Genomic DNA, 112,954 nt, shown 5'->3' on the forward strand with positions numbered 1-112,954 from the left:
GCCCGCCTGTACCGGCTGGGTGAAGAAGACGGTCGCCCTCGGCGTCGCCACCTCGATGCAGGCCGTGTTCAACAACGGCAACGGCGTGTGGGACAACAACAACGGCGGCAACTACACGATCCCCGCCGGCGTCAGCACCGTGAAGGACCGCACGGTCGTCAAGGACGCCAAGGACCCATGCGTCGCCGAGCCGCCCGACACCACGGCGCCGACCGCACCCACCGCCGTGACGGCCAAGGCCGACGGAGTGGCGGTCGTCCTCACCTGGGAGCCCTCCTCCGACGACAGGGGGGTGACCAGGTACCAGGTCACCCGGACCGGAGGCTCCAGGGGCGGTGTCGTCACCGACGTGAGCTCGACGGTGCTCTCCGAGTCGAACCTGGAGGAGAACACCGCTTACACGTACACCGTCAGGGCCCTCGACGCCGCAGGCAACACCTCCGCGCCCTCCACCGCCGCGAAGGCGACCACGGGGGTCAGACCGCCGACGGCCGCCCAGGGCAAGCCCCTGGGCACCGACCCGCGCAAGGACCCGATCTACTTCGTCCTCACCGCCCGCTTCAACGACGGGGACGCGAGCAACAACCGGGGCGGCAGCCAGGACGTGAAGTCGGGCAACGCCGCCAACAACGACCCCATGTTCCGGGGCGACTTCAAGGGACTCGTCAACAAGCTCGACTACATCAAGGGGCTCGGTTTCTCGGCCGTCTGGATCACGCCGGTCGTCCTGAACCGGTCCGACTACGACTACCACGGTTATCACGGCTACGATTTCTACAAGGTCGACCCCCGCCTGGAGTCCGCCGGAGCCTCGTACCAGGACCTGATCAACGCGGCCCACGCCAAGGGCATCAAGATCTACCAGGACGTCGTCTACAACCACTCCTCGCGCTGGGGCGCCAAGGGCCTGTTCACCCCGACCGTCTACGGCGTCCGGGACAGCCAGTGGAGCTGGTACTACGACGAGAAGAACGAAGGCCTCGAGTACGACGGGCTCACCGTCGACCCCAAGAGCGGCAAGTCCTATTACAACGGCGACCTCTGGTCCACCGCCGAGCCCGCGGGCAACACCTGTCTCAACTGGGGCAAGCCCACCGGAGCCACCTCGCCGGAGGGCTACAAGATCTACAACTGCCAGTGGCCCAACCCGACCTCGGGGATGTTCCCGAAGGCGTACTACCACAACTGCTGGCTGGGGAACTGGGAGGGCGAGGACTCCCGCTCGTGCTGGCTGCACGACGACCTGGCCGACTTCAACACCGAGTCCGCGCCGGTCCAGAACTACCTGATCGGCGCGTACGACAAGTACATCGACATGGGCGTGGACGGATTCCGCGTCGACACCGCCGTCCACGTCCCCCGCACCACCTGGAACCGCCGTTTCCTGCCCGCGATCCAGGAACGGGTCACCCAGCGGTTCGGCGCCGAGGCGGCGAAGAACTTCCTGGTCTTCGGCGAGGTGGGCGCGTTCGTCAACGACAAGTGGAACCGCGGATCGGTCAACCACTCCGCACAGTTCTTCACGTGGAAGGAACGCAAGGAGTACGACCCCGACGACGCCAAGGCCGCGCTGGAGATGTACGACTACGAGGAACGGCTCGGCACCGGGGCGCAGCCGACGTCGGACAACGCGTTCCTGAACGGCAACACGTACCACGCACCCGATCACAGCCGGTTCTCCGGCATGAACATCATCGACATGCGCATGCACATGAACTTCGGTGATGCGCCGAACGCCTACAACAACGGCAAGGACTCGGACGACTCGACGAACGACGCCACGTACAACGTCGTCTACGTCGACAGCCACGACTACGGCCCCAACAAGAGCAGCGAGCGCTACACGGGCGGCACCGACGCCTGGGCCGAGAACATGTCCCTGATGTGGACCTTCCGAGGCATCCCCACCCTCTACTACGGCTCGGAGATCCAGTTCCAGGCCGGCAAGAAGATCGACTGCGGCCCGACCTGCCCGCTGGCCACGACCGGACGGGCCTACTACGGCGACCACCTCGCGGGGAACGTGACGTCCTCCGAGTTCTCCAAGGTGGATTCCGCGACCGGTGCGGTCGCCGACACGCTGGCCGGACCGCTGGTCAAGCACGTCCAGCGGCTCAACGAGATCCGCCGGGCCGTGGCCGCCCTGCAGATGGGCCAGTACTCCACCGAGGGCATCACCGGCCAGATGGCCTACAAGCGCCGCTACACCAGCGGTACGACGGACAGCTTCGCCCTCGTCACCGTCACGGGCGCAGCCTCGTACACCGGCATCCCCAACGGCACGTACAAGGACGCCGTCACCGGCGACACGCAGGTCGTCACCGACGGAAAGCTCGCGGTCGCCGCCCCGGGCAAGGGCAACCTGCGCGTCTACGTGCTGAACGGCTCGGGGAGGATCGGGGCGCCGGGCCCGTACCTGAAGTAGGCGGGCCGCAGCGCGGTCCATCCCCTCGGCAAACGCCCCGGCGGCCCGGAACTCCCGGCCCGCCGGGGCGCTTCCACGCGTTGCGGAACGGCTGTGAGCCCCAGCCGGGCTGCCCGCTCTCTGCGCGCGTGCGGGCAGCCCGCTGGCTATGCTCGACGAGGGGCCTACGACCTGAACCATGGAGGCGCCCATGCTGCCGCTGCCCGAACCGCGCGACTTCCCGCCGCGCATCGCCACCGGCGCGTTCATCCTCAACTCCGGCCTGAGCAAGCTCAAGGCGGACGAAGCGACCCAGCAGGGCCTGCACGGCATGGCCTGCACGGCCTATCCGTTCCTCGAGAAGCTCGAGCCCGCCCGTTTCACCCGGCTGCTGGCCTGGTCCGAGATCGCGGTCGGCAGCAGCCTGCTGATCCCCTTCGTCCCGACCAGGCTCGCCGGGCTCGCGCTCACCGGGTTCTCCGGAGGGCTGATCGGCCTGTATCTGCGGGTGCCCGGGATGCGCGAAGACGGCAGTCTGCGTCCCAGCCAGAACGGCGTCCCGCTGGCCAAGGACACCTGGATGTTCGGCATCGGGCTGGGCTTCCTGGCCGCGGGCACCCGCCGGTCCGTCACGTCGTCGTGCCGCTGCCACCGGCACCGCAGGTGCGGGCACTGACCACCGGGACCGCCCCGGCGTCATGCGGTCACCCGCGCCACGAGCAGGGCCACGTCGTCGTGGTCCTGGAGGTCCCGCAGTTCGCGCAGCAGCCGGTCGCACGACTCCTCCAGCGACGCGTCCGGCTCGCGCAACAGCGAGAGCAGGGCCTCCAGCCGGCTGTCGATGTCGTCGTCCCGCGTCTCCACCAGGCCGTCCGTGTACAGCACGAGCCGGTCGCCGGGGCCGAAGGGAACGGTGACGTCGCTGAACGACACGCCGCCCACCCCGAGCGGCGCTCCGGGCGGCAGATCCAGCAGGCGGGGCGCACCGTCCCGCGGGATCAGCACCGGGGGGAGATGGCCGGCGGTGCTCAGCCGGCACTGCCCGGCTGCCGGGTCGTACACGGCGTACACGCAGGTGGCGAAGGGCGGGTCCAGGTCGGCGGTGATCTCGTCGAGGTGCCCCAGCACCTCGGCGGGCTGAAGGCCCAGCCTCGACAGGGTCTGGGTGGCCGTCCGCAGCCGCCCCATCGTCATGGCCGCGTTGATGCCGCTGCCCATCACATCCCCCACCACCAGCGCGGTCCGCCCGTGCCGCAGCCGGATGACGTCGAACCAGTCCCCGCCGACCTCGTAACGGGAAGCGGCCGGCTGGTAGCGGGACGCCACCTCCAGCCCCACCGGATCGTGGTGGTTGCGCGGCAGCATGCTGCGCTGGAGGGTGAGCGCGGTCTCCCTCTGCTGCCGGTACAGCCGGGCGTTGTCGATACTGACCGCCGCGCGGGCGGCCAGCTCGCACGCCATCACCTCGTCGTCCTCGGTGAACGGCAGCGGGTTGTCCGTCCGGATGAGGTCGATCGCCCCCAGGACCTCGCCGCGCGCGATCAGCGGCACGGCCAGATAGGAGTGCGCACCCGCCTCCGCGAGCAGCGCGGCCGAACGGCTGTCCCGGGCTATGCGGGAGAGTATCTCCGCGTCGAGGTACGGCTCCCGCACCGGCTGGGCGGTCCGCACACAGCGGGTGATCAGCCGGTCGGCACCGTACTGGGCGGCGTGACCCGGCGGATCCGCCGCCTCGACCACGGGGTTCGGCCGGGCGGCGACGACGGCCAGGGCCTGGATGAGGAGCGGCCCCTCGGTCCGGCCGGGGCGCCCCTTCAGAACGCTGTCCAGGACATCGACCGCGGCGACGTCGGCGAGCTCGGGCACGGTGACCTCGGCCAGCTCTCTGGCCGTCTGCTCCAGGTCCAGCGTGGTGCCGATCCGCACCGAGGCGTCGGCGATCAGCGCCAGGCGGTGCCTGGCACGCTCCGCCTCGGCGGCCGCCCGGTAGCGGTCGGTGACCTCGATCAGCAGCACGGCGATCCCCAGCACCCTGCCGCCGGAGTCGTCCAGCCGGTACAGGGACACCCTCCAGGCGCGGTCGGTGTCCGGATCGGCCGGGGTGCGGCCCAGCACCTCGTGCGAGACCTGCGGCACACCGCTGCTGAGGACCTCGTACATCGCCGCCTGGAGGGGAGCGGAATCCAGGAACGGCAGGATCTCTTCGACCCGGCGGCCCAGGTGGCCGTCCGCGTCGATCCCGTCCATCCGCTCCAGCGCGGGATTCGCGGCCAGGTAGCGCAGATCGCCGTCCAGGACCGCCAGGCCGATCGGCGACTGGTCGACCAGCCGCACGGACAGCGCGAGATCCCGCTCGACCTCACGCAGCGTCGCCCCGTCCGTGGCCAGACCCAGTGCGTAGTAGTCGCCGCGGTCGTCCTGGAGCCTCATGTTGCGGAACTCCAGCAGCCGTGAGGTGCCGTCCTTGTGCCGCACCGGAAAGGCGCCCGCCCAGGCCTCGCCGCTGCCCATCACCTCGGCGAACAGCCTCAGCACCAGCTCGAAGTGTTCCTCGTCCACGAGCACCCGGGCGGCGAAGCGGCCCAGCGCCTCCTCGGGGGCGTAACCCAGCAACTGCTCCGCCTGGGGACTCCACAGCACGATGCGGCCCTGGGTGTCGAGCACCATGGCACCCACCCCCAGGACGTCGAGCAGACCCCCCTCGGGGGAACGGCGCACGCCCTCGCGGCGGGCATCGCCCGAGCCGGTCCGCATGTCACCAGTGCCGCCCACAGATGATCCTTCCCATGCAGTCACCGCGCCCGGACGCAGGTCCGCTGTCTCCCATGGTCGCCCCGGAGTCACCACCCCCGCAGCTCCACCGGATGCGGCTCGTGCGCCGCAGGGGGTTTCGGAAGCCCGAAGGCGGTCACCCGCAGCGTACGGAGCCGAACGGACGAATACGACCGTCAGGAGAGTGAGACACCATGGAGAACTGGCGCATGCGGGCGGCCTGCCGCGACGAGGACCCCGATCTGTTCTTCCCCATCGGCAGCACCGGCCCCGCGCTGGTGCAGACGGAGGACGCCAAGGCGGTCTGCCGGGCGTGCCCGGTGCGGCGGGAGTGCCTCCAGTGGGCCCTGGAGAACAATCAGGACGCGGGCGTCTGGGGCGGTCTGGCGGAGGACGAGCGGCGAAAGCTGAAGCGCCGCTCGCGCAGGAGCGCCCAGCAGCCCGGCTAGCGACGAGGGCATCATCACAGCGGCGGACTCCGCTTCCGAGCGGTATTTCTCCTGCCGTCGGGTACACGTGAGACATGGACACCACGGCTTGGATCGTCATCGGCGCGGCTCTCGTGCTGCTCACCGTGGGCGTCGCCGGAGTCCTCCTGGTGCGGGTTCTGCGGGCCAGGAAACTCCTGGCGGCCGCGGGAATCCCGCTGCGCGACAAGGCGCTGTTCTGGGCCGCCGTGATCTACACGATCTCGCCCGTCGACCTGCTGCCGGACCCCGTCTACCTCGACGACATCGGCTTCCTGCTGCTGGCCCTGCGCTCCCTGCACGGTGCCGCACGGGCGGCCGGAGTGGGCAGGGGTGCCCAGCAGCCGGGGGAGGCCGGCGGTCTCGTGCCGTGACGGCCGCTCCGGGCGGGGCGTGTCGATGGCGGGAGGCGGGCGGGGAAGCGGCCAAGGTGAGGGAATGAACGTCGCAGAGATCCTGACCGAGGGATACGCCCGTATCAAGGAGACGGTGCACGCGGCCGTCGAGGGCCTCGAACCGGACGACCTCAACGCCCGCCTCGACGACGGGGCGAATTCGATCGCCTGGCTGGTCTGGCACCTGACCCGCGTCCAGGACGACCACATCGCCGACGCGTCGGGGACCGAGCAGGTCTGGTTCACCGAGGACTGGGCGTCGCGTTTCGATCTGCCCGTCGCCAAGGGCGCCACCGGGTACGGCCACAGCAGCAGGCAGGCCGGGGCCGTCCAGGTCGGCTCGGCGGAGCTGCTGCTCGGCTACTACGACGCCGTGCACGCCCGGTCGGCGGCGTTCGTGCAGGGGCTCGACGCCAAGGCCCTCGACCGCGTCGTCGACGAGGCATGGTCGCCGCCCGTGACCCTGGGCGTGCGGCTGATCAGCGTCCTGTCGGACGACCTCCAGCACGCCGGACAGGCGGCTTTCGTCCGGGGCTGTCTGGAGCGCCGCCGGTCCTGACGGGCCGTCCCGCCGCCCGCCCTCCCGCAGAGCTTCCCGCCCGCGGCCCTCTCCTCGGGCCCCGGACCGGTCGGTGTGCTCTCGTACGTCCACGCGGGAGGCAGGTCAGGCAGCCGACGGCGCGGACGCGCCACGGGCGCGGGCATAGTGGCCCGGGCCGGTGCCCACGACACGCTTGAAGTGGCGCGTCAGATGGGACTGGTCGTAGAAGCCGACGGCGCTCGCCACCTCGGACGCCGGCATCCCCCCGAGCAGCAGCCGGCGGGCGAGATCGACACGGCGGCCCGTCACGTACTGGTGCGGTGCGATGCCGAACTCCCGGCTGAACGCCCGCACCAGATGTGCGTGGTGGGCGTGCAGTCGCAGTGCCGCGTCCTGGAGGGTGACCCCCTCCACGAACAGCTCGTCGAGCAGGTCCCGCAGCCGGTGCGCGATCCGGCGGTCGTGGACGTACCGCACGGGCTCCGGGCGGCTGCGCAGATGCCGGTCGAGGCGTTCGGCGACCAGGGCGAGACGGCTGGCCGCCTCCAGTTCGTCGCCCGGAGCGGCGAGCGCCGTGTGCAGGCGGTGGATCCGGCGGCGCAGGGCCGGATCGCGCAGGACCGGCCGGTCGACGGCCATGCCGACGAGTTCCTCGTCGACCTGGGCGACATCGAGGTACAGGACGCGCTTGCGGAACCCCGCGGCGGTGGCGGCGCCGCCGTTGTGCGGGACGTGCGGCGGCAGCAGGGTCACCACGTCGGTGACCACTCCGTGCTCGTGACGGTCCAGGTCGTAGCGGACCATTCCCTCGTCCACGAGGAGCAGCGTCCAGGCGTCGTGCGTGTGCATCGGGTAGGTGTGGTCGGTGAAGCGGGCGTGGAAGACCTCTTCGATACCCGCCACCGACGGACGCCACGCGGTGACGTCCGGACGTGCAGCCATGCGGGGATCGTACGCCCGGCCCGTCCGCACGGGTCCCGGAGGCCGAGAGGCAAAGTTCGTACAAGACGGGGCGGCGCATGCCCCGGCAGGCTCGGTTCCATGACAGACGAACCCGCCCCCGCCCGCTTCGACACCAAGATCGCCGTGCTGCTCCGGGACGACCTGGAGACCTGGCAGCGGCTCAATGTGACGGCCTTCCTGGTCAGCGGACTCGGCACGGCCGTGCCGGAGCTGATCGGCGAGCCCTACGCCGACGCCGACGACACCCCGTATCTGCCGATGTTCCGCCAGCCGGTGATGGTCTTCGAAGGCCCGAAGGAACTGATGACCACGGCGCACACCCGGGCGGTCGGCCGGGGCGTGACCCTGTCGGTGTTCACCTCCGACCTCTTCGCGACGGGCAACGACCGGGACAACCGGGCCGCCGTCCGCGCGGTGCGGCGGGACGCGATGGACCTGGTCGGAATGGCCGTGCACGGGCCCCGCAACGCCGTGGACAAGATCCTCAAGGGCGCCTCCATGCACCGTTGAGCCTCCACCGCCCGGCGCCGGCGGGCTGCTCCCGGCCGGCGGGCGGTGCCCCGGCCGGCCCGCGCGGGCTCACGGGGGCGCCCGCGGCGCAGTACGGCGGAGAGTCAGACGGACCGTGCGCCCAGATGGCGGAGGAACCACTCCTGGGCCAGCCCGGCGACCTCGTCCAGCGCACCCGGCTCCTCGAAGAGGTGCGTGGCGCCGGCTACGACGTCGAGCCGGTTCTCGCACCGCAGGTGGGCCTGTGCCTGCCGGTTCAGCTCCAGGACCTGGGTGTCGTCGCCGCCCACGATCAGCAGCGTCGGTGCCCGTACGTCACCGAGGCAGTCGCCCGCGAGGTCCGGACGGCCGCCCCGCGAGACGACCGCGCCGATTCCCGAGCCGCGCTCCGTGCCGACGGCCGCGGCCGCCCGAAGCGCCGCCGCGGCTCCGGTGCTTGCGCCGAACACGCCCACGGGGACGGGGGTGCGGCGCTGCACCCAGGCGGCGGCATCCACCAGCCGGCCCGCCAGGGTCTCGATGTCGAAGACGTTGGCGCGGTCGGCCTCCTCGGCGGGGGTGAGCAGGTCGAAGAGAAGGGTGCCGAGTCCCGCCCGGTTGAGGGCGGTCGCCACCGAACGGTTGCGGGGGCTGTGCCGGCTGCTGCCGGACCCGTGCGCGAACACGACGAGCGCACCGCCGTCCCCGGCCTCGGTGAGCTCGCCCGGCAAGGTCACGCCGCCCGCCTCCACCCTCACCTCGACGGCGGCAGCGGGGGCGGTCCGGGACGCTGCCGTGGCCCGGACCAGCAAGGCGACGACCTCCTCGTCCGGGGTCTGGCCGAAGTCCCGGTACCACTCGCCCACCGCGGAGAATCCGTACGGCGTCGACAGGCACACCAGTTCGTCGACCTGTCCGCCCAGCCGTGCGGCCGCGTCCGGCGGTCCCACCGGGACGGCGAGGACCACCCGGGCCGCGCCCTGGGCCCGGGCCACCTCGCAGGCCGCCAAGGCGGTCGCACCGGTCGCGATCCCGTCGTCGACGACGATCACCGTGCGTCCCGCCAGCGGGATACGGGGCCGGCCGCCCCGGAACGCCTGTGCCCGCCGCCGCAGTTCGGCCTCCTCGGCGCGCTCGACCGAGGCGATGTCCGTGGCGGACACCCCGCCGCGGCGTACGACGTCGTCGTTGATGACCCGTACGCCGCCCTCGCCCAGGGCGCCGAAGGCCAGCTCGGGGTGGTAGGGGACGCCGAGCTTGCGCACCACGATCACATCGAGCGCGGCGCCGAGTTCCCGGGCGACGTGGAACGCCACGGGCACGCCGCCACGCGGCAGACCCAGCACGACGGGGTCGTCCTTCGCCATCGGACGGAGGGCCTCGGCCAAGCGTTGCCCCGCGTCGGCGCGGTCGGTGAACAGCACGGGACTCACCCCCGGGTGAGTGAAGCGGTCGGCCGCCCGGACCCCTCCTTCGAATCAACACCGCCCCCTGCCGGGCCGCAACCGCGGGGACCGCTCCGCCGCCGTGAACCGCACCGGTGCAGCGCGGCAGGGTGCGGCTTCCGGGCCAACACGGCAGGCGCGTCCGGGTGTCGGGTGGCGCCTGCGATCAGGAACTTTCCTCAACAAATGCTCTCAGGTCCGGGCAGAGTCCTGAAGATTTCGGCTCGCTAGATGACAATGAAAATGATTGTCGATAGCGTGTGGCGAGTCAGGCGTGAGCCCCCGGACGGGTGCCGCCGCCTGCCCGGGTCCTGAACTGCTTGGCGAAGAGGGGTAGTCGTGGCACATCTGCTGATGGTCGAAAGCTGGGTCGGATCGATGAGCAGACTTCTGCCACGGGCGATCCGGGAGGGCGGCCACGAGTTCACCTTCCTCACCCGCGACCTGCACCACTACCTGCGCGCCGCACCCGAGGGCGTCGCCCACCCGCTGCTCTCGGCCCGCCACATCCTCACGGCGGACACCAACGACACGGAACGGCTGCTGCCGTTCGCGGAGCGGGCCCACGCGTCCCTGCGGTTCGACGGCGTGATCACGTCCTGCGACTACTACCTCCCGGTGGCCGCCGCTCTCGCCGCCGGGCTGAACCTGCCGGGGCCCACGCCCACCGCCGTGGAGAACGCCTGTCGCAAGGACGCGACGCGGCGGGTCCTCGCCGAAGCGGGCGTCCCCGGACCGCGGTTCGCCGTCTGCGGTGACCACGCGGAGGCCGTGCGGGCCGCCGGGGAGATCGGTTTTCCCCTCGTCCTCAAGCCCGTGGACCTGTGTGCCGGCATGTTCGTGCGACGCGTCGACGACGAGGCGGGCCTCGCCGAGGCCCACCGCGCGCTCATGGACTTCTCCGTCAACGCGCGCGGCCAGAGCCGCGCGCCGGTCGTGCTGCTCGAAGAGTTCCTCCACGGACCCGAAGTCAGCGTGGAGACCGTCACGTTCGCCGGGCGCACGGAGGTGGTCGGGGTGACGGACAAGAGCACCGGAGCGGCCCCGGCCTTCGTGGAGACCGGCCACATGTTCCCGGCGGCCCTCACCGAGGAGGACGACCGCGCGGCGCGGGAGACCGCCGTGCCGGCCGTCGAGGCGCTCGGCCTGGACGCCGTCGTGGCGCACACCGAGATCAAGCTGACGCCGGACGGTCCGCGCGTGGTGGAGGTCAACCCGCGCCCGGCCGGCAACCGCATCACCGAACTGGTCCGCCATGTGACCGGCATCGACCTCGCTGCCGCCTGCGTGAACGTGGCGCTCGGGCGCGAGCCCGACCTGCGGCCACGCCCCACCGGACTGCACAGCGCGGCCATCGGGTTCCTGCTGCCCGGCGCCGTGGGAGTGCTGGAAGGCGTCGACGGCCTCGACGAGGTGGGCGCGGCGCCGGACGTCCTGGAACTCAGCGTCGCGACACCCGGCACCCGGGCCGCCGAGGCGGACAGCAACAACGCCTACCTGGGCCACGTCATGGCCGGCGACGCCGAGGGGCCGGGCGCCCGGGCCGGCGTCGAGGCGCACCTCGCCCGGTTGCGCCCCCGGGTGGTGAACCGATGACCGCGCCCGCCGGCACCCTGCCCGCCGCGGCCTCGTACGAGGACCTCGTCACCGGCGTCCTGGCCGGCCGCTTCGGGCCCGATCCCTGCACACGCCGCATCGCCATGGCGTTCACCACCCGCCAGTCCGTACGGCACCCGGGGCGGGGGACCGGATATCGCAACGAGGTGCTGAGCCTGCGCCTCGGCGCGGCCGTCGGCTCCTGCGCCGTCGAGCCGGGGGAACTGCCCGCCGAGGCCGTCGACGACTGCGTGGGCGCGGACGTCGCCACGCTGCTCGCCCACCGGCTGCGCCCGGTGCGCGTCGCCGCGCTCGACACGTATCTGATGGACGTGCTGCCCCACGGTCCCGCTGCCGGCGCCCGGCCCCGGCTGCTGCCGGCCGGGAGCTCGCTCGAGAAGTCCCGGGCGCGGGCGCGTGCGGTCGTCGGCCTGCTCGACCTCCCGCCGGGCCGCACCGTGCTCGTCGTCGGCGTCGTCAATTCGCTGCTGGAGGCCCTGCGCGAGCGCGGGCTCGCCTACGTACCGTGCGACCTCAAGGGCGGCACGACGGAGTGGGGCGAGCCGGTCCGGACCGACGTGCCCACCGGACCGGAGCACTGGGACGCGGTCCTGGTGTCCGGGATGACCCTCGGCAACGGGACCTTCGAACCGCTGAGGGAGCGCGCTCTGCGCAACGGCACACCCCTGGTGGCGTTCGCCCAGACCGGCAGCGCGGTGCTGCCCCGCCTCATCGGCGCCGGAGTCACGGCCGTGTCCGCGGAGCCGTACCCGTTCTTCTGGCTCGACGGCGGCTCCGGAACCGTGCACCACTACGGCGGCCCCGGAACCGTCCACTCCCACGGAGGCGCCCGGTGACCACCGCACTTCTGCGCCCCGCCGGCAACCGGGAGCTCCTCGGGCTCGTCGGCCGTACGCCGCTCGCCCGCATCACCGCCGGCCTGCCGTGCCCGCACCCCGGATTCTGGGCCAAACTCGAAGGCTTCGCCGTGGGCGGCATGAAGGCGCGCGCCGCCGTGTCCATGCTGACGGGCGCCGAGCAGCGCGGCGAACTGCGCCCGGGCGCACCGGTGGTGGAGTCCACCTCCGGCACCCTCGGCATCGGTCTGGCCTTCGCGGGCCAGGCGCTCGGCCATCCGGTCGTGCTGGTCGGCGACACCGAACTCGAACCGTCCATGCGCGCTCTCCTGAACGCCCACGGCGCCCGGCTCGAACTCGTTGGCCGCCCGGCCCCCGAGGGCGGCTGGCAGGCCGCCCGGCTGGCCAGGCTCCGGGAACTCCTCACCGAACTGCCGGACGCCTACTGGCCCGACCAGTACAACAACCCCGACAACACAGCCGGTTACGCCTCGCTCGCCGCAGAGATCGCCGAACGCCTCGACCACGTGGACATCCTGGTGTGCAGCGTCGGAACGGGCGGGCACAGCGCCGGAGTCGTCGGTCCGCTGCGGAGGTGCTGGCCCGGACTGCGACTGATCGGCGTCGACGCCACCGGCTCGACGATCTTCGGGCAGCCGGCCCGCCCCCGCCTGATGCGGGGGCTGGGCAGCAGCATCCATCCGGGGAACGTGGCCCACGACCAGTTCGACGAGATCCACTGGGTCGGACCGGCGGAGGCCGCGGACAGCTGCCGGAGGCTGGCCAGGGACAACTTCGTCAGCGGCGGCTGGAGCACCGGCGCCGTCGCACTCGTCGCGGCCTGGGCGGCCCGTGTCCACCCGGGCGCGGTCGTCGCGACCGTCTTCCCCGACGGGCCGCACCGCTATCTCGGCAGCGTCTTCGACGACGGATTCCACGCTCTGCACGGGCTGGGCCCGGAGGCCGCGGCCACCCGTCCGGTGGAGATCCGCCACCCGCACGCCGCGGAGGCGACCGGCTGGACCCGCTGCCGCGCGGTCGCCGGGCGGCGCGAGGAGCGCCGGCCCGCGCGGCTGCCGGTCTCCCGCCCGCCGGCCGGCCCGGCCGCGCCCGGTGCCCCCTCCGGGGACGCGCCGCCGTACGCCCGCCCGCCCACCGTCCGGCTGCCGTACGAACCGGGGGAGGGCCGATGAACCTGCGCCGCCGTACCGTGCGGCTGCGACTGGCCGAGCCGCTGCGGATCTCCCGTTCCACCACGACGGCGCGCGACGCCGTCCGGCTGTCCATCGAGCACCGGGGACTGCACGGCCACGGCGAGACCGTGACCAGCGTGTACTACGGCCTCGACACCGCGACCCTCATGCACTGGCTGGACCGGTCCGCCCGTACGCTCGCGCGCTTCGCCGACCCGGAGTCGGCCCTGGCCGCCGTGTCCCGTCAGGCGGCCGGAGACCCCGGCGGTCCGGTCGCGCCCGGGACACCCCCGGCCGTCATGGCCGCCGTCGAATCGGCGCTGCTCGACCTCGTCGGCAAGCGCGCGGGCGCCCCGGTGCACCGCCTTCTCGGCACCGCCGCCGCGCCCGTCGCCGCGACCGCCAGGACCATCGGGATCACCTCGCCCGGCCACGCCGCGACCCTCGCCGCCCGGCTGGCGGGGGAAGGGTTCACGGTCCTCAAGATCAAGGCCGGCTCGCCCGACCCGGAGGACGACGTGGCACGCGTCCGTGCCGTGCGCGCCACGGCCCCGCACGTGCGCCTGCTCCTCGACCCCAACGGCGGCTGGAGCAGCACGGCGGCGCCCTCCCTGCTCGGGCGCTTCGCCGAACTCGGCGTCGAGGCCGTCGAACAGCCCGTCGCCCCGGGGGACCCCGAGGCACTGGCCCGGCTCGCCGCCCGCTCGCCCCTGCCCGTGATCGCGGACGAGGACGCGGTCGGCATCGAGGACGCCCGCCGGCTCGCCGGCCGTGTCCACGGCATCAACGTCAAACTCGCCAAGTGCGGAGGCGTGGCCGCCGCCCTGCGCATCGCCCGCCTGATCGACGGCAGCGGCACCAGCCTCATGCTCGGCTGCCTCACCGCCAGTTCGCTCGGCATCGCCCCGGCCGTGCACCTCGCCGACCGCGCCCGGTGGACCGACCTGGACGGCCACCTGCTGCTCGCCCACGACCCGTGGACGGGAATCGGCGGTGCCGACGGGACGGTGCGGGCGAGCAGCCACCCCGGACTGGGAGTGCGCCCGCGCACCCCGTTCGACGGGCCCCGGCCGCCCGTCCCGGCCGACGGCCCGCTTCGGGGACGTACCCACGAAGGGCGGGGGCCGTCGTGAGCACCTGGCGCGAGATAGCCGCCCTGCCCCCGGCCGTGCGCCTCCTGCTGGTCAACCAACTCGGGGTCAACACCGGCTTCTACCTGCTCATCCCCTATCTGGCCGTGCACCTCAGCGACGACCTCGGGATGTCGGCCGCGGCCGTCGGAACCGTCCTCGGGGTGCGCAACCTCAGCCAGCAGGGCCTGTTCGTCCTGGGGGGATCGGCCTCGGACCGGCTGGGGGCCCGTCCTGTGATCATCACCGGATGCGCCCTGCGGACGGCCGGGTTCGCCCTCTTCGCCCTCGGCGACGGGACCGTGGTCCTGCTCGCCGCCTCCGTGCTCAGCGGGCTGGCGGGCGCCCTGTTCAACCCGGCCGTCCGCGCCCACCTCGCCCAGGAGGCGGGGGAGCGCAAGACCGAGGCGTTCGCGCTCTTCAACGTCTTCGCGACGACCGGAGCGCTCATCGGCCCCCTCCTCGGCAGCGCCCTGCTTCTGGTCGACTTCCGGGCCGCCGCGCTCACCGCGGCCGGGATCTTCGCCGTGCTGACCGTCGCGCAGGCCCTGGTGCTGCCGCCCGGCCGGGTCGCACCCACCACGAACGGGGTGCTCGCCGACTGGCGCGAAGTGGTCGGGAACCGGCCCTTCATGGCCTTCGCCTGCGCGATGGTCTCCATGATCGGGCTGGAGAGCCAGCTCTATCTGCTGCTCCCCGACGGCGCGCGCCGGGCCACCGGCTGGGACGGAGCGGCGGGCACGGTGTTCCTCGTCGGGACGCTCGCCGGGCTGGCGCTCCAGCTGCGGATCACCCGCTTCCTGAAGCCGCGAGGCGGCCGGGGGAAGTGGATCGGAGCGGGCCTCGCCCTGATGGCCGCGGCCTTCGTGCCGCCCATGCTGGTGACATCCGGCCCGCCGCCGGACGCCGGCCTGGGCCAGGCGGCGCTGCGCGCGGTGCCGGTCCTCATGGGCGCTCTGCTGCTCCAGACCGGTCTGATGATCGCCCAGCCGTTCGTGATGGAGCTGATCCCCGACTTCGGCAGGCCCGGCCTCACCGGCACCTACTTCGGTGTCTTCTACGTCCTGTCCGGGATCGCCGCCGCTCTCGGGAACACCGCCGTCGGCTGGGCCATGGACACCGGCCGGCGCATCGGCGCCGGCTGGCTGCCCTGGGCCTGCTGCCTGGGTCTCGGCCTCGTCTCGGCCGCGGCGATCACCCGGCTCCACCGCCGCGCGGCGCTGCCCGGCCGGCCGGCCCCCGTGTCCGCTCATGCCTGAGGAGAGCCCCGTGGACGACGCCAACCTGCTCACCGACAACGCGGCGCTGTACGAGGCCCGCTTCCCCGACCCCGTGAACCTCGCCGGACGCTGGACCGAGGACTCGCTCAGGCGGTACGGGGCAGGGCCCCGCGTGCTGGACATCGGCTGCGGCACCGGCCGCGACGCCGCGTACCTCCATGCGACGGGGCGCACCGTGACCGGTGCCGACCTCTCCCTCGCGATGCTCGCCCACGCCCGGCGGGAGCACCCCGGCCCGGAGTACCTCCGCGCCGATCTGCGGGAGTTCGACCTGGGGGCGCCTCGATTCGACGCCGTCGTGTGCCTCGACAGCGCCCTGCTGTACTGCCGGACCGACGCGGAACTCGACAGCTTCCTCGCCTCCTGCCGGCGCTGTCTGGCATCCGGAGGCCTGCTCGTCGCGGAGATGCGCAACGGCGCGTACTTCCTCCGCCGCGCCCCGCTTCCCACGCCCCCCTCCGTCCACACCTTCACCCATCGCGGCATCGCCCACCGCTCCGTCACCCGGCTGCGGGTGGACCCGGCCGCCCGCCTGCTGCACCGCAGCCGCACCTGGACCACCGACGACGGAACACCCCCGGTCGAACAGCGCTCGGCGTGGCGCCTGTTGCGCCCCGAAGAACTCCGCCACGCCCTCACCGCCCACGGCTTCGAGGTCCTCGCGCTCCACGACGGGCCCGGGCCACGCACGGAACCGCCCTGGCGCGAGGGCGATCTGCCCTCCGGAGCTACGGACGCCGACCGGCTCCATGTGATCGCCCGGCTCATCAAGGGCTGACCGGCCCTCAGCCCCGCACGCTCCCACCGGATCAAGGACACCTGCATGCACAGCGATCACCGCCCCACCACAGCGACGCCCTTCCCCGGCCTGCGACGCCGCGGATTCCTGGCCGTCTCCGGGGCCGCCGGTCTCGGCGCCCTCGCGCTGACCGGCTGCGCGGACACCTCCGACACCGCCCCCGACGACGCCGAGGGCGACGGCAGGCCGAAGCGGGGCGGCCGGCTCCGGGCCGCCTTCGCCGGGGGCGGGGCGAGCGAGACCCTCGACCCGCACCTGAGCAACCTCTTCGCCGACGCCGCCCGCGCCAAGGCCCTCTACGACAAGCTGGCCGACTACGGCAGCGACCTCGCCGCCCGGCCCCGCCTCGCCTCGTCCTGGGAACCCGGCAGCGGCCTCGACCGGTGGAAGGTCTCCCTGCGGGAAGCGGTGTTCCACGACGGACGGCCCGTGACCGCCGAGGACGTGCTGCACAGCTACCGGCGCATCGCCGACCCCACGCGCGCCTTCCGCGCCAAGGCATCCCTGGAGCCGATCGACCTGGCGGCCAGCCGGGCCCTCGACGAGCGGACCGTCGAGTTCGTCCTCAAGCGGCCGACGGCCGAGTTCCCCAACGTGATGGCGGCGTTCGGCGCGTACATCGTCCCCGCGTCCGCCCGCGACGGCGACTTCGACCACCGGCCGATCGGCAGCGGACCGTTCCGTCTGGTGTCCTTCGCCCCGGGCCGCTCCACCGTCCTGCGCCGCAACGACGACTACTGGGACGGCGCCCCGCACCTGGACGAGCTGGAGTTCGTCGTCGCCAACGAGGAGTCCGCACGCGTCAACGCGCTGCTCGGCGGCCAGGTCGAGTACGCCCACGAGCTGAACCCGGCGACCGCCCGCGCACACGAGGACGGCGGCCGGATCCGGATCGTACGGCTGCGCAACAGCGCGATGCAGTCCTTCGCCATGAAGACCGACCGGCCGCCCTTCGACGACCGACGCGTCCGCCAGGCCCTGATGCTCGTCGCCGACCGGGAGGAACTCGTCCGGGGAGCCCTGTCCGGTGCCGGAGAGATCGGCAACGACCTGTTCGGCAAGGGATACGAGTACTACGAGGACGGCCTGCCCCAGCGCGAACAGGACCTCGGCAGGGCCCGCGGTCTGCTGAAGCAGGCCGGCGCCGAGGACCTGCGGATCACGCTCGACACCTCACCCGTCGCCGCCGGATTCACCGAAGCCGCCGCCGTCTTCCGCGACCAGGCCGCCCGCGCCGGCATCACCGTGGAGGTGAGGACCGGCAGCAAGGACACCTACTGGAAGGACATCCTCGACTCCGGAACCCTGTGCTGCTACCGCTCCGGCGCCATGCCCATCGAATCGCACCTCTCCCAGCGCCTGCTGACCGGTTCGACCACCAACGCCACCAAGTGGCGCCACCGGGACTTCGACGCCCTCTACCAACAGGCCCAGTCCACGCGGGACCCGCAGCAGCGCGCCGCCGTCTACGCCCGCATGCAGCGCCGCCTCCACTCCGAAGGGCCCTTCCTGATCTGGGGCTTCGCCGACTGGATACTCGGCACCGCCCGCCGCGTCCGGGGCATCGCGCGGCAGGCGCCCGCCAACACCCTCGACTGGGCCCGCTTCGACAAGGTGTGGCTGGCGTGAGCGGATCCCTCCCGTGGGCTGCTCGGCGGCTGCTGCTCGGCGGGGCGCAGACCGCCGCCGTGGTGGTGCTCGTCTTCGCGCTCACCGAGGCACTGCCCGGCGATGCCGCCGTGGTCCTCGCCGGCGACCAGCCGGACCCGGGCCGGATCGAGGCCGTGCGAGCCGCCCTGCACCTGGACCGGCCGCCCCTCGAGCGTCTGCTGGACTGGTCGGCCGGGCTGCTCCACGGCGACCTCGGGGTGTCACTGACCTCGGGACGGCCCGTCAGCTCCTACCTCGCGGACGGCTTCGGACCCACCCTGCTGCTCGCCGTCCCGACGGTCCTGCTGCTGGTCCCCGCAGCCGTCGGTCTCGGCGTGCTCGCCGCCCGGCACGAGGGACGCCCGGCCGACCGGATCGTCAGCGCGGTGACGCTGAGCCTGTACGCCGTACCGGAGTTCGCCCTGGGGGTGCTGCTGGTCTCGGTGTTCGCGCTCCGGCTCGGCTGGCTGCCGCCGACCGCCGTCGGATACGGCACCGATCTGCTCGCCCATCCGGCCGCCCTGGTCCTTCCCGTCCTGGTACTGCTGGCGCGACCGGTGTGCTCGCTGGCCCGGCTGATCAGGGCCGGGATGACCGAGGCGCTCGCCTCGCCCTACGTCTCCCAGGCGCTCCGCTGCGGGGTGCCGGGGACCCGGGTCCGTTACGCGCACGCCCTGCCCAACGCGATCGCCCCGGCCGCTCAGCAACTGGCCCGCACGGTCGACTGGCTGCTCTGCGGGGTGGTCGTCGTGGAGGCGCTGTTCGTGATCCCGGGCCTCGGCACGGTCCTCATGAACGCCGTCGCGGAACGCGACGTCCCGGTCGTGCAGGGCCTCGCGGTGGTCTTCGGCCTCGCCACCGTCCTGCTCAATCTCGGGGCGGACCTGGTCACTCACCGCCTCGCCCCGCGCAGGGGCGTGGCGGCGTGATGGCGCTCGCGCTCGCCCGCTCCCGGCGCGGGCTGAAGACACTCGTCGTCGGGCGGCCACGGCGTGCCCCGACACGAGTGAGGCGCTTCCTCCCCGGTCTGCTCGTCGTCGGCGTTCCGCTCGTACTCGCCCTGGCCGGGCCGTTGTTCGCCCCGGACGCCGGGCCGCGCGGCACGTCGTTCACCACCGGTGACGGGCACTGGCTCGGTACGGACTTCATCGGCCGGGACGTCCGCAGACAGGTGCTGCTGGGCGGGCGTTCGGTGGTTCTCGTGGCGCTCGCCTCGACGCTCCTCGCCTATGCGGTGGCCCTGCCGGCCGGCTTCGTCTGCGCCCTGACGCGGCGCGGTTGGGTGGAGGAACTGTTCATGCGCCCGCTGGACGTGCTCCTGTCCGTTCCGTCGCTTCTGCTGATCCTGCTGGTGGCCGCCGTCCTCGCACCGGGCCCCGCGGGCCTCGCCCTGCTGGTGGCGCTCGTCAACATCCCGGACGCGGCCCGGATCGTCCGCGCCGCCGGGGCGGAAGCCGCCTCGCGCCCGGCGGTCGAGGCGCTGCGCATGCAGGGCGAGAGCTGGGCGCGGATGGCCTTCGGCTACGTCGGCCGGTCGGTCGTCCGGACACTCGCCGCCGACGCGGGCGTACGCCTGACGGGGGCCCTGTACCTCGTGGCCACGGCGGCGTTCCTCGGCGTCGGCGTCGCGCCGGACGCGGCCGACTGGGCCGTGATGGTGGACCGCAACCGCACCGGGCTGTTCGTCCAGCCGTGGGCGGTGGTCGTGCCGGCCCTGCTGACCGTCGCGCTCACCCTGGGCGGCAACCTGCTCGTCGACGCCGCACTCGATCGCCCCGGCAGCAAGGAGAGGAAGCCGTGAACACAGCAGTACGACCCGGCACGGACACCGGGGCGGAACCGGTGGCCGTCGTCGAGGGGCTCCGCGTGGAGGCCGGCGGGCGGGCGATCGTCGACGGTGTCGGCCTGCGCGTGCTGCCGGGGCGGATCCTGGCCCTGGTCGGAGCCTCCGGAAGCGGCAAGACCACCACCGGGCGCGCGCTGCTGGGGGAGTACCCGCCCGGCGCGCGCGTGACGGGCGAGGTGCGGGTGGCGGAGGGCCTGATGGGGTACGTGCCGCAGCACCCGGCCACCGTGCTCAACCCCGTCCGCAGGACCGGCGCCCTGCTCGGCGACATCGCCCGGCGCCAGGTGGCCCACCTTCCCCGGACCCGGCGCAGGGCGGCGGCCCGGGAGCGGGTACGCGAGGCCCTCGCCCGTGCCCAGCTGCCGTGGGACGGAGCCCTGCTGCACCGCTACCCCCACCAGCTCTCCGGCGGCCAGCGGCAACGCGTGGTCCTCGCCCAGGCGCTGCTGCTCGGCGCCCGCGCCGTCGTGGCGGACGAGCCCACCACCGGGCAGGACGCCCTGACGAAACGACGCGTCGTGGAGCGGCTGGCGGCCGTCGCCCGGCAGGGCGTCGCGGTGGTCCTGCTCAGCCACGACCTCGACGTCGTCCGCGCGCTCGCCGACGACGTGGTCGTCCTGCGCGACGGAAAGGCCGTCGAGGCGGGGCCGGCGGAGCAGGTCCTGGGTGCCCCCGGTCATGCGTGGACCCGTGAACTCCTGGCGGAGCCGGGGGACATGCGCGGGGAGGCGGCCCGGACCGACACACGCGCCGCCACCGTCCTGGACGTCCGGTCCCTCACCGCACGGCACGGCCGGACCGCGGTGCTCCACGACGCGGCCCTCAGCCTGCGCGCCGGTGAGAGCCTCGCCGTCGTCGGCCGCTCGGGAAGCGGCAAGACGACGCTGGCCCGCTGCCTGAGCGGCCTGCACTACGACCACGACGGAGAGGTACTCCTGGACGGCCTGCCGCTGCCGCGCAGCCTGCGGGACCGCGACCGGGAGCAACTGGCCGCTGTCCAGTACGTCTTCCAGGACGCCCGGGCGGCGTTCGACGCCCACCGCCCCGTACTCGATCAGATCGCGCGGACGGCCGTACGGCTGCGCGGCCTGGGCCGGGCCGCGGCGAGAGCCGAGGCACTGGGCGTCCTGGGCACGCTGGACCTCCCGGCCGAGCGGGCGCTGCGCGTCCCCGAGGGGCTGTCCGGAGGCGAACTCCAGCGCGCCGCACTGGCCCGCGCCCTCCTCGCACGCCCCCGGGTCCTGGTCTGCGACGAGATCACCTCGGGCCTCGACACGTTCGCCCGGCGCTCCCTCCTCGGCCTGCTCGCGCGGCTGCTCCGGTCGGGGGCGGCTGCGGCCCTCGTCCTGATCACCCACGACCTGACCACGGCGGCCCTCGCCGATCGTGTCGCGGTGCTGGAACACGGCGAGATCGTCGAGGCCGGGCCGGCCGGCGACGTGCTGAACGCGCCGCGCCACCCCTTCACCGCAGAACTCATCGCCGCGGCACGGTCGATGCGGCCCTCCGCGGGCTGACGCACCGCGCCCCCGGCCACCGGCTCACCGCGCGCCGGAGCGTGCCACCCGGAACCCCGTGTCGTCGATCCGGAACGTCGGGTGGCTGCGGCGGCGCACCGAGGCCCGGCAGCTCCAGCGCTCGTCGAACCATCCACCGCCCCGCAGCACCCGGTAAGTGCCGTACACCTCGGCGTCGTAGACGTCCCAGCACCACTCCCACACGTTCCCCAACGTGTCGTACAAGCCCCAGGAGTTGGGCTGTCTGCCGCCCACGTCGTGCGGGCGCTCGTCCGAGTTCCCGCGATGCCAGGCGATGTCGTCGAGCGGCCCGTACCGTGCCTCGGTCGTGCCGGCCCGGCACGCGTGTTCCCACTCGGCCTCGGCCGGCAGCCGGTACCCGTCGGCCGCCGTGTCCCACTCGACCCGCGCGGCATCGGCGTGGAGGCGGTAGACGGGGGTCAGTCCCTCGCGCACGGACAGGGCGTTGCAGAAGCCGACGGCGTCCAGCCAGGACACCCCTTCGACGGGCAGGAGTCCGCCGTGCGCGGAGCTCGGCCGTTCGCCGGTCACTCGGCTGTACTGGGCCTGGGTGACCGGGAAGGCCGCGAGCCGGTACGGGGCGAGGTCCACCGTCCAGCTGTGCTGCGTACGACGGTCTGTGAGGGTCACCTGCCCGGGTGGAACGTCGACCATACTGATCCCGGCGCTGGTGTCCATAGGCGGTGATCGTATCAACGGCGAGGTCTGCGGATGAACCGTGAACCGCCCCGGCCCGCCGGGCCTTGACGGCCCCTGTGCTCAGCCCGCCGCCGAGGCTTCACGGGTGATCTGCCCGAACCGGGCGCCCATGGCGGCGGCCAGCGCCTGCGCGGCCGAGAGGGGCCGGACCATGACCGTCAGTCCGTCGATCTCGCCCGCCTCGTTCGTGTGAAGGAAGTCGCAGCCGGTGATCTCCCGGTCGCCCACCTTCGCCTCGAAGACGAGCGCGTGATCGCGGCCGTCGTCGCTCGCCATCTCGCGGACATAGCGGAAGTCCGTGAAGATCTCGTCCACCGCGCGCAGGATCGCGGCGGTGAGGGGTTTGCCGGCGTAGGGCTTGAACGCCACGGGGCTGGTGAGGACGACGTCCTCGGCCAGCAGCGCCTCGACCGCGCCGAGGTCGTGCGCCTCGACGGCCTTGCGGAAAGGATGCATCCCGAGCTCCATAGTCAATTTATTGAATAGGTGTGAAAGAGAGTAGACGTAGTGATGCCCGGCTGTCACCGGCTACGGGCACCCGGCTTCCGGCCGTCGGCCCAAGGCCGTTGTCACACCTGCCGGTTAGGCTCTTTCCATGACTGATTTCGTGTTGGTGGCGGGCGCCTGGCTGGGAGCCTCGGCCTGGGACGCCGTGGTGCCGGGCTTGCGGGCGGCGGGGCATGGCGTGCACCCGGTGACCTTGTCCGGCGTCGGTGAGAAGCGGGACGAACCGGTGGGCCGGCAGACCCATGTGGCCGACATCGTCGGCGAGGTCGACCGCCTCGGCCTGCGCGACGTCGTTCTCGTGGGACACAGCTACTCGGGCATTCCCGTGGGGCAGGCCGCCGAGCGTATCGGCGACCGGCTGGCCCGGGTCGTCTTCGTGGACGCCGTCGTCCCGGCCGACGGCGAGTCCTTCGTCTCCGCCTGGTGGCAGGGCCCGGCCGCGCTGGAGGCCGAGCTCACGGGGAACGGCGGATGGTGGGCTCCGCCGGCCGCGGCCGATTTCGAGGGACAGGGCCTCAGCGACGAGCAGACCGCACGGATCGTGAGCGCCTGCACACCGCACCCGGGAGCCGCGCTGCGCGACCCGGCCGTCGTGAGCGGTTCACTGGGCAAGCTTCCGGCGACGTACGTCAAGTGCCTTCTCGACGGTCCCGAACCGACCGGCGACGTGGCCGCGTTGCTGACCGGGGAGCGGTGGGAGCTGATCACGATGGAGACGGGGCACTGGCCCATGTACTCCCGCCCGGACGAACTGGCCGGGATCCTGAACGGCGCGGCGGCGCGCTGACCGCCGGGCGGGAGTGCGGGGGCGCGCCCCTCGAACAGCCGATCAGGACGCGCGCCCCCGCCCCGCCGCACGCTGCAATGGGCAGGTGACCGCGCCTCCCGACGACTGCCTCGCGCGCAACGAGTGGATCTGCGGCGCCTATCTGAGCAGCAGGCGGCACATTCTCTGGGACGCCGTGGTGCAGCACCTCCAGCTGACCGTGGTCTCCGTGCTCATCGGGCTGGTCATCGCACTGCCGCTCGCCCTCGCCGCCCGCCGGTGGGGCTGGGCCGCAGGTCCGGTGCTGGGAGTGACGACCATCCTCTACACCGTCCCCTCGCTCGCGATGTTCTCCCTGCTGCTCCCCGTCTACGGACTCTCCGCCTCGCTCGTCGTGGCAGGCCTCGTCCTGTACTCGCTCACCCTGCTCGTACGGAACATCCTGGCCGGGCTGCGGGCGGTACCCGAGGAGACCCGGCAGGCGGCGCGCGGCATGGGCTACGGGCCCGTACGGCTGCTCCTCGCCGTCGAACTGCCGCTCGCGCTGCCGGCCGCGATGGCCGGGCTGCGCATCGCGACCGTCTCCGCCGTCTCCCTCGTCACCATCGGCGCGATCGTCGGCTACGGCGGCCTCGGCAACCTCATCTACTCCGGCATGAACACCTACTTCAAGGCCCAGGTGCTCACCGCCTCCGTCCTGTGCGTCGTCATCGCCGTCGCCGCCGACCTGCTCCTCCTCCTCGCCCAGCGCCTGCTCACCCCCTGGCCCCGGAGGCAGTCGTGAACACCCTCTTCGACGCCTGGACCTGGCTCACCACCTCGGCGCACTGGTACGGCGAGGACGGCATCTGGACCCGGCTCGCCCAGCACCTCGTCCTCACCGTCGTCTGCCTGCTGATCAGCTGCCTCATCGCCCTGCCCGTGGCTCTGGTCCTCGGCCACCTCGGCAGGGGCGGCGCCCTGGCCGTCAACATCTCCAACATCGGCCGGGCCGTCCCCACCTTCGCCGTCCTCGTCCTGCTGCTACTCACCCCGGTCGGGCGGTTCGGGGAGGGGCCGACCGTCGTCGCACTCGTCCTGTTCGCCGTCCCGCCGCTGCTCACCAACGCCTACGTCGGCATGCGGGAGGTCGACCAGGACGTCGTACGGGCGGCACGCGGCATGGGCATGACGGGCCGGCAGATGCTGACCCGGGTGGAGGTCCCGCTCGCCCTCCCCCTCATCCTGACCGGCGTCCGGATCGCGGCGGTCCAGCTCGTCGCCACCGCCACGATCGCGGCACTGGCCGGCGGCGGGGGACTGGGCCGGATCATCACCGCCGGCTTCAACCTCGCCTCCACCGCCCAGGTGGTCGCCGGGGCCGTGCTGGTCGCGGTGTTCGCGCTCATCGTGGAAGGCGTCTTCGAGCTGGCGCAGCGCCTGGCCCCCGACCGGGCCCGCGGCGGGAACTCCGGATGAGGGCCCGGCACGCGGTCACGGCGGCCCTCCTCGCGCTCCTCGCACCGGTCTCCGCCTGCACCACCGGCCCCGCGCTGGAGAACCAGGGCGAGGTCACCGCCCCGCCCGGCGACAGCAAGCACCTCACCATCGGTTCGGCGGGATTCACCGAGAGCGATCTGCTCGCCCAGATGTACGCGCTGCTGCTCGGCAGGGCCGGATACTCCACGAAGATCATCTCCGTCACCAACCGGGAGATCTACGAACCCGCGCTCGAGAGCGGTCAGATCGACGTCGTCCCCGAGTACGCGGCCACCTTCGCCGACTGGCTCAACGCCAAGGAGAACGGCGCCGACGCCACTCCCGTCGGCTCGCCCGACCTGGCCAGCACGATGAAGGCCCTGCGCACCCTGGCAGCCCCCCGCGGCCTCACCGTCCTCGACGCCGGCCGGGCCGTCGACCAGAACGCCTTCGCGGTCGGCTCCGCCTATGCGACGGAACACCGCCTCAAGTCACTGAGCGACCTGGGGCGGTCGGGGCTCCCGGTCCGTCTGGCCGCGGGCGACGAATGCGTCCAGCGCCCCTACTGCGCCCCCGGGCTGAAGAAGACGTACGGCATCGACATCACCGCCGTCGACCCCAAGGGCGTCGGCACCACCCAGGCCAAGCAGGCCGTCCAGAGCGGCCGCGACCAGATGGTGCTGACCACCACCACCGACGCCACCCTGGACGACTTCGGCCTCGTCCTGCTCGCCGACGACAAGCACCTCCAGAACGCCGACTACCTCGTCCCCGTCGCCAACCGCTCCCGGGCCGGCAGCGAAGGCGTCCGCAAGGCGCTGGGAAAGCTGAACACCGTGCTGACGACCAAGGACCTGGCTCGCCTGAACGAACAGGTGGACAGCTGGCGCCGGCTCCCCGCGGACGTGGCCCGCACCTATCTGCGCTCCCGCGGTCTCCTCCCCGACGACTGACCCCCGGGGCTGCCGGCAGCCGGCCGCTGCCCCGGACGGGGCGCCAGCGCACCGGCTCACCAGGTCAGTTCTGCGAGGCGGGCCTCGATCCGCTCGCGCTCCCACGCCCCGTCGGCGACGACCACCCGGTAGCGCCGGGCCAGCGTGGCCCCCGGCGCCAGGACGAGTTCGTCATGGAAGGCGAAGGACGGGGCGACCGCGGCGAAGGGGTCGTTGCGGACGAACCAGTGCGCGGGGTGCGCGCCGCCCGCACCCGTGTGGTCGTTCTCCGGTGCGTGGACGAAGACGAGCGTCGCGTGTCCGTCCGCCGCGTCGTGCTCACCGCTGTACGCCAGCCAGGGCGCCTGCCGGCCCATCACCCCGGGGCCCTCGCCGTCCGGCGTGAGGATCCGGCCGTCGCGGAAGGCGCGCGGGCCGCGCCAGAACAGCCCCGTATAGCCCGCGCCCTCCCTCCCGTGCGTGGTCGGACTGCCGAACCGGAGAGGTTCGCCGCGGCGGTTGGTGACGGCCGACGACCAGGTGAGGACCCAGCTGCCGGACGCCGGATCGACGTCCCGCACCTCGACCTCGCGCACCTCGTCGGCCCACAGGTCACCGCTGTACGGATGCCAGCTCAGCCGCTCGACGAGCCTGGCCCCGCCGTCCCGGACCGACACCTCGTCGAACCCGCGGTGCGCCATGGAGCCCACCCGCTCGGGCAGCGGCTGATAGCCCTCGCCCGGCACGTAGGTGTTGCCGCCCCACAGGTTCTGCCCCGACAGATGGGAGGCGGTCAGCTGCAGCCCCTTGTGCCAGCGGTGGTCGTGGGGCCGGTAGCCGGTCACCACCCGGTCCGAGAGGGTGCGCAGCGGGTGGATGTACGGTTTTGGCGACTCCCAGGCCGCCTCGGGCCGGTACACGTACCGCAGGAGTTCCACCCCGGTCTCCGCCACGGACACGGCGATGTGATCGCCGTGCCGGTGGACGAGTTCCAGCCGGCCGGTCACGCGGACGCCTCGGCCGGCTCGGGCGCCCAGCCCGGGGCGTTGCCGTGCAGGGCGCTGTAGTACGGGTCGCCGGGACCGATCTCGCCGGCCCGGACGGTGTTCCCGGTGAAGGCCGCCTTGTACAGGGCGGCGACCAGTTCCAGGCTGGTGCGCCCGTCGGCGCCGCTGCTGCGCGGCCGGCGCCCGGCCCGCAGGTCGCGCAGCAGCCCGCGCAGCTGGGCCTCGTGGGAGCTGGGCACGTCGGCGCCGAAGTCCCGCCAGGCGGCGACGTGTTCGGCCGGGACCCCGGGAGCCGGGGTGATCCGCCAGTCGGCGTTGCGATGGCCGTACAAGTGGGTCAGCTCGACCGTGGCCCGCTCGCAGTCGATGCGGATCCGGCTCACCTCGTCCGGGCTGAGGACGCTGTTGACGATCGTGGCCATGGTGCCGTTCTCGAAACGGACGAGCGCGGTGGAGACGTCCTCCGTCTCCACGTCGTGCACCAGCCGTCCCGCCATCGCACGGATCTCCGACCACGGTCCCAGCAGGTCGAGCAGCAGATCCATCTGATGGATGCCGTGGCCCATCGCCGGACCGCCGCCCTCCGTGCTCCACCGCCCCCGCCAGGGCGCGGCGTAGTACGCCGCGTCCCGGTACCAGGTGGTCTGGCAGTGAGCGACCAGCGGCCGCCCCATCGCCTGTTCGGCCAAAAGCGTCCGCACGTGGTCCGAGCCGGAGCCGAACCGGTGCTGGAACACGATCGCGGCGTACGGGCCGCCCCTGCGCGGGTCCTCCGCCTCCTCGATGGCGTCGAAGTCCTCCAGCGAGGGGCAGGGGGGCTTCTCGCACCAGACCCACGCCCCGGCCCTCAGCGCGGCGATGGTCTGGTCGCGGTGGAAGCGGGGCGGGGTGCCGAGCGTGACGAGATCCGGGCGCTCCTCGGCGAGCATGCGGTCCAGTTCCGTGTACGGGCGGCCGGCGCCCGCTTCGGCGCAGAACGTCGCCGCGGAGGCGGCGTCGACATCCACCGCCGCGACGATCTCCAGGGGCTGTTCGGCGGCCAGCGCACGCAGGGCAGGCAGATGGCTGACGCGTGCGATCGCGCCGGTGCCGACGATCGCGACCCGGATCGGCCTGCTGGGGGAAGCCTGGCTGGGCGTGACAAACACCTCCACGGTGAGCGGGGCGCCGACTGGATAGCAAGCGCTTTCTCCCAGCGGAAACCTAGGCTTCGCCCAGGGTGCGGGTCAAGGGACCGATATGCCGGAGAGCCGATGGAGTGGGCCGGCCGACGATGCCTTTCCCGAAGCCCCGGTCGAAGCTGCGCCGTGGAAAACGAGTTGCCCGGCCGGTCGCCCCTGCCGCAGCATCTGCGCATGACCACGGACATGACGCTCCCGCTGCCGACGCCCGCCGACCGACCGGTGGCGAGCGGCCGACAGCAGCCGGGCCCCCCGCGGAAGCGGCCACGCCACGGCGGATGACCGCCGCCCTGGTCGCGGGGCTCCTCGCCGGGTACGGCATCGCCATCCCGGTCGGAGCCGTCGCGGCCTACCTCGTCGCCCTCACCACACGTACCTCGTTGAGGACCGGGATCCTCGCCGCGCTCGGCGTCGCGAGTGCGGACGGGCTCTACGCACTGATCGCCGTCGTCGGGGGCTCGACGCTCACCCCGCTCATCGAGCCCCTCATGCTTCCCTTCCGGTGGGCGTCCGCCGCCGTGCTCGTGGCCCTCGCGCTTCGCGGGGCGTCAGCCGCGCTGCGCGCACACCGCGGCGGCGGCGCGGCCCCAGGTGATGACGGCCCCCCGCCCGGCCCGGCACGGGCGTACGCCGCACTGCTGACGCTCACCCTGATGAACCCGATGACCGTCGTCTACTTCGCGGCCCTGGTCCTCGGCAGCGAGGCGGTCGCCGCGTCGGCCCCGCTGCACCGGGCCGTCTTCGTCCTCGCCGCCTTCGCCGCGTCAGCCAGCTGGCAGCTCCTCGTCGCGGGCGGCGGGGCGCTGCTGGGGCGGGCGCTGACGGGGAGCCGCGGGAGGCTGGTCACGGCGCTGGCCTCCAGCACCCTGATCACGGTGCTCGCCGTGCGGCTTCTCCTCCCGTCCCCCTGACACGTCTTCCCGCCCCCTGACACGCGGAACGGCGGGCGGCCCTCCGGTGGCGACGGCGGGCCGCCCGGCGCGGCCCGATGAGTTCGCGGCGTCGCGGGAGTCATGGTGAGGAACGACCTGGGCGACGAGCGAGAAGGCGGAGAGATGAGCACCCTGCGCGAGGTACTGGAGACGCACGTACGCGACGGTTCGGTGCCGGGAGCCGTGGGCCTGGTGGCCCGGGGAGACCGGGTGGACGTGCAGGCGGTGGGCAGTGTCGACGCCGACGGCTCCGCCCCGATGGCCCCGGACTCGATCTTCCGGATCGCCTCGGTCACCAAACCGATCACCGCGGCGGCCGCCATGATGCTGGTCGAGGACGGCAGGATCGCGCTGGACGACCCGGTGACGCCCTGGCTCCCCGAACTGAGGGCGCCCATGGTCGTGCGGACCCCCGGGAGCCCTCTCGACGACGTGGTCCCGGCCGCCCGGCCGCTGACCGTGCTGGACCTGCTGACCTTCCGGGCCGGATACGGATTCCCGTCCGACTTCTCGCTGCCCGCCGTCGCACCCCTGTTCAGCGAGCTGAAGCAGGCCCCGCCACGGCCCCGGGCCGTCCCCGCCCCGGCCGACTGGATGGCGAAGCTGTCGCGCATCCCGCTGCTGCACCAGCCGGGGGAAGCATGGCTGTACAACACCTGCTCGGACATCCTGGGCGTCCTGATCGCCCGGGCCTCCGGGAAGCCGCTGCCGGAGTTCCTGGCCGAGCGGCTCTTCGAACCGCTCGGCATGGACGACACCGGGTTCGAGGTGCCCGCCCATAAGCTTCACCGGTTCACCAGCTACTACCGGACAGGTGAGGCGGGAGAGCTCGAACTCGCCGACGCCCCCGACGGACAGTGGAGCAGCATGCCGGACTTCCCGTCCGCGGCCGGCGGCCTGGTTTCCACCGCCCGTGACTGGTACGCCTTCGGACGGATGCTGCTCGCCGGCGGGACCGCGGGCGACCGCGCTCTGCTGACCCGCGCGTCGGTACGGCAGATGACGACCGACCACCTGACCGCCGCGCAGCGCAAGGCGAGCGGACTGTTCACCGAGGGACAGGGCTGGGGGTTCGGGGGCTCGGTGGACGTCGAGAAGACCGACCCGTGGAACGTGCCGGGCCGCTACGGCTGGGTCGGCGGCACCGGCACCACGGCGCACATCATCCCGGCCACCGGCACCGTCGCGATCATGCTCAGCCAGGTGGAGATGGCGGGCCCCAAGCCGCCCGGGACGATGCGGGACTTCTGGCGGTACGTCGCCGGGGAGTGACCCGCCCGACGCCGCCGGCGCACCTCGGGCGTCCGCACGCCCCCCTGCGTCCCGGAGCCGCCCTCACGCGTCCGCCACCGAGTCGAACTGCACCTCGTCGCGTCCCACGCCCTGCGCGTCCGCGTCCACCGAACGCCGCAGGGCCTCATGGAGCTTGGCCGGTGTCAGCACACCGAGGAAGCGGGCCCCGTCCAGCACCGCCACCCACCCCGCGTCGTGCTGGAGCATCTCGCTGAACGCCTGCTTGAGCGGCGCGCCCACCGGCACCCACGCGTCCATCCGGCGGGCGAGCTCAGCCACCGTGCCGTGCTCACCGGCGATCCGCAGCGCGTCGGCCGACACCCAGCCGTGCAGCTCACCGGCGTCGTTCAGCACCACCGCCCACCGCGCGCCGGCGGCGCCGAGCCGGGCCGCCGCCGCCGGAGTCCGCTCGTCCAGCCGGGCGACCGGCGGCTCCTCCAGGTCCTCCGGTTCGATCGTGGTGACCGACAGCCGCTTCAGCCCGCGGTCGGCGCCGACGAACCGGGCGACGTACGGGGTGGCGGGCGACCCCAGCACCGCGCCCGGGCTGTCCAACTGCTCGATGCGCCCCTCCCCGTACACCGCGACGCGGTCGCCCATCCGCACGGCCTCCTCGATGTCGTGGGTGACCATCAGGACCGTCTTCCGGACCGTCGCCTGCAGGTTCAGGAACTCGTTCTGCAGCCTCTCCCGCACCACTGGGTCCACCGCGCCGAACGGCTCGTCCATCAGGAGCACCGGCGGGTCCGCCGCGAGGGCCCGGGCCACCCCGACCCGCTGGCGCTGGCCGCCCGAGAGCTGGGCGGGGTACCGGGAGCCGTACGTCCCCGGGTCCAGGCCCACCAGGTCCAGCAGCTCGGCCGCCCGGGCCCGGGCCCGGGACCGCTTCCAGCCGACCAGTGCCGGGACCGTCGCGGTGTTGTCGAGGACGGTCCGGTGCGGGAAGAGGCCCACCTGCTGGATGACGTAGCCGATCCGGCGGCGCAGTTTCACCGGGTCGGTCTTCGCGATGTCCCGGCCGTCGACCAGGATGCGGCCCGAGGTCGGATCGATCAGCCGGTTCACCATCATCATCGTGGTGGTCTTGCCGCAGCCCGAAGGGCCGACCAGCGTCACCAGCTCCCCCTCGGCGACCTCGAACGACAGGTCGTGGACCGCGGTCGTCCCGTCCGGATAGACCTTGCCGACCTGCTCGAACCGGATCATGAGTGCACGGTAGGAGCCGGGCGGGTCCGTCGCACACGGGCCGGGACCGTCCGGGGCACGGCGCTGTGCTGAACTGTCCGTGAACCATCGATCCAGGAGCCCCCTTGAACAGCTACCGACAGCCCGGCCTCGTCCTCACCGACCGGTTCTTCACCGTGCCGCTCGACCACAGCGACCCCGGCGGTGAGCAGATCGAGATCTTCGGCCGCGAGGTGGTGGCCGGCTCCCGGGCGGGCGAGGAACTGCCGTGGCTGCTCTACCTGGAGGGCGGCCCGGGCTTCGGCGCGCGCCGCTTCGCCGGGGCCGAGGCATGGCTGGGCCGGGCGGTGAAGGAGTTCCGGGTGCTGCTCCTGGACCAGCGCGGCACCGGGCTGTCCACCCCGGCCAACCGGCAGACCCTGCCACTGCGCGGCGGTCCGCGTGAGCAGGCCGACTACCTCGCGCACTTCCGGTCCGACAGCATCGTGCGGGACTGCGAGCTGATCCGGCCGCAGCTGACCGGCGGAGCGCCCTGGACCGTCCTCGGCCAGTCCTTCGGCGGATTCTGCGCCGTCCGCTACCTCTCGGCCGCACCGGAGGGCCTCAGCACCGTCCTGATCACCGGCGGCCTGCCCTCCCTCGACGCCCACGCGGACGAGGTCTACCGGGCCGCGTACCCGAGGATCGAGCGGAAGGTCGCCGCGCACTACGCCCGCTACCCGCAGGACGTCGAGCGCGCCCGGGAGATCACCGCTCACCTCGCGGAGCAACGCCCGGACAGCGCCGGACACCGGCTGACGCCCGAGGGGTTCCAGTCCCTCGGCATCATGCTGGGCGGGAGCAACGGCAGTCACCAGCTGCACTATCTGCTGGAGAACGCCTTCGTCAGGACCCCGTACGGCAAGGAACTCTCCGACACCTTCCAGGAGGCCATGCGCACGGCCGGCTCGTTCGCCGGCCACCCCCTGTACGCACTCCTGCACGAGGCCATCTACGGACAGGACGAGCGCCCCACCGGCTGGGCGGCCGAGCGGGTCCGGGCGGAGTTCCCCCAGTTCGACGCGGAGATCTCTCTCAAGGGCGATGGTCCGGTCCTGTTCACGGGCGAGAGCATCCACCCCTGGCACTTCGACGTCGACCCGGCGCTGCGGCCGCTGCGCGAGACGGCGGAGCTGCTCGCCACCCGCGGGGGCTGGGAGCCGCTGTACGACACCGGGCGGCTGGCCGCCAACGAGGTGCCGGTGGCCGCCGCCGTCTACCACGACGACATGTACGTGGACACCGCGCACGCGCTGCGCACCGCCGCCGCGATCCGGGGATTGCGGACCTGGGTGACGGACGAGTTCGAACACGACGGGCTGCGCGCGGGCGGCCCGCGGGTGCTGGACCGGCTGCTCGCCCTGGTCCGCGACGAGGTCTGAGTCCGAGTCCAGGCAGGCGAAGGCCCGCGTGGAAGTCTGACGCCCGGTACGCGAAGGCCCGCGATGCGGAATGAGCCCCGTTACGGGAAGCCCCCGCGGCGCGGAATGAGTCCCGGTACGTGAAGGAGCCGGTCGCAGGGGGGTGCGGCCGGCTCCTTCACGCCGTCGGCGGGTCAGCCCTGGGGCATCAGCCCTGAAGCGCGTCCAGCGTCGCGTTCAGGTTCGCGGCCGACTGCGGGGCGCGGTTGTGCGGGAGCTTCGAGAGCACCGCCGCCATGCCGCAGGTGTTGGTGACGGCGGAGAAGACGAGACCCGCGCCGATGCCGGCGGACAGCCAGCGCGCGGCCGGGCGGCGCACGCCGGCCAGCAGACCCGCCACCACGAGCGAGCCGGCGGCGAGCCGCACCTGGCGCTCCATCGGCCAGGTGGCCCGCCCGCCCTCCGGACGGTCGAGACCGTGGCCCTCGCCCTCCCAGGCGGAGGTGCCACCGGAGAGCGTCGCCGCGTCGATGTCGGCGGCCGAGAGGATGTCGCAGGCCCGCGTGGAGCGGACGCCCGAGGCGCAGACCACGAGCAGGGCGCCCCGGGCCGAGGCGGACTTGAGTGCGGGCACCGCTTCGGAGAGACGGTCGAGCGGGATGTTCAGCGCCCCGGGGACGTGCCCCGAGGCGTATTCGCCGGGGGCGCGCACGTCGATCACGGTGAAGTCCGCGAGCCGGGCGGCGGCCTGGGCGGGGGAGAGGGATACGGGGCTGGTCACGGGCAGTGTTTCCTTTCGTTCACCGGGTGTGAGGCAGAGACTGGGTCTCTCCTGCCCCGGACCCGTCAGAATACCGCCTGGGGTATTGAGGGGAGAGCGTGTGGAACTCGGCACGGCGGCCGATGAACTGAAATCGGTGCTCCCTCGTCTGCGGCGTGCCCCGGGTCAGCTCACCGGAATCAGAATGATCGAGGAAGGGCGCTAGTGCGAGGGCGTCGTCACCCGGATGGCGGCTGTTGCGCGGGAGCTCGCCGGGCGGGCTTCCCGGTCATCGCGACGGGACTCCAGTACTGCATGGCCGACGACGGCGGCGGCGAGCCCGCGGACCGGGACCGGAGGCGGGCACGCCTGGAGGCAGTTCCTCTCGCCGGCCTGAGTGCGGAGCGGCCGGGCGCCGGGATTGGCCGTCCGCGCCGGGCCGTCAGGGCCTGTGCGGAGCGGGTCCGCGGTATCGCCGGCGACTCCGCCCAGGCCCTAAGGCTGTCCCGCAACTCCTGGCGGGCGCGCGACGAGGGCCACGGCACCTCGCCGCGTTGTCGGAACGCCCGAATCCATCCTGTATGCGGAAGCCTCTCCGTCTTGCGATGCGCCGCATCCGACGTCGCGCGCTGATCCACCAGGAATGCGGGACAGCCCTTAGCCTGCGGGCATGACGGAGCAACTCGAACCCATGCCCACGAACTGGCAGCGCGCGCTCGCCGTCGTCGCTCACCCCGACGACCTGGAGTACGGCTGTGCGGCGGCGGTCGCCGGCTGGACCGATGACGGGCGCGAGATCACCTACCTCCTGGCCACCCGGGGCGAGGCCGGGATCGACACGCTCGACCCGGAGAGGTGCGCGCCGCTGCGCGAGCAGGAGCAGCGTGCGAGCGCGGCGGTCGTCGGAGTCTCCCGCGTCGAGTTCCTCGATCACCGCGACGGCGTGATCGAGTACGGCATCGCTCTGCGCCGCGACATCGCGGCGGCCGTCCGCCGCCACCGGCCGGAGCTGGTGATCACACTGAACCACCGTGACACGTGGGGCGGTGTCGCCTGGAACACCCCCGACCACCGCGCGGTCGGCCGGGCGACGCTGGACGCGGTGGCCGACGCCGGCAACCGCTGGATCTTCCCGGAACTGACCCAGCAGGGTCTCGCGCCGTGGAACGGCGTGCGCTGGGTGGCCGTGGCCGGATCGTCCACGCCCACGCACGCCGTCGACGCGACGGCCGGTCTCGAGCGGTCGGTGCAGTCGCTCCTCGCGCACCGCACGTACATCGAAGTGCTCACGGACGAGGACCCCGAGGCGTACTGCCGCACCTTCCTCACCGGCAACGCGCAGGCGTCCGCCGAGCGCTTCGGGGGCCGCCCCGCGGTCGCCTTCGAGCTCTTCGCGCGCTGACGCCTCTCGGCGCGCCGAACCGTAGGGAGCGGCTCGGCCCGCCCGCGCGCCCGCTGCCCGCCGCAGGCCCTCCCGGGGGCGGGGGCGGGCGCACCCCCATGCCCGCACTCGGCCGGACCGGTCACCGTCAGGCTGTTCCCAGAGGGGCAAGCGACCGCTTAGTATGCGCCGGAGCAGTGGTAATGCCGACAGTCTTGTGGAGGCCCTTCATGCAGGCATGGCGAGTGCACCGGAACGGCGAGCCGAGCGAGGTGATGCGGCTCGAAGAAGTGGACCGGCCCACGCCCGGCGACGGGCAGGTGCTCATCGAGGTGCTCGCGGCGAACATCAACTTCCCCGACGCGCTGCTCTGCCGCGGCCAGTACCAGGTGCGGCCTCCGCTCCCGTTCACTCCCGGGGTGGAGATCTGCGGCAGGACCGAGGACGGGCGCCGGGTGCTCGCCACCCCCGCGCTGCCCAACGGCGGATTCGCCCAGTACGTCGTCGCGGACGAAGCGGCCCTGCTGCCGGTCCCGGACGCCCTGGACGACGCCGAGGCGGCGGCGCTGCACATCGGCTACCAGACCGGCTGGTTCGGACTGCACCGCCGGGCACACCTCCAGGCCGGCGAGACCCTCCTCGTCCATGCCGCGGCAGGCGGCGTCGGCAGCGCGGCCGTACAGCTCGGCAAGGCCGCCGGCGCCACCGTGATCGGTGTGGTCGGAGGCCCCGAGAAGGCCAAGATCGCGGCCGGGCTCGGGTGCGACCTGGTCATCGACCGCAGCACCGAGGACATCGTCGCCGCGGTCAAGGAGTTCACCGGCGGCCGCGGCGCCGACGTGGTGTACGACCCGGTCGGCGGCGACGCGTACGCCAAGTCCGTGAAGTGCATCGCCTTCGAGGGCCGGGTGATCGTCGTCGGCTTCGCCAGCGGCGTCATCCCCACCCCGGGGCTCAACCACGCCCTGGTGAAGAACTACTCCGTGGTCGGGCTCCACTGGGGCCTGTACAACACCAAGGACCCGCAGGCGGTCCGCGACTGCCACGAGGAGCTCACCCGGCTCGCCGAGCAGGGTGTCATCAAGCCGCTCATCAGCGAACGGGTCGCGATGGACGGGGCAGCGGCCGCCGTCCAGCGTGTCGCCGAAGGCACCAGCACCGGCCGCATCGTCGTCCTCCCGTCAGGAGCCGCCCGATGACCGCCCCGGACGCCGCGGACCTGCGCCGCCGCACCCGCGAACTGCTCGCCGCCCACCCACCGGCCACCACGGACCGCACCGACTTCCTCAAGGCGCGCTTCGATGCCGGACTCGCCTGGGTGCACTACCCGGCCGGCCTCGGCGGCCTCGACGCGCCCCGCTCCCTCCAGCCCGTGGTCGACGCCGAACTCGCCGCGGCGAACGCCCCGGACAACGACCCGCGCCGCATCGGCATCGGCCTCGGCATGGCGGCCCCCACCATCCTCGGCTTCGGCACGGACGAACAGAAGCAGCGCTTCCTGCGCCCCCTGTGGGTCGGCGAGGAGGTGTGGTGCCAGCTCTTCAGCGAGCCGGGCGCCGGCTCCGACCTCGCGGCCCTCGGTACCCGTGCCGTGCGCGACGGGGCGGACTGGGTGGTCGACGGGCAGAAGGTCTGGACGTCCAGCGCCCACGTGGCACGCTGGGCGATCCTCATCGCCCGCACCGACCCGGACGTGCCCAAGCACCGCGGTATCACCTACTTCATCTGCGACATGACCGATCCCGGCGTCGAGGTGCGGCCGCTGCGCCAGATCACCGGTGAGGCCGAGTTCAACGAGGTCTTCCTCACCGGCGTCCGCATCCCCGACAGCCGGCGGCTCGGAGCGGTGGGGGAGGGCTGGAAGGTCGCGCAGACGACCCTCATGAACGAGCGCGTCTCCATCGGCGGATCCCGCATCCCGCGCGAGGGCGGCATGATCGGTCCCCTCGCCCGGACCTGGCGCGAACGCCCCGAACTGCGCACCCACGACCTGCACCAGCGCCTCCTGACCCTCTGGGTCGAGGCCGAGGTGGCCCGGCTCGCCGGGGAGCGCCTGCGCCAGCAGCTCGTCGCGGGACAGCCGGGTCCCGAGGGCTCCGGCATGAAGCTCGCCTTCGCCCGGCTCAACCAGGAGATCAGCGGCCTGGAAGTGGAACTCCTCGGAGACGACGGGCTGTTGTACGGCGACTGGACGATGCGCCGACCGGAGCACGTCGACTTCACCGGACGCGACGCCGGCTACCGCTACCTCCGCTCCAAGGGCAACTCCATCGAGGGCGGCACGAGCGAGGTACTGCTCAACATCGTCGCCGAACGCGTGCTCGGTCTGCCCGCCGAGCCGCGCAACGACAAGGACGTCGCCTGGAAGGACCTCTCCCGATGACCGCACCGACCGAACCGAGCCAGGCACCGGACCTGCTGTACTCGGAAGCCGAGGAGGATCTGCGCGCCGCGGTCCGCTCCCTGCTCGCCGACCGGGCCGACGCGCCGACGGTGATCGCCCGCACCGAGTCCGACACGCCGTACGACGCGCAGCTCTGGAGCGCCCTGGCCGCCGACATCGGCGCCGCCGGCCTGCTGGTGCCCGAGAAGCTGGGCGGCCAGGGCGCCAGCCACCGCGAGGCCGCCGTCGTCATCGAGGAGCTCGGGCGCAGTGTGGTCCCGGCGCCGTATCTGACCAGCTCCGTCGTCGCCACCGAGACGCTCCTGGCGCTCGGTGCCGAGGACGGACCGGTGGGCGCGCTGCTCGCCGACCTGGCCGCCGGCCGCAAGGTCGCGGTGCTCGCCGTGCCCTTCTCCGCCTCGGCGTCCGCCCCGCCCGTGCTGACCGGAGCTCTCGACGGAACACTCGGGCCGGTCGCCGACGCGGCGGCCGCCGACGTGCTGCTGGTGCCCACCGGCGACGGCCTCTACGCGGTCGGCACGGACGCCGCCGGTGTCGAGGTCCGGCCGCTCGTCCCGCTCGACCTCACCCGCCCGCTCGCCACGGTCACCCTCACCGGCGCCACCGGCACCCGGCTGGCGGACGCCGCGGCGGCGCGGTCCGCGGTGGACCGCGGACTGCTGGCCGGTGCGGGACTGCTCGCCTCGGAGCAGCTCGGACTCGCCGAATGGTGCCTGACCGAGACGGTGCGGCACACCCGGGAGCGCCACCAGTTCAACCGCCCGGTCGGATCGTTCCAGTCGCTCAAGCACCGCATGGCGCAGCTCTGGCTGGAGGTCGTCTCGGCCCGGGCCGCGGCACGCAACGCCGCCGACGCGCTGGCGACGGGCAGCCCCGACACGCCGTTGGCCGTGGCCGTGGCGCAGGCGTACTGCTCCAAGGTCGCCGTCCACGCCGCGGAGGAGTGCGTCCAGCTGCACGGAGGCATCGGCATGACCTGGGAGCACCCTGCGCACCTGTACCTGAAGCGGGCCAAGGCCGACGCGACGGCCTTCGGAACGGCGGGCCACCACCGCGAGACCGTCGCCGCCCTGATGGAGCTGCCGGCTCCGTAGCGATCCGGCCGGACCCGGAGCGGGGGCGCGTGCACACGCGTCCCCGCTCCACCATGCCTGCGTACCACCATGCCTGCGTACCGCCGTGCCTGCGTACTGCCTGCCGTGCCCGCGTACCGCGGCGGACGGCGGCGCCGGTTCGTGCGGTTCCGGCCACGGCGGGCCGAACGCAGGCCGACGGACGGGCGGCGAACGAGACAACTCTGCCCGACCGCACCCGCGTTGCGGCGGGACGCTTCCATACTCGGTCGCGTCCGCCCGTCCGGCACGCCTCGCAACCGGGAGATCCCATGGCGTTCCCCACCCGCCGCCGCGTCGTCACCACCGCACTGGCCACCGCGGCCACAGGCGCTCTCGTGCCCCTTCCCAGGGCCGCCGCGAGCGAAGCGCCGCGTGCCCTCGGTCCCCGGCCTCTGCCCCGGGCCCACGCGCACAACGACTACCTGCACCCGCGCCCGCTCCTCGACGCACTGGACCAGGGATTCACCAGCGTCGAAGCCGACGTCTTCCTCGTGGACGGTGAACTGCTCGTCGCCCACGAGGCCACCGGTCTCGACCCCGCCCGCACCCTCTCCGCGCTCTACCTCGATCCCCTCCTCGCCAGGGTCCGGGCCAACCACGGCACGGTGTTCCGCGACGACCGCGCACCGGTGCAACTGCTGATCGACATCAAGACGGACGGTGCCGCCGCCTACGCGGAACTCGACCGCCAGCTCCGCCGCCACCGGCAGATGCTGACGTCCTTCCAACACGGCCGGGTGCGGCCCGGGGCCGTCACCGCCGTCATTTCGGGCGACCGGTCCGCCCGTGCCCCGATGGAGGCCCAGCACACCCGGTACGCCTTCTACGACGGCAGGCTCGACGACCTCGGTACCGCGGCGCCCGCCTCGTTCATCCCCCTCATCAGCGGCAGCTGGACCGGGACGTTCACCTGGCTCGGTGACGGGCCGGTTCCGCCCGCCGAGAGGGAGGCACTGCGCGCGATCACCGCCGCCGCGCACCGCGCGGGTCAGCGCGTGCGCTTCTGGGCGACGCCCGACGCGGTGGGGCCGCAGCGCGAGGCGGTCTGGGCCGAATTGCTGGCCGCCGGCGTGGACCACCTCAACACCGACGACCTCGCCGGACTCGCCCGCTTCCTCCGTGACCAGGACCGGCGCGCGCGGTAGGCGGCCGAGCGACGTCTTGTAACCCGGCACCGTCCAGCCGTACCCGTTTGGCGGACACGCCAGTGCGCCGGATGGCTCCTCCGCTCCGCCAGACTGGCGGCGAATGCCGCAATTCCGGCGCGGCGGAGGAGGTTGGGCATGGCCATTTCGATCTCACTGGTGCTGCTTCTGCTGATTCTTGCGGTGATCTTCCTCCGCAACGGCGGACTGAAGATCTCGCACGCCCTGGTCTGCGCCCTCCTCGGGTTCTTCCTCGCGGGGACGAGCATGGCCCCCACGATCCAGGAGGGGCTCACGGCCACCGCGGACGTCGTCAGCAGCATCAGGCCCTGACCCCGCCGCCCGACCCGGCCGGTCCTGCCGCCTACGGCCGCGCCGGCCGGGTCCGGTGGCGCGGAATCGCTCACGAACGGGCTCGACCGCCACCAGAGCATGATCAGTCCGTTCAATGAGCCGCTTCATACGGTCAACCGTGGAGCGTGGTCATCGCGGTGTGAAACGGTTCGGTGGGACACGGGGCGGGCCGGACCGTGGCCTCGCCCGGCGCGGCAACGGCCGCCGGGCGTCGCACCGAGCCGGCCCCGGGGACGGGAGCCATGTCATTTCCTCCTTACGGGCGTGATCCGGGCGCGGTCCACCCCGCACGCCGCGACAGCGGGCGCTGCTGCCGGTGTCAGCAGCGTCCCTGGACGACCGCCGTCGGCAGTGAGCGCCTCTGCGGACCGTGCGCCGCCTGCTGCCGGGAGTGCGGCCGGGCACCCGCCCGCCACCTGGACGGTCTCGACGACGGGCTCTGCGGTGACTGCCGCGGGGTGTGCGGGCGGTGCCGCACGCCGGTCTCGGCCGACGGCGACTGTCATTGCCCCCGGTGGCAGCGGTCCTCGGCGGATCCGGTCGGATATCTGCTGCACGCCCTGCCGGCGCCGCTGATGCGGGAGTTCGGCGGCCGCTGTCCGAGCGAGCTCGTCGAGCTGATCCGGCGGGAACTGGGCGGGCGCAGCCCCGACCAGCTCCTGGAGCGAATCGAGCGGAGGTGGCACGCACGCTGGTCCCACACCCTTCAGGAGAAGGACGAGGAGGGGCGCCGCCGCAGCCCTCTGGAGATCGCCGAACAACTGCTCCGGCCGGGCCTCTGCGCCGAGCCGGCGTGCGAGGACGGGCGGCTGATCACCACCGACTCCCCGTGTCCGCGCTGTGCGCGCCCGCTCCACCGATTCGTCCCGGCGCAGGCCGACCGCGAGCCGGCCTCGGACCGGGCGGGGACCGTCGCAGCCGCGATCAGGCGGGAGATGCTTGACCGCCGGACCGGCGGACGCCGTTGAGGCGCAGGCCCGCCAGGTCGTCGTGTCTTGCCCCGTGGGCTACTCCGCGGCCGCTTCCCCCGCCGCGACGCCCGGTTCCGGCGGCAGCGCGGGGACCCTGGCCGCCGAACCCCGCCGGACCGCCTCCACGACGGCTTCGTGCAGCGAACGGCTCGCTCTCTCCGACGGGCAGGGCACGGGACTGCCCGCCATGGTGAACCAGTCGGCCGCATCGGTGTACTGCACAGTTATCTGTGCCGTGCCCTCGGCCCAAGTGGTGTGGACGGTCAGGTCGCCGGACAGCGGCCCGACCTCCTCGGTGAGCACGCCGCCGTGCCCCGAGTAAACCCCGCGTGTCGTCCAGGACGCCCAAGTCATGGATCCAGGCTCGCACCAAAGGCGGCGTATCGCGACCTACGGGCCAAGGCCCGGAACCGCAGGGGCCGTAGAGCCCGGACGGCGGCGTCCGCGGCGCCGTGGCCCGGGGTCCGCAGAGCACCGGCCCGGGGATCCGCCGGCGAACCCCGGATGGATTTGAACCAAATTTTTCGAGCGGCCGCGCTGCGGTTCCCGCAGTCCCCGATCCCGTTGCCCTGACGCCATCTTGACGGCAAACCGTCGGCCGGTGATCTACGGGCGACGAATTCCGAAGGAAAACAGCTATTGACCTGCGGAAGGCGTCGGTATTGCATGTCGCGTCGGGAGCACCGGAACCATCCCCCATACCTCGTCCCGGAGGCGATACCGCTCCCGCGCTCAGACACCGCACCTGTTGATCGGAACCCGACTCGATGACCGACACGCTCAGCGCTCCACAGGCACTCGCCCCCGCGACCGGACCCACCCCGCAGAAGCTCAAGCGTTCCATCGGCGTCGTCGGAGGGACCCTGCTCACGCTCTCCTGCGTGACTCCCGCCTCCACCCTCTTCGTGGTGGTGCCCGACCTGTTCTCCAGCCTCGGCACGTACACCGCGCTCACCATCGCGATCGGCTCGCTGCTCTGTATCGCGGTGGCCTTCTGTTACTCGGAGCTGGGCACCCTCATCCCCAGCGCCGGTGGCGAGTACGCCATGGTGTCGACGATGGCGGGCCGGCTCGCTGGCTGGCTCGTCTTCGTGCTCTCCCTGCTCGTCGTCATGATCGTGCCCCCGGTCATCGCCATGGGGACCGCCGACTACCTCGCCCCCCTCGTGCACATCCCCGCCTCCCTCGCCGGGGCCGGCGTCATGCTCCTGGCCACCCTCGCGGGCCTCCTCGACCTGCGCGCGAACGCGTGGATCACCGGCATCTTCCTGGTCCTGGAAGTGATCGCCGCAGGCGTCGTCGCCGTCCTCGGGTTCGCCCACGCCGAGCGGGGCGCCTCCGCGCTCGTGCACGGTTCCGTCGCCTCCTCGGGCGGTACGAGTTCGACCGTCACCGCCATGATGGTCGTCTCCGGGCTCGCCATCGCCCTCTTCATCACGCAGGGCTTCTCCACGGCCGTCTACCTCTCGGAGGAGCTGGAGAACCCGCGGCGCAACGTCGCCCGCACGGTCCTCGCCACGCTCGCCATCTCGACGGCCGTCATCCTCGTCCCCGTCATCGCCATCACCCTGGGCGCCCCCGACCTCGCGGCCCTGACCTCCGGCGACCTCAGCGGCATGGTCGAGGCCTGGTCCAACTCGGCCGTCGGCACGTTCGTCAGCCTCTGCGTCGCCCTGGCGATCATCAACGCCGGCATCGTCATGGTCATCCAGAACTCCCGGGTCCTGTTCGCCTCCGCCCGCGACAAGGCCTGGCCCGCGCCGGTCAACCAGGCGCTGTCCCGGCTCGGCCGGTTCGGCTCGCCGTGGGTGGCGACGCTCCTCGTCGGCATCCCCGGAGCGGCCCTCTGCTTCGTCAACCTCGACACGCTCTACGGCGTCACCGGGGTCTCCGTCACGGCCATGTACCTGCTGGTGGCCGTCGCCGCGCTGCTCTGCCGGCGAGGCGCCCACCGCGGCGCACCCGCCTGGCGGATGCCACTCTGGCCCGCCGTCCCCGTGGCGCTCATCCTCGTCCTCGCCTACATCCTGACCCAGCAGGAGCCCGAGTACCTGCTCTGGACCGGCGGGATCACCGCCGTCGCCACGCTGTACTGGGCCCTGTACCTGAGGCCCCGCCGCGCCACCCGGTGGCTGGTGAGCATCCCCGAGGACGAGCAGGCCTGAGACGGGTACTCCGGTGATCGGGTGACTCCGGCAGCGGGGCGTCATGCCTGACCGGCCGTGCGGTTAGGAATGCGGGCATGACATGTGACTCCCCACCTGAGACCACCGGATTCCTCCGCACCCACCGTCTGCGCGCCACCGGCGCCGCGGGCGTCCTCCTGGCCGCGGCCCTGCTCACGGGCTGCGGCCAGGACAGCGGCGACAGCTCGACCGGCACCGCCACCTCGGAGGCCGCGCGCGCCGTCCCGGAGCGGACGGCCAGCGCGTCACCCAGCCCGAGCGCCGCCCTCACCGAGGACCAGACGGACCGCAAGGCACTGCTCGCCTCCACCAAGATCACCTTTGACAAGGCCATCACCAAGGCCGAGGGCGCCGTCAAGGGAAGCAAGCTGACCGAACTCAACCTGAAGGGGCCGGGGGAGGCGGACGACGACACGGACGCCAGTGCGAGCCCGAGCGCCAGTTCCTCGCCCTCCGCTGCCAGCGCCTCTCCCAGCGCTTCGGCCTCGGCGTCCACCGGCCCGGAGTGGGTCGCGTCCGTCGCCGTGAAGGACGGGACCGCGTACACGGTCCGTGTGGACGCGGTCTCGGGCAAGGTGCTCCAGTCCGTCGTGGACCAGGACCAGGACGCCGAGGACAAGAGCGCTACGGTCGACCGCCTCGCCAAGGCGACGCAGACGCCGCAGCAGGCGGCCAAGACCGCGACGGGCAACGCCAAGGGGAAGGTCACGTCCATCGACCTGGAGGACAATGACAAGAACGTCCTCACCTGGTCCGTCGATGTCGTCACCAAGGACTGGAACAAGACCACGATCGGTGTCGACGCGGCCAGCGGCGCCATCACCAGTCAGAAGGTCGATATCGACTGATCTGTCCCCGTCCCCGGCACTCCACACCAGGCTGCCCTCGGTCCGCAAGGACCGGGGGCACTCCCGCTTTCACTCCGCCCGGACGGACTCCGCGTGCGCCCCCTGCGTCTCCCCGGCCTCCGGAGCGGCGAACTGCGTCCGGTACAGCTCCTCGTACCGCCCGCCCGCGGCCAGCAGCTCGGCGTGGGTGCCGCGCTCCACCACCCGGCCCTCCTCGACGACGAGGATCAGATCGGCCGCCCGCACGGTCGACAGCCGGTGCGCGATCACCACGGCGGTGCGCCCCTCCAGCGCCTCGGCGAGGGCCTCCTGCACCGCGGCCTCCGACGTGGAGTCGAGGTGCGCGGTCGCCTCGTCGAGGATGACCACGCGCTGGCGGGCCAGCAGCAGCCGGGCGATCGTCAGCCGCTGACGCTCCCCGCCGGAGAGCCGGTATCCGCGCTCGCCCACCACCGTGTCCAGCCCGTCGGGCAGCGAGGCCACGAGTCCGTCCAGCCGGGAGCGCCGCAGCGCGTCCCAGATCTCGTCCTCGGTCGCGCCGGGCCGGGCCAGGGTCAGATTGGCGCGGACCGACTCGTGGAACAGGTGCCCGTCCTGAGTGACCATCCCGAGCGTCTCGCGAATCGACTCGGCGGTCAGGTCGCGCACATCGATGCCGGCCAGCCGCACGGCTCCCGAATCGGCGTCGTAGAGCCGGGGCAGCAACTGCGCGATCGTCGACTTGCCGGCTCCGGACGAGCCGACCAGGGCGACCATCCGGCCGGGCTCGGCACGGAAGGACACCTCGTGCAGGACCTCCGTACCCCCGCGCGAGTCGAGGGTCGCCACCTCTTCGAGCGAGGCGAGCGAGACCTTGTCGGCCGACGGATATCCGAAGGAGACGCCGTCGAACTCCACGGACACCGGACCCTCCGGCACCTTGCGCGCGTCCGGCTTCTCGACGATCAGAGGCTTCAGGTCGAGGATCTCGAAGACCCGCTCGAAGCTCACCAGCGCGCTCATCACCTCGACCCGGGCGCCCGCCAGCGCCGTCAGCGGGGCGTAGAGCCGGGTCAGCAGCAGGGCCAGGGACACGACGGCCCCCGGCTCCAGACTGCCGCGCAGCGCGTAGTAGCCGCCGAGCCCGTAGACCAGCGCCAGCGCCAGCGCGGAGACCAGGGTGAGCGCCGTGATGAACGTGGACTGGGCCATGGCCGTACGGATGCCGATGTCACGGACCCGGCTCGCCCGGGCGGCGAACTCGGCGGACTCGTCGGCGGGCCGGCCGAACAGCTTCACGAGCGTGGCGCCGGGGGCCGAGAACCGCTCCGTCATCTGCGTGCCCATGGCCGCGTTGTGTGCGGCCGCCTCGCGCTGCATCCGCGCCATGCGGGAGCCCATCCTGCGGGCCGGCACCACGAACACGGGCAGCAGGACGAGCGCGAGGAGGGTGATCTGCCAGGAGATGGTCAGCATCACCGTGAGCGTCAGCAGCAGGGTCACCAGGTTGGAGACCACTCCCGACAGGGTGTTGCTGAACGCCCGCTGCGCCCCGATCACGTCGTTGTTGAGGCGGCTCACCAAGGCCCCGGTGCGGGTGCGGGTGAAGAAGGCGACCGGCATCCGCTGGACATGGTCGAAGACGGCGGTACGCAGATCGAGGATCAGGCCCTCGCCCAGCGTGGCCGACAGCAGCCGGGTCAGCAGACCGAGCCCCGCCTCGGCCACCGCGATCACGGCGATCAGCAGCGCGAGCCGGGTGACCGTGCCGCTCTCCTTGCCCTGGACGATCGCATCGACCACCCGGCCGGCCAGCACCGGTGTGGCCACCGCCAGCAGCGCCATGACGACGCTCAGCAGCAGGAAGCGGTACACCTCGCGGCGGCGCGGCCGGGCGAAGGAGGCGATCCGGCGCACGGTGGCCCGGGAGAACGGTCTGCGGTCCTGCTGGGCGTTCATCGCGCTGTGCAGCGATGACCACGCCGTGACTTCCATACTCATGCGGTGCCTCCGGGGTGCGAAATTGCCTGTGCGGCTCCCGGTGGGCGGACACGGACCGGGGCGCAGGGAGAACGGTATGAGCTCAAGCGGACTTGAGGTCAACAGCTTTCCCCGCGAGGGCGGCGGAAAGAACCGTGCCGAAGACCGGGAAGCGGCAAGAGCGCAGGTCGGCGGCGTGGACGCCCAAGAGCCGGTGCCCTCTGCGGACGCGCGGGAGCACCACGTAGAATCGGCCCCTGTTTCCGGCCGAGCGATGGCGAACACAACCGATTGAGGCAGTGCGACGTGAGTTTCACCGACAGTACCGAGGCACCGATCTACGCAGGACTCGTGGAAGAACACGGGGATGTGGTGGCCGAGGTGCGGCGGGTGGCCGAGGAGACGCTGCGCGAGGCCGACCTGGCGATCGACTTCAGTGACGTGCACAGGGCAGCGGCGTACCGGTAACGGCCGCGGGAGCGCCGCGCGGGGCCGCTGCCGCCCCGGCGGCCAAGCGGTGATCCCCGCCGCCGGACGCACCCGTACGCGCCGCCTCGGGGTCCTTCCCGCCCCGCCTCACACCCCTCACCGGCCACCTGGTCTCCCGCCTCGCGGAGGCCGCGGCCCCCCGTGTCCCGCCGCCGTCACGACCTCTCGTACTGCGGACCCGGCTCTCCCGTCGGAGCATGGAACGGACAGTCGGCGAGGACATCGGGACGAAGGGATGCCGGATGGGTGGTGAACGGCATGAGCCGCCGCCGGACGGGTTCGAGGCCGAGCTGGACCAGATCGAAGCCCTGAACCGTCTGGAAACCCCCCGCCCGGGCCCTCCGGGGCGGGAGGTGCCCGACGGCACGGCCGAGGAGGCCCGACAGCGCGATTCCCTGCTGCTGTCCGCCGGGCACGCCCTCGCCGACGCCGACTCCCTCGACGAGGCGCTGAAGCTGGTGGCGGCCCTGTACACCCCAGAATTTCCGCTGGACGGCCAGGTCGTGTTCAGTGTCGCCGAGGGAACCCTGATCGCCCTGGGGCAGCACGGCTTCCGTCCGGGGGGAGCCGACCGCGGGTTCCGGATGCCGATGACGACCGGCTATCCGGCCGCGGAGGTCGCCAGAACCGGGCGGTCCGTGTACCTCGCCTCCAAGGAGGAGTACCGTCGCCGCTTCCCGGCGACCTGGCACACGTCCGCCCGTGAGAACCGCGAGGCGTGGGCCTTCCTCCCGCTCGTGACCGCCGGCCGGGTCACCGGAGTCTGGCTGACGGCGTTCCGCGCACCGGTGGCGTTCAGCTCGGCGGAGCGTGCGCTGCTGACCGCGACCGGGCGGATGATCGCCCAGGTGCTGGAACGCGCCAGGGCCAGCCGGGCCGAACTGGAACTCTCCCGCGGCCTGCGCCGCAGCATGCGCACCGACGGCCCGGCACTCACGGGCCTGAGCGTGGCCACGCGCTACGTGCCGACCGGCGGCGGCCTCATGGTCGGCGGCGACTGGTACGACAGCATCGACCTGCCCAACGGCCGGCTGGCCCTCGTCATCGGCGACGTCCAGGGACACGACGTGCACGCCGCGGGCCTGATGGCCCAACTGCGTACCGCCGTGCACGCCTACGCCGCCGAAGGGCACGGCCCGGACGCCGTACTGGCACGGGCCTCACGCTTCCTGACCACCCTCGACGAGGACCGGTTCGCCACCTGCCTCTACATCGAGGCCGACCCGTCCACCGGCGACCTGCACATCGCACGCGCCGGACATCCGCACCCGGTCCTGCGCACCCCCGACGGCACCTGTCTGATCAAGCACGTCAGCGGCGGCCTGCCGCTGGGCCTGATGCCCGGCGAGGAGGACTACCCCGTCGACATCGTGCGCCTGCACGACGACGAGGTGCTCATGCTGTGCACGGACGGGCTGATCGAGAACGGCGGCCACGACATGTACACCGGCTGGGTCCGGGTCCGCGACGCGTTCTCGCCGGGTCCCGTCGAGGACCTGGAAGGGATGGCCGACCGGCTCATGGCGTCCGTGCTCGGCCGCGAACCGGGTGCCCCGGAGGGCGACACCGCGCGGGACGGCGACGACATCGCCCTGCTGCTCCTGCGCAGGGACCCCGGAAGGCGACGGGCCGAGGTGAGCCGGCGCCAGCTGATGCTGACGGTGGGCCAGGACCAGGGCGAGGGGCTCGCCGAGGCCCGCGCCGAACTGAAGGCGCTGCTGCACGACTGGGCGCGGCCGGACCAGGTGGACACCGCGGTGCTCCTGGCGACCGAACTCCTCGGCAACGTGCTCGTCCACACCGACCAGGACGGCGCCCTCAACGCGTACGTCACCGGGGAGACCGGCGAGCGCCGGCTGCTCGTCGAGGTCATGGACCGCGGCGACGAGCTGCCCCACCAGCGGACCCCCGGCGAACTCGCCTCCTCCGGGCGCGGGCTGATGCTCCTCGACATCCTGGCCGACCAGTGGGGCGTGCGCCCCGAACCCGAGGGCAAGACAGCCTGGTTCGCGCTCACCGAGGCGTCCCCGGCGGACGCCGGCGACACCGCGACGGCCTGAGACCTTTCGGGCGCGGCGCCCGGAAGCACGGCCCGGGGCGCCACGCCGCGCCTGCCGCGCATGCCGGACCGGCCGGCTCTCCGCCGGTCCGGCAGGCGCAGAGCCGGAGGTTTGGTCGCGCGCCGGTATCGGCGACCGATTCGAAGCACGCGTCCTGCTGAGGTGTTCCTGTCAGAACTGTTGACAGGCTCCCTCGGCAGCTGGCTTCATGAGCAACGCCTATGGGAGCGCTCCCACGCGTGGCGTCCGCGCCCCCCACCGACGTACGGAAGGATTGTTCCGTTGCGCTCGCTCACTTTCCCCCCTTTGCGAAGACGACGCCGACGGGCCGGCCCGGGCCCGTCCGCGCACCGGCCCGGCCGCCCCGGCTCCATCGCGCTGGCTCTCGCTCTCGGTGCCGGTCTGCTGCTCCCGCTGTCGCTGTCCGGCAACGCGGCCGCCGCGCCCGCCTTCGCCTACGGCGAGGCGCTGCAGAAATCGGTGCTGTTCTACGAGGCGCAGGCGTCGGGCAAGCTCCCCGCCGGCAACCGGGTGGGCTGGCGCGGTGATTCCGCCCTCGACGACGGCAAGGACGCCGGGCTCGATCTCACGGGTGGCTGGTACGACGCCGGCGACCACGTCAAGTTCGGTCTGCCGATGGCTTTCTCCACCACCATGCTCGCCTGGGGCGGTGTCGAGGAGAAGGGCGCGTACGCATCCTCCGGACAGCTCCCGTACCTGAAGAACAACCTGCGGTTCGTCAACGACTACTTCCTCAAGGCGCATCCCTCGCCCAACGTCCTCTACGGACAGGTGGGCAACGGCGGGGACGACCACAAGTGGTGGGGGCCGGCCGAGGTGATGCCGATGAAGCGGCCCGCCTACAAGATCGACGCCTCGTGCCCCGGCACCGACCTGGCCGGTCAGACGGCAGCGGCCCTGGCCTCTTCGTCGATGGTGTTCGCGGACAGCGACCCCGCGTACGCCACCAAACTGATCACCCACGCGAAGCAGCTGTACACCTTCGCCGACACCTACCGGGGGAAGTACAGCGACTGCATCACCGACGCGCAGGCGTACTACAACTCCTGGAGCGGGTACAACGACGAGCTGGTCTGGGGAGCGATCTGGCTGTACAAGGCCACGGGCGACGCCTCGTACCTGGCCAAGGCCGAGTCGTACTACGACAACCTCTCGACCGAGCCGCAGAGCACCACCCGGTCCTACCGCTGGACGCTCTCCTGGGACGACAGTTCCTACGGGGCGTACGTGCTGCTCGCACAGCTGACGGGGAAGCAGAAGTACGTCGACGACGCGAACCGCTGGCTCGACTGGTGGACGGTCGGGGTCAACGGGCAGCGCGTGGCCTACTCGCCCGGCGGCCAGGCGGTGCTCGACAGTTGGGGGTCGCTGCGATACGCGGCGAACACCGCCTTCGTGGCGCTCAGTTACTCGGACTGGCTGACCGACGCCACCCGCAAGACCCGGTACCACGACTTCGCCGTCCGGCAGATCGACTACGCGCTGGGCGACAACCCCCGCAAGTCGAGTTACGTGGTCGGCTTCGGCGCCAACCCTCCGACGAAGCCGCACCACCGCACCGCGCACGGCTCGTGGACCGACCAGATGAACAACCCGGTGGAGAGCAGGCACACGCTGTACGGAGCCCTGGTGGGCGGGCCCAGCGCGGCGAACGACGCGTACACCGACGACCGTTCCAACTACGTGAACAACGAGGTCGCCACCGACTACAACGCGGCCTTCACCGGTGCGCTGGCCCGGCTCTACGGCGAGTACGGCGGCGCCCCCCTCGCGAACTTCCCGCCGCGGGAGACCCCGGACGGGCCCGAGATGTCCGTCCAGGCGTCGGTCAACGCGGCGGGCAGCAACTTCACCGAGATCAAGGCGTATCTCGTCAACCGGTCCGCGTGGCCGGCGCGCGCCCTCACCGACGCGTCCGTGCGCTACTACTTCACCCTCGAACCCGGCGTCACACCGGGGCAGATCAGCTTCACCACCAACTACAACCAGTGCGGTCAGGTGACCGGCCCCACACATGAGGCGGGGAACGTCTACTACGTGAGCGTGGACTGCTCCGCCACGGACATCGCACCGGCCGGGCAGTCCGCGTACCGCAAGGAGGTGCAGTTCCGGATCACCTCGGCCGGGGCCTGGGATCCCGCGAACGACTGGTCCTACCCCTCGTCGGCCACGACCCCCGGCACCACGCCCGTGGACGCACCGCACATGGTGCTGCTGGAGGGCACCGCGCCCCAGTGGGGGAGCGCGCCGGACGGCACCGGCCCCGAGCCCACGCCGGACCCGACCACGACCCCCGACCCGACGCCCGGTCCGACGACGACCCCGGATCCCCCACCGACTCCCGGCCCGACCGGTACGCCCGGTTCCTGCGCGGTCGCCTACCGGGTCAGCCAGTCGTGGGGGAGCGGATTCACGGCGGACGTCACGGTCCGGAACACCGGAACGGCCCCGGTCGACGGCTGGCAGCTGGGCTTCGCCTTCGGCGGGGCGGAGAAGGTGACCAACGCCTGGAACGCGACCGCGACCCAGAGCGGCTCCCGCGTGACGGTGAAGAACGCGACCCACAACGCGGCGATTCCGGTGGGCGGTTCCGTCTCCTTCGGCTTCCAGGCCGGGGGTGCGCCGGCACAGGCGCCGTCCCCCTTCACCCTCAACGGGACGGAGTGCGGCTGACCGCCTCGGGGGGCTGTCCGAAGACAGCCCCCTTCGGGCCCGGGGGAGGCCCAGGCGCGTGAGGAAGGGACCGCCGCAGCCCGTTTCCTGCCGGCAATCACGTCGTAACACGCCCTCCCTACCGTCGTTCGCACACCGGTCATGGCTGCAACGGCCGGTGCGTGACCGGCATCCTCCGGTGCGAACCAGCCATCTTCCACCACGTATTGAGGGAGGAACGATGGCCGAGGACACGCACGCCTCCGGGCAGTGGCCCGGGCCCCGCTCGGGGATGAGCACGGACACCGGACCGCATTCCGCCGCACCGCCTGCACCGCACCCCGTGGACGTTCGCCCTCCGCTGCACCGCATGGTGCCGCTGAGCCTCCAGCATCTGCTCGTGAGCTATGCGGGCATGGCGACCATGCCCCTGCTCGTGGGTGTCGCGCTCGACCTGCCCGAGGACCGCATCCGGCTCCTCGTCAGCGCCAATCTGCTGGTCAGCGGGTTGGCGACGCTCCTGCAGACGCTGGGAGTCGCCTGGCTCGGGGCCCGGCTCCCCCTCGTCATGGGCTCGACGTTCACGGCGATCACCCCCGCCGTGCTGATCGGCCGGGAGCACGGACTGGCAGCCGTCTTCGGCGCCACGATCGTCGCCGGAGTAATGACCCTGGCCCTCGCGCCGTGGTTCGGGCGCTGTCTCCACCTCTTTCCCCCGCTGGTCACCGGCACGGTGATCGCGGTCATCGGGTTCTCGCTCGTTCCCTCGGCGGCCGGCCTCATCACGGGACCGGGGGGCGGCGGTGGGGGCGGTGGCGCCAAGGCGCTGGCGCTCGCCGTGGCGACCGTCGCCCTGGTCGTGCTGATCGAACGGCTCGCACCCCCCGCCTTCGCCCGCCTGTCCGTGCTCATCGGACTGGCCGCGGGCACCCTGCTCGCCGTCCCCCTCGGGCTGTTCGACGGTTCCGCGGTCGGCGCGGCCGGAGCCGTGGCGGTGCCCGATCCCACCGCCTTCGGCGCTCCCGCCTTCGTCGTGCCCGCGATCATCGCGATGCTCGTCGTCCAGCTCGTCAACATGGTCGAGTCGGTCGGCGACACCCTCGCCGTCGGCCAGATCGCCGGGCGCGGTGACGACCCGGAGACCGTCGTGCGGGCGCTGCGCGCCGACGGTGCGGCGACCGTCGTCTCGGGCGGGCTGTCCTCCTTCCCCATCGTGACCTTCGGCCAGTCCGTCGGGCTCGTCAGCGTGACCGGAGTGATGAGCCGGCACGTCGTGGCGCTGTCCGGTGCGCTGATGGTCCTTCTCGCCTTCGTGCCCACACTCGGCGCGGTCGTGGCCGCGGTGCCCGGGCCGGTCCTCGGCGGGGTGTCGCTCGTGATGTTCGGCACGGTCGGAGCCGTCGGCCTCCGGATCCTCGGGCGGGCGGACCTCTCGGACGGGCGGAATCTGCTGACCGTGGCACTGGCCTTCGGGCTCGGCATGATCCCGGTCGGCTCACCCGACTTCTACGCGGGGCTTCCCCCGTACCTGCGCACCGTCCTGGACAGCGGCATCGCGGTGACGGGCCTGGCCGCCTTCGCCCTGAACCTCCTCTTCCACCACACCCCCCGGCGGACCGGGGGCCGCGCCACCGCGGCGCCCGGTCCGCGCAGCGGAACCGCCTCGGGAAAGGGCCTCGCCTGATGCGTATCGACACGATCGTGAACGCCACGGTGTGGAGCGGCGGGACCTGGACGGCGGACCAGGACGTGCACCTGGTGGACGGCCGGGTCGACGCCGTGGCGCCCGCGGGGACCCGGCACCGGGGCGCCGAGGTGCTGGACGCGGCCGGCGGCCATCTGGTGCCGGGAATGGTGAACACCCACACTCATCTGTACCAGGCGGGCCTGCGCGGAATCGGCGAGGGCATGCCGCTGCTGACCTGGCTGCGCACGGTCGGTGAGGAGACCGTGGCGCTCACCCCCGAGCGGGCGTACGCCGCGGCCGCCGCCGCCGCGACGGAGGCGTTGCGCAGCGGCACGACCACCCTCGTCGAGCACATGTGGCCCCACCGGTCCACGGAGGTGCACACCGCGGTACTGCGGGCCCTGCACGACACGGGGATCCGTGCCGTGCTGTGCAGGGGCGTCGCCGACCGGGCCGACGTCACGCGGAAATGGGGCTTCGATCCCCGTCTCGTGCAGCCGCTGGACGAGATCTTCGCCCACACCGACGAGCTGGCCGCCGAGGCGGCCGCCCCCGGCGGCGGCCGCGTATCGATGGGCCTCGCCGTGCCCAACCCGCGCAGTCTCACCCCAGCCGGAATGCGCGAGGTGCGCGCCTACGCGGACGCACGCGAACTGCCCGTCTCCCTCCATCTGCTGGAGACCGCGACGGACGATCTGATGTGCCGGGAACACGCCGGGACGGGAGCCGTCGACTATCTGGAGCGTGCCGGATTCCTGTGGGACCGCCTGCTCGCCGTGCACTGCGTGGAGCTGGACGCGACGGGCCGGGCGACGCTCGCCCGCCACGGCGTCGGCGTCTCGTACAACCCGCTCAGCAACATGCGGCTGGGCAGCGGAGTCGCGCCCGTGCCCGCCATGCGGGAGGCGGGGCTGCGGGTGGGGCTGGGCGTGGACGGGGCGGCGAGCAACGACACCCAGGACATCCTGGAGGCGATGCGCATGGGCGCGTACCTCCAGCGCGCGGTGCACAAGCGGTCCGACCTCCTCGGCTTCGAGGAGATGATGTCGATCGCCGTCGACGGCGCCAACGAGGTGCTGGGACTCGAACCACGTCCGGCGGGCGTCGTGCCGGGCATCCAGGCCGACCTCGTCCTGCACCGCTTCGACCGCGACTACGCGTGCCTTCCCGTGCACGACCCCGGAGCCACGCTGCTGACCTGCGCCGGAAGCCGCACCGTCGACACGGTGATGGTGGCGGGCGAAGCGCTGGTGAGCGGCGGGCAGAGCCTGCGCCTCACCGACGCCTTCCTCACCCGGGAGCTGCTGCGCACGCGGTAGTCCGTGCGGCACGCCCCTCCCGGGACGACTGACACAGGAGAACAGATGACCGACGAGACGATGACGGACGACACGATGACGAACACGCCCCACACCCTTGCCGAACTCGCCCGGGAAGCCCGCATGGGCGGCGCCGGCACGGAGACCTCCGCCCGCGAGATCCGGCGGATCGACCTCTCCGACTTCGAGGCCCGGAAAGCCGACATCACGGAGGAGCTGTGGGCGGCGGCCACCGACATCGGCTTCTTCCAACTGGTCAACCACGGCATCCCGCAGCACGTCGTGGACGGCGCGTTCGCCGGGGCGCAGGCGTTCTTCGCCCTGCCCGGGGAGACCAAGGCGCGGCACGGCCTGCGCAAGGGCCTCAACGCGGGCTGGGAGTCGATGACGCAGGTCAGGCCGTCCGTCGGCACGCCCGACCTGAAGGAGTCGTACCAGCTCACCCGCCCGCACATGGACGGGCTCTGGCCCGACGACGCGCTGCCGGACTTCCGGGCCGGGGCCCTCGACTTCGAGGCGCGGTGCCGAACGGTCGCTCTGCGGGTGCTGTCCTGCTTCGCCGACCGGCTCGGATTCGAGGAAGGCTTCTTCGACCGGGCCCATGACGCGGCGAGCGACACCTACCAGTCGACCCTGCGCATGCTGCACTACTTCGCGATTCCCGGGGACGCCGAGCTCGACCCCGACGCCTGGCGGGCCGGAGCGCACACCGACTTCGACTGTCTGACCCTGCTCTTCCAGCGCGACGGACAGGGCGGACTCCAGGTCTGCCCCGGCAAGGAGGCCGAGGCGGGGGAGTGGACGCCGGTGGTTCCGGCGGGCGACGTCATCACCTGCAACATCGGGGACATGCTGATGCGCTGGAGCGGGGACCGGCTGCCGTCCAACTTCCACCGGGTGAAGTCGCCGGGCCCGGACGGCGACCGGAGCGCCCGCTACAGCATCGCCTTCTTCGCCCAGGCCGACAAGGAGACGGTCATCGCCGACCCGGACGGCCGCTACGCGCCCATCACGGCGGGGGACTACATCCAGCAGCGCATCGCCGCCAACTTCGCACGCCGGTGACCGCGGACCCGTCGTCCGGGCTGCCGCCCGGGGACGGGCGGCCCCCACGACCCCCGAGCCGCCGGGCGCCTCCGCCCGGCGGCGTCCGGGTGCCCTGGCCGGCCCGTTTACGGGTGGGCGGGCTGAAGGCCCGCGTACACCCCTTCCCGGCCGATCAGTTCCTCGTGCGTCCCGACCTCCGCGATCCGGCCGCCCTCCATCGCGACGATGCGGTCGGCACCCTGGATCGTGGAGAGCCGGTGAGCGACGACGAAGACCGTACGGCCTTGCACCAGCCGGGAAAGGGCCTCCTGCACCAGGGCTTCGGAGCGGTTGTCCAGCGCGGACGTGGCCTCGTCGAGCACCAGCACCCGGGGGTCGCGGATCAGTGCCCGGGCGATGGCGAGGCGCTGCTTCTGGCCGCCGGACAGGCGCGCCCCCCGCTCACCGACGACGGTGTCGAGCCCGAGCGGCAGATCGTTGACGAACTCCAGCGCGTTGGCGTCCGCCAGCGCGCGTATGAGCGTGGCCTCGTCGGTGTCCCCCATTCCGTACGTCACGTTGTCGCGGATGCTGCCCTCGAAGAGGATCGACTCCTGCGGGACCACCGACAGGAACCGCCGGTAACTGCGCAGATCGAGCCCCGCCATGTCCGCGCCGTCGAGCAGGATGCGGCCGGACGTGGGCCGGATGAAGCCGATGAGGAGGTTCAGGACGGTCGACTTGCCGGCGCCCGAGGCGCCGACCAGCGCGATGGTCTCGCCCGGCCGTGCGGAGAGGGTGAACCCGTCGACGGCGGGGTCCGCGTCCTCGTAGGCGAATCCGACGTCCTCGAAGTCGATCCGGCCGGTGACGTGATCGACCTGCGCCTTGCCCGCGTTGTGTTCGAGGTCGGGCGCCTGGAGAACCTCGCCCGCCGAACGCACCGATTCCAGTCCCTTGGTGAGGATGGGCGCCAGGCCCAGCAGCGTGGTCACCGAGCCGGTCAGGACGGTGAAGAAGGCGCTCAGCATCACGACGTCACCGGCGGTGATGGGCATCCAGCCGTGGTACGCGATCAGGGCCGACCCCGTCAGGCACAGCACCCCCAGGGTGTTGAGGATGACCCAGGCCAGTGAACCGAACCGGCCGTTGATGACGTCCAGGCGCAGGCCGGCCGCGAAGACCTGGCGCAGCGAGCCGTCGACCCGGCCGAGCGCGGTGCGCTCCAGCCCGTGGGCGCGGGTGATGGGGATGAGGGTGGTCATCTCGCCGACCCGGGACGACAGTTGTTCGACCTCGCGCCGGAAGGACTCGTTGTGACTGCGCAGCCGGCCGCGCAGCTTCATCACGAGGAATCCGGCCGCGGGCACCACGATCAGGAAGACCGGAAGGAACGCGGGCACGCGCACGCCGATGACGACGAGTCCGCCGACCAGCGTCACGACGGCGCCGAGCCCCATGTCGGCGCTCTGCTGCATCATCTGCTCCACGGACTCCACGTCGCGGACGACCTTGGCCTGCAGGACGCTCGAACTGACGCGTGCGTGGTACCCGATGGACAGTTGCTGCATGCGGCGGCACAGCGCCGAGCGCAGGGTCGTGCCCATGCGCCGGATGCTGCCGCCGAGGCAGCGTACGTACCACTGGTGCAGCGGATAGTTGATCACGAGGATGAACAGCAGGACGCCGGTGGCCTTCCAGAGCCGCGATTCCGGGCCGTGCTGGACGACCACGTCCAGGACGGTGGCGGTGATGAGGGGGAGCAGCCAGATGGGGCTGTGCTTCACGACGAAGAAGACGACCGCGAGTGCCAGCCGTCCCCGGTCGGGCCGCAAAAGGTAACCGAGGGTACGGAACGGGTTCTCGCCGCGGTAGCGGTGGTCGAGGTGGTCGAGGGCCGCCAGGGATTCGGCGGGAGGCTGGGAAACCGCTTTCTGCATGGTGACCATCCCACCCCGCTTCCGCCGCGCGGAGCAACCCCGTCCCACGGAGGGGACAGAAGCCGGTGCGTGACTCAGTGGACGCGGGCTCCGTCGGGCGCCGCCGTGGGCGCGGAATCCTTGCGCCGGGGGCGGCCCACCGAGGCGACCGCGCCGGTGACCAGGCCGGCCAGCAGGCCCCAGAACGCGGAGCCGATCCCCAGCAGCGTCACACCGGAAGCGGTGGCGAGGAAGGTCACCACGGCCGCTTCCCTGGACGCCTTGTCGGCCAGCGCCGCCGCCAGCGAGGCCTCGATGGTGGCGAGCAGGCCGATCCCGGCGATCGCCAGGACGAGTTCCTGCGGCATCGCCGTGAGGAGGGAGGCGACGGTCGCCCCGAGCAGGCCGACGCAGAGGTAGAAGACGCCCGCCCACACCGCCGCCAGGAAGCGCCTGTCGCGGTCGGGGTGGGCCTCCTCGCCGGTGCAGATGGCGGCCGTGATCGCGGCCAGGTTGAGGCCGAACGCCCCGAACGGCGCCAGCACGGCGTTGGCCGCGCCGGTCCAGGTCATCAGGGGCGAGACCGGCACGTCGTACCCGGCGCCGCGGATCACTGCGACGCCGGGCAGGTTCTGCGAGGCCATCGTGACGACGAACAGCGGTGCGCCGACGCTGACGAGCACCTTCCAGTCGAACTCCGGTGCGGTGAAGACCGGAACGGCCAGGCCGAGCCGGACCTCGCCCAGCTGCCAGCCGCCGGTGAACACGGTGGCCGCCACGCCCGCCGCGAGGGCCAGCAGCACCGCGTACCGAGGCAGCAGGCGCCGGGCGAGCAGATAGACGACGAACATGGGGAACGCGACCGCGAATCCGCCGTGCATCGTGCTGAACAGCCCCGTGCCGAACCGCAGCAGCACCCCGGCGAGGAGGGCGGCCGCCAGCGGGACCGGGATCCGGCCCATGAGGCGGCTGAACCAGCCGGTCACGCCGCTCACGAGGATGAGCAGTCCCGAGAAGACGAACGCGCCCACCGCCTGAGCCATCGTCACCCCGCTCAGGCCCGTCGTGAGCAGTGCCGCTCCCGGCGTCGACCACGCGGTCACGACGGGCGCCCGGTAGCGCAGTGACAGCCCGATGCAGGTGCAGGCCAGACCGACGCCCAGCGCGAGCATCCAGGAGGAGATCTCGCGCGCGTCCGCCCCCGCCGCCTGCGCGGCCGTGAAGACCAGCGCCGCCGAACTGGTGACGCCGACCATGACGGCGATCAGTCCGGCGGCCACGGCCGAGGGGGGAGCGGCCGAGCGTATGCGGGCGATCGCGAGCATGAGTGAGCCACTTCCTGTGCTGGGGGTGGGCAGATGCCCGGCGCACCGGTACGCCCGCGTCGTTCCATATACGGAACGTTCTGTATGTGGAACACTAGAGAGGCGGGCCGACGCCCGTCAACCGGGAATGCGGAACGGGTGCGGGGCCGATGGGGCTGAATGAGGACGTAGGGCGCAGACTGCGCATGCTGCGGCGCGAGCGGGGCCTGTCCCTGTCCGAGCTCTCCCGGCGCTCCCGCGTGGGCAAGGGGACGCTCTCGGAGCTGGAGAGCGGGACGCGTAATCCCACGCTGGAGACGTTGTACGCCCTCGCCACCGCGCTCGGTCTGCCGCTCAGCGCCGTACTGAGCGATCCGCCGCCGGGCGGCGTTCCCGGCTCAGCCCCCGTGACCGTCTCCGGGAGCGCCGTCACCGCCGTCCTGATCGAACGGTACGAGGACGAGGCCGCCGTCACCGACGTGTTCCGCGTGCGCATCCGTGCGGGCGCCCTCCAGGAGTCCCGGGCGCACGTCCCGGGCACCCGGGAAAGCCTGATGGTCCTGGCCGGCACCGCCGTTGTGGGTCCCCCGGACGACACTCGGACGGCCGGCCCCGGAGCCGGCGCGCACTGGCGGGCCGACATGCCGCACGTCTACGGAGCGCCCGACGGCGACGTGGAGGGCATCCTGTTCGTCCGCACCCCGGCGACGGGGAGCCCTTAGGGGATTCTCGCCGGGATCATGCCGCCCCCCCCGCGGGATCCGGCACGCGCGTCTGCCGCGTGGTCGGCGGTCGCCATGGCTCCCTCCTCCGCCTTGAAGCCGACGCACCCGTTCCCGCTCCCTCGTCCGGCCTGAAACGAAAGGCACTCGGGCCCGGTCAGCGGTTCACGCGCCGAGGAGATTGACCAGGCGGATGTAGCGCACCCAGTCCCAGTGGGGCCCCGGGTCCGTGTGGTCCGTGCCCGGGACCTGCGCATGGCCGAGGATGTGCGCGCGGTCCTTGGGTATGCCGTAGCGGTCGCACACCGACGCCGTCAGCAACGCCGACTGCTCGTACAGGGCGTTGGTGAAGTAGGCGGGCTGGTCCACATAGCCCTCGTGCTCGATGCCGATGCTGCGCGTGTTGTAGTCCCAGTTCCCCGCGTGCCAGGCGATGTTCTTCTCCCGCACGCACTGGTCGATGTAGCCGTCCGACGAGCGCACGACGTAGTGCGCGGACACCTGTTTCGCCGGGTTCTGGAAGATCGCCACGGTGTCCGAGAACGTCTCCTGGGTGACGTGGATGATCACGTACTGCACCGGATACGCCGAAGGCCGGGTGGAGACCGTGTAGTTGGACGTCGAGGCCGGCGCCCAGTGGGCCGCCGGATAGTCCGTCTCACCGGCCGTCGCCGCGGTGGCGCGGACGGATGCGGGAAGCAGGGCGCCCGCAGCCGTCGCCGCGGCGCCCTGAAGGATTCTTCTGCGGTTCATGCGTACTCCTGGGTGTGGGGGGCGGGCAACGAGTGGGGATTGCCGTTCAGTCGGCCTTTTGGGGCTCCGGGGCCCGCGGCTCTTCGTCCAGATGGATTTTGCTCATCCCGGCCACCCGCTCCGGATGTCTGCGCAGCAGCACCGCCAGGACGACGATCCCGGTCACCATCCAGATGGCGACGACCGGACCCGCGTACGAGACGGGGGCGCTGAGTTCCGAGACGAAGTCGAACACCGGGATGCCGGCGGCGGTCAGCAGTGCCGGTACGAACGCCGCGATGCCCAGCACGGGGAACAGGAGGTGCAGCACCGGGTGGAACGCCTCCCGGCGCCGTCGCAGGAAATAGCCGGCGCAGGCCAGGTTCACGACGATGTACACCCCGATGATCACCGTGACGATCACGGTGGCCAGCAGGACGAAGGCCGTCACGGGGTCGTACGCGAATCCCAGCCCGAGCGCCGCGCCCACCGCGATCACGAACTGCACGGCGACCCCGGTGACCGGGGAGCGGCGACGCGGATGCAGCCGTGCGAACGCCCGGGGGAACACTCCCGTGCGACCGAGCGCGAACGCCGTTCGGGTCGACACGTTCGCGCACGCGTTCGCGTTGGCCACGGTCGAGTTGACGACCGCGAGGAAGAGCAGCACCCAGAACAACCCGAACGACGCACGGGCCACGCCCTCCCAGGAGGCCGCCCCCGAGGCGCCGAAGCCGGCGAACCGGTCCGGCCCGACGTACACGGACATGGCATACGTGGTGAGGACGTACACCAGGCCGATGGACAGCGCGGCGCCCAGCACCGCACGCCTCATGGTGCGACGCGGGTCCTTCGTCTCCTCGGCGAGCGGCGCCGCCGCCTCGAACCCCGCGAAGGCCAGCACGGTGTAGACGGAACCGGCGAAGATGCCGCTGACGCCCTCGAAGCCCTCGGCCGTGTGGGAGGCGCCGAACACCGACAGGGTGTTGTCCGGCCCCGCCTGCCCGATCAACAGCACGGCGAAGACGACGAACACCAGCACCTCGAAGACACCGAGGACCGTGCCGAACCGGGCGGAGGCCCGGACGCCGAAGAATCCGGCCAGCGCGATGATCACCGCGCCCAGCAGCGACCACGGCCACCAGAGGTCCGCGGGGAAGGACGCCCACTCCTGATGGAGAGTGCCCGCCGTCGTGAATCCGAGCTGGAGCAGCAGCAGCGCGGGCACCAGCGCCTCGACGAACACATAGCCCCACCCGACGAGAAAGCCCACCGTCGGATGCAGACCCTGCGCCGAGTACGTGGCGACCGACCCGGCGGCAGGGAGATGGCGGGCCAGCTCCGCCACGCACGAGGCGGTGAACAGGCAGGCGACCAGGGCCACGAGCACCGACAGCGGCAGGCTGCCGCCCGCGAATGCGGCCCCGGCGGGGATGGAAGCGGCGATGGCGGCCGCCGGCGCCATCGCCGTGACGCTCTGGAACAGGACCTCGCGCAGCCCGACGGCGTCACGCAGGAGTCCGTTACCCGATTCCCCCGACATCCCGTGGCTCCCCCTTGTCCGATGACCGGAATCCGACGTCCGATGTACGGCCGAGCAGCGTGCGCGCCCCACCGTACGGGCGTCGCGCGGGTGACGGAAGACGGCAGGAGCCGAAATCGATGCAGGGGCAGGGGAGTTGACAGGAAAAGGCCGCCTGTCGGGGTCGCGGGACGGCCCGTCGGCCCGTCAGTGCGTCAGCGGACGCGGCAGCTTCAGCAGCGTCACGGACGTCTCGATGCCGGAGTCGACCAGCCGTCCGTCCGCGTCGAAGGCGCCCGCCCCGTCGCTCATGCCGAAGTCGTTGTCGTTGATGAGGGCGAGCGTGTCCCGGCCCGTCACCGCCACGCCCTCGATCTTCCCGGGGACCCCCGGGACCGTGCCCAGGTCGACGACGAGGCGCTTGCGCAGGACCGGAACGCCCGCGGCCGCAGGGTCCGCCAGTTCCTCGTAGGACGGCGAAGCGGCCGGGACGTCCCAGCGCGAGCCCAGGATGCCGCCGCCGCGGGGGAGGGTGACCCGGTGCAGACGAGCCGCCCGGTCGGTGCGCTCCTCGATCAGGAGGTCGTCACCGCCGATGGCGACGACCGAGGAGATCTTCAGCTCGGACGTGTCGTCCTCACCCGGGTCCACGACTCCCACGGCGTCGAAGCGGTACGCGTACTCCGCGGTGACCGCACGCTTCTTCGGGGAGAAGCGCAGCAGCCGCACGTTGCGCGACGCCTCGCCCGCGTCCTTGTCGGGCAGCGAGAGCGGGCTCTGGACGGCGAGCACCAGCTCGCCGCCCGGCAGCAGTGCCAGGCCCTCGAATCCCCGGTTGACCTTACGGTGGAGCAGAACGCCGGGCAGCGCCTCGACGACGGGGTAGTCCGTGCCCTCGAGGTCCAGGCCCTCGGGGACGTAACGGGTCAGTACCCGGCCGCCCGCGGAGACGTGCACCAGCGAGGGGCCGTACTCGTCGACCAGCCAGAACGAGCCGTCCGCGCTCCGGACGATCCCTTCCGTGTCCAGGCCGGCGGGGTCGTACGGGAGAGGCGTCTTCGCGTCGTACGAGTACGGGGCCTCATCGCGGTCCGCCTGGTTCGGCAGGCCGGTGACGGGGGCGCCGGAACGCGTGGTCAGCGGGAGGGAGCGCAGCACCTCGACGCGCTTGCCGCTCACCTTCACCTTGACGATCGCCGGGTCGAACCCGGGGACGGGGAAAGTGCGCCGCTTGGTGCCGTCGACCTTGATCTGACCGTTCGGGCCCCGGTCCGTGACGGTCCAGAACTCGCCCTTGCGGCCGGCCGGGAAGAGGTCGCTGCCGATGCCCCCGAGCATCACGCCGCGGTCGTCCCCGACGGTCCCGGGCAGCAGTCCGTTGCTGAAACCCGCCAGCGGTACGTCCCCCAGCAGGGCGCTCGCGGTGACCCGCGCGGTGTCCCCCGGGCGGTGATGCCACTCCTGCGCGCCGATTGCGGTGCCGGAGGCACACACCGTGCCGAGCAGGGCGAGCGGCAGCCCGACGGCAAGGGATCGACGGACGACACGCGCGGACATGGGGCCTCCTGAGGAGCGAATGAGCTGACCGGCGTCACGTTCCGCCGCGCTCCTCAACGGCCGGTGACATCGAGTTGAACTCCCGGGCGGAAGAGGGCGGCGGGCAGGGGGCCCGGGCGCCTTGACCGGAGCGCGGCGGCGGGCGTGGGCGGTGTGCGCCCGCCCGCCGCCGGCCGGCCGTCGTCAGGCGTCCGCGGGGGCCGCCGCGTCCGCCCAGGCCGCCGCCGGATCCTCGTCGCAAGGTCCCGCCGGGATCCAGCGGCCGTTCTCCTTGCGGTACGGATACCAGCGCCCGTCCCGTCCGTAGCGGAGCTGGAGCGTGCCGTCCGCCGAGGTCCAGCGGTTGCGCTCGCCCCGCAGCCCGGGGGCCTCGTCCTCCTCCCACGCGCCGGCGAGCCGCGTCCTGGCCCGGGCCAGCGCGGCGGCGTCCGGCGTCCACTCCTCGTCGAGCACGGCGAGCGCGGCCGCGCCGCCGTACTGCCAGGCGCACACCGCGGCCGGGAGACCGGCGGGCCGACGGCCCGAGCCGGCCGCCAGCCGGTTCGCGATCCACGGTTCGGGGCGCGCCTCGGCTGCCAGCCGTACCGCGTCCTGCTCGGGCGTCAGCCCTGGCGGGACGGGCTGCTGCCCGTGACCGGGCGACAGCGCCTCCGCCAGCATCCGGTGCGCCCGCGCAGCGCCGTCCGCGGCCAGCATCTCCAGGGCCGCCGGGTCCAGTCCCGGTCCGGGGTCCGTCTCCGTGTCCAGTGAGGGCGCCGGTCCCGGCCCGTCGGGGAGGGCCGGTTCCGGGGGCAGCGGCGGGAGGATGCCCGCCGCCGCGTAGGCCTCCGCCGCCAAGATCCCGCGCACGGCCCGGCCGCCGGTCTCCCCGGCCGGCTCGTCCGCGGCGTCCGGCGGTGCGTGGGCCGCCGCCCTGGCGGCGATCCGCACCTGGAGTTCGTCCAGCAGCCGCCGCTCCCCGCGGCCCCGCATCAGCAGCAGGACGAACGGATCCTGGTCCAGCAGCCGCGCCACCTGGTAACAGAGGGCGGCGGTGTGCGGGCAGTGGTCCCAGGCCTCGCAGCCGCACTCGGGATCGAGGTCGCCGATGCCGGGCAGCAGGTCCACACCGGCCGCCGCCGCGTCCTCGACCAGGTGCGGCGGCATCTCCCGGTCGAGCAGGGCGGCGATGTGCCCGGCCCGCTCGACCGCCACGTCCAGGAAGCGGTCCCACTCTCCCTCGGTCAGCTCCTGGAGCAGTACGTCGCTGCGGTACCCGCTCTCCTCACGGTCACGGACCACCGCCGTGATCCGGCCGGGCCGCACGGACACCGCGCCGACCCGGCCCTCCCGCGCGAACCGGCGGCCCTTCTTCAGCTGCTGTCCGTCCAGTGCGGTGTCCTCCAGGGCCTTCAGCCACGCCAGCCCCCACCAGGACTCCGCGAAGCCGCGGCCTCGTGCCGGAGGCAGGGCGGCGAAGGTGCGCTCCTGCCCGGGCGCCGTCTCCTCCCGCCCGTCCCCGTCGTGCCGGCCGCCGAATCCGTCCGACGTGTGACCCTCGCTCATCGTGCGCCCCCTCGCAGCTCCACCAGATCGGCCAGTTCCGCATCGCTGAGCTCGGTCAGGGCGCTCTCGCCGGAGCCGAGCACCGCGTCCGCGAGGCGCTGTTTGCGTGCCAGCATCTCCGCGATCCGGTCCTCGATCGTGCCCTCGGCGATCAGCCGGTGAACCTGCACCGGCTGGGTCTGCCCGATGCGGTACGCGCGGTCCGTGGCCTGCGCCTCGACCGCCGGGTTCCACCAGCGGTCGAAATGGACCACATGGCCCGCGCGGGTCAGATTGAGTCCGGTCCCCGCGGCCTTCAGCGACAGCAGGAAGACCGGCGCCCCGCCCGACTGGAACCGGCTGACCATCTCCTCGCGCCGAGCCACCGGCGTCCCGCCGTGCAGGAACTGGGTGGCGATCCCCCGCGCCGCGAGATGCCGTTCGAGCAGGCGGGCCATCTGCACGTACTGCGTGAAGACGAGGACGCCGGCGCCTTCCGCGAGGATGGTGTCGAGCAGCTCGTCGAGCAGTTCCACCTTGCCCGACCGGTCCGCGATCCGCGGCTCCTCCTCCTTCAGGTACTGCGCGGGGTGGTTGCAGATCTGCTTGAGTCCGGTGAGCAGCTTCACCACCAGACCACGCCGGGCCATCCCGTCGGCTTCGGAGATCGCGGCCAGGGTCTCCCGCACCACCGCCTCGTACAGGCCCGCCTGTTCGGCCGTCAGTGAGACCGCGCGGTCCGTCTCCGTCTTCGGCGGAAGCTCCGGGGCGATGCCCGGATCGGACTTGCGCCGGCGCAGCAGGAACGGCCGTACCAGAGCGCCGAGGCGCTCGGCGGCCGCCGGGTCGCTGCCGCCCTCCACCGCACGCGCGTACCGGGTGCGGAAGGTGCCGAGCCGGCCGAGCAGGCCGGGCGTCGTCCAGTCGAGGATGGCCCACAGCTCGGAGAGGTTGTTCTCCACGGGGGTTCCGGTGAGGGCGACCCGCGCCTGCGCGTCGATCGTACGCAACTGCCTGGCCGTCGCCGAGTAGGGGTTCTTCACGTGCTGCGCCTCGTCCGCGACGACCATGCCCCACCGCTCGGCGGCGAGCCGGGACGCGTCCAGGCGCATCGTGCCGTAGGTGGTCAGCACGAACTCCCCGTCCACCAGGGCCTCCAGGCTCCGCGACGCGCCGTGGAAGCGGCGGACCGGGGTGCCCGGGGCGAACTTCTCGATCTCCCGCTGCCAGTTGCCCATCAGCGAGGTCGGGCAGATCACCAGCGTGGGCCCCGCGGCCCCGTCGACGGTCTGGCGGTGCAGATGCAGGGCGATCAGCGTGATCGTCTTGCCGAGGCCCATGTCGTCGGCCAGACAGCCGCCGAGCCCGAGCGAGGTCATCGTGTGCAGCCAGTTCAGGCCACGCAGCTGGTAGTCCCGCAACGTCGCCGACAGCGAAGCCGGCTGACGGATCATCGGTTCGTCGTCCGGCCGGGACTCGGGGTCCGCGATCCGCTGCCGCAGGCGCTCCAGCCACCCGGTCGCCCGGACGTCGACCCGGCGGCCGTCGACCTCCGTGGACCCCGTCAGTACGGCGCCGAGCGCATCGACCGGGGTGACCTTGCGGTCCCGGGTCTCGCGGGCGCGTCGCGCCTCCTCGGGGTCGATGAGCACCCACCGGTCGCGCAGCCGTACCAGGGGCCGTCCGGCCTCGGCGAGCCGGTCGAGTTCGGCACGGCTGAGCTTCTGGTCCCCGAGGGCGAACCACCAGTCGAAGGCCAGCAGGGAGTCGGCGGACAGCAGAGGTGCGGTGTCCGACGCGTTGCGCCCGGTCCGTCGGCCTCCGTCCTCGTCCTCCTCGTCCGGCGGGCCGATCACCGCGCCCGCCGTCAGCTTGCGGGCCAGTTCCCGGGGCCAGTGCACCTGAACACCGCTTGCGGCGAGGGCCCGTGAGGCGGGTCCCAGGAGGTCGGCGATCTCCTCGTCGGCCGGCTCCACGGCCTCCGGCACGGCCGCCGACAGCAGCGGCGCCAGGGGCGGCCAGGCGCGCGCGGCGCGGCGCAGCATCAGAAGCGTGTCCATGCGGGCCCTCGGCCCGAAGGCGGCGGCGGCCGGTCCCGAGCCGGTCCAGATCTCCGCCGCGTCCGCGACCAGCGTCGCGTCGCTCACCCCGTGGATCTGCGGGACGACCCGGAAGGAGGGGCCGGGCGCCTGCTCGGAGGGCGCCTCACCGGTCCGGGGGAGACCCAGGACCTCCACGCGCAGCGAGAGCCGGACGCCCGCGTCGTGCCCCGCCGCGACATCGGTGACCCAGGCGCGCCGGTCCGGCAGGCGCTGCGGAGCGTCCGCGGCGAACGCCGGGCCGCCCGCGGCGAACGCGGCACCGGGGGTACGCGGCAGCCCGTCCGCCACCGCATCGAGGAACTCCCTTACCAGCCATTCCGGTTCAGGCAGCAGGAGAGGCCGCGCCGAGGCATCGGCCGGCGCCGCGTGGGCGGTCGGAGGCATGGACGCGGCCAGGGTGCTGATCCGCGTCCGGTCGTCCGCGCTGAGCGGCCCGGCCCGCCACGCGTCATGGTCGGTGGCGCTCAGTCCCGGCAGCAACAGCCCCCGGGCGGCGAACTGGAGGGCCAGCAGCCCCGCCGCCCCCCAGAACAGGGCGGCGGGGGAGGCGTGGGAGGCCGTCCGGGCACGGGTGAGCACCGCGAGGGCGTCCCGTACCGGCAGGATCCGCGCGGGCACCGCGTACGGCAGGGCGTCGGCCCCGGCCACGGTGAGTGCCTCGACGGTTCCGGGGGCGTCGGGCGGACTACTGCCGTCCGGATGCCAGAAGGCGACCCGTCCGGTCCGGGCGGGATCCGCGGGCAGGAAGACCACGCAGCAGCCGGCGAGCGCGGAGATCTCGGAGAGCGTTGCTGCGGGGAGGCGGTACTCAGCGATGTCAGAGTCCTCAAATTTGACTAGTGGGCCGAGGTCGCCGAGGGTACCCCATCACGGCCCCTGGCGGGTGCGTACAGAGGGTGATGCACCTCACGTGCGTATGTCCTTTATGTCCGCGAGGTGTGGCCAGCCCCCCGGCGGAATGAGGGGGTTGGCACCAGGAAACTCCGGGTGGTGGCGCCATGGCTGCTATACATCTGCGACCCGTACGTTTCATCAGGTCAGCGCACCTATAAGACCGGAGACATCATGCCTCAGGCCGCAACCACCGTCGCGGAACGAACTCGCGACAGTGCCGGAAGTGCCGGAAGTACAGGAAGTGACTTCGCGCCACTGCTGCGGGCCGTCAAGGCGCAAGGGCTCCTCGAACGGCGCACCGGCTGGTACGCGGCAGGCATCGCCGCCAATCTCCTCGCACTGGGCGCGGTGCTGACCGCGGTCGTCCTCCTCGGGAACACCTGGTGGACCCTGCTGCTCGCACTGCCCCTCGCCGTCGTCTGGTCCCGCACCGCCTTCTTCGGACACGACGCCGGCCATGCCCAGATAACCGGCGACCGGCGGGCGAGCCGGACCGTCGGCCTCTTCCACGCCAACCTCCTGCTCGGCATGAACGAAGCGTGGTGGAACGACAAGCACGTACGCCACCACGCCAACCCCAACCACATCGACAAGGACCCCGACGTCGGCGTCGGCGCCCTCGTCTGGACCCAGAAGCAGGCGGCGCGGCGCGAGGGATTCGCCCGCTGGCTCACCCGCAACCAGGCCCGGCTGTTCTTCCCGATGCTGCTCCTCGAAGGCATCGCCCTGAAGATCTCGGGCTTCCAGTACCTGCGGCAGCAGCCCGTCAGGGAGCGCGCCCTCTCCGGCCTGCTCCTGGTCGCCCACCTCGGCCTCTACGCCGCGCTGCTGCTCACCGTCATGTCCCCCGGAAAGGCCGTCGTCTTCGCGCTCGTGCACCACGCGCTCTTCGGTCTCCACCTCGGCATGGCCTTCGCCCCCAACCACAAGGGCATGGAGATGCCCGATCCCGACGGGGACCGCTGGGGACACCTCCAGCGGCAGGTCCTCACCTCACGCAACGTGCGGGGGGCCGTCCTCACCGACTGGTTCCTCGGCGGGCTCAACTACCAGATCGAGCACCATCTCTTCCCCAGCATGCCGCGCCCGCATCTGCGACGGGCCCAGCCCCTGGTCAAGGCCCACTGCGAGGCCCTCGGCATGCCGTACGCCGAGACCGGGCTCATCGAGTCCTACCGGCAGGCACTGGAGCACATGCACGAGGTCGGCGCCCCTCTGCGGTGACCGGGGCGGACCCACTCGCCACGGCTGGAACCGATGGGCACCCACAGGCGTTCTCACAGCAGGAGCGGCCACGGGCCGCGAAGGAGGCGTGGACGATGTCGAACAGCGCGAAGATCGCCATCGGAGGAGTCGTCGTCGCAGTCGTCCTGATGCCGTTCATCGGGTTCTGGCTGTCACTGCTGGTGCTCATCGGAGTGCCCGCGATCGCTTATCTGGCCTTGGACCCGAGCCAGCGGCGCAGGCTCCGTAGGATCACGCGTAAGGAGATAGGCCGCTGAGAGGGGTCCGCGCCGTGAGTGGGACAGTCACCGCCGTGAGCAGTAATGACGCGTACAGCTTCACCAAGCCGAACCGGGACCGCGTGACGCTGCTGACGGGACTCGGCGTGGAGGGGGACGTGCACGCGGGGGTGACGGTCAAACACCGCTCCAGGGTCGCGCAGGACCCCACCCAGCCGAATCTGCGTCAGGTCCACCTCATACAGGAGGAACTGTTCGACGAGCTGCGCGAGGCCGGCTTCGAGGTCGCGCCCGGAGACCTCGGGGAGAACGTCACCACCCGGGGCATCGACCTGTTGGCGCTGCCCGTCGGCACCCGGCTGCACCTCGGCCACGAGGTCGTCGTCGAGGTCACGGGGCTTCGGAACCCGTGCCTCCAGATCGACCACTTCCAGGGCGGACTGCTCAAGCAGGTCGTCGGCCGGGACGAGGCCGGCGCCGTCGTCCGTAAGGCCGGGATCATGAGCGTGGTCGCCGTGGGCGGAGTGGTGCGGCCCGGGGACCCGGTGAAGGCCGAACTCCCGGCGCAGCCCCACCGGCCACTGGAACGGGTCTGACGCCCTGATGCTCTGAAGCCCTGACGTGCGGGAGCCCCGGGACCGGTCCTTCGGTCCCGGGGCTCCCGCACGCGGGGGTCCGGTCAGGTCCGGTCCGCTCGTTCGCGCGGGCGTCGGCCGGCCGTTGCCGGTGCCCGCGGTCCGTTCCTTCGCCCGGGGCGTCAGGACGGCCGTACGGCCATCGCGTCCAGGGCCATGAGCAGTCCGGGAAGCTCCGGCCCCCGCCCCACGGTCAGGATCTCCCCCGGCACCTCGTCGAGCAGCACGAAGGCGATGTCGTCGGTCCTGGCGACCATGGACCAGCCGGGGCCGTCGGCACGGATCATCCGGGCGTCACCGGGGGCGAAGGAGGAGCGGACGCGGCCGGGGGGCGGCGGGGTGTCGGTATACGCGTGCGCCTCGGCCAGAGCCCGCCGTACGCCGGGGTGTGTGACGGAGAGCGGGGCGGCGTCATGTCCTGAGCCGTCAGCATCGGCCTTCGGGCCGTCCCCGTCATGTCCCGGGCCGTCCGCATCGGCCTTCGAGTCGTCCCCGTCCGAGCCGGACTCCGTCCCGCTCTGCGTCGGGCCGGAGACCGTCTCGTCGTCGACCTGCTCCCGCCAGACGGCCCACTGGAGCGCGATGGCGTCCGCACCCAGCCGGCGCTGTGCGGGTCCCCACACCGTGGTGTCGGGCGGGGAGAGGGGTGGCAGGTCCTCGCCGTCCGCGTCCGGGTCGGGGGCCGGATCGTGCGGAGCGTTCACCCCGGGCGCCGCGACCGCCACGGCGAGCGGCCAGCCGGGGAGTGCGCAGATCACCGAGCGGTCGTCCGGCGACAGGTCGTACTCCATCCCGCAGTCCCAGGACGCTATCGCGACGGCCACCAGGGAGACGTCGTCGACCACCACGGTCCACCGCGCCCCGTCGCCGTCCTGGCCGAGGACCAGCCCGTACCCCTCGGCGTACGGTTCCAGGCCCAGGGCCGCACACGCCGCCGGGTAGTCGTCGCCGAGAGCGCTGGGGAATTGCGCAGGGGTCAGCAGGACCGCAGTCAGCACGTACAGTGCGTCGTCGTCGGCGACTGTGTTGTCCGTCCCGGCCACTGCACCCTCCTCTTCCGTCATGGTTGTCGTCGGCGCACCTTAACCAGTGGGTAACCCCCTCGTCGAGGCCCTGACAAGGCAGGACACGGGGTGCGTGGACGAACCCGGACGGCGCCTCTCATCCGTCCGACAGGCCGAGCAGCGTACGGGCCACCGTCTCCGGCGACTCGTCGCGCTCACGGGCGAGCGCGATGACGGCCCGGCAGGCCAGTTCGCCGACGCCGAAGGAGAGCGCCTCCGGAGACACCCAGCCACTCGCCTCGTCCATCCGGTCCTGGTCGTCCTCCACGGATGCCGCGACGAACGTGGCGGCCGCCTCGAAGAGGTTGTGATGCCGGCGCCCGGGCGCCGGTGCGGGCGCCGACGCACCTTGCTTGCGTCCTGGGGCCACGGCTCTGCGCAGTATGCCGAACATGCTGGTCATGGAGACCGCCTTCCGTCCGTCGTCCGTACTCACCGTCTTGCCCCCGCACGTACGCTTGGACACTCGACCCGGATGAGGGAGACGGTGCGGTGAAGCGTTTCGACCGGCTGAAGGAAATCCAACGCCTCGACCCGGAGCGGGACTTCCTGGCGATCCACCGGATCACGGCGACGTACGAGTTCCCCTGGGACATCGCGCGCGCCCTCGAACTGGCGCTGTACCGCACCTATGCCGTGCCGAGCATCGGCCGACTCCTCGCGGAGACAGCCGAGCTGACGGACCGCTCGCAGAAGCGTTACGACGACACGGCGCTGCTGCTGGACACCGTCATGGAGCACGGCTTCGAGAGCGATCCGGGACGTACGGCCATCCGCCGGATCAACCGGATGCACCACAGCTACGACATCGGCAACGACGACATGCGCTACGTGTTGTGCACCTTCGTCGTCACCCCGAAGAGGTGGCTCGACGCCTACGGGTGGCGCCGGCTCTCCGATCACGAACTACGGGCGTGCGCCGCCTACTACCGGACCCTGGGCGCTCACCTCGGCATCAAGGACCTGCCGCAGACGTACGAGGACTTCGAGCACACGCTCGACGCCTACGAGGACGCACACTTCGGCTGGGACGAAGCGGCGCGCTCGGTGTCGGACGCGACGCTGGAGCTGATGACCTCCTGGTATCCGCGGCCCCTCGCCCCGATCGTCCGCGGCGCGAGCCTCGCTCTCCTCGACGATTCGCTGCTGCGGGCGTTCCGGTACGAACAGCCGAGCGCAGCGGCCCGCGCTCTCACCCGTGGCGCCCTGCGCCTGAGGGCGCGCGCGGTCCGCCTGCTGCCGCCGCGCGCGAAGCCGCACTACGCCCGGCAGAACCCGGAGATCAAGGGCTACCCCGACGGGTACGAGGTGGCCGCGCTCGGCACGTTCCCCACTCCGGGGGCCGGCGGCTGCCCGGTCCCGCACCGGCACCGCCCGGAGCCCGACGCCCGGGCCACGTGACCCCGGAGGCGGTCCGCCCCCGGCGTGCGCCGCCGGCCGTCCGCTCGCCCGGCCGTCCGCTCACCCGGTCCGTTCCGCCAGGGCGAGGAAGCGGCTCGTCTCATCGACGTACGAGGTGAGGTGCCAGCCCGAACGGGCCAGCAGCGGGCGGAGGTTGGGCTCGGCCCGCAGATCGCCGTCCGTGAGCCGCCGGCCGTGCCGTGCGGCCAGGGCCGCCCGTCCGACCGGGTGGAACAGCGCCAGCGAGCCGCCCGGCCTCACCACCCTGGCCAGCTCGGCCAGGTCAGGACCCGGCCGGGACAGGTGCGAGATGAGCCCGGCCGCGAAGACCGCGTCGAGGACCCCCGTCCGCAGCGGCAGCCGGGCGGCATCGGCCTGGATCAGCAGCCCGCTGCCGCCGCGTCCCGCGCGCACCGCCGACTCCAGCATGGCCGCGGTGAGGTCGGCGCCCAGCACGGCGCCTCCGGGGCCGACAGCCGCCCGCAGTGCCGGCAGCGCCCTTCCCGTACCGCAGCCCGCGTCGAGCACGGCGTCGCCGGGACGGAGTCCCAGCGCGGCGACCGCCGTGACGAAGGCAGGACCGTCCTCGGGGAAGCGCGCGTCCCAGTCCGCGGCGCGAGCGGTGAAGAACTCCTGGACATGTGTGTGGTCGTCGGCCATACGGCCATGATTGCGCAGCCGCCACCCGAACGGAACATCGTGAATCGACGCGCATGTTCGACCATGTTGCGATCGTTGGGGAACATCTCGCTGTCATATTTCGGCAGCTTGCGAATGCGCCCCGGGTGCGCGTCCCAGCGGGACTAGCGTCCCCGAGTCATGGGACACCTGGACCACGCCACCTTCGGCTGGCTGACACCTCTGCTGTCGTACGCGATGGCCTGCATCGGCGCCGCGCTCGGCCTGAGCTGTACCGTGCGCGCGCTCGACACGACCGGGCGCTCGCGCCGCAACTGGCTGATCACCGCCGCGTCGGCCATCGGCTCCGGCATCTGGACCATGCACTTCGTCGCCATGCTCGGCTTCGGCGTGTACGGCACCGACATCCGCTACAACGTGCCGCTGACCTTCCTCAGCCTGCTCGGCGCCATGGTGGTGGTCGGCGGCGGGGTCTTCGCCGTCGGCTACAGCCGCGACCGGACCAGGGCGCTGCTGCTCGGCGGTTTCGCCACCGGGCTCGGCGTCGCCAGCATGCACTACCTCGGCATGGCGGCCCTCCGGCTGCACGGCACCATCCACTACGACCCGCTCAGGGTCGTCCTCTCCGTCGTCATCGCGGTCATCGCCGCCACGGCCGCTCTGTGGGCCGCGCTCAACATCCGGTCGACGCGCGCCGTGGCCCTCGCCTCCCTCGTCATGGGCGCGGCCGTCAGCAGCATGCACTACACCGGCATGCTGGCCGTGACCGTGCGGGTGACGCCCTCGGGGGCGGTACTGCACGGGGCTACCGCGATGCAGTTCATCTTCCCCCTCGCCGTCGGGCTGGGCTCCTACCTCTTCCTCACCTCGGCGTTCGTGGCCCTTTCCCCGACCGCGCCGGAACGCGCCGCCTACGCCCACGCCGAGCACGCGCAGACACCCGCCGACGCGGGACCCTCCGGACGCGGCCCGGACCTCCGGTCCCGGCGCGCCGCCCGCGGTCCCGACGCCTCGACTGCCGACACCCGTTCACCCGCCGCCACCCGCTGACGGGCGGCCCGGCCCGCCGCCCCAGTCCACCCAGCTCCGACCCGGAACGAGGAGGCCATGCGCCCACCCCGCACGACCCCGGACCCCGGTGCCTCCGCCGCCCGGCCCGCCTCTGCGTCGGCGCCGCCGGCCCGAGGCCGCCGCGCGCACGCAGGACCACCCGCCGACGAGAGCGCCGAGCACGACGGTCCGCCGCCCGCGCACGGCACGACCGCCCCGCGCCGCCGGACGCTGCGCCCCGGGACCGTGCGCGCGAAGATCATCTCCCTCCTCATGCTGCCCGTCGTCTCCCTGCTGGCCCTCTGGGGTTTCGCCACCGTGTCCACCGCCCAGGACGTGGCACGGCTGCGCCAGCTGCAGCGCGTCGACGAAGAGGTCAGGAGGCCGGTCGCGGCCGCGGTCGCCGCGCTGCAGAACGAACGCAAGGCGGCCATGCTCCAGGCCGCCGACCCCAGCCGCGCCCACGGCTCCGCCCTGAAGGAGCGCGCCGGGCGCACCGACACCGCTCTCGACGCCCTGCGGCTCGACGACGGGCACACCATCGCCGACACCGGCAACCTCCCCGGCACAGTGGCCGGCCGGCTCGACCACTTCCTGGGCCTCGCCCAGGACCTGCGGGCGGAGCACGGAAGCCGCGAGGACCCCGCAGGCGACGAGGGAGCGGTGTACGACCGCTACACCTCGACGGTCGGCGCCGCCTTCGCCGTCTCCGGCGCCCTCACCGGCATCCAGGACGACGCCCTCGGCTCCGACGCCCGCGTCCTGCTCGAACTCGCCCGCGCCGACGAGATGCTGGCCCGCGAGGACGCCCTGCTGGCCACCGCCGCACGCGTCGGCACCCTGAAGGACCGTCCCCTGCGGCTGTTCACCGGGGCGGTCGACACCCGGCGCAGCCTCACCGAGACCGCAGGCGCCGACCTGCCCGCCACCGAGCGCAGCGCCTGGCGTGAGTTCACCGTCCGGCCCGCCTACCGATCCGTCCAGGCGGCCGAGGACCAGGTGCTCGCGGCGGCGCCCGGCCGCGAAGCCGCCCGGGCCGTGCCCGCGCCCGACTGGCAGCACGCCGCCGACGCCGTCCGCGGCGAACTGCACGGCATCGCCACCGGTGCCGGCGACCGCGCCGCCGACCGTGTGGACCCCCTCGCCCACGGACTCCTCAGCCCGTCCGGAGCGGCCGTCATCTTCGGCTGCGTCGCCGTCGCCGCGTCCCTGGTGATCTCCGTACGCATCGGGCGGGCCCTCGTCGTCGAGCTGGTCAGCCTGCGCAACAGCGCCCTGGAGATCGCCCGGCGCAAACTGCCCCTGGCCATGCAGCGACTGCGTGCGGGAGAAGAGCTCGACATCCGGGCCGAGGCGCCGCCGGGACTCGCCTCCCAGGACGAGATCGGCCAGGTCGGCGAGGCCCTCGGCACCGTCCACCGGGCCGCGCTCAGCGCCGCCGTCGAGCGGGCCGAGCTCGCGGACGGCATCTCCGGCGTCTTCGTCAACCTCGCGCGGCGCAGCCAGGTCCTCGTCCACAGACAGCTCAACCTCCTGGACAGCATGGAGCGCAGGGCCGACGACCCGGACGAGCTGAGCGACCTCTTCCGGCTCGACCACCTCACCACCCGGATGCGCCGGCACGCCGAGAGCCTGATCATCCTGTCCGGCGCGGCCCCCGGCAGGGCCTGGCGCATGCCCGTGTCCCTGACCAACGTCGTGCGGGCGGCCGTCTCCGAGATCGAGGACTACGCCCGGGTGGAGGTCAGCAGGCTCCCCGACGCCGCGGTGAAGGGTACGGCCGTCGCCGACCTCACCCACCTGCTCGCCGAACTCGTGGAGAACGCCGCGCAGTTCTCACCCCCGCACACCAAGGTGCGCATCACCGGCGAACCCGTGGGCAACGGCTACGCGCTGGAGATCGAGGACCGCGGCCTCGGCATGGGGACCGAACTGCTCGGCGACGCCAACCGCCGCATCGAGCAGGCGGAGGCGCTCGACCTGTTCGACAGCGACCGGCTCGGCCTGTTCGTCGTCAGCCGGCTCGCCGTACGGCACCGCGTCAAGGTCAAGCTGCGCACCTCCCCGTACGGCGGCACGACGGCGGTGGTCCTGCTCCCGACGGAGCTGCTGCAGACCGCACTGCCGCCGGCCGAGGAGCAGGCGGTGCCGCAGAAGGCCTCCGTCGAGCGCCGGGACGATCACGAACGCACCTCGTTCGGTCCGGGGCCCCGCCCGGTGCGCCCCCAGAGCACCGCCTTTCCCGCGCCCGTCCCGGTCCCCGCGCTGGAGTCCCGCCCCGGCCCGGCCGCCGAGGTGACCTCTCTGCGCCCCCGCCGGTCGGAGGCCGGGGCGGACCGGGCCGGGCCGGTGCCCCGGCCGCCTGCCGGGGAGACGGACGACGAGGGCCTGCCCCGCCGGGTGCGGCAGGCGAGCCTCGTGCCGCAACTGCGCGAAGAACCACGGCCCGAGCCGCCGCGGACCGGCGGACCCGGGGAAGAGGCGCCCGCGCGGCGCACCCCGGAGCAGGCCAGGGACCGCATGACCGCCTACCGGGCCGGCTGGGTACGCGGCGGCGGCGCTTCTCCGGGAGCCCCGGCAGCCGCCCCGAGCACCGTCCGACACCGTCCGCCGAGCGAAGGAGACCCCGCATGATCGCGAACGAGAGGACCGGGGCGCCCCGCCGATCCGGTGAACTCGACTGGCTGCTGGACGAACTGGTGACCCGCGTCGGCGAGGTCCGGCACGCGGTCGTGCTCTCCGGCGACGGACTCGCCGTCGGCGCGTCCAGCGCGCTGAGCCGCGAGGACGCCGAGCACCTGGCCGCGGTCGCCTCCGGCTTCCACAGCCTCGCCAAGGGAGCGGGACGGCACTTCCGGGCGGGGGACGTGCGCCAGACGATGGTCGAGATGGACGACGGATTCCTGTTCGTCGCCGCGGCGGGGGAGGGGTCCTGCCTCGCCGTGCTCAGCACGGCGTTCGCCGACATCGGCCTGGTCGCCTACGAGATGGCCCGCCTCGTCAAACGGGTCGGTGAGCACCTGCGTACCCCGGCGCGCTTCGCCGAGCACCCGTCGGCAGCCGGCTGAGGGGAGCGGGGAGACCAGTGACCAGGACAGACGGGGGCCCGGAGACCCCCGACCCCTACGAACTGCCGGGCAGCCAGTGGTACGACGCCGACGCGGGCCCGCTGGTCCGCCCGTACGCCATGACCGGCGGGCGGACCGAACCCGGTCCCGGCGGTGCGCGCTTCGACCTGATCGCGCTCGTCACCCTCGACGACACCGTGACCGGGAGTTCCGAGGACGCGCTGCTGGGTCCGGAGCACCGGACGCTGCTGGCCCTGTGCCGGACCGAGACGCAGTCGGTCGCCGAACTCTCCGCCGACGCCGACCTGCCGGTCGGCGTGGTGCGGGTCCTCCTCGGCGACCTGCTCGAATCGGGGTACGTGACGGTCAGCCGCCCGGTGCCCCCCGCCCAGCTGCCCGACGAGCGCATCCTCCGTGAGGTGATCAACGGTCTGCGCGCACTCTGAGGGGCCGGCCGTCCGGTGGACTACGACGTTCCCGTGCGGCCCCTCAACTGCGTGAGCTCGTCGTTCTGGGCCTCCAGGAAGCGGACGACGACCTGGAGTTCGTCCTCGTCGAACTGGCGCCGGGCTGCCTCGGTGGCGGCCGCCAGCGGGCTGAAGAAGTCGCGGGCGACTGCTTTCGCCGCCGGCGCGTAATGCAGACGTACCACCCGCCGGTCGCCGCCGTCCCGGACGCGGTGAACGTGCCCCGCACGCTCCAGCCGGTCCAGACACGCCGTCACCGCCCCCGAGGTGAGGTCCAGCTGCTCGCGGAGCCTCCCCGGCGTCATGGCCGTCCCGTCCTCACCGTGCTCGGCGTCGAGGACGGCGATGAGAGCCTGCACATCCGTCGGATGGAGCCCCTGGGCCTGGGCGAACTCATGGGTGATGCGATTGAGCTCGCTCGTCATGCGGCGCAGCAGTACGGCGAACGACTGGAGCCCCGTGGGACCGCCGCTCATGCCTCTGTCCGGGCCTTCGTCTGCTGTACGCATACCCCCAGGGTAATATCTCTCACTGATTGAGATAATGAATCGCCGAGAGATATGACGTATCGACCGATGGGGAAGAAATGAAGCCCGCACCGCGGCACCGCGTCATCCGATGGCTGGTGCCCGTAGCCCTGCTCGTCGTCTGGCTCGGCATCGGAGGAACGCTCGGCCCCTACGCCGGGAAGCTCGGCGAGGTCGCGACGAACGACCAGGCCGCCTTCCTGCCGCGCAGTGCCGAGTCGACCAAGGTGTCCGAGGCGCAGAAGGCGTTCCAGAAATCCGGGACCGTACCCGCGATCGTCGTGTGGACCGGCCGGACGGGTGGGATCCCGGCCGAGGCGCGGGAGAAGGCCACGCGTTCACTCGCCTCCCTGGCCGGCCGCCCGGGTGTGGTCGGCACGCCGTCGGGCGTGCAGCCCTCTGAGGACGGTGAGGCGCTCTCCGGTGTCGTGCAGCTGCGCTCGGACCTGGGCGACGCACTGCCGGACACCCTGGACCGGGTACGCGCCGCGGCCGGATCCGTGCCCGGCACCCGGGCGGAGATCGCGGGGCCCGCGGCCAGCCAGGCCGACCTCAAGGACGCGTTCGCGGGGATCGACGGCCTCCTCCTGGGCGTGGCACTGGCAGCCGTGCTGGTGATTCTGCTGCTCGTCTACCGCAGCGTGCTGCTGCCGTTCCTGATCATCGTCAGCGCCGTCCTCGCCCTGGGCCTGGCCTGCGCCGTCGTGTACGCCCTCGCGGACCATGGCGTCGTCCGGGTGGACGGCCAGGTCCAGGGCATCCTGTCCATCCTGGTGATCGGGGCGGCCACCGACTACGCCCTGCTGCTGACCGCGCGCTTCCGGGAGGAACTCGCACGGCACGGTGACCGGACGGCCGCGGCGCTTGCCGCACTCCGGCGTTCTTCCGGAGCGATCACGGCCAGCGCCGCCACGGTGGCCCTGGGTCTTCTGGCGCTGCTGCTCAGTGATCTGACGAACAACCGGGCCCTGGGGCCGGTGGGGGCCATCGGCATCGTCTGCGCGGTACTGAGCACGCTGACGTTCCTTCCCGCGGTGCTCGTCCTGTGCGGCCCGGCCGCCTACTGGCCGGCGAAACCCCGTCCTGCCGGCCAGGAGTCGGGCGGGCGCGGCATCTGGCGCCGGGTCGCCGGCCGCGTCGACCGCTCCCCGCGCAAGGTGTGGGTCTCCACCACCCTGGTCCTCGTCGCCTGCGCGGCGTTCGCGCCCACGCTCAAGTCACAGGGGGTTCCCCTGGACGAGATCTTCGTGAACGAGGCCCCGTCCGTCTCGGCACAGGCCACGCTGGGCCGGCACTTCCCCGGAGGCTCGGGCAACCCCGCGGTGATCGTGGCGGCGGCCGGCTGGGCCGACGAGGTGACCGTCGCCGCCGCGGGAACGCCCGGCGTCGCCTCCGCGGCGCCCGTGACCGCCTCCGGACGCCCGGGCGACGGGCCGCCTCTCGTGGTCGACGGCCGCGTGCGCATCGACGCGACCCTGGACGACGCGGCCGACACCGACGCGGCCAAGGCGACGGTCCAGCGTCTTCGTGACGCCGTGCACGGCGTCACGGGAGCCGAGGCCCTCGTCGGCGGCTACACCGCGCAGCAGTACGACACCCAGCAGACGGCGGACCGTGACCGCGGGATCATCGTGCCGGTGGTGCTTGTGATCATCCTGCTGATCCTGATGGGGCTGTTGCGCGCGGTACTGGTGCCCGTCCTGCTGGTGGCGACCGTCGGCCTCAACTTCCTCGCGACCCTGGGGGTCGCGTCGCTCGTCTTCGAGCACGTCCTCGGTTTCAGCGGCACCGACGCGTCCGTGCCGCTGTACGGATTCGTCTTCCTGGTGGCCCTCGGGGTCGACTACAACATCTTCCTGATGTCACGCGTCCGGGAGGAGGCCCTGGAACACGGGGCCCGGCAGGGAGTGCTGCGGGGCCTGGTGAGCACGGGCGGGGTCATCACCTCTGCCGGGGTGGTGCTGGCCGCCACCTTCGCGGCGCTCATCGTCATCCCGCTGGCGTTCCTCGCCCAGATCGCGTTCATCGTGGCCTTCGGGGTGCTGCTGGACACCCTGGTGGTGCGCTCGCTCCTGGCCCCCGCCCTGGTCGTGGACATCGGGCCCAGGGCCTGGTGGCCGAGCGGGATCAGCCGCACTCCGCCCGGAGCGGGGCGGGGGAGCGGGGAAAGCTGACACGACCGGGCCCTGTGGCCGCCCCGGAAGTCCGGAGCGGGCACAGGGCCCGGGCGCGGAACGGCCGTGCGGGCGGTCAGACGTTGACGCCGTAGTCCGACGCGATGCCGGCCAGCCCGGAGGCGTAACCCTGGCCCACCGCACGGAACTTCCACTCCGCGCCGTGCCGGTACAGCTCGCCGAAGACCATCGCCGTCTCGGTCGAGGCGTCCTCGCTGAGGTCGTAGCGGGCGAGCTCCACCCCGTTGGCCCGGTTCACCACGCGGATGAACGCGTTGCGCACCTGGCCGAAGCTCTGTCCCCGACTCTGCGCGTCATGGATGGAGACCGGGAAGACGATCTTGGCGACGTTCGCGGGGACGCCCGCCAGGTCCACGTTGATGGACTCGTCGTCGCCCTCGCCCTCACCCGTGAGGTTGTCACCGGTGTGCTGGACGGAACCGTCCGGGCTGTTGAGGTTGTTGTAGAAGACGAAGTGCTGGTCCGACAGGACCTTGCCGGCGTCCGAGCACAGCAGGGCGCTGGCATCGAGGTCGTGATCGGCGCCCGTCGTCGTCCGTACGTCCCAGCCCAGGCCCACCGTCACCGCGGTCAGGCCGGGCGCCTCCTTCGACAGGGAGACGTTGCCGCCCTTGGCCAGGGTCACACCCATGAACTTCCTCCAATGATCCGTTGATCCGTCGATCAGTGTTCCTTCGGCCGCCACCGAAGAGGACGGCGGCCCTTCCCCTATGGTTCCCTGGTCGCGCAGGTCGTGAAGTGGCGGGGCGGTCGGGGGATTCGCCACCGGCGGTCCGCGGTGGCGTGTCCTCCTGCGAAGCCCTGGCCCACTCTTCAGGATCCTCGGGGATTTGCCCAGGGTGCGAGCGGTACCGGGTGACTTCCGGTCAATGTTTCCGGCAGCCGCTTGCGGACAGGGGACCGGACCGAGGATGGACGGGTTCGGTGATCCACGCGGCCACCGCAACCTTCCGCACAGCGCAACCGCACAACCATACGAGGCCGATGCCGGTCCTTCCGTATGGCGGCCGGACGAACGGGGTGATCGATGACAGGCAGTCACAAGGGGGCCGCGGTCCGGGGAAGGGGAAGCCGTCTGCGCCGGACGGCCTTGATCGGGCTGTCCTTCCTCGTCCTGCTGGTCGCCGGGGCCGGCTGGGGCTATCTCAAACTGACCGGCAGCATCGACACGTTCAGCGCCGACGGGATTTCCGGGGACCGGCCGCCCGACACCTCCGCGGGACAGAACGTCCTCGTCATCGGGTCGGACTCGCGAGCGGGCGACAACAGGGGTCTCGGCGGCGGCACGGGCGAGATCGGCCGATCCGACACCGCGTTCCTGCTGCACGTCTACGCCGACCACGAGCACGCCGTCGCGGTCTCCATCCCGCGTGACTCGCTGGTCGACATCCCGGCCTGCAAGAAGCCGGGGGGCGAGTGGACGACGCCTCAGCATCACGTCATGTTCAACGGGGCGTTCTCGGTGGGGGAGACCCCCGAGGGGAATCCGGCCTGCACCCAGAACACCGTCGAGCACCTCACCGGCCTGCGCGTCGACCACACCGTCGTGGTCGACTTCGCCGGATTCTCCGCCCTGACCTCGGCCGTCGGCGGAGTCCCCGTCTGCCTTCCGCAGGACATCTACCAGCGCGACCTGAACCCCAAGCGGCACACCCGCGGCGAGCGCGTCTTCGCCAAGGGGCCCCAGACGGTCTCGGGGCAGCGCGCACTCGACTACGTACGGATCCGGCACGGCATCGGCGACGGCTCCGACATAGGCAGGATCCAGAGGCAACAGGCGTTCGTGGGCTCCCTCATCAAGGAGGTGAAGTCGCGTGGACTGAACCCCACCACGCTGCTGCCCCTGGCCAAGGCGGCGACCGGTGCGATGACCGTCGACCCGGGCCTCGGTTCGGCCGACAAACTGCTCGGCTTCGCCCTGTCGATGAAGAACGTCGACCTGCACAACACCAAGTTCATCACCGTTCCGTGGCGCTACGAGGGGGCCCGCGTCGCCATCGTCGAGGCGGAGGCCGACGCGCTGTGGGCGACGCTCAAGGACGACCGCACGATCGACGGGCAGGACGCCGCGGGCACCGGCCGGGGCAAGAAGGCCCCACCGGGACCGGCTACTCGCTCCGCCGCCCCCGTCTCCGGCGCGGGCATCGATGTGGCCGTGTACAACGGCACCACGGTGACCGGACTCGCGGCCCGGGCGGCCGAGTTGCTGCGCACGCACGGCTTCACCGTCACCGGCACCGCCACCGCGGACTCCCAGGACCAGGCGCGCACCGTCGTCATCCACGGACCCGGCGGGCAGGGCGAGGCCGAGACCACGGCCCGGCTCTTCGGCGGCGCCCGCGTCGAGGAGTCCGGCACGGCCGGGATCCAGGTGATCGTGGGCCGTGACTACGCCGACAACCCCTCGCCCGCTCCCGCGTCCCCGACACCCGACGGCGTACCGTCCGGCGTCGCGGACAGGGCCCGCTCCGCCGACGACGACCCGTGCAGCGACCTCTCGTACGGCTGAAACCGCGGCGGCCGGTCCATCCGCAGTTGCAGCACGGGGTTGGCGGGCGGCGCGAAGCCGAACGCCTCGTACAGCCCCACGCCTTCGCCCGTGGCGTGGAGACCGACGGTGGCCACGCGTGTCTCTTCGCGGAACCAGGTCAGCAACGCGTCCACGCAGGCGCGGGCGTGCCCGCGCCTGCGCCGCCGCGGGTCGGTGCAGACGTTCGACACGTGCCCGCGCAGACCGCTGGGATCGGCCGGACTCGGCGCGCGCCCGTCGCACGTCCCCACCGCACAGGCCACGACGCCCAGTTCCGGGTCCTCGACGACGAAGGCGCCGAACTCGTCGGCCCGGGGAATGCGGCCGGCGAACCAACGGGCCGCGTCCGCCCGCCACGGCGCACGGTCGTCCCCGACCTCCTTCCCCATGCTCGCCAGCATCAGTGCCCGCAGCCGTACCAGTGCGGCGACATCGGCGGGCGTCGCACGGCGTACACACACCGGGTGGTCGTGCGGGGCTCGTGAGTCCGTTCGGCCGGTGCTCGCCGTGGTCATGAGGTCCTCCCGTGCGGTTCGTCGTACTCGTATCGGCCAAGAACAATCGATTGGCTGACAATCACACCGTAATTCGTGCGGCCCCGGGCATCGGGCGGCCGAAATCAGTCACATCCCCAAAATAGCGATCGCGGCCCACGGGTCGGGTGCTGGTTTGCCATGCTGTCGCCGTACGCCTGCCGATGATGCACTGAATCCGAGACCTCAAGACGGCTCCGGCCTGCGAACTCAACGTCATGAGGCTCACTGGTGAGAGAAGTGATCGATGCCCACCGAGCACGCTGACAACCCCGGGGACGAGTCCTCCGGGGCCGCTGCGAACGACGCCCTGGCCCTGAAGATCCTGGTCGCAGGGGGGTTCGGGGTCGGCAAGACGACGCTCGTCGGCGCGGTGAGCGAGATCAGGCCCCTGCGTACGGAGGAACTCCTCAGCGAAGCCGGACAGTCGGTCGACGACACCGACGGCGTCGCCCAGAAGACCACCACCACCGTCGCCATGGACTTCGGACGCATCACCATCAGGTCCGGACTCTCCCTGTACCTGTTCGGCACTCCGGGCCAGGACCGGTTCTGGTTCCTGTGGGACGAACTCTCCCAGGGCGCCCTGGGAGCCGTCGTTCTGGCCGACACCCGGCGGCTGGAGGACTGCTTCCCGGCGGTCGACTACTTCGAGCACCGCCGGATCCCCTTCGTCGTCGCCGTCAACTGCTTCGCGGGTGCCCGTTCGTACGGCGAAGGGGACGTTTCCCGCGCCCTCGACCTCGACCCCGGAACGCCGGTGGTGCTGTGCGACGCCCGAGACCGCGACTCGGGCAAGGAAGTCCTGATCCGGATGGTCGAGTACGCGGGCCGGATGCACACCGCACGGCTCCTGGACTCGGTCGGCTGAGCCGTTATGGCCTGATCTCGCCCCGCTGTCGCGCAGCGGGGCGCTTGCCCGTACGTGACCGGTGCGTAAGGCTTGCGCGCAAGCGGGGCACGGGGAACGTAGGAACGGGGAGGAACAGAATGGCACTGGACAGGGGACTCGACTGGCTGCTCGACGATCTCACCAGCCGGGTGGAGCACATACGGCACGCCCTGGTGCTGTCGAACGACGGCCTGGTGACGGGGGCCAGCAGCGGACTGGCACGCGAGGACGCGGAGCACCTCGCCGCCGTCTCGTCCGGACTGCACAGTCTCGCCCGCGGGTCGGGACGTCACTTCCGTGCCGGGAAGGCCCGGCAGACGATGGTGGAGTTCGACGAGGCACTGCTCTTCGTGACGGCCGCCGGAGACGGCAGCTGCCTGTGCGTGCTGAGTGAGGCCGAGGCCGATGTGGGGCAGGTGGCGTACGAGATGACGCTGCTGGTCAACAGGGTCGGGGAGCATCTCGGTGTGGCCGCGCGGCAGGACGGGAGCGTGGGGGTCAACCGGGTCTGAGCCCGCTCGGTGGGGCCGCTCGGCCGGGAGTTATCCACAGGCCGGGCGGCAGTCGCCCTTCCCGGGCTACCGTGGTCACGGAGAGTATTCGGGTCTCACGGGGGAGTTACGTCATGCCGATGACGGAAGCGGCGCGCGATGACGGCGGTCACACGATCGGCGCGAGCAGGGCGGCCGCGGAACTGGAGCTCAGGCGCGGAGAGTTCGCCCTGGCCGTCCATCTGGGCCTCGTTCAGGTGGACGCCGGCCGGGGCGACGGGCGGGCCAGGGTCCGGCAGGAGGAGATCGACCGGCTCAGATCGCGGGACGGATTCCCGGAAGCGCTGCGGGAGCGCGTGCGCACCGTGGGGACCGCCGAAGGGGCCAAGGCGCTCGGCATCAGTCCGGTCCGCTTCTCCCGGTTGGCGCGCGCGGGGTGCCTCACGCCGGTCGCGTTCTACCTCAACCGCTACCGGGCGGTGGTGTGGCTCTACCTCGCGCAGGAGCTGGGCGTACTGGCCGAGGGGTCGCCCGGCCTCCTGCGGGGGAACAGCCCGCCCTGGATGCGCAGGCTGCTGGACGCGGGCAGGGACTGCCGGCCCCGCAACTGGCGCGCGCGTCGCACCGAGCTGCTGCTGGCCCTCACCGACGATCCCTGGGCGCGTGCGGCGGTCGTGGCGGAATCGCTGGACCCGGTCCAACTGGCCGAGGTCGTGGGCGATCCGTACGAGCGCGCCTACCTCGCCAGGATCCGGCCCGCGCCGGTGTTCGGCCGAGGGGGCTCGGCTGCCGGGCGGGAGGCGATGGCCCAGCTGATGCTCGCCGACGAACCGGACGAGATCCTGTGGCGTCGGGTCACCCTCGGGATGGAGCTGGACAACGCCCGCGAGCTGCGCGGGGCCCCGCGCCCGGGGGAGCGGGCTTCGACCGAACCGATGGGGTCGCCGGCCTCGATGGGGGCGCCGGCACGGACGGAGCCAGCGGGCTCTGCGGGTCCGGCGGGTCCGGTGGGTTTGGTGGGTTTGGTCGAGCCGGCGGGGTCGGTTGGAGTCACCGAACCGGGGGGTCCGGCGGGGTCGGTGGGTGCGACCGAACTGGGGGGTCCGGTGGGGTCGGTGGGTGCGACCGAACTGGGGGGTCCGGCGGAATCGGTGGCCGAGACGGAACCGGCTAATCCCGCGTGCGCGCCGTCGGAAGGGTCCGAGCAGGGCCCGCGGGAGAGCGGCCGGCCGGACGGTGCGGGCAGCGGCGGTGGCGGCGCGCCGAGGCTGCTCGCACGGTTGCGCCTTCGCAGACCCCGCGCGAGCCGACGCCCACGCCCTCCGCGGGCAGCCGGCGGCAGGAGTAAACCACTCGTCACCGATGCCCGGACCAGGCATTCTTTGCCTCATGCTGATCAGGGAAGCCACCACTGAGGACTGGCCCGCCATCTGGCCGTTCTTCCACGAAATCGTCGCAGCGGGCGAGACGTTCACCTACCCTCTCGATCTCGGCGAGCGCGAAGCCCTGGACTGGTGGCTCCTGAAGCCCCCGAACCGCACCGTCGTCGCCGTCGACGAGGACGGCGGCGTCCTGGGCACGGCGAAGATGAACAACAACCAGATGGGCAACGGCTCGCACATCGCCAGCGCCAGCTACATGGTCGACCCCCGGCACGCCGGAAAGGGCGTGGGGCGTGCTCTGTGCACGTACTCGATCGACTGGGCCCGAACGGCCGGATTCCGCGCCATGCAGTTCAACGCGGTGGTGGAGGGGAACGCCGCCGCGGTCGGCCTCTACCGCTCACTCGGCTTCGACGTTCTGGGGACTCTGCCGGAGGGGTTCCACCACCCGAAGAAGGGGTTCGTGGGACTGCACATCATGCACCGGCCGCTCTGACGGACCGGCCGGGGGCGGTGGCTGGGGAGCGCCCGTGGGCACGTTCCGGTGCGGGGTGCTCACTTCGCGCCACCGCCGGGGCGGACCGGGCGCAGGCGGGCGTGTCCGTGTTGCCCCAACCGGCGACGATGTGCGACCAGTTGTGACTCCGAATGGGTCGTGGGGCGGGTGCACACAGGGGGGAAAGGGGCAGTACTGTGCGCCCCACCGCCCATTCGGGCGATGAAACATTTGCGGAGGAAGAATCCATGACCATACCCAGGAGATCGTGGCGCGCTGCGGGAACCCTCGCCGCCGTCACGATGGCCGGTCTGACCGGTGCGGTTCTCGCCGCCGGTCCGGCCGCAGCTCACACCCCCACCTGGGACGTGACCTGTACTGAAGTGAGCCTGCACCTGACCCAGTACAACGGGGGCGTCACCAACCAGGTGACCGTCACCGTCGACGGAAAGGACCTCCTGCCGACGGAGACCTTCGGTACGGGGCTCGACCGTACGATCGCTCTGCCTGAGCACGACAAGGCGCTGACGGTCCGTCTGGTCGTCAAGGCCGGCGACGGCGAGCGGTTCTCCCGCGACGAGACCAAGCAGGCCCCGGTCTGCGAGGAGACGACGCCGAAGCCCACCCCGACGCCGACCGAGACGAAGCCGTCGGCGACGCCCACCACGGCGACGCCCACGCCGACCGCCACTCCCAGCGAGACCGCTTCGTCGTCTGCGCCCGCCGCAGCCACGCCGAGCCCCAGCTCGCCGGATCTGGCCGAGACCGGTTCGTCGTCCGCCACCCCGATCATCGGTGGTGCGGCTGTCGCCGTACTGCTGGCCGGCGGCGGCATCATGTGGTCCGTGCGCAAGCGTCGCACCGCACAGCACTGACGTAGTGCGGCGGCCCGGGCGCACCGAGCGCGTCCGGGTCCGTCCGAGGGGCGTGCCGTGTCCTGTGGGACGCAACGGCACGCCCCTCAGCTCTGTCCGGCGCCGGGGCCGGCAGGGCCCGGGCGCTCGCGCCCGGTGGGGTGCGGGCCGGTTCGGCGGATGAGGTCCACCGGCTCCCCGGCGTCCCGGTGGACCGGGGGCGTCGTGGGCGGTGCCGCCGGCCCGATCTCGCACCAGACCGCTTTGCCCTCGCCGCGGGGCTCGATGCCCCAGCGCGTGGTGACGGCGTCCAGGAGCAGCAGCCCCCGGCCCGAGGTCGCGGTCTCACCGGGTGTGCGGCGCCGGGGCCACACGCTGGAGCGGTCCTGGACCGACAGCCGGATCCGCCGCACCGGTTCCGGCAGTACCTCGAGGGTGAGCACGGCCCCACCCTCCGTGTGCAATAGCACATTCACGAGCAGTTCACCGGTCACCAGCTCGGCGTCGTCCGCGAGTTCGGCCATGTTCCAGTCGGTCAGGGCCTGGCGCACGATCGTCCGGGCGTCCGAGAGCCCCTCCGGATCGGCCTGATGGATGTACTGGTGCAGCCGCGGCGCTCGCGGAGACCCCGGGTCGGGGCTGCGCCGCAGCACGAGCAACGCGACGTCGTCTCCCGAGCCCCAGCGTTCCCACAGCCGGTCCGACAGATGGTCGGCGAGCGCCTCCGCCCCCGCCGGTCCCGCGCTGACCTCGTCGATGAGCGTGCGCACGCCCGCATCGATGTCGTTGCCCGGCTCCTCGACCAGTCCGTCGGTGTACAGGACCAGCGTCTCGCCCGGGACCAGGTCCAGCCGGGTCTCCGGGAACTCCTCGTCGTCGAAGGCGGTCGCGATGCCCAGCGGAACACCGCCGCGCACCTGCGGGCTGCCGACCCGGCCGTCCATGTGGCGGATCAGCGGCCCGAAGTGGCCGGCCCGCACCACCCGCACGGTGCCGCTCACCAGGTCGACCTGAGCGTATGTGCAGGTCGCGAACCGGTCCGTGTCCAGCTCGGCGAGAAAGCGCGAGGCCCGCGCCAGCACGGTCGCCGGCGGATGCCCCTCGGCGGCGTACGCACGCAGCGCGATGCGCAGCTGACCCATGATGGCCGCCGCATGGGTGTCGTGCCCCTGCACGTCCCCGACCACGACGCCGATGCGGTTCTTGGGCAGGGCGATCACGTCGTACCAGTCGCCGCCGACCTGGCGGCCGCTCCAGGCCGCGTGGTACCGGACGGCGATCTCGCCACCTTCGATCTCCTGGATCCGGCGCGGCAGCATCGCGGACTGGAGCCCGGTGGCGAATTCCCGTTCCTCGTCGAAGAGCGTCGCCCGTTGCAGGGACTGGGCGACGATCGCGGCGAGCCCCAGACAGAGGTTGCGTTCGTCGGCGGTGAAGGCGATGCGTTCGCGGTAGAAGAGCGCGAGGGCGCCGAGGGGCCGGGCCTGGGCGACCAGCGGCAGATAGGCCGCCGCCTGGAACTTGAGCTGCCCCACGAAGGCATCGAGCACCGGATAGCGCCGGGCGAGTGCGCCGAGTGAACTCACGAACCGCGGCCTTCCGCTCAGGACGGTGTCGGCGAGCGGGAACTGCGGGTCGAGCCGCCCTGCGCGCAGCTCGTCGACGACCTCCAGCGAGTCGCCGCTCAGGGCGACGACATTCAGCGCGCTGTTGTCCATCAGGCCCAGGGCGAGCCCGTCGGCGCCCAGCCGCGCCAGGCCCCCCGGTCCGGTCAGCGCAGCCGTCACATCGTCGACCGTCACCGCCCGTGACAACGCACTGGTGGTCCGCTCGACGATGTCGGTCTGCCGCTGACGCCGCTTTTCCAGATTCCGCACGAAGGCCGAATGGGTGACCTCCGCCGTCGCGTCGCGCACCAGACCGATGACCCGGTGGGCCCGGCCGTCGTCGCCCCGCAGAATGCGTGCCTGCACATGCGTCCACTGATCACCGCCGTCGGGCAGCGGAACCCGGAAGTGCACGCTGTACGAGGCCCTCCCGCCCTTGATGGCCTCGTCGATCGCCTCGTCGAGACGGACCTGCTCCGCCGGGTCGAGGAGGTCCCTCAGGGACTCGGGCCGTGAGTCGAAAGCGGCCGGATCCAGGCCGAAGACCAGCAGCCCCGGCTCGTCGATGTCCAGCGTCCGGGCGTCGAGATCCCACTCGAAACTGCCCGCGCGGTTGAGGGCGAGCCGCTCGGCCGTCGCCGTCTCGCCGCTGTCCGCGCTCCCGCCCGGCAGGCGGGGCGGACCTGGGACGATCGGGGGCCGGTCGTGATCGGTCATGCATGCTCCGAAGATCGTCCGGCGGGGCTGCCGTGGAGGTGACTCAATTGTCCGGCGGGTCCGTCGCCGCTGCCACACCGGAAACCCGTCGTGCGGTGCAGTGGCCGGGCAGCCACCCCCCTCCTGCCGTCCGCTCCGGACCGCCGCGCACAATGGCAGCTGAAGATCGTCCGTGACCGGCGGACGGTACGGCACTGGGGCTGACCGGAGCGCACGCATGAGCCACGACGATTCCGTCCTGTTGCACACCGAGGGACGCGTCCGCCACCTCACGCTGAACCGGCCACGGGCCCTGAACGCGCTCAACCACGCCATGGTGCGGCAGATGGCCGAAGCGTTGGACGCGGCGGAACAGGACCCCTCGGTCGTCGCGGTGCTGCTCACCGGCGCGGGGGAGCGGGGGCTGTGCGCCGGCGGCGACATCCGGTCCATCCACGACGACGCGCTGGCCGGCGGCCGGGCGTCACTGGACTTCTGGCGTGACGAATACCGGCTCAACGCCCGGATCGCCCGCTTCCCCAAGCCGTACGTCGCCGTCATGGACGGCATCGTCATGGGCGGCGGAGTGGGCGTGTCGGCCCATGGGTCCCTCCGCATCGTCACGGAGCGCTCCCGGATCGCCATGCCGGAGACGGGCATCGGATTCGTCCCCGACGTCGGCGGCACGCGTCTGCTCGGCGCGGCCCCCGGCGAACTCGGCATGCACCTGGCGCTCACCGGGGACGCCGTCGGAGCGGCCGACGCCCTGCTGTGCGGCCTCGCCGACCACTTCGTACCCTCAACGGACCTGCCCGCCCTGCTCGCCGCGCTGGACACGTGCACCACCCCCGAGGCCGTCGTCGCGACAGCGGAGCGGTACGCAGGCACCGCCCCCGCCGGCGAGCTGGCCGGGCACCGGGACTGGATCGACGCCTGTTACGCGGCGGACACGGTCGAGGAGATCGTCGAGCGCCTCGACCGCAACGGGGCGCCCGCCGCGAAGCAGGCCGCGACCACGATCCTGGCCAAGTCACCCACGGCCCTCAAGGTGACGCTCGCGGCCCTCCGCCGCGCCCGCCGCTTGGAGAGCCTGGAAGCCGCCCTCGACCAGGAGTACCGCGTCTCGTCCGCGGCCTTCACCCGGCCCGATCTGGTGGAGGGCGTGCGCGCCCAGATCATCGACAAGGACCGCAGCCCCCGGTGGCGCCCGGCGGAACTCGCCGAGGTCACCGACGAGGAGGTGGCCCGCCACTTCGCTCCGCTGGGTGACGGCGAACTCGGTCTCGCCGCCGGGACGGCAGGAACCGCCTGAGGCGGGCGGCCCCCGCGCAGGTCAGTCCGCCTCCGGCCCGAAGCGGCCCCGGTACGCGGACGGAGTGATGCCGGTACCGCGGCGCATCAGCGTGCGCAAGTTGGCAGCCGTCCCGAGCCCGCTGCGCCGGGCGACGATCTCGAAGCGGGACTCACCCTGTTCGATCAGCCGGCACGCCAGGGCGAGCCGTTCCCCTGTGAGCCACGCCAGCGGTGTGGTTCCCAGTTGTGCCCGGAAGCGGCGGTGCAGCGTCGCCGCGCTGACCGCCGCTCGCGCCGCCAGGTCGGAGACGGCGAGCGGTGAGTCCAGCCGCTCCTGGGCCCAGGCCAGGACGGGCGCCAGCGATTCGTCCGGCAGGTCCGGCATCGGGCGCTCCACGAACTGCCGCTGACCGCCGTCCCGGTGCGCGGCGAAGACGAGTCGCCGGCTCACGGAATTGGCGACTTCCGCGCCGTGGTCGCGGCGGACCACGTGCAGCCCGAGATCGAGGGCGGCTGCGCTCCCGGCGGCGGTGAGGATGTCGCCGTCGTCCACGAACAGCACGTCCGGTTCGAGGCGGACGGCAGGGAAGCGGGCCCGGAAGGAATCAGCCCACTGCCAGTGCGCGGTCGCCCGTCGGCCGTCGAGGACTCCCGCCTCCGCGAGGGTGAAGGCGCCGCTGCAGAAGCCGACCAGGCGGGCGCCACGGGCATGGGCCCGACGGACGGCGTCGAGCACGGCGGGACGGCGAGGCACCTCGACGTCGGGCCGGTTGGGGACGATCAAGGTGTCCGCCGCGTCGGCCGCTTCCAGACCGGCGACGCCCGTGAGCGTGAAGAATCCGTCCCGCATGAGCGTCTCGGGCTCGGGGGAGCAGAGCCGGAGATCGTAGAGCTCCCGGCCGATCTCCGGCCTGCGCAGACCGAAGACCTCGGTCGCGCAGCCGAGTTCGAAGGGGTTCGAGTTCGCGTCGACGATCACGACGACCCGGTGGACGCCCGCCGGGCGCGGCAGGTGCGAGGATTCTTGCGGCATGTGCGATTTCTAGCACTCGTCCCGGCTTTCGCGAAGACTCAGGATGGGGTCATGAGCAAGGAACCGATATCTCTCGGCGAGGCGCTGGCCTCCTTCGACGCCCTGTGGAGCCCCCGCATCGTCACACGCGTCAACGACTACGACGTCCGCATCGCCAAGGTCGAGGGCGAACATGTCTGGCACGTCCATGACGAAACCGACGAGTTCTTCCTCGTACTCGACGGCGAGCTGCACATCTCGCTGCGCGAGCCGGACGGGGAGCGCACGGTCCACCTCCCCCGGGGCGCGGTTTTCACCGTCCCCCGGGGAACGGAGCACAAGCCGTACGCTCCCTCCGGCGCCGCCATCCTCATGTTCGAGCCCACCGGCACACCGACCGTGGGCGATCGCCATGACGATGTCCCGGACCACGTGGACGCGACGACGGGACACATGCTGAGCAGCTGAGCGGACGCCGCACGTCTCCCCGGCAGCGGATCGACGTCACGGCTTCCCGGGGGCGGAGCGACTCCACGGCTCCCGGTCAGGCCGTGCCCGCTCCGCCCCGGCGGCCACGGCGCCCGGTCAGTTCATGTCCCCGTCCGCCCCGGCGGCCTCGTCCTCCTGCGGCCGGCCGAGGCGAGCCTCCGCGCGGTCCCAGTCGCGACGGTTCCCGCGCGGCTCGTAATGCCGCAGTTCCTGGGTGCGGGCGACCAGCCGCCGCAGAGCGGCGAGGTCACCCACCAGGCCGTGGGCGCGGGCCTGGAGCAGGATGTTGCCCAGAGCGGTCGCCTCCGCGGGGCCCGCCGTCACCGGCAGCCCGGTCGCGTCGGCCGTCCACTGGCAGAGCAGCTCGTTGCGCGAGCCCCCGCCGACCAGGTGGATCCGCACCGGCGTACGCCCGGCGAGTTCGGCGGCCCTGCGCAACGTCCTGCGATGGGCCAGCGCGAGGCTCTCCAGCACACAGCGCACGTATCCGCCCGGCGTCCGGGGCGGCGCCTGCCCCGTGCGCAGCAGTTGGGCGTCGATGCGGGCGGGCATGTCACCCGGTGCGAGGAAGGACGCGTCGTCCGGATCGATCACGGCGGCGAACGGCTCGGACGCGGCCGCGTCCGCGAGCAGACGGGCCAGACCGAGAGGCGCGCCCGTGCGGTCCCACTCCCGGCGGCACTCCTCCAGCAGCCACATGCCCATGATGTTGCGGAGGTAGCGCACGGTGCCGTCCACCCCGCGCTCGTTGGTGAAGTTCGCCGCCCGGGACTCCTCGGACAGAACCGGAGCGTCCAGTTCCAGCCCGGCCAGGGACCACGTGCCGCAACTGACGTACGCGAAGTCCGCTTCCATGGCCGGAACCGCGGCGACCGCCGACGCCGTGTCGTGCGAGGCGACCGTCGTCACCGGGGTGCCGCACGGCAGCCCGGTGTGGTCGGCGACGTGGGCCAGCAGCACCCCCGCCGGCGCTCCCGGCTCGCGCAGCGGCGGGAAGAGGGCACGGTTCAGCCCCAGCCGCCCGATCAGCGCATCGGACCAGTCACCGCCGCGTGCGTCGAACAGTCCGGTCGTCGACGCGTTCGTGATCTCCGCGCCCACCGATCCGGTCAGCCAGTACACCAGCAGATCGGGCATCAGCAGCAGCGTCCTGGCCGCCTCCCACTGGGCCGTCTCGCGGTGAGCGAGAAGCTGGAAGACCGTGTTGAACGGCAGGTGCTGCAATCCGCTGACCGCGTACAGCTCCCGCACGCCACAGCCGTCCGGCAGCCGCTCCGCCATCCCGCTGTTGCGCGCGTCCCGGTAGTGGAACGGCAGCCCCAGCAGCGCTCCGTCCCCGTCCAGCAGCCCGTAGTCCACCGCCCAGGTGTCGATGCCGATGGAGGCGACCGGGCCCGACCGCCCGGCCGCCCGCAGTCCGTCCAGCATCCCCTGGTACAGGGCCAGTACGTCCCAGCGCAGACCGTCCGGCAGACGCACCGGCGTATTGGCGAACCGGTGCGCCTCGGTCAGTTCGAGCCTTCCCGGCCCGACCCGGCCGGTGATGACGCGGCCGCTGGTCGCGCCGAGGTCCACGGCGGCGAAGACGGCTTCGCCGGCGGCGCCGGCCAGGGAGTTCACAGGCATCGGGATCGCGTCCAGGTCATCGCAGGAAGGCGGCTGCCACGCCGGCGTCCACCGGAACGTGCAGGCCGGTGGTGTGGGTGAGGTCGCCGCCGGTCAGCGCGAAAACGGCGTTGGCGACGTGCTCGGGCAGCACCTCGCGCTTGAGCAGGGTCCGCTGGGCGTAGAACTCGCCGAGCTTCTCCTCCTCGATGCCGTAGGTCGCCGCCCGCTGGGCGCCCCAGCCGGCGGCGAAGATCCCCGAGCCCCGCACCACCCCGTCCGGGTTGATGCCGTTGACGCGGATCCCGTGCTCGCCGAGCTCGGCCGCCAGGAGCCGTACCTGGTGCGCCTGGTCCGCCTTGGTCGCCGAGTAGGCGATGTTGTTCGGGCCGGCGAACACGGCGTTCTTGGAAGCGATGTAGATGATGTCGCCGCCGAGCTTCTGCGCCTGCATGACCCGGGCGGCCTCGCGCGCCACGAGGAACGAGCCGCGCGCCATGATGTCGTGCTGCAGGTCCCAGTCACGCGCCGTGGTCTCCAGCAGGGGCTTGGAGATGGAGATCCCCGCGTTGTTCACGACGAGGTCCACACCGCCGAACGCGAGGACGGCGGCCCTGAAGGCCTCCGCGATCTGCTCCTCGCTCGTGACGTCGACGGTGACCGCCACCGCCCGGTCCGGTCCGCCGAGGTCCTCCGCGACCGCGGCCGCGTTCTCGGCGTTCAGGTCCGCGACGACCACACAGGCGCCCTCGGCCACCAGCCGGTGCGCGATGGCGCGGCCGATCCCCGAGCCGGCCCCGGTCACCAGGGCGACCCGGGTGGCCAGCGGCTTCGCCTTCGGCATCCGGCGCAGCTTCGCCTCCTCCAGCTCCCAGTACTCGATCCGGAACTTCTCGGACTCCTCGATCGGCGCGTACGTGGAGACGGCCTCGGCGCCACGCATCACGTTGATGGCGTTGAGGTAGAACTCCCCGGCGACGCGAGCGGTCTGCTTGTCCTTGCCGAAGGAGAACATCCCGACGCCGGGCACCAGCACGATCGCGGGATCCGCGCCGCGCATGCCGGGGGAACCCGGGACGGCGTGCCGCTCGTAGTACGCGCGATAGGCCTCGCGGTACTCGGCGTGCAGCGTCTTCAGCCGCTCCACCGCCTCGGCGACCGGTGCGTCCGCGGGGAGGTCGAGGACCAGAGGACTGACCTTCGTGCGGAGGAAGTGGTCCGGGCACGACGTGCCCAGGGCGGCGAGCCGCGGGTGCTCGGTGCGGGACAGGAAGTCCAGCACCGGCTCGGCGTCCGTGAAGTGGCCCACCTGGGGGCGGTCGGTGGACGCCAGGCCGCGGATCACCGGGGCGAGCGCCGCCGCCCGCTCCCGGCGCTCAGGTCCGGACAACGCGGTCCGGCCGGGCAGCACGGCCCCGAACGGCTCGGGCCTGCCGCGCTCCGCCAGGAAGGTCTCCGCCGTACGGATCATCCACAGGGCGTTGCGCTCGCACTCGTCCGACGTCTCGCCCCACGCGGTGATCCCGTGACCGCCCAGGACGACGCCGACCGCCTGCGGATGGGCCTCCTTGACGGCGGCGATGTCCAGGCCGAGCTGGAACCCCGGCCGGCGCCATCCCACCCAGGCGACCTTGTCGCCGAAGCACTCGGCGGTCAGCTTCTCCCCGTCGGCCGCGCACGCCAGGGCGATCCCCGAATCCGGATGCAGATGGTCGACGTGAGCCGCCTCGACCAAGGCGTGCATCGCGGTGTCGATCGACGGCGCGGCACCCCCCTTGCCGTGGAGGCAGTAGTCGAACGCCGCCACCATCTCGTCCTCGTGCTCCACGCCCGGGTACACCTCCTTGAGGGCGCGGACGCGGTCCAGGCGCAGTACGGCGAGGCCCTCCTCCTTCAGGGTGCCGAGGTCGCCCCCGGAGCCCTTGACCCAGAGGAGTTCGGTCTCACCACCGGTCACCGGGTCGTGGCCGGCGGCCTTCACCGAAGTGTTGCCGCCTGCGTAGTTGGTGTTGCGCGGGTCGGAGCCGATCCGGTGTGCGCGCTCCAGGAGCGCGGCGACTTCGGCGTGCGTCGGGGACGTCATGAGCATTCCTTCGGGAGGAGGTGTGCGGGGCGGGGGGCGGCGGTGGACGGACGCGACCGGGGTCAGGCGCCCCAGCCGGCCTGGGTGCCGCCCACCCGGCCGGCGGCGATGCGTTCCTGGTTGCCGGAGGCGAGGTAGGCGGCGAACGGGTCGCCGGCCAGCCCCTGTTCCTCCCGGACCTCCGCCAGCAGCGGCCGGACGTCGGTGTTGTAGGCATCCATCAGCACGGCGTTGGAGGCCAGTACGTCGCCCGCCTTCTGCGCGGCGGCGAGCGCGTCCATGTCGACCAGCAGGGCCTTGGCCGTCGCCTCCTGCACATTGGCGACCGAGCGGATCACCGCGGGAATCTTCGCCTCGATGTTGTGGCACTGGTCGAGCATGAAATTGACGTTGGTCTCGGAGCGGAGGCCGCCGTTCTTCACGACCTCGTGCATGATCCGGAAGAGCTGGAAGGGATCGGCCGCACCGACCATCAGGTCGTCGTCCGCGTAGAAGCGGGAGTTGAAGTCGAATGCACCGAGCCGGCCTTCCCGGAGCAGCAGGGCCACGATGAACTCGATGTTCGTGCCGGGGGCGTGATGCCCCGTGTCCACGACCACCTGCGCCTTCGGGCCGAGCTTGAGGCAGTGCGCGTACGCCGTGCCCCAGTCGGGCACGTCCGTCGTGTAGAAGGCCGGCTCGAACAGCTTGTACTCCAGCAGCATCCGCTGGTCGTCGCCGAGGCGCTCGTACACCTCCGCCAGCGCTTCGGCCAGCCGCTCCTGACGGGCAACGATGTCATCCTGCCCCGGGTAGTTCGTCCCGTCGGAGAACCACAGCTTGAGATCGGGCGACCCCGTCTCGTCCATGACGTCGACGCACTCCAGCAGATGGTCCGTCGCCTTGCGCCGGACCGCCGCGTCGGGGTGGGTGACCGAGCCGAGCTTGTAGTCGTCGTCCTGGAAGACGTTGGAGTTGATGGCGCCGATCCGCAGCCCGAGGCCTTCCGCGTGGCGCGTGAGGGCGGCGTAGTCCTCGACCTTGTCCCAGGGAATGTGCAGGGACACCTTCGGGGCGACGCCGGTGAACGCATGGACCTGCGCCGCGTCCTCCATCTTCTCGAACGGGTCGCGCGGCACCCCGGGCTGTGCGAACACCTTGAACCGGGTCCCGGAGTTGCCGTACCCCCACGACGGGGTCTCGATCACCTGAGATTTCAGGGCTGCCTTGACGGCCGACACATCAGACATGAACACCTCGTAAGCAGAGTCACCCGACGACCGAGATCGTCGGCATCATATGAATCGTTTCATTCGAACGTACGCTAGGTGTGGCCCCGCTCACTAGTCAAGTGGTCGGGCGGTCTGCATCTGAGGGCGAGCCGGGTTGAATCAATTCACCACGGATCGGGGCGTCCCGGCCGAAGACGGGCCCGGCCCGCCCCGGGATCGGGGGCGGGCCGGGGACGCCACGCCGGTGGAAGGTTCCGCTGGGCACGGCGGAGGGCGGGAGCGTTCACCGGTCAGGGAGCGCGGCGGCCCGCTGTCCGGGGGCGCCGGCCCGGGCGGGGGAACGACCGCTGCTCCCGTCCCGCGCGGCGGCCGGGGGAGGCCCGGTCGGGCCGCTCAAGGGCTCGGGCGGCTCAGTGCCCGCTGCCGGACATGCTGGGCTGGAGCGAGCGGACGAGGTCGAAGAACCGCGTCTCATTGCCCGACAGGCCCGCACGGCGCAGCGCCCCGTCCGCCTCGGCGATCGGCGAGGCGAGCAACGGCATGTACAGCGGGGCGTCGTCCGGATCGCAGAGCGCGGCCCGCGTCGCCTCCAGTAAACGGACGTACGCCTGCGCCGCGGCGAGTTCGTCATTGCGCATCTCAGCATCTCCCGGTCAGAGGTGTCGGACCCACCAGCATCCCTCATGGGTCCGACAACGGACCTCGGCGACGGCCGCGGCACGCCTCCTATCGGCTGTCCGGCCGATCCGGCCCCGTCGGCGGCTCGATTTCCAGGAAGCGGCGGTTGCGGGGTCCTCGGTAGAGCAGGGCGATCCAGCCCAACTCCCGGAGCATTGCCGCGCACCGGGTCAGCTCACCCTCCTCCTCGTGCACCGCGCCGCTGCCGGGGGGACCGAGCCACTCCACCCGTGCGGTGCCCGGCGACGCGCCCGCGGAGACCCGGTACCCCGTCGCCGTACGGCGTCCTGACGCGTCGACGGCCGAGGCGGTCTGCCCCGACGCCTCCAGGGCCAGGGCAACGGCCCGTACCGTCCTGTGCAGTTCCCAGGCCGCCGGCTCCGCACCCGGGGCGGGGCGCCCGGTGTTCGTCAGGCGCCGGATCTGGAGCATCCCCTCGAACGCGGTCCGCACCGACGCGGCCCGCAGTTCGGCCGGCTCGGGGGGCGGCGGGCCGTCCCCGGTCGCCGGTTCGAAACCTGTGCTCATCCCTTCCCCTTCCCCTTCCCCCCTCGCCGGTTCGAAGCCGGTGCGCAACCGACCCGTTTCCCGTGCCGCCCGCGTGCCAGTGTGCGCCGCCCCACTGACAACCGGGTCAGACGCCCCCGAGCACCTTGCCCGGGTTGAGGATGCCGTGCGGATCGAGGGCCGCCTTCACCGCGTGATGCATGCCGAGCACCGCGGGACCCAGTTCCTTGTTCATGCCGCGCATCTTCAGCAGCCCGACGCCGTGTTCACCGGTCACCGTGCCGCCCAGGGCGATCGCGTCGTCCAGGACGTCCTCGAAGGCCGCCTGGGCCCGCGCACGCGCGGCTTCGTCCCCGGGCGGCGTGATGATCAGGGGGTGGAGGTTGCCGTCCCCCGCGTGGGCGATGTTGGCGATGAGGATGTCGTGCCGGGCGGCTGTCCGTTCGATCCGCGCCAGCATCTCCGGCACCGCGGTCCGCGGCACGCACACGTCCTCGGTCAGCACCGGGCCGAGCCGCTCCAGTGCGGGGTAGGCCAGGCGCCGGGCCTGGAACAGCGCGTCCGCCTCCTGCTGGTCCGTGGACACCGCGGCCCAGGTCGCCCCTGCGCGGTCGAAGCAGTCACGGACCAGTTCCGCCTCGGCGTCGCCCTCCGCGCCGGGAGTGTCGACGCGGCCGAGCAGCACCACGTCGGCGTCCGCGGAGAGGCCCATCCTCTTCCACGCGTCGACCGCGGCGAGGCAGTGGCGGTCGACGAGTTCGAGCGCCGAGGGGATGACGCCCGACGCGGTCACGGCGCTCACCGCCTCACCCGCGGCGACCACGGACGAGAAGTACCCCGCCACCGTCCGCTCCTGGAGCCTCGCGGGCCGCAGACGTACCGTGATCTCCGTGATCACCCCGAGCGTGCCCTCGGAACCCACCATCAGCCCGGCCAGGTCGTACCCGGCCACGCCCTTCGCGGTGCGGCGCCCGAGCGGGACGACCTCGCCGAGTCCGTTGACGACCTCCAGGCCCAGCACGTAGTCGCGCGTCACGCCGTACTTGACGCAGCACATGCCCCCGGCGTTCGTCGCGACGTTCCCGCCGATGGTGGACCAGGGCGAACTGGCCGGGTCCGGCGGGTACCACAGTCCGTGCTCCGCGCTCGCCGCCCGCAGATCGTCGTTGACCACGCCGGGCTGGACGACGGCCAGCCGCTCCGCCCGGTCGATCGCGACGATGCGGTTCATGTCCTCGAAGGACAGGACGATGGCGCCGTCGACGGCGTTCGCGCCGCCGGACAGGCCGGTGCCCGCGCCCCGCGGCACCAGGGGGATGCGGTGGGCGATGCAGTGGCGCACCACATCCCGCACCTCCCCGGTGTTCTGCGGGCGCACCACGGCCAGAGGGGTCCCGTACGGAGCCCACTCGGCCTCGTCGTGCTGGTACCGGGCCAGGCCCGCCGGATCCGTCAGGACCCGCCGGGCCGGAATGCCGTCGACCGGTGCGTTCGTCACGATGAGGGCCACCTCCAAAAGATGTATTACGCATCATTATGGTCCGGGGGCCCTGGACGGGGCGGCGGCGGCCCGCAGAACCGCGCGGGGCACCTCGTGGCGGGCGAAGCGTTGTGCCTCGGTAGGCTCGACCGCCCATGGACCACGCCCCATCGAAGGACTCACGTACCGTGCGCGACAACGACCGAGCCCGCGACGCCGACGGCCGTGCCGCTCTGCGTGCCGACTGCGGGAACTGCTTCGGACTGTGCTGCGTCGCGCTGACCCTCACCCGGTCCGCGGACTTCGCCGTCGACAAGGACGCGGGTACACCGTGCGGCAACCTCCAGGACGACTTCCGCTGCGGCATCCACACCCGGCTCCGCACCGAGGGCTTCGCCGGCTGCACGGTGTACGACTGCTTCGGCGCGGGCCAGAAGGTGTCGGCGGAGACCTTCGGCGGCCGGGACTGGCGCACGGCCCCGGAGAGCGCCCGGCAGATGTTCCAGGTCTTCCCCGTAGTGCGGCAGCTCCACGAACTCCTCTGGTACCTCACGGAGGCGGCGTCGCTGGCGCCGGCCCGCTCCCTGCACGGAGAGATCCGGCGCACCCTGGAGGAGACGGAACGGCTGACCCGCCTCGATGCCGGCGCGTTCGCGGACCTGGACGTGGCGGCGCACCGTGACGGGGTCGCCGCGCTGCTGGCGCGGACCAGCGAACTCGTGCGCGCCACCGCGCCACGCAAGAAACGGCGCAGCCACCGCGGCGCGGACCTGATCGGCGCCCGCCTCAGAGGAGCGGACCTGCGGGGCGCCGACCTGCGCGGCGCCTACCTCATCGCGGCGGACCTCGCCGGCGCCGATCTGCGGCTGGCCGATCTGATCGGCGCGGACTTCCGGGACGCCGACCTGTCCGGCGCCGACCTGACCGGGGCGCTCTTCCTGACCCAGTCCCAGCTCAACGCGGCCAGGGGGAACGCCGCCACCCGGCTGCCCTCCACGCTCACTCGCCCCGCCCACTGGGAGAAGTGACGAGCCGTCACCGCCCGGACCGGCGGGGGCGCCTCGGACCGGCCGCCCCTGCCCCGACCGGCCGGACCCCTCCGGCCGGCCGCCACCGCTCAGACCGGTCCGGTACCGTCGGCCGGCGCGGCCTCCAGCACCGCCTTGAGGCGCTGGAGCGTGGTCCGGATGTTGCCGCGCTGGAACTCGGCGAAGGTGTGCCCCCGGGTCGCCGCCCGGTCGAAGGCGTTGGCCAGGAAGTCCGGCCAGGCGCGGCGGTCGTCCGTCCATGTCTCGGTGACCCTGGTGCCGCCGGGCACGGCCTCGAAGCGGTACTCCCAGGTGGCGATCGCGCCCGGCAGCCGAGGACGCTTCGCCCCGATGGCGTGGACGCGGAAGGCGAACCGTTCCCCCGGATCGGCCGCCGTCACCGTGCACCGGGTCGTCCAGCGCATGGCCCCGCGCTTGTTCCGGCCCTCGAAGACCATTCCGGCGTAGGCGCCCCGGCGCTCCCCGAGCACCCTCGCGCCCCGGTTCTCCGGACTCCAGCGGCCCATCTCGGTGGGGTCGCTCAACCGTTCGTACACGACCGAGGGTTCGGCGAGAACCACGATGCTGTCCGATACGGACATGGTGCGGGGCATGACGCACTTCCGTTCCACGGCCGACTCCGGCAACCCCCGGGGCGTCGGGACGGCCGCACGGCCGACGGGCCCCCGGGACCCACACCCTACTCACCGGTCACATGGGTTCGGCGGCGGGTTCCGCCTGACGCTCCCACGACAACGAGTGCACGGGGTACCGGAGGAAACGAGGGAGGGGCCGACCGGACGGAACGTGGAAAGGGAGGCCGGCGCCGAGCGGTGAGAGGGCCGAGTCCGGGGTGGCGAGCGGGGCCGTCAGCGGGCCGGGCGGCCGCGGCTACCTCGTACGCTCCCCTCCGTCCCCCGCCTCCGATGCCGAGAGCTCACGCACCACGTCGGCGAATCCCCGGACCAGCGCGTCATCGCCCCCCACGGACCAGGCGAGCACGACGCGCAGCGGTTCCACGTCCGTCAGGGGAACCCAGGAGAGGTCGGGCCGTGCGTAGTACCGCGCCATGCTCAGCGGAGCGAAACAGATGGCGGCTCCCTCCGCGACCTGTTCCAGCATCTCCTCGACGTTGTCGTTGGTCGGCCCCCATCGTGGACTCGACCCGTCCGGGCGGGGGTTGACGGCCCACCAGTCCACCCACTCCCGTGGCGCCTGCTGCGTCCACAGCAGCGGTTCGTCCCCGACCTCCAGCACCGACACGCCGGATCGCGCCGCCAGCGCGTGGCCGGACGGCAGCCCCACGACGCGCGACTCCGTGTGCACCAACTCGCTGTGCAGACCGGTCAGATCGTTGGGCAGCCAGACGAAGGCCACATCGGTCAGTCCGTCCCGCAGGGCGTCGGCCTCCTGCCCCCAGTCGTAGCGTCTGGGCACCACCCGCACCCCTGGGTGGCGCCGGGAGAACTCCGCGCGGGCCCGGGTGGTCAGCTCGCCGGCTCCACTCGCCTCGAAGCCAACCCGCAGGACCCCCGTCTCGCCCCGCAGGTGCCGTTCGGCCGTAGCACTCACCCGCTCGGCCTGGCGCACCGTGAGCAGGGCCTCGGCGATCACGTCATGCCCCGCGGCGGTCGCCGAGACGCCACCGGCGTGCCGGTCGAAGAGGCGCACTCCTAGTTCGGACTCAAGGCTCTTGAGTGCGTACGAGAGGGCCGGCTGGCTGACGAAGAGCCGCTTGGCGGCCCGGCCCAGGTTCCCCTCTTCGGCGATCACGGTGAGGTAGTGCAGCTGACGCAGCTCCATCCAGCGATCATAAGGCCGGTTTATCGGTCCGGCGGATCTCTGTCCTGGACCGCCCCCGCAGCCGGATGACATAACTGGATCACCGCAACAGCACGACTGATAAATGGAGTTGGACATGAACACCGAACACGCAGCCGCCGCCCGCGACGATGCTCCGGGCCGGGTCTGGCTCATCACCGGGGCCTCGTCCGGATTCGGCCGCGCCATCGCCACGGCCGCCCTGGCGGCCGGGGACACCGTCGTGGCCACGGCCCGCAAGCCGGAGGCACTCGACGACCTGGTGGCCGCGCACCCCGACCGTGCCGTGGCCGTGCAGCTGGACGTCACCGACACGGCGCGCATCGCCGACGTCGTGGCGGACACCGTGCTCTGGTACGGCCGGATCGACGTGGTGGTCAACAACGCGGGGATGGGGCTGGTCGGCGCCGTCGAGGAGACGACCGACCGCGAACTGCGCGATCTCATGGACCTGCACTTCTTCGGGCCTGCCGCGCTCGTACGGGCCGTGCTGCCGCACATGCGCCGCAACGGCTCCGGTGCCGTCGTCCAGATGAGCAGCATGGGCGGCCGGTTCACCTTCCCCGGAGTCGGCGCCTACTCGGCGACGAAGTTCGCGCTCGAGGGTCTGTCCGAGGCGCTGGCCGCCGAGGTGGCGCCGCACGGCATCAAGGTGCTGATCGTCGAGCCCGGATCGTTCCGCACGGGATTCGCCGGGGGAGGGGCCCTGCGCCAGTCGGCGGCCCTTCCCGCGTACGAGGAGACGGTGGGACCGGTGCGCAGCAACCTGCCGGACTCCGACGGCAAGCAGGAGGGTGACCCGGACAAGGCGGCGGCCGCCATCCTGACGGCACTGGCCGCTCAGGACACCCCGCTCCGGCTGCCGCTGGGAAACGACGCCACCGATGCCGTCCTGGCCGGCCTCGACGCCTCCCGCGCCGAAGTCCTGGCCTGGGAGGAGGTCAGCCGCAGCACCGGCTACGACAGCTGATGCGCGGGCGGCCGCGAGGCGTGCCGGCAGGGGTGCGTCGTGCCCCGCACCCTGCCCCGCCCCGCGGCTCGCGCGCCGGGCAGTGCGTTCAGGCACGCCACTCCGGGGTGCGCTCGGCGGACGCCGAAGCCAGCGCCTTCTCGACCGCCTCGGCGTCACCCTGGTGGCCGTACACCGGCGTACCGGGCTGCTGGCGCCACGACTCGTCGAGCCCGCCGGCGTCCACCGTGTCGAAACCCAGCTCGTCGATCAGGTCGCGGACCTTCTGCTTCGCCGCGGCGTCGTCCCCGGCCACCGGAAGCGCCTGGCGGCCCGCGGTGCCCTTGGGCCGGCCGTTGGTGAGGATGTCCTGCGCGTACGTCCCGTTGAAGGCCTTGATGACGGGGTGACCGATCTGTTGCTCCGTCCACCGGCTTTCCGGCAGCCCGTCCTCGATCGCGGCGATCCGCCCGTCGCGCTCGCGCGGGTAGTAGTTCCCGGTGTCGATGACCGCGACGTTCTCCGCCGCGCCGTCGAGGAGGCCGGCGGGAAGCGCCTGGACGGCCTTGAGCGGAACGGTGACGACCACGACCTCCGCGCCCCGCGCCGCCTCGGCGGCGGTGACGGCGGTCGCGCCGGTCTCCTCGGCCAGCGCGGTGAGCGTCTGCGGACCTCGCGAGTTGGCGACGGACACCTCATGGCCGAGGGCGCTGAGGCGCCTGGTGAGATTGCCGCCGATATTCCCTGCCCCGATGATGCCGATCTTCATGGTTCCGGCCTTCCGATGCTGCGTGCGATGGATGGAAACGGTCTCTCCGGTTCACCAACTCCTGCCTGCCCGGAGCTATTCCTGTCTGTCGAACAAACGATTCTGCGGCCCGTCGGACGGGTGGGAGCCGCCTGCCGCGGGAACGTATCGGAGAGGAAAGCGGAATTGCCGGACCAGGTGTGAGGCGGTACCCATGCTGCGCGGTGTCGACGTCAGTGCCTACCAGTCGTCGTTCGAAACGGACGGGCTGGATTTTGTCCTCATCAAGGCCACCGAGGGCCGTTCGTACATCAACCCGCGCCTGGCGGCGCAGGCCAAACGTGCCCGGGACGCGAAATGCGTGGTCGGGTTCTACCACTTCCTCTGGCCCGGGAATATCACGGCGCAGGCGGAGTATTTCCTGAGCAAGGCACCGGAAAAGGCGGGCGAGCTGCTGGCTGTCGACTGGGAGCAGAACGGCGAGGGCACGCACGCGAGCAACGCGGAGAAGGACCGGTTCATCCGCGAGGTCAAACGGCGCCGGCCGCACCACAAGGTGCTGCTCTACTGCAACCGCTACTTCTGGCTGAACCACGACACCACGTCGTACGCCGGGGACGGCCTCTGGATCGCCGACTACGTCACGGCCGGAAAGCCCCGCATCAAGGCGTCATGGCGCATCCATCAGTACACGGACGAGCCGCTCGACAGGGATGTCGCCGCCTTCTCCTCCCGGGCGGCCATGCGCACCTGGGCCGGGGGGTAGCGGCCCTGGCGGCGGGGCTTTGATGGGTGCGCACCCATCATGGGGCTGTGCCTACGATATGCGGGTGAACGAGAACGAGACCCCGCCCAGTCTCATGGGACTCACGACCTACCTCATGTCCAGGACGGGCAAGGCCGCGCGCGGTCGCCTGGCCGAACGGCTGGCCGACCGCGGCTTTCGGCTCCCGCACATGGCGGTGCTGGCCGCCCTGGTCGACTTCGGCCCCCATGCGCAACGGGAACTGGCCGAGCGGCTGACGATCGACCGAAGCGACATCGTGAAGATCATCGACGAGCTGGGCGAGGCCGGTCTGGTGGACCGCGCACGCGACATGACCGACCGGCGGCGCGTGACGGTCACCGTCAGCCCGGCCGGCCGCGCACTGTTCGACCGGCTCCGGGCCGACGCGAGTGCCGTACAGGACGACGTCCTCGCGCCGTTGAACGCGCGGGAACGCGCCCGCCTGACGGCCCTGTTGACCCGCGTGCACAGCCATCTCCAGACCGGGGGAGGGGCGCGGCCAGGTCGCTGACCTGTTCCGTGTCCCGCGTACGGCAGACTTCCTCGGTGACCACTGCCGCGGCTCAGCCGCCTCGTGACCGTGCACTCGGGCGCGGAATCTCCACCCTCATCCCGCAGGCGGCGACCGCGACGCCCGCCGAGCAGGCGGCGGCCGTGCTGACGGCCATGCAGAGCGTTCCGGTGCGGGTGGGCGTGCTCCAGGCGGCCGTCGTGCTGCTGGAGGAGCGGGTGCGCGTCACGGGCGACGAGGCGGAGCGCGCCGCCGCGGCGACCACCGTCGCCATGCTCCGCAGCGCGATCGGCCAGGCCGGCTGAACGCTGCCTCGCGCACACGGGCGCGTCAGGTGCGGTAGTGATCATTTCGCTCGCGCGCGGCCGGCCGCTCTGCCATATTGCCTGGGTGCCCGCCCGGAAGGGGCGGGAGGCGAAGAGGGGCAGAGCGGTCGTGACCAGTGTCTTCCACACGGTGAGCGGACGGGTGCGTGGACGCCCCGCGGTACGCGGAGTCGTCGCCGTGCTCGGCATTCCGTACGCCGAACCGCCTTTCGGAGCGGACCGGTTCATGGAGCCGCGACCCCACGGCCCCTGGGCGGGCGTCCGGGACTGCGTCGAATACGGCCCCGTTCCGCCGCAGTCGGCCGAGCTTCCGGGCGCACCGCGCTGGTCGCCCGGTGACGAGGACGTCCTCAGCCTCAACGTCTGGACGCCCGAACGCGCACCGGGGACCGAGGACCGCCCGCTGCCCGTGCTCGTCTGGATCCACGGCGGGGCCTACACCTTCGGGTCCAGCGCCCAGCCCGACTTCGACGGAACGGCGCTCGCCCGTGCCGGCCTGGTCGTGGTCACCCTCAACTACCGGGTCGGATTCGAGGGATTCGGCCATGTCCCGGCCGACGGCGAGTACGTCTGCCCGCCGAACCGCGGGCTGCTCGACCAGATCGCCGCCCTGGAGTGGGTACGCGACAACATCGCGTTCTTCGGCGGGGCGCCGGACCGTGTCACGGTGGCAGGTCAGTCCGCGGGAGCGACCTCCGCGGCCTGCCTGATGACCATGGACGGGGCGCGGGGGCTGTTCCGGCGGGTGATCGCGCACAGTGCGGTCGGCCCCGTCTTCGCACCGGAACTCGCCGAGCGGCTCGGGCGAGAGGTGGCCGCGGCGGCGAGGGTCCCCCCTACCCACGCGGGACTCGCGGCCGCATCCCCGCAGTCCCTGGTACGGGCGTCCGACGCGGTCGTCGACGGGTACCGGCGGGACCCGCACTCCGGGCGCCTGTCCTGGGACCCCGTCATCTTCGGCCCGGTCGCCGACGGACGCGTCCTGCGCGCCGACCCGCTGGACCTGATCGCGGCCGGCGCGGCCGCGGACACCGGTCTCCTCGTCTGCCACACCACGCAGGAGTACCGGCTGATGAGCGCCGTAGGCAGCTGCGCCGGGGCCGCCACCGAGGAGGAACTGTCCCGCTTCATCAAGGACTTCGGTCTCCCCGAGTCCCTTTCCGAGGGCTATCGCCGCCTCGTGCCCGATGCGTCCGTACGCGACATCCACCTGGCGGTGTACGGCGACCTCATGTTCGGTGAGTACAGCAACCGGCTCGCCGACGCGCATGCACGGAGCGGCGGGCGCACATTCCTCTCGCGCTTCGCCCGGCAGCGGGGCGGGACCGGACCGGGGGTGTACGCCTGGCACTGCGCGGACGTTCCCTTCGCCTTCGGGAACCTCGCCGAGGAGAACATCCAGTTCCTGATCGGCGGTCCGCCGGCACCCTCGGACCACGGCTTGTCCGACCGGATGGTCGCGGCCTGGGCCGGGTTCGCGGCCACCGGCGATCCGGGCTGGGAGCCGGTCGGTGACGTCCACCAGGACACGGTCAGGGTCTGGGGAACGGCCGCTCCCGCCGCGGGACCCGACTTCTGGCAGGACGTCGAGGCGCTGCGCGCGCTGTGGAGCACCTTCACCTACCGCCCCGAGCGGTTCTGAGACGATCCCACGCCCGGCGGCCCCTGACGCCGTCATTGGCATGGACCTGCAAACGGCACTCGGCTACAGTCCGGAACGGCACACTCTGAGAGCGCTCTCAGACGAGACCGCTCCCGGACGCCTGCTGTTCCTCCCCCACGTCGCCGGAACAACAGAAGGGCCACCACCATGAGACGCACCACGGCTTTACGCACCGCTCTGTCCGCCCTGCTCCTCGTCGGAGCATGGGCCGGCGCGGGACTCCCGTCCGCATCGGCCGCGGACCCCTCCACCGCCGACTCGCACACCGCCACCGACACGCGCCAGGCGTCCGCCGGTCTGCTGGCCGCCCTGCGGAAGGACCTCGGTCTGACCGAAGCCCAGGCCAAGGCACGCCTCAGCTCCGAGAAGGCGGCGACCGCCCTGCAGCCCAGAGCGCAACGCGCTGCCGGGGCCTCGTACGGCGGTTCCTGGTTCGACGCGTCCACCGGCCGCCTCACGGTCGCCGTCACCAGCGAGGAACGGGCGGCCTCCGTACGGGCGACCGGCGCCACCGTCCGGCTGGTGACCCACACCGCGCGCAGCCTCGACGCCGCCAAGGCGAAGATCGACCGGCTCCGGGCGCCCGCGGGCGTCAGCAGCTGGCACGTCGACCCCGAGGCCAACAAGGTCGTCGTGAACGTCGTCTCCTCGGCGCGGCACGACAACGATGTCCGTGCGTTCGTCGAGCGGGCCGAGGCCGCCGGTCCCGTCACCGTCGAGGAGACCGCCGAAGCGCCGCGGACCTTCTCCGCCGGGACCGTGGGCGGTGACCCGTACTACACGGGCAACGTCCGGTGCTCCATAGGCTTCTCCGTGTACGGCGGCTTCGTCACCGCCGGACACTGCGGGCAGGCGGGCGCGTCCGTCAGAGGATGGGACGGATCGGGGATAGGCAACTTCCAGGGGTCCACCTTCCCCGGTGACGACTACGCCTGGGTCAGCGTGGGCAACGGCTGGTGGACGGTCCCGGTGGTCCTCGGCTGGGGCACCGTCTCCGACCAGTTGGTCCGCGGCTCGGCCGTGGCACCGGTCGGCGCGTCGATCTGCCGGTCCGGATCGACCTCTCACTGGCACTGCGGAAACGTGCTCGCGACCAATGAGACGGTGAACTACAGCCAGGGCGCGGTGTACCAGATGACCAAGACCAGCGTGTGCGCCGAGCCGGGCGACTCGGGCGGGTCCTTCATCAGCGGGGACCAGGCTCAGGGCGTCACCTCCGGCGGATGGGGCAACTGCAGCTCCGGCGGTCAGACCTGGCATCAGCCGGTCAACGAGATCCTGAACCGCTACGGGCTCACTCTGCACACGGCCTGACACCGCACGACCGGCCCCGGGGCCTGCCGTAGGGGAGTACACGCTCCCGTACGGCAGGCCCTCGGCACGTGAGCGGGGCCGCACCCACCCGCTCATGACCGCCGGCGACAGCCGCTCAGGCCTCCCCGGCGCCCCGGCCGCCCCCGCGGCCCCCCGACGCCCCCCCCGCGGCCCCACCTGCACCGCCCCGGTGCGGGGCCGCGACGGCGGCCGGGATCCGGCACGGTCCACGGGACGTACACTCCCTTCATGGGTCACACAGATGCGGTGAGGGAGTGCCTGCGACAGGTGCCCCGCCTTCTGGGCCCCGCCGCACCCCAGACGCGCTGCCGCGCCCTGCACGGCCACGGCTGACCGGGGACCCACGCCACCGGCCGTCCCGCGACGCACTTTCCGTCCCGGCCGGGTTCTCCCGCTCCGCCACCGGAGCCGTTCCACTCCTTCGCTGCGCGGACCGCAGCACCCCCCCACCCTGCGCAGCCCCCGCGGCGCGCCGTCGGCAACCCCTCGGCGGCGGCCGACGGGATGAGCCGCATTCTCGAGAGGACCCCTGGATGAACCTGAGGGAGTTGCTGGCCGGTCACGATCACGAGGTCCTCCTCGGTGATCCCACGACCCGGATCACCGCCGGAGCCTGCTTCGACGCCCATCGCGTCACGCCCGGCTCGCTGTACATCGCCGTGCCCGGGCACGAGGAGGGCGGCCCCGGGGCCATCGACGAGGCGCTGGCCCGCGGAGCCGTCGCCGTGCTCCTGGACGGCGGGGCGCCGGAGATCCTGGCGGCCGTGCACGCCGCGGGCACCGGCGCGTGCGTGGTGCGGGTGGCCGACACCCGGGCCGCGGCGCCCGTCGTGACCTCCCGGTACTTCGGGGAACCCGGCCGGGCCATGGACATGGTGGCTGTCACCGGGACCAACGGGAAGACCTCGGTCTCGTACATGGTCGAGTCCGTGCTGCGGATCGCGGAGGGTGCGAAGGTCGGCGTGATCGGCACATCGGGCAGCCGCATCGGTGACGCGGTCATCCCGATGCCCCGCTCGGTCCTGAGCACGCCCGAATCACCGGACTTCCAGTACCTCCTCGGCCGGATGCGTGACCAGCAGGTCGCCACCGTGGTCCTGGAGGCCACGTCGATGGGCCTGCTGCACCACCGGGTGGACCAGGCCTTCCTGGACGTGGGCATCTTCACCAACCTCACCCAGGACCACCTGGACGACCACGGCACCATGGAGCACTACCGCGACGCCAAGCTCCGCCTCTTCCAGGGGCTGTGCCGCCGCGCCGTGGTCAACGCGGACGACCCGGTGGGGGCCGCCATCGTGCCGACGATGCCCGGCATGGTGACCACGTACGGCATCGACGCACCGGCCGACTACCGCGCCACCGACCTGAGCATGAACGCCTTCGGCACCCGCTTCACCCTCCACCACGAGGGCGGCAAGTACCCGGCGGCGATCCCGGTCCCGGGGCGCTTCTCCGTCTCCAACGCCCTCGCCTCCGTGGCGGCCTGCCACCTCCTGGGGCACGACCTCGCGGGGCTGGTGGCGGCACTCGACCGGATGCCCCCCGTCCCCGGGCGGCTCGAACGGTTCGTGACGCCGCGCGGCACGGCGGTGATCGTCGACTACGCCCACTCCCCGGACTCCCTGGACAAAGTGCTCAGCACCGTACGGGACTTCGCCACGGGCCGGGTCGTCACCGTCTTCGGCTGCGGGGGAGACCGGGACGTCACCAAGCGGGCACGGATGGGCGAGATCGCCGGTACGCGCTCCGACCTGTGCGTCCTGACGTCCGACAACCCGCGGAACGAGGATCCCGAGGCGATCATGGACCAGATCGTCCCCGGCCTCCGGGCCACCGGCACGAGGTTCGAACGCCACGCGGACCGGCGCGAAGCGATCGCCTTCGCCCTGTCGGCCGCCGGGCCCGACGACATCGTGCTGGTGGCGGGGAAGGGCAGCGAGCCCCACCAGATCGTCGGCGAAGAGCTCATCCCCTTCAGCGACATGGCGACGGTCCGCGAACTCGCCGCCCTGCAGGGCTGACACCCGGCGCTCTGCGACCGCCGCAGAGCGCCGCCCCTCGCACCGGTATCAGACCAGCCGCAGATCGATGAACGGAACGCTGTCCCCCGGCAGTAGGTACCGCTCGGTCTCGACGAATCCATGCCTGAGCGCGAAGCGCAGCCCCTCCGGGTTGGACTCCAGGACGCAGGTCTCGATCACCGTGGCGCCGAGTGCGCGAGCGTCCGCCAGCCCGCGCTCGTACAACCGCTCTCCGAATCCCCTGCCGCGATGGCCCGGCAGGACCCGCGCGATCACGGTGGCCGCCGCGGAGCCGGCCGCCGGGGGTCGCACCGTCGAGCAGCCCGCCGACAGGTCGCCGAGATACGCGACGGTGAGCCGGTTGCGTGCGGCCCGTTCCCGGACCTCCGCGAGCGACAGCGCGGCCGTGGGGATGATCGCGTTGTGGACGTACCGCCAGTCCTGGAGCGTGGTGTCGCCGTCCACGTCCACCGGCTCGAAACGAAGAAGCTCAGTCATCGCAGCAGAAAACAAGCGAGTGCGCCCAGGCGTCAACTCGTCGGCTCGCACAGGCGTCAGCTCACGCACGCGTCAGCTCATGCACGTGTCAGCCCACACAGGCATGAGCTCACGCACGCGTCAGCTCATGCAAGGCTCAGCAGGTTGCGGACAGCACTGGCTCACCACCGTGGCCCCGGCCCCCGGGGGCCCATGGATAAACACGTTGCCGCGCGCCGGAAGCAGCTGAGAGGCTCCGGGGCATGCCCGACAACCGATCAAGCTCCAGCCACGGTGTGGCCGCCCTCTTCTCCCAGGGGCGGCTGACGACGATCCCGCGTAAGACGGCCCGTCGCCGCCAGCTCCTCGAACACCTCACCGAGACGCTGTTCCAGCCCGGCCTGGCGTACACCGAACGTGAAGTCAACGACGCCCTCCTCACCGTGCACGAGGACTGCGCCGCGCTGCGCCGCTATCTGGTCATCGACGGCCTGCTCTCGCGGACCAAGGACGGCGTCAGCTACCGGCGCGCCTGACGGCTCCGCCGATGGGGCGGTCCCGTCCGGGAAGTGCCGCCCGTTCCTCCGCAGCGCGTCCGGCCGCAGGCAGGCCGGACCACCTGATGGGCGCTCCGAGAAGCCCTTCCCCAGAGGTACGGCACCGGGCCGGCCGCCGCGTCGGCGACCGGCCCCGAGCCGGGCGTCAGTCGTCGAGGACGCCGATCTCGAACGCGTCGAGGCGGTCCGGGTCCGCGACGACGTCGATGCCGGAGATCAGCCCGTCCACGAGGGTGAAGCCGAGAACCACCCGCAGACGTCCCTGCGGAGCCATCGCCAGGGCGACCGCCCCGTCGACGAGCGCCACGCCGGTGAACAGCGCGCGGCCTGTGGCCGCCATCGCACCCCGCGCCACGGTCTCGGCGCCTCGGACCATGACGGGCTCGGGGCTGGGAATCACCGACCGGTCGGCGTGCAGCACCACATCCGGGTGGAGCAGCGCCACCAGCGCATCGAAGTCCCCGCCGCGGGAGGCGGACAGGAAGGCCTCCACGACCTGCCGGCGCCGGAGCGGATCCGCACCCGACGGCGACGCGCCGCCGCCCTTGACGCGGCGACGGGCCCGGCTCGCGAGCTGCCGGGCGGTGTCCGGGGAACGGTCGAGCAGAGGGCCGATCTCCGCGAAGGGCACCGCGAACATGTCGTGGAGCACGAAGGCGAGGCGTTCCGCCGGTGCCAGCTTGTCGAGCACCACCAGGAGGGCCACCCCGACCGAGTCGGCCAGCAGGGCCTCCTGCTCAGGATCATCCCCCTCACCGGGTCCAGGGGTCCGGTCGTACGCGTCGAGAGGATCCTCACGCCGGGTGCGGCGGCTGCGGAGCATGTTCAGACAGACCCGGCCCACCACGGTGGTCAGCCATCCGGTGAGGTTCCGCACCTCACTGACGTCGGCCTCGGCAGCTCTCAGCCACGATTCCTGAACCGCGTCCTCCGCCTCGGCCGCCGAACCCAGCATCCGGTACGCGACCGCCTTCAGGTGGCTCCTGTCCGCCTCGAACCGTT

The 112,954-nt window shown here is 72.4% G+C and carries 100 protein-coding genes and 3 pseudogenes (2 of these 103 cut by a window edge); 66 read left to right on the forward strand and 37 right to left on the reverse strand.

Annotated features, from left to right (window positions below; all coding sequences use genetic code 11):
- Both E6R60_RS08345 and E6R60_RS08350 read left to right on the forward strand, forming a co-directional pair.
- Positions 1-2,425: the 3' portion of a carbohydrate binding domain-containing protein gene (locus E6R60_RS08345; RefSeq protein ID WP_136325790.1), read on the forward strand. 572 nt of this gene lie to the left of the window's left edge; the window shows 2,425 of its 2,997 coding nt (coding positions 573-2,997); its start codon lies off the left edge, out of view; it ends in the stop codon at positions 2,423-2,425.
- A gap of 190 nt (positions 2,426-2,615) precedes the next feature.
- Positions 2,616-3,080: a DoxX family membrane protein gene (locus E6R60_RS08350; protein ID WP_136326020.1), complete on the forward strand. Its 465-nt coding sequence runs from the start codon at positions 2,616-2,618 to the stop codon at positions 3,078-3,080.
- A gap of 20 nt (positions 3,081-3,100) precedes the next feature.
- Here the strand turns inward: E6R60_RS08350 and E6R60_RS08355 are convergent, their stop codons facing one another.
- Positions 3,101-5,158, reverse strand: a complete 2,058-nt coding sequence (locus E6R60_RS08355; RefSeq protein WP_136326021.1) for a SpoIIE family protein phosphatase — start codon at positions 5,156-5,158, stop codon at positions 3,101-3,103.
- Between the two features lie 212 nt (positions 5,159-5,370).
- Here E6R60_RS08355 and E6R60_RS08360 point away from each other — a divergent pair, with 212 nt between their 5' ends.
- The 3 genes from E6R60_RS08360 (at position 5,371) to E6R60_RS08370 (ending at position 6,597) form a co-directional block, all read left to right on the forward strand.
- Positions 5,371-5,625 carry a WhiB family transcriptional regulator gene (locus E6R60_RS08360; protein WP_136325791.1) on the forward strand — a complete coding sequence of 85 codons (255 nt, stop codon included), beginning with the start codon at positions 5,371-5,373 and terminating at the stop codon, positions 5,623-5,625.
- Between the two features lie 74 nt (positions 5,626-5,699).
- Positions 5,700-6,017: a DUF1232 domain-containing protein gene (locus E6R60_RS08365; protein ID WP_136325792.1), complete on the forward strand. Its 318-nt coding sequence runs from the start codon at positions 5,700-5,702 to the stop codon at positions 6,015-6,017.
- Between the two features lie 64 nt (positions 6,018-6,081).
- Entirely contained in the window at positions 6,082-6,597 is a 516-nt protein-coding gene (locus tag E6R60_RS08370) for a DUF664 domain-containing protein (protein ID WP_136325793.1), read from the forward strand.
- A 105-nt stretch (positions 6,598-6,702) separates the two neighbouring features.
- On the opposite strand, the gene E6R60_RS08375 is transcribed toward E6R60_RS08370, so the two are convergent.
- A complete protein-coding gene (locus E6R60_RS08375; RefSeq protein ID WP_136325794.1) occupies positions 6,703-7,521 on the reverse strand; it encodes an AraC family transcriptional regulator in 819 nt (272 codons plus the stop codon).
- 99 nt (positions 7,522-7,620) lie between these two features.
- On the opposite strand from E6R60_RS08375, the gene E6R60_RS08380 reads away from it, so the two are divergent.
- On the forward strand, positions 7,621-8,052 hold the full coding sequence (locus tag E6R60_RS08380) for a DUF2000 domain-containing protein (protein WP_136325795.1): 432 nt from the start codon (positions 7,621-7,623) through the stop codon (positions 8,050-8,052).
- A gap of 104 nt (positions 8,053-8,156) precedes the next feature.
- Here E6R60_RS08380 and E6R60_RS08385 read toward each other — a convergent pair whose 3' ends face one another.
- Positions 8,157-9,455, reverse strand: coding sequence for a phosphoribosyltransferase (locus E6R60_RS08385; protein ID WP_136325796.1), 1,299 nt, complete (start codon positions 9,453-9,455; stop codon positions 8,157-8,159).
- A gap of 360 nt (positions 9,456-9,815) precedes the next feature.
- Between E6R60_RS08385 and E6R60_RS08390 the strand changes: the two genes are divergently transcribed.
- From E6R60_RS08390 to E6R60_RS08435, 10 genes are read left to right on the forward strand one after another with little or no spacing between them, the layout of a single operon-like run.
- Entirely contained in the window at positions 9,816-11,072 is a 1,257-nt protein-coding gene (locus E6R60_RS08390) for an ATP-grasp domain-containing protein (protein WP_136325797.1), read from the forward strand.
- The gene (locus E6R60_RS08395; RefSeq protein WP_136325798.1) at positions 11,069-11,929 is read left to right on the forward strand and encodes a hypothetical protein; all 861 of its coding nucleotides are present in this window, start codon (positions 11,069-11,071) and stop codon (positions 11,927-11,929) included. The genes E6R60_RS08390 and E6R60_RS08395 overlap by 4 nt, the downstream gene beginning before the upstream one ends.
- A complete protein-coding gene (locus tag E6R60_RS08400; protein ID WP_136325799.1) occupies positions 11,926-13,122 on the forward strand; it encodes a cysteine synthase family protein in 1,197 nt (398 codons plus the stop codon). Before E6R60_RS08395 ends, E6R60_RS08400 begins: the two co-directional genes overlap by 4 nt.
- Positions 13,119-14,255, forward strand: a complete 1,137-nt coding sequence (locus tag E6R60_RS08405; RefSeq protein WP_136325800.1) for a dipeptide epimerase — start codon at positions 13,119-13,121, stop codon at positions 14,253-14,255. Before E6R60_RS08400 ends, E6R60_RS08405 begins: the two co-directional genes overlap by 4 nt.
- Positions 14,252-15,511, forward strand: a complete 1,260-nt coding sequence (locus E6R60_RS08410; RefSeq protein ID WP_136325801.1) for an MFS transporter — start codon at positions 14,252-14,254, stop codon at positions 15,509-15,511. The genes E6R60_RS08405 and E6R60_RS08410 overlap by 4 nt, the downstream gene beginning before the upstream one ends.
- 10 nt (positions 15,512-15,521) lie before the next feature.
- Entirely contained in the window at positions 15,522-16,310 is a 789-nt protein-coding gene (locus E6R60_RS08415) for a class I SAM-dependent methyltransferase (RefSeq protein ID WP_136325802.1), read from the forward strand.
- Between the two features lie 45 nt (positions 16,311-16,355).
- The gene (locus tag E6R60_RS08420) at positions 16,356-17,960 is read left to right on the forward strand and encodes an ABC transporter substrate-binding protein (RefSeq protein ID WP_136325803.1); all 1,605 of its coding nucleotides are present in this window, start codon (positions 16,356-16,358) and stop codon (positions 17,958-17,960) included.
- Complete coding sequence (locus E6R60_RS08425; protein ID WP_136325804.1) at positions 17,957-18,910, forward strand: ABC transporter permease; 954 nt, start codon at positions 17,957-17,959, stop codon at positions 18,908-18,910. The genes E6R60_RS08420 and E6R60_RS08425 overlap by 4 nt, the downstream gene beginning before the upstream one ends.
- Positions 18,910-19,782, forward strand: coding sequence for an ABC transporter permease subunit (locus tag E6R60_RS08430; protein ID WP_206309348.1), 873 nt, complete (start codon positions 18,910-18,912; stop codon positions 19,780-19,782). The genes E6R60_RS08425 and E6R60_RS08430 overlap by 1 nt, the downstream gene beginning before the upstream one ends.
- A complete protein-coding gene (locus E6R60_RS08435) occupies positions 19,779-21,344 on the forward strand; it encodes an ATP-binding cassette domain-containing protein (RefSeq protein WP_206309349.1) in 1,566 nt (521 codons plus the stop codon). Before E6R60_RS08430 ends, E6R60_RS08435 begins: the two co-directional genes overlap by 4 nt.
- A gap of 24 nt (positions 21,345-21,368) precedes the next feature.
- On the opposite strand, the gene E6R60_RS08440 is transcribed toward E6R60_RS08435, so the two are convergent.
- Both E6R60_RS08440 and E6R60_RS08445 read right to left on the reverse strand, forming a co-directional pair.
- Positions 21,369-22,043 (reverse strand): formylglycine-generating enzyme family protein, encoded by a 675-nt coding sequence (locus E6R60_RS08440; protein WP_136325805.1) that lies wholly within the window; start codon positions 22,041-22,043, stop codon positions 21,369-21,371.
- A gap of 81 nt (positions 22,044-22,124) precedes the next feature.
- A complete protein-coding gene (locus E6R60_RS08445) occupies positions 22,125-22,520 on the reverse strand; it encodes a nuclear transport factor 2 family protein (protein ID WP_136325806.1) in 396 nt (131 codons plus the stop codon).
- Between the two features lie 139 nt (positions 22,521-22,659).
- On the opposite strand from E6R60_RS08445, the gene E6R60_RS08450 reads away from it, so the two are divergent.
- From E6R60_RS08450 to E6R60_RS08465, 4 genes are all read left to right on the forward strand, one after another.
- Entirely contained in the window at positions 22,660-23,358 is a 699-nt protein-coding gene (locus E6R60_RS08450) for an alpha/beta hydrolase (protein ID WP_136325807.1), read from the forward strand.
- 85 nt (positions 23,359-23,443) lie between these two features.
- Entirely contained in the window at positions 23,444-24,121 is a 678-nt protein-coding gene (locus tag E6R60_RS08455) for an ABC transporter permease (RefSeq protein WP_136325808.1), read from the forward strand.
- Entirely contained in the window at positions 24,118-24,795 is a 678-nt protein-coding gene (locus tag E6R60_RS08460; RefSeq protein ID WP_136325809.1) for an ABC transporter permease, read from the forward strand. Before E6R60_RS08455 ends, E6R60_RS08460 begins: the two co-directional genes overlap by 4 nt.
- Positions 24,792-25,748, forward strand: coding sequence for an ABC transporter substrate-binding protein (locus E6R60_RS08465; protein WP_136325810.1), 957 nt, complete (start codon positions 24,792-24,794; stop codon positions 25,746-25,748). Before E6R60_RS08460 ends, E6R60_RS08465 begins: the two co-directional genes overlap by 4 nt.
- Before the next feature lie 56 nt (positions 25,749-25,804).
- Here the strand turns inward: E6R60_RS08465 and E6R60_RS08470 are convergent, their stop codons facing one another.
- Positions 25,805-26,734 (reverse strand): PmoA family protein, encoded by a 930-nt coding sequence (locus E6R60_RS08470; RefSeq protein ID WP_136325811.1) that lies wholly within the window; start codon positions 26,732-26,734, stop codon positions 25,805-25,807.
- Complete coding sequence (locus tag E6R60_RS08475) at positions 26,731-27,882, reverse strand: Gfo/Idh/MocA family oxidoreductase (RefSeq protein ID WP_136325812.1); 1,152 nt, start codon at positions 27,880-27,882, stop codon at positions 26,731-26,733. The genes E6R60_RS08470 and E6R60_RS08475 overlap by 4 nt, the downstream gene beginning before the upstream one ends.
- A gap of 311 nt (positions 27,883-28,193) precedes the next feature.
- Between E6R60_RS08475 and E6R60_RS08480 the strand changes: the two genes are divergently transcribed.
- Together E6R60_RS08480 and E6R60_RS08485 are read left to right on the forward strand one after the other, a co-directional pair.
- Positions 28,194-28,826 carry a LysE family transporter gene (locus E6R60_RS08480; protein ID WP_136325813.1) on the forward strand — a complete coding sequence of 211 codons (633 nt, stop codon included), beginning with the start codon at positions 28,194-28,196 and terminating at the stop codon, positions 28,824-28,826.
- Between the two features lie 144 nt (positions 28,827-28,970).
- Entirely contained in the window at positions 28,971-30,119 is a 1,149-nt protein-coding gene (locus E6R60_RS08485; RefSeq protein ID WP_136326023.1) for a serine hydrolase domain-containing protein, read from the forward strand.
- A gap of 63 nt (positions 30,120-30,182) precedes the next feature.
- Here the strand turns inward: E6R60_RS08485 and E6R60_RS08490 are convergent, their stop codons facing one another.
- Positions 30,183-31,346 carry a betaine/proline/choline family ABC transporter ATP-binding protein gene (locus E6R60_RS08490; protein ID WP_136325814.1) on the reverse strand — a complete coding sequence of 388 codons (1,164 nt, stop codon included), beginning with the start codon at positions 31,344-31,346 and terminating at the stop codon, positions 30,183-30,185.
- 104 nt (positions 31,347-31,450) lie between these two features.
- Here E6R60_RS08490 and E6R60_RS08495 point away from each other — a divergent pair, with 104 nt between their 5' ends.
- Entirely contained in the window at positions 31,451-32,746 is a 1,296-nt protein-coding gene (locus tag E6R60_RS08495; protein WP_136325815.1) for an alpha/beta fold hydrolase, read from the forward strand.
- A 187-nt stretch (positions 32,747-32,933) separates the two neighbouring features.
- Here the strand turns inward: E6R60_RS08495 and E6R60_RS08500 are convergent, their stop codons facing one another.
- Entirely contained in the window at positions 32,934-33,506 is a 573-nt protein-coding gene (locus E6R60_RS08500; RefSeq protein ID WP_136325816.1) for a rhodanese-like domain-containing protein, read from the reverse strand.
- A gap of 100 nt (positions 33,507-33,606) precedes the next feature.
- On the opposite strand from E6R60_RS08500, the pseudogene E6R60_RS37240 reads away from it, so the two are divergent.
- The 8 genes and pseudogenes from E6R60_RS37240 to E6R60_RS08540 all read left to right on the forward strand — a co-directional run.
- Positions 33,607-33,875: pseudogene (locus E6R60_RS37240) on the forward strand (metal-sensitive transcriptional regulator); the annotation flags it as partial.
- 280 nt (positions 33,876-34,155) lie between these two features.
- Positions 34,156-34,887, forward strand: a complete 732-nt coding sequence (locus tag E6R60_RS08510; protein ID WP_136325817.1) for a PIG-L deacetylase family protein — start codon at positions 34,156-34,158, stop codon at positions 34,885-34,887.
- Positions 34,888-35,096: 209 nt separating this feature from the next.
- Positions 35,097-36,065, forward strand: coding sequence for an NADPH:quinone oxidoreductase family protein (locus tag E6R60_RS08515; RefSeq protein ID WP_136325818.1), 969 nt, complete (start codon positions 35,097-35,099; stop codon positions 36,063-36,065).
- Positions 36,062-37,249, forward strand: coding sequence for an acyl-CoA dehydrogenase family protein (locus tag E6R60_RS08520; RefSeq protein WP_136325819.1), 1,188 nt, complete (start codon positions 36,062-36,064; stop codon positions 37,247-37,249). The genes E6R60_RS08515 and E6R60_RS08520 overlap by 4 nt, the downstream gene beginning before the upstream one ends.
- Positions 37,246-38,364, forward strand: a complete 1,119-nt coding sequence (locus E6R60_RS08525) for an acyl-CoA dehydrogenase family protein (RefSeq protein WP_136325820.1) — start codon at positions 37,246-37,248, stop codon at positions 38,362-38,364. Before E6R60_RS08520 ends, E6R60_RS08525 begins: the two co-directional genes overlap by 4 nt.
- Positions 38,365-38,654: 290 nt before the next feature.
- Positions 38,655-39,530, forward strand: coding sequence for a phosphatidylinositol-specific phospholipase C/glycerophosphodiester phosphodiesterase family protein (locus tag E6R60_RS08530; protein ID WP_136325821.1), 876 nt, complete (start codon positions 38,655-38,657; stop codon positions 39,528-39,530).
- A 138-nt stretch (positions 39,531-39,668) separates the two neighbouring features.
- Positions 39,669-39,863 carry a hypothetical protein gene (locus E6R60_RS08535; RefSeq protein WP_136325822.1) on the forward strand — a complete coding sequence of 65 codons (195 nt, stop codon included), beginning with the start codon at positions 39,669-39,671 and terminating at the stop codon, positions 39,861-39,863.
- A gap of 263 nt (positions 39,864-40,126) precedes the next feature.
- Positions 40,127-40,852 (forward strand): hypothetical protein, encoded by a 726-nt coding sequence (locus E6R60_RS08540; protein WP_136325823.1) that lies wholly within the window; start codon positions 40,127-40,129, stop codon positions 40,850-40,852.
- Positions 40,853-40,891: 39 nt separating this feature from the next.
- Here E6R60_RS08540 and E6R60_RS08545 read toward each other — a convergent pair whose 3' ends face one another.
- Complete coding sequence (locus E6R60_RS08545) at positions 40,892-41,209, reverse strand: hypothetical protein (protein ID WP_136325824.1); 318 nt, start codon at positions 41,207-41,209, stop codon at positions 40,892-40,894.
- Between the two features lie 413 nt (positions 41,210-41,622).
- Between E6R60_RS08545 and E6R60_RS08550 the strand changes: the two genes are divergently transcribed.
- Positions 41,623-43,020 carry an APC family permease gene (locus tag E6R60_RS08550; RefSeq protein ID WP_136325825.1) on the forward strand — a complete coding sequence of 466 codons (1,398 nt, stop codon included), beginning with the start codon at positions 41,623-41,625 and terminating at the stop codon, positions 43,018-43,020.
- A 77-nt stretch (positions 43,021-43,097) separates the two neighbouring features.
- Positions 43,098-43,889: a PepSY domain-containing protein gene (locus E6R60_RS08555; RefSeq protein ID WP_136325826.1), complete on the forward strand. Its 792-nt coding sequence runs from the start codon at positions 43,098-43,100 to the stop codon at positions 43,887-43,889.
- A gap of 69 nt (positions 43,890-43,958) precedes the next feature.
- Here E6R60_RS08555 and E6R60_RS08560 read toward each other — a convergent pair whose 3' ends face one another.
- A complete protein-coding gene (locus E6R60_RS08560) occupies positions 43,959-45,869 on the reverse strand; it encodes an ABC transporter ATP-binding protein (RefSeq protein ID WP_136325827.1) in 1,911 nt (636 codons plus the stop codon).
- A 285-nt stretch (positions 45,870-46,154) separates the two neighbouring features.
- Between E6R60_RS08560 and E6R60_RS36610 the strand changes: the two genes are divergently transcribed.
- The 6 genes from E6R60_RS36610 (at position 46,155) to E6R60_RS08585 (ending at position 55,141) form a co-directional block, all read left to right on the forward strand.
- Positions 46,155-46,316, forward strand: coding sequence for a hypothetical protein (locus E6R60_RS36610; protein WP_168713554.1), 162 nt, complete (start codon positions 46,155-46,157; stop codon positions 46,314-46,316).
- A gap of 263 nt (positions 46,317-46,579) precedes the next feature.
- Positions 46,580-48,397 carry a SpoIIE family protein phosphatase gene (locus E6R60_RS08565; RefSeq protein WP_136326024.1) on the forward strand — a complete coding sequence of 606 codons (1,818 nt, stop codon included), beginning with the start codon at positions 46,580-46,582 and terminating at the stop codon, positions 48,395-48,397.
- A gap of 306 nt (positions 48,398-48,703) precedes the next feature.
- The gene (locus E6R60_RS08570) at positions 48,704-51,091 is read left to right on the forward strand and encodes a glycoside hydrolase family 9 protein (protein WP_240802457.1); all 2,388 of its coding nucleotides are present in this window, start codon (positions 48,704-48,706) and stop codon (positions 51,089-51,091) included.
- A 322-nt stretch (positions 51,092-51,413) separates the two neighbouring features.
- Positions 51,414-52,754, forward strand: coding sequence for a nucleobase:cation symporter-2 family protein (locus E6R60_RS08575; protein WP_240802458.1), 1,341 nt, complete (start codon positions 51,414-51,416; stop codon positions 52,752-52,754).
- On the forward strand, positions 52,754-54,076 hold the full coding sequence (locus E6R60_RS08580; protein ID WP_136325829.1) for an amidohydrolase family protein: 1,323 nt from the start codon (positions 52,754-52,756) through the stop codon (positions 54,074-54,076). Before E6R60_RS08575 ends, E6R60_RS08580 begins: the two co-directional genes overlap by 1 nt.
- Before the next feature lie 45 nt (positions 54,077-54,121).
- Positions 54,122-55,141 (forward strand): 2-oxoglutarate and iron-dependent oxygenase domain-containing protein, encoded by a 1,020-nt coding sequence (locus tag E6R60_RS08585; protein ID WP_240802459.1) that lies wholly within the window; start codon positions 54,122-54,124, stop codon positions 55,139-55,141.
- A 107-nt stretch (positions 55,142-55,248) separates the two neighbouring features.
- On the opposite strand, the gene E6R60_RS08590 is transcribed toward E6R60_RS08585, so the two are convergent.
- Both E6R60_RS08590 and E6R60_RS08595 read right to left on the reverse strand, forming a co-directional pair.
- A complete protein-coding gene (locus E6R60_RS08590) occupies positions 55,249-57,042 on the reverse strand; it encodes an ABC transporter ATP-binding protein (RefSeq protein ID WP_136325830.1) in 1,794 nt (597 codons plus the stop codon).
- Positions 57,043-57,116: 74 nt separating this feature from the next.
- Positions 57,117-58,346, reverse strand: a complete 1,230-nt coding sequence (locus E6R60_RS08595) for a benzoate/H(+) symporter BenE family transporter (protein ID WP_136325831.1) — start codon at positions 58,344-58,346, stop codon at positions 57,117-57,119.
- Positions 58,347-58,495: 149 nt separating this feature from the next.
- Between E6R60_RS08595 and E6R60_RS08600 the strand changes: the two genes are divergently transcribed.
- Positions 58,496-59,047 (forward strand): helix-turn-helix domain-containing protein, encoded by a 552-nt coding sequence (locus E6R60_RS08600; protein WP_136325832.1) that lies wholly within the window; start codon positions 58,496-58,498, stop codon positions 59,045-59,047.
- A gap of 165 nt (positions 59,048-59,212) precedes the next feature.
- Here the strand turns inward: E6R60_RS08600 and E6R60_RS08605 are convergent, their stop codons facing one another.
- The 5 genes from E6R60_RS08605 to E6R60_RS08625 all read right to left on the reverse strand — a co-directional run bounded on the left by E6R60_RS08605 (position 59,213) and on the right by E6R60_RS08625 (position 67,237).
- Positions 59,213-59,800 (reverse strand): peptidoglycan recognition family protein, encoded by a 588-nt coding sequence (locus E6R60_RS08605; protein ID WP_136325833.1) that lies wholly within the window; start codon positions 59,798-59,800, stop codon positions 59,213-59,215.
- Between the two features lie 46 nt (positions 59,801-59,846).
- Positions 59,847-61,322: an APC family permease gene (locus E6R60_RS08610; protein ID WP_136325834.1), complete on the reverse strand. Its 1,476-nt coding sequence runs from the start codon at positions 61,320-61,322 to the stop codon at positions 59,847-59,849.
- A gap of 186 nt (positions 61,323-61,508) precedes the next feature.
- Positions 61,509-62,858 carry an esterase-like activity of phytase family protein gene (locus E6R60_RS08615; RefSeq protein WP_136325835.1) on the reverse strand — a complete coding sequence of 450 codons (1,350 nt, stop codon included), beginning with the start codon at positions 62,856-62,858 and terminating at the stop codon, positions 61,509-61,511.
- A gap of 183 nt (positions 62,859-63,041) precedes the next feature.
- Positions 63,042-64,403: an SWF or SNF family helicase gene (locus E6R60_RS08620; protein ID WP_136325836.1), complete on the reverse strand. Its 1,362-nt coding sequence runs from the start codon at positions 64,401-64,403 to the stop codon at positions 63,042-63,044.
- Positions 64,400-67,237 carry a DEAD/DEAH box helicase gene (locus E6R60_RS08625; RefSeq protein ID WP_240802460.1) on the reverse strand — a complete coding sequence of 946 codons (2,838 nt, stop codon included), beginning with the start codon at positions 67,235-67,237 and terminating at the stop codon, positions 64,400-64,402. The genes E6R60_RS08620 and E6R60_RS08625 overlap by 4 nt, the downstream gene beginning before the upstream one ends.
- A gap of 312 nt (positions 67,238-67,549) precedes the next feature.
- On the opposite strand from E6R60_RS08625, the gene E6R60_RS08630 reads away from it, so the two are divergent.
- From E6R60_RS08630 to E6R60_RS08640, 3 genes are all read left to right on the forward strand, one after another.
- A complete protein-coding gene (locus E6R60_RS08630) occupies positions 67,550-68,602 on the forward strand; it encodes an acyl-CoA desaturase (RefSeq protein WP_136325838.1) in 1,053 nt (350 codons plus the stop codon).
- Positions 68,603-68,697: 95 nt separating this feature from the next.
- Positions 68,698-68,880: a hypothetical protein gene (locus E6R60_RS08635; RefSeq protein ID WP_136325839.1), complete on the forward strand. Its 183-nt coding sequence runs from the start codon at positions 68,698-68,700 to the stop codon at positions 68,878-68,880.
- A gap of 14 nt (positions 68,881-68,894) precedes the next feature.
- Entirely contained in the window at positions 68,895-69,437 is a 543-nt protein-coding gene (locus E6R60_RS08640; protein ID WP_136325840.1) for an MOSC domain-containing protein, read from the forward strand.
- Positions 69,438-69,598: 161 nt separating this feature from the next.
- Here E6R60_RS08640 and E6R60_RS08645 read toward each other — a convergent pair whose 3' ends face one another.
- Both E6R60_RS08645 and E6R60_RS08650 read right to left on the reverse strand, forming a co-directional pair.
- Positions 69,599-70,519, reverse strand: a complete 921-nt coding sequence (locus E6R60_RS08645; RefSeq protein ID WP_168713570.1) for a hypothetical protein — start codon at positions 70,517-70,519, stop codon at positions 69,599-69,601.
- 118 nt (positions 70,520-70,637) lie between these two features.
- Positions 70,638-70,943, reverse strand: a complete 306-nt coding sequence (locus tag E6R60_RS08650; RefSeq protein WP_136325842.1) for a hypothetical protein — start codon at positions 70,941-70,943, stop codon at positions 70,638-70,640.
- A gap of 89 nt (positions 70,944-71,032) precedes the next feature.
- Between E6R60_RS08650 and E6R60_RS08655 the strand changes: the two genes are divergently transcribed.
- Positions 71,033-71,941, forward strand: coding sequence for an oxygenase MpaB family protein (locus tag E6R60_RS08655; protein ID WP_136325843.1), 909 nt, complete (start codon positions 71,033-71,035; stop codon positions 71,939-71,941).
- 60 nt (positions 71,942-72,001) lie between these two features.
- On the opposite strand, the gene E6R60_RS08660 is transcribed toward E6R60_RS08655, so the two are convergent.
- Positions 72,002-72,601 carry a methyltransferase domain-containing protein gene (locus E6R60_RS08660; RefSeq protein WP_136325844.1) on the reverse strand — a complete coding sequence of 200 codons (600 nt, stop codon included), beginning with the start codon at positions 72,599-72,601 and terminating at the stop codon, positions 72,002-72,004.
- Positions 72,602-72,760: 159 nt separating this feature from the next.
- On the opposite strand from E6R60_RS08660, the gene E6R60_RS08665 reads away from it, so the two are divergent.
- The 4 genes from E6R60_RS08665 to E6R60_RS08680 are packed head-to-tail and all read left to right on the forward strand — an operon-like array spanning position 72,761 to position 77,144.
- Complete coding sequence (locus E6R60_RS08665; protein WP_136325845.1) at positions 72,761-73,630, forward strand: MHYT domain-containing protein; 870 nt, start codon at positions 72,761-72,763, stop codon at positions 73,628-73,630.
- 57 nt (positions 73,631-73,687) lie between these two features.
- On the forward strand, positions 73,688-76,264 hold the full coding sequence (locus E6R60_RS08670) for a nitrate- and nitrite sensing domain-containing protein (RefSeq protein WP_136325846.1): 2,577 nt from the start codon (positions 73,688-73,690) through the stop codon (positions 76,262-76,264).
- Positions 76,261-76,698: a roadblock/LC7 domain-containing protein gene (locus tag E6R60_RS08675; RefSeq protein WP_136325847.1), complete on the forward strand. Its 438-nt coding sequence runs from the start codon at positions 76,261-76,263 to the stop codon at positions 76,696-76,698. The genes E6R60_RS08670 and E6R60_RS08675 overlap by 4 nt, the downstream gene beginning before the upstream one ends.
- Before the next feature lie 17 nt (positions 76,699-76,715).
- The gene (locus E6R60_RS08680) at positions 76,716-77,144 is read left to right on the forward strand and encodes a DUF742 domain-containing protein (protein ID WP_136325848.1); all 429 of its coding nucleotides are present in this window, start codon (positions 76,716-76,718) and stop codon (positions 77,142-77,144) included.
- Positions 77,145-77,164: 20 nt separating this feature from the next.
- Here the strand turns inward: E6R60_RS08680 and E6R60_RS08685 are convergent, their stop codons facing one another.
- Positions 77,165-77,674, reverse strand: a complete 510-nt coding sequence (locus tag E6R60_RS08685; RefSeq protein ID WP_136325849.1) for a MarR family winged helix-turn-helix transcriptional regulator — start codon at positions 77,672-77,674, stop codon at positions 77,165-77,167.
- A 77-nt stretch (positions 77,675-77,751) separates the two neighbouring features.
- Here E6R60_RS08685 and E6R60_RS08690 point away from each other — a divergent pair, with 77 nt between their 5' ends.
- A complete protein-coding gene (locus E6R60_RS08690) occupies positions 77,752-79,866 on the forward strand; it encodes an MMPL family transporter (protein ID WP_206309350.1) in 2,115 nt (704 codons plus the stop codon).
- A gap of 76 nt (positions 79,867-79,942) precedes the next feature.
- Here E6R60_RS08690 and E6R60_RS08695 read toward each other — a convergent pair whose 3' ends face one another.
- Positions 79,943-80,518 carry a TerD family protein gene (locus tag E6R60_RS08695; RefSeq protein ID WP_136325850.1) on the reverse strand — a complete coding sequence of 192 codons (576 nt, stop codon included), beginning with the start codon at positions 80,516-80,518 and terminating at the stop codon, positions 79,943-79,945.
- A 459-nt stretch (positions 80,519-80,977) separates the two neighbouring features.
- Here E6R60_RS08695 and E6R60_RS08700 point away from each other — a divergent pair, with 459 nt between their 5' ends.
- Positions 80,978-82,396: an LCP family protein gene (locus E6R60_RS08700; protein WP_136326028.1), complete on the forward strand. Its 1,419-nt coding sequence runs from the start codon at positions 80,978-80,980 to the stop codon at positions 82,394-82,396.
- Positions 82,397-82,458: 62 nt separating this feature from the next.
- On the opposite strand, the pseudogene E6R60_RS37245 reads toward E6R60_RS08700, so the two are convergent.
- A pseudogene (locus E6R60_RS37245) lies at positions 82,459-82,932 on the reverse strand (GNAT family N-acetyltransferase); the annotation flags it as partial.
- A gap of 265 nt (positions 82,933-83,197) precedes the next feature.
- Between E6R60_RS37245 and E6R60_RS08710 the strand changes: the two are divergent.
- The 5 genes and pseudogenes from E6R60_RS08710 to E6R60_RS08735 all read left to right on the forward strand — a co-directional run bounded on the left by E6R60_RS08710 (position 83,198) and on the right by E6R60_RS08735 (position 87,086).
- A complete protein-coding gene (locus tag E6R60_RS08710; protein WP_136325852.1) occupies positions 83,198-83,821 on the forward strand; it encodes an ATP/GTP-binding protein in 624 nt (207 codons plus the stop codon).
- Between the two features lie 119 nt (positions 83,822-83,940).
- Positions 83,941-84,354 carry a roadblock/LC7 domain-containing protein gene (locus E6R60_RS08715; RefSeq protein WP_136325853.1) on the forward strand — a complete coding sequence of 138 codons (414 nt, stop codon included), beginning with the start codon at positions 83,941-83,943 and terminating at the stop codon, positions 84,352-84,354.
- A gap of 113 nt (positions 84,355-84,467) precedes the next feature.
- Positions 84,468-85,250 (forward strand): annotated as a pseudogene (locus E6R60_RS08720) (DUF6397 family protein); the annotation flags it as partial.
- Between the two features lie 472 nt (positions 85,251-85,722).
- Positions 85,723-86,211, forward strand: coding sequence for a GNAT family N-acetyltransferase (locus E6R60_RS08730; RefSeq protein WP_136325854.1), 489 nt, complete (start codon positions 85,723-85,725; stop codon positions 86,209-86,211).
- Between the two features lie 248 nt (positions 86,212-86,459).
- Entirely contained in the window at positions 86,460-87,086 is a 627-nt protein-coding gene (locus E6R60_RS08735) for an LAETG motif-containing sortase-dependent surface protein (RefSeq protein ID WP_168713563.1), read from the forward strand.
- 86 nt (positions 87,087-87,172) lie between these two features.
- On the opposite strand, the gene E6R60_RS08740 is transcribed toward E6R60_RS08735, so the two are convergent.
- The gene (locus tag E6R60_RS08740) at positions 87,173-89,389 is read right to left on the reverse strand and encodes a SpoIIE family protein phosphatase (protein ID WP_136325855.1); all 2,217 of its coding nucleotides are present in this window, start codon (positions 89,387-89,389) and stop codon (positions 87,173-87,175) included.
- Positions 89,390-89,606: 217 nt separating this feature from the next.
- Here E6R60_RS08740 and E6R60_RS08745 point away from each other — a divergent pair, with 217 nt between their 5' ends.
- Positions 89,607-90,680 carry an enoyl-CoA hydratase/isomerase family protein gene (locus E6R60_RS08745; protein ID WP_136325856.1) on the forward strand — a complete coding sequence of 358 codons (1,074 nt, stop codon included), beginning with the start codon at positions 89,607-89,609 and terminating at the stop codon, positions 90,678-90,680.
- A 21-nt stretch (positions 90,681-90,701) separates the two neighbouring features.
- On the opposite strand, the gene E6R60_RS08750 is transcribed toward E6R60_RS08745, so the two are convergent.
- Positions 90,702-91,694 (reverse strand): helix-turn-helix domain-containing protein, encoded by a 993-nt coding sequence (locus tag E6R60_RS08750; protein WP_136325857.1) that lies wholly within the window; start codon positions 91,692-91,694, stop codon positions 90,702-90,704.
- A gap of 51 nt (positions 91,695-91,745) precedes the next feature.
- On the opposite strand from E6R60_RS08750, the gene E6R60_RS08755 reads away from it, so the two are divergent.
- Complete coding sequence (locus tag E6R60_RS08755; protein ID WP_136325858.1) at positions 91,746-92,141, forward strand: cupin domain-containing protein; 396 nt, start codon at positions 91,746-91,748, stop codon at positions 92,139-92,141.
- Positions 92,142-92,258: 117 nt separating this feature from the next.
- Here E6R60_RS08755 and E6R60_RS08760 read toward each other — a convergent pair whose 3' ends face one another.
- The 6 genes from E6R60_RS08760 to E6R60_RS08785 form a co-directional block, all read right to left on the reverse strand.
- The gene (locus E6R60_RS08760; protein WP_136325859.1) at positions 92,259-93,788 is read right to left on the reverse strand and encodes a rhamnulokinase family protein; all 1,530 of its coding nucleotides are present in this window, start codon (positions 93,786-93,788) and stop codon (positions 92,259-92,261) included.
- A 16-nt stretch (positions 93,789-93,804) separates the two neighbouring features.
- Entirely contained in the window at positions 93,805-95,850 is a 2,046-nt protein-coding gene (locus E6R60_RS08765) for a bifunctional aldolase/short-chain dehydrogenase (protein WP_136325860.1), read from the reverse strand.
- Positions 95,851-95,912: 62 nt separating this feature from the next.
- On the reverse strand, positions 95,913-97,079 hold the full coding sequence (gene rhaI / locus E6R60_RS08770) for an L-rhamnose isomerase (RefSeq protein ID WP_136325861.1): 1,167 nt from the start codon (positions 97,077-97,079) through the stop codon (positions 95,913-95,915).
- 392 nt (positions 97,080-97,471) lie between these two features.
- The gene (locus tag E6R60_RS08775) at positions 97,472-97,699 is read right to left on the reverse strand and encodes a hypothetical protein (protein ID WP_136325862.1); all 228 of its coding nucleotides are present in this window, start codon (positions 97,697-97,699) and stop codon (positions 97,472-97,474) included.
- An 88-nt stretch (positions 97,700-97,787) separates the two neighbouring features.
- Complete coding sequence (locus tag E6R60_RS08780; protein WP_136325863.1) at positions 97,788-98,267, reverse strand: hypothetical protein; 480 nt, start codon at positions 98,265-98,267, stop codon at positions 97,788-97,790.
- Between the two features lie 106 nt (positions 98,268-98,373).
- Positions 98,374-99,744, reverse strand: coding sequence for an FAD-linked oxidase C-terminal domain-containing protein (locus E6R60_RS08785; RefSeq protein ID WP_136325864.1), 1,371 nt, complete (start codon positions 99,742-99,744; stop codon positions 98,374-98,376).
- Positions 99,745-99,881: 137 nt separating this feature from the next.
- Between E6R60_RS08785 and E6R60_RS08790 the strand changes: the two genes are divergently transcribed.
- Positions 99,882-100,754, forward strand: coding sequence for a pentapeptide repeat-containing protein (locus tag E6R60_RS08790; RefSeq protein WP_136325865.1), 873 nt, complete (start codon positions 99,882-99,884; stop codon positions 100,752-100,754).
- 89 nt (positions 100,755-100,843) lie between these two features.
- Here the strand turns inward: E6R60_RS08790 and E6R60_RS08795 are convergent, their stop codons facing one another.
- Both E6R60_RS08795 and E6R60_RS08800 read right to left on the reverse strand, forming a co-directional pair.
- Entirely contained in the window at positions 100,844-101,368 is a 525-nt protein-coding gene (locus E6R60_RS08795; RefSeq protein ID WP_136325866.1) for an SRPBCC family protein, read from the reverse strand.
- Between the two features lie 277 nt (positions 101,369-101,645).
- Positions 101,646-102,557: a LysR family transcriptional regulator gene (locus E6R60_RS08800; protein WP_136325867.1), complete on the reverse strand. Its 912-nt coding sequence runs from the start codon at positions 102,555-102,557 to the stop codon at positions 101,646-101,648.
- Positions 102,558-102,672: 115 nt separating this feature from the next.
- On the opposite strand from E6R60_RS08800, the gene E6R60_RS08805 reads away from it, so the two are divergent.
- Positions 102,673-103,545 (forward strand): oxidoreductase, encoded by an 873-nt coding sequence (locus tag E6R60_RS08805; RefSeq protein WP_136325868.1) that lies wholly within the window; start codon positions 102,673-102,675, stop codon positions 103,543-103,545.
- Positions 103,546-103,633: 88 nt separating this feature from the next.
- Here E6R60_RS08805 and E6R60_RS08810 read toward each other — a convergent pair whose 3' ends face one another.
- Positions 103,634-104,326, reverse strand: coding sequence for an NAD(P)-binding domain-containing protein (locus tag E6R60_RS08810; RefSeq protein WP_276613950.1), 693 nt, complete (start codon positions 104,324-104,326; stop codon positions 103,634-103,636).
- Between the two features lie 160 nt (positions 104,327-104,486).
- On the opposite strand from E6R60_RS08810, the gene E6R60_RS08815 reads away from it, so the two are divergent.
- From E6R60_RS08815 to E6R60_RS08840, 6 genes are all read left to right on the forward strand, one after another.
- Entirely contained in the window at positions 104,487-105,038 is a 552-nt protein-coding gene (locus E6R60_RS08815; RefSeq protein WP_136325870.1) for a GH25 family lysozyme, read from the forward strand.
- A 94-nt stretch (positions 105,039-105,132) separates the two neighbouring features.
- Positions 105,133-105,570, forward strand: coding sequence for a MarR family transcriptional regulator (locus tag E6R60_RS08820; RefSeq protein ID WP_240802476.1), 438 nt, complete (start codon positions 105,133-105,135; stop codon positions 105,568-105,570).
- A gap of 35 nt (positions 105,571-105,605) precedes the next feature.
- Positions 105,606-105,875: a hypothetical protein gene (locus E6R60_RS08825; RefSeq protein WP_136325872.1), complete on the forward strand. Its 270-nt coding sequence runs from the start codon at positions 105,606-105,608 to the stop codon at positions 105,873-105,875.
- Positions 105,876-106,005: 130 nt separating this feature from the next.
- The gene (locus E6R60_RS08830) at positions 106,006-107,538 is read left to right on the forward strand and encodes a carboxylesterase family protein (protein WP_136325873.1); all 1,533 of its coding nucleotides are present in this window, start codon (positions 106,006-106,008) and stop codon (positions 107,536-107,538) included.
- A 168-nt stretch (positions 107,539-107,706) separates the two neighbouring features.
- On the forward strand, positions 107,707-108,873 hold the full coding sequence (locus tag E6R60_RS08835) for a S1 family peptidase (protein ID WP_136325874.1): 1,167 nt from the start codon (positions 107,707-107,709) through the stop codon (positions 108,871-108,873).
- A 554-nt stretch (positions 108,874-109,427) separates the two neighbouring features.
- Complete coding sequence (locus tag E6R60_RS08840) at positions 109,428-110,918, forward strand: UDP-N-acetylmuramoyl-L-alanyl-D-glutamate--2,6-diaminopimelate ligase (RefSeq protein ID WP_136325875.1); 1,491 nt, start codon at positions 109,428-109,430, stop codon at positions 110,916-110,918.
- Between the two features lie 48 nt (positions 110,919-110,966).
- On the opposite strand, the gene E6R60_RS08845 is transcribed toward E6R60_RS08840, so the two are convergent.
- The gene (locus tag E6R60_RS08845) at positions 110,967-111,416 is read right to left on the reverse strand and encodes a GNAT family N-acetyltransferase (RefSeq protein ID WP_136325876.1); all 450 of its coding nucleotides are present in this window, start codon (positions 111,414-111,416) and stop codon (positions 110,967-110,969) included.
- A 242-nt stretch (positions 111,417-111,658) separates the two neighbouring features.
- On the opposite strand from E6R60_RS08845, the gene E6R60_RS08850 reads away from it, so the two are divergent.
- Complete coding sequence (locus E6R60_RS08850; protein WP_136325877.1) at positions 111,659-111,931, forward strand: DUF2087 domain-containing protein; 273 nt, start codon at positions 111,659-111,661, stop codon at positions 111,929-111,931.
- Between the two features lie 166 nt (positions 111,932-112,097).
- Here the strand turns inward: E6R60_RS08850 and E6R60_RS08855 are convergent, their stop codons facing one another.
- On the reverse strand, positions 112,098-112,954 hold the 3' portion of the coding sequence (locus tag E6R60_RS08855; RefSeq protein ID WP_136325878.1) for a sigma-70 family RNA polymerase sigma factor. 25 nt of this gene lie beyond the right edge of the window; 857 of the gene's 882 nt are visible here — the last part of the coding sequence; its start codon lies beyond the right edge, outside the window — the gene reads right to left on this strand; it ends in the stop codon at positions 112,098-112,100.

The organism is Streptomyces sp. A0642 (genome assembly GCF_004795105.1).
Taxonomy (GTDB): Bacteria; Actinomycetota; Actinomycetes; order Streptomycetales; family Streptomycetaceae; genus Streptomyces.

What these genes read in the sequence shown, in the direction of transcription:
- E6R60_RS08350 (WP_136326020.1), top strand. Translation starts at nt 2,616, where the DNA reads ATGCTGCCGCTGCCCGAACCGCGCGACTTCCCGCCGCGCATCGCCACC.
- E6R60_RS08355 (WP_136326021.1), bottom strand. Translation starts at nt 5,158, where the DNA reads ATGCGGACCGGCTCGGGCGATGCCCGCCGCGAGGGCGTGCGCCGTTCC.
- E6R60_RS08360 (WP_136325791.1), top strand. Translation starts at nt 5,371, where the DNA reads ATGGAGAACTGGCGCATGCGGGCGGCCTGCCGCGACGAGGACCCCGAT.
- E6R60_RS08365 (WP_136325792.1), top strand. Translation starts at nt 5,700, where the DNA reads ATGGACACCACGGCTTGGATCGTCATCGGCGCGGCTCTCGTGCTGCTC.
- E6R60_RS08370 (WP_136325793.1), top strand. Translation starts at nt 6,082, where the DNA reads ATGAACGTCGCAGAGATCCTGACCGAGGGATACGCCCGTATCAAGGAG.
- E6R60_RS08375 (WP_136325794.1), bottom strand. Translation starts at nt 7,521, where the DNA reads ATGGCTGCACGTCCGGACGTCACCGCGTGGCGTCCGTCGGTGGCGGGT.
- E6R60_RS08380 (WP_136325795.1), top strand. Translation starts at nt 7,621, where the DNA reads ATGACAGACGAACCCGCCCCCGCCCGCTTCGACACCAAGATCGCCGTG.
- E6R60_RS08395 (WP_136325798.1), top strand. Translation starts at nt 11,069, where the DNA reads ATGACCGCGCCCGCCGGCACCCTGCCCGCCGCGGCCTCGTACGAGGAC.
- E6R60_RS08405 (WP_136325800.1), top strand. Translation starts at nt 13,119, where the DNA reads ATGAACCTGCGCCGCCGTACCGTGCGGCTGCGACTGGCCGAGCCGCTG.
- E6R60_RS08420 (WP_136325803.1), top strand. Translation starts at nt 16,356, where the DNA reads ATGCACAGCGATCACCGCCCCACCACAGCGACGCCCTTCCCCGGCCTG.
- E6R60_RS08430 (WP_206309348.1), top strand. Translation starts at nt 18,910, where the DNA reads ATGGCGCTCGCGCTCGCCCGCTCCCGGCGCGGGCTGAAGACACTCGTC.
- E6R60_RS08440 (WP_136325805.1), bottom strand. Translation starts at nt 22,043, where the DNA reads ATGGACACCAGCGCCGGGATCAGTATGGTCGACGTTCCACCCGGGCAG.
- E6R60_RS08445 (WP_136325806.1), bottom strand. Translation starts at nt 22,520, where the DNA reads ATGCATCCTTTCCGCAAGGCCGTCGAGGCGCACGACCTCGGCGCGGTC.
- E6R60_RS08450 (WP_136325807.1), top strand. Translation starts at nt 22,660, where the DNA reads ATGACTGATTTCGTGTTGGTGGCGGGCGCCTGGCTGGGAGCCTCGGCC.
- E6R60_RS08465 (WP_136325810.1), top strand. Translation starts at nt 24,792, where the DNA reads ATGAGGGCCCGGCACGCGGTCACGGCGGCCCTCCTCGCGCTCCTCGCA.
- E6R60_RS08480 (WP_136325813.1), top strand. Translation starts at nt 28,194, where the DNA reads ATGACCGCCGCCCTGGTCGCGGGGCTCCTCGCCGGGTACGGCATCGCC.
- E6R60_RS08485 (WP_136326023.1), top strand. Translation starts at nt 28,971, where the DNA reads ATGAGCACCCTGCGCGAGGTACTGGAGACGCACGTACGCGACGGTTCG.
- E6R60_RS08490 (WP_136325814.1), bottom strand. Translation starts at nt 31,346, where the DNA reads ATGATCCGGTTCGAGCAGGTCGGCAAGGTCTATCCGGACGGGACGACC.
- E6R60_RS08510 (WP_136325817.1), top strand. Translation starts at nt 34,156, where the DNA reads ATGACGGAGCAACTCGAACCCATGCCCACGAACTGGCAGCGCGCGCTC.
- E6R60_RS08515 (WP_136325818.1), top strand. Translation starts at nt 35,097, where the DNA reads ATGCAGGCATGGCGAGTGCACCGGAACGGCGAGCCGAGCGAGGTGATG.
- E6R60_RS08520 (WP_136325819.1), top strand. Translation starts at nt 36,062, where the DNA reads ATGACCGCCCCGGACGCCGCGGACCTGCGCCGCCGCACCCGCGAACTG.
- E6R60_RS08525 (WP_136325820.1), top strand. Translation starts at nt 37,246, where the DNA reads ATGACCGCACCGACCGAACCGAGCCAGGCACCGGACCTGCTGTACTCG.
- E6R60_RS08530 (WP_136325821.1), top strand. Translation starts at nt 38,655, where the DNA reads ATGGCGTTCCCCACCCGCCGCCGCGTCGTCACCACCGCACTGGCCACC.
- E6R60_RS08535 (WP_136325822.1), top strand. Translation starts at nt 39,669, where the DNA reads ATGGCCATTTCGATCTCACTGGTGCTGCTTCTGCTGATTCTTGCGGTG.
- E6R60_RS08540 (WP_136325823.1), top strand. Translation starts at nt 40,127, where the DNA reads ATGTCATTTCCTCCTTACGGGCGTGATCCGGGCGCGGTCCACCCCGCA.
- E6R60_RS08545 (WP_136325824.1), bottom strand. Translation starts at nt 41,209, where the DNA reads ATGACTTGGGCGTCCTGGACGACACGCGGGGTTTACTCGGGGCACGGC.
- E6R60_RS08550 (WP_136325825.1), top strand. Translation starts at nt 41,623, where the DNA reads ATGACCGACACGCTCAGCGCTCCACAGGCACTCGCCCCCGCGACCGGA.
- E6R60_RS08555 (WP_136325826.1), top strand. Translation starts at nt 43,098, where the DNA reads ATGACATGTGACTCCCCACCTGAGACCACCGGATTCCTCCGCACCCAC.
- E6R60_RS08560 (WP_136325827.1), bottom strand. Translation starts at nt 45,869, where the DNA reads ATGAGTATGGAAGTCACGGCGTGGTCATCGCTGCACAGCGCGATGAAC.
- E6R60_RS08565 (WP_136326024.1), top strand. Translation starts at nt 46,580, where the DNA reads ATGGGTGGTGAACGGCATGAGCCGCCGCCGGACGGGTTCGAGGCCGAG.
- E6R60_RS08580 (WP_136325829.1), top strand. Translation starts at nt 52,754, where the DNA reads ATGCGTATCGACACGATCGTGAACGCCACGGTGTGGAGCGGCGGGACC.
- E6R60_RS08585 (WP_240802459.1), top strand. Translation starts at nt 54,122, where the DNA reads ATGACCGACGAGACGATGACGGACGACACGATGACGAACACGCCCCAC.
- E6R60_RS08590 (WP_136325830.1), bottom strand. Translation starts at nt 57,042, where the DNA reads ATGCAGAAAGCGGTTTCCCAGCCTCCCGCCGAATCCCTGGCGGCCCTC.
- E6R60_RS08595 (WP_136325831.1), bottom strand. Translation starts at nt 58,346, where the DNA reads ATGCTCGCGATCGCCCGCATACGCTCGGCCGCTCCCCCCTCGGCCGTG.
- E6R60_RS08600 (WP_136325832.1), top strand. Translation starts at nt 58,496, where the DNA reads ATGGGGCTGAATGAGGACGTAGGGCGCAGACTGCGCATGCTGCGGCGC.
- E6R60_RS08605 (WP_136325833.1), bottom strand. Translation starts at nt 59,800, where the DNA reads ATGAACCGCAGAAGAATCCTTCAGGGCGCCGCGGCGACGGCTGCGGGC.
- E6R60_RS08610 (WP_136325834.1), bottom strand. Translation starts at nt 61,322, where the DNA reads ATGTCGGGGGAATCGGGTAACGGACTCCTGCGTGACGCCGTCGGGCTG.
- E6R60_RS08615 (WP_136325835.1), bottom strand. Translation starts at nt 62,858, where the DNA reads ATGTCCGCGCGTGTCGTCCGTCGATCCCTTGCCGTCGGGCTGCCGCTC.
- E6R60_RS08620 (WP_136325836.1), bottom strand. Translation starts at nt 64,403, where the DNA reads ATGAGCGAGGGTCACACGTCGGACGGATTCGGCGGCCGGCACGACGGG.
- E6R60_RS08630 (WP_136325838.1), top strand. Translation starts at nt 67,550, where the DNA reads ATGCCTCAGGCCGCAACCACCGTCGCGGAACGAACTCGCGACAGTGCC.
- E6R60_RS08635 (WP_136325839.1), top strand. Translation starts at nt 68,698, where the DNA reads ATGTCGAACAGCGCGAAGATCGCCATCGGAGGAGTCGTCGTCGCAGTC.
- E6R60_RS08650 (WP_136325842.1), bottom strand. Translation starts at nt 70,943, where the DNA reads ATGACCAGCATGTTCGGCATACTGCGCAGAGCCGTGGCCCCAGGACGC.
- E6R60_RS08660 (WP_136325844.1), bottom strand. Translation starts at nt 72,601, where the DNA reads ATGGCCGACGACCACACACATGTCCAGGAGTTCTTCACCGCTCGCGCC.
- E6R60_RS08665 (WP_136325845.1), top strand. Translation starts at nt 72,761, where the DNA reads ATGGGACACCTGGACCACGCCACCTTCGGCTGGCTGACACCTCTGCTG.
- E6R60_RS08670 (WP_136325846.1), top strand. Translation starts at nt 73,688, where the DNA reads ATGCGCCCACCCCGCACGACCCCGGACCCCGGTGCCTCCGCCGCCCGG.
- E6R60_RS08675 (WP_136325847.1), top strand. Translation starts at nt 76,261, where the DNA reads ATGATCGCGAACGAGAGGACCGGGGCGCCCCGCCGATCCGGTGAACTC.
- E6R60_RS08685 (WP_136325849.1), bottom strand. Translation starts at nt 77,674, where the DNA reads ATGCGTACAGCAGACGAAGGCCCGGACAGAGGCATGAGCGGCGGTCCC.
- E6R60_RS08690 (WP_206309350.1), top strand. Translation starts at nt 77,752, where the DNA reads ATGAAGCCCGCACCGCGGCACCGCGTCATCCGATGGCTGGTGCCCGTA.
- E6R60_RS08695 (WP_136325850.1), bottom strand. Translation starts at nt 80,518, where the DNA reads ATGGGTGTGACCCTGGCCAAGGGCGGCAACGTCTCCCTGTCGAAGGAG.
- E6R60_RS08710 (WP_136325852.1), top strand. Translation starts at nt 83,198, where the DNA reads ATGCCCACCGAGCACGCTGACAACCCCGGGGACGAGTCCTCCGGGGCC.
- E6R60_RS08715 (WP_136325853.1), top strand. Translation starts at nt 83,941, where the DNA reads ATGGCACTGGACAGGGGACTCGACTGGCTGCTCGACGATCTCACCAGC.
- E6R60_RS08730 (WP_136325854.1), top strand. Translation starts at nt 85,723, where the DNA reads ATGCTGATCAGGGAAGCCACCACTGAGGACTGGCCCGCCATCTGGCCG.
- E6R60_RS08735 (WP_168713563.1), top strand. Translation starts at nt 86,460, where the DNA reads ATGACCATACCCAGGAGATCGTGGCGCGCTGCGGGAACCCTCGCCGCC.
- E6R60_RS08740 (WP_136325855.1), bottom strand. Translation starts at nt 89,389, where the DNA reads ATGACCGATCACGACCGGCCCCCGATCGTCCCAGGTCCGCCCCGCCTG.
- E6R60_RS08745 (WP_136325856.1), top strand. Translation starts at nt 89,607, where the DNA reads ATGAGCCACGACGATTCCGTCCTGTTGCACACCGAGGGACGCGTCCGC.
- E6R60_RS08750 (WP_136325857.1), bottom strand. Translation starts at nt 91,694, where the DNA reads ATGCCGCAAGAATCCTCGCACCTGCCGCGCCCGGCGGGCGTCCACCGG.
- E6R60_RS08755 (WP_136325858.1), top strand. Translation starts at nt 91,746, where the DNA reads ATGAGCAAGGAACCGATATCTCTCGGCGAGGCGCTGGCCTCCTTCGAC.
- E6R60_RS08760 (WP_136325859.1), bottom strand. Translation starts at nt 93,788, where the DNA reads ATGCCTGTGAACTCCCTGGCCGGCGCCGCCGGCGAAGCCGTCTTCGCC.
- E6R60_RS08765 (WP_136325860.1), bottom strand. Translation starts at nt 95,850, where the DNA reads ATGACGTCCCCGACGCACGCCGAAGTCGCCGCGCTCCTGGAGCGCGCA.
- rhaI (WP_136325861.1), bottom strand. Translation starts at nt 97,079, where the DNA reads ATGTCTGATGTGTCGGCCGTCAAGGCAGCCCTGAAATCTCAGGTGATC.
- E6R60_RS08775 (WP_136325862.1), bottom strand. Translation starts at nt 97,699, where the DNA reads ATGCGCAATGACGAACTCGCCGCGGCGCAGGCGTACGTCCGTTTACTG.
- E6R60_RS08780 (WP_136325863.1), bottom strand. Translation starts at nt 98,267, where the DNA reads ATGAGCACAGGTTTCGAACCGGCGACCGGGGACGGCCCGCCGCCCCCC.
- E6R60_RS08790 (WP_136325865.1), top strand. Translation starts at nt 99,882, where the DNA reads ATGGACCACGCCCCATCGAAGGACTCACGTACCGTGCGCGACAACGAC.
- E6R60_RS08795 (WP_136325866.1), bottom strand. Translation starts at nt 101,368, where the DNA reads ATGCCCCGCACCATGTCCGTATCGGACAGCATCGTGGTTCTCGCCGAA.
- E6R60_RS08800 (WP_136325867.1), bottom strand. Translation starts at nt 102,557, where the DNA reads ATGGAGCTGCGTCAGCTGCACTACCTCACCGTGATCGCCGAAGAGGGG.
- E6R60_RS08805 (WP_136325868.1), top strand. Translation starts at nt 102,673, where the DNA reads ATGAACACCGAACACGCAGCCGCCGCCCGCGACGATGCTCCGGGCCGG.
- E6R60_RS08815 (WP_136325870.1), top strand. Translation starts at nt 104,487, where the DNA reads ATGCTGCGCGGTGTCGACGTCAGTGCCTACCAGTCGTCGTTCGAAACG.
- E6R60_RS08820 (WP_240802476.1), top strand. Translation starts at nt 105,133, where the DNA reads ATGGGACTCACGACCTACCTCATGTCCAGGACGGGCAAGGCCGCGCGC.
- E6R60_RS08835 (WP_136325874.1), top strand. Translation starts at nt 107,707, where the DNA reads ATGAGACGCACCACGGCTTTACGCACCGCTCTGTCCGCCCTGCTCCTC.
- E6R60_RS08840 (WP_136325875.1), top strand. Translation starts at nt 109,428, where the DNA reads ATGAACCTGAGGGAGTTGCTGGCCGGTCACGATCACGAGGTCCTCCTC.
- E6R60_RS08845 (WP_136325876.1), bottom strand. Translation starts at nt 111,416, where the DNA reads ATGACTGAGCTTCTTCGTTTCGAGCCGGTGGACGTGGACGGCGACACC.
- E6R60_RS08850 (WP_136325877.1), top strand. Translation starts at nt 111,659, where the DNA reads ATGCCCGACAACCGATCAAGCTCCAGCCACGGTGTGGCCGCCCTCTTC.